Origin of the sequence: Gaiella sp., from assembly GCF_035710885.1 — a bacterium.
In the GTDB taxonomy this organism is placed as follows: Bacteria; Actinomycetota; Thermoleophilia; order Gaiellales; family Gaiellaceae; genus Gaiella.
Genome location: NZ_DASTCS010000002.1, coordinates 1 through 112,002, shown reverse-complemented (window position 1 = coordinate 112,002; position 112,002 = coordinate 1). Strand labels below are relative to the sequence as shown.

Sequence of the window (112,002 nt, the reverse complement as noted above, 5' to 3'; positions counted from 1 at the left end):
GTCGTTCGGGTCGTGCGAGAAGTCGCAGTCCATCTCGAGGACGAGCTCTGCACCCGACGCGAGCGCCTGCTCGAAGCCGGCCAGGTAGGCGCGCCCGATGCCCTCCTTGCTCGTCCGGTGCAGCACGCCGAGCCAGGCGAGCTCGGTTGCCAGGCGGTCGGCGATCTCGCCGGTCCCGTCGGGCGAGCCGTCGTCGATCACGAGCACGCGGTCACGGGTGGGGTCCAGCACCTCGCCGAGCGCCCGCACGAGCGCCTCGACGTTCTCGCGCTCGTTGTAGGTGGGGACGCAGACGACGGCGCGGGTGGGCATTGACGGAGTCTGCCGACTCCATTCCCCGCGGGCCCGTCCATATGATCGGCGGATGCCCTCGCTGCCGAGGAACGCGGACGTCGCGGACGCGCTCGACGAGCTCGCGGACGTCTCGGAGATCCTCGGCGAGCAGGGCTTCCGGGTCCTCGCCTACCGGCGGGCGGCGACGCGGATCCGCGAGACGGGTGCGTCGATCGCGGAGCTCGCGCTCCAGGGGACGGCCAAGGAGCTCCCCGGGATCGGCGGCACGATCGAGGCAAAGATCGTCGAGATGACCGAGACCGGCTCGATGGAGGCGCTCGAGAAGCGCCGCGCCGAGGTTCCCGACGAGGTCACCCAGTTCGTCCGCCTGCCCGGCCTGGGGCCGAAGACCGCTGCGAGGATCTGGCGGGAGCTCGGCGTGACGACCCTCGACGGGCTGCGCGAGGCGGCGGAGCAGCAGCGCGTCCGGGCCCTGCAGGGCCTCGGTGCGAAGAGCGAGCAGCGCATCCTCGACGCGCTCGCAAAGGGACTGGGGCCGGAGCCGGAGCGCCGCGGCCTGCTCGGCGTCGGCCTCCCGGTCGTCCGCGACGTCGTCGAGGCGCTCCGCGCGCACCCGTCGACGGTCGACGTCTCGGGGGCGGGAAGCGTGCGGCGCGGGAAGGCGACCTTTCGGGATCTCGACGTGATCGCGACCGCCACCGACCCAGCGGCGCTGACCGCGCACTTCGTCACCCTCCCCTGGGTGCTCGAGGTGGCCGCGCACGGCGACACGAAGGCCACCGTCGTCACCAAGCAGGGGCTCCGGCTCGACCTGCGTGTCGTCCCGCCCGAGGACTTCGGCAGCCTGCTGCAGCACTTCACGGGGTCGAGAGACCACAACATCGCGCTGCGCGAGGAGGCGCAGCGGAGAGGGCTCTCGGTCTCGGAGTACGGCGTCACGGTCGCCGAGACCGGGGAGGTGCACCGCTTCCGGACAGAGGACGAGCTCTACCGCTTCCTGGGCTACGAGCTGATCCCTCCGGAGCTGCGCGAGAACGGCGGCGAGCTCGAGGCGGCCAGGAACGGAAGCCTCCCGGAGCTCGTGGAGGTCCGTCACCTCGTGGGGGAGCTGCACTGCCACTCCACCTGGTCGTCGGACGGGAAGGGCTCCATCGAGGAGATGGCTCGCGCCGCCCACGCCCTCGGAAACCGGTTCCTCGTCCTCACGGACCACTCGCACTACCTGCGCGACGCGCGCATGGAGGCGCAGTGGCGCGAGATCGAGGCGGTCAACGAGCGCGTGAAGCCGTTCCGGGTGCTCAGAGGCGTCGAGGCCAACATCCGTGCCGACGGCTCCGTCGACGTCGCCGACGAGGTGCTCGCCGAGCTCGACTGGGTCGTGGCGTCGCTCCACACCGCGTTCGACCGCAATCCGACGGAGCGGGTGCTCTCCGCGCTCGACCACCCCCACGTCGACTGCATCGGGCACCTCACCGGGCGCAAGCTGAACCGCCGCGAGGGCGCAGAGGTCGACGTGGAGAAGGTGGTCTCCCGGGCCGTCGAGACCGGCACCGCACTGGAGATCAACAGCCAGCCCGACCGCCTCGACATGCGCGACGTCCACGCACGCCTCGCCGGCGAGGCCGGCGTGCTCGTGCCGATCACGACCGATGCCCATTCGACGGGCGCTCTCGCGTATCGCGAGCTCGGCGTCGCGCAGGCGCGGCGCGCCTGGCTGACGAAGGAGCAGGTGCTCAACACGCGGCCGTGGCGCGAGATCTCGAAGCTGCTCAGGTGAGCGCGTTCCGGGACGACGGCGCCGCGGCGCTCGAGTGGGCCGCGGCGTACCTCGAGCGGGTGCGGGAGCTCCCGGTGCTCTCCCAGGTCGAGCCGGGGGCGATCCGCGCAGCGCTACCGGAGCGCGCGCCCGACGCCCCGGAGCCGTTCGAGGCCGTGCTGCGCGACCTCGACGAGGTGCTGCTCCCGGGGCTCACGCACTGGCAGAGCCCCCGCTACTTCGCGTACTTCGCGACCACCGGCTCGGAGCCGGGGATCCTCGCCGAGCTCCTCGCGGCGACCCTCAACCAGGTGGGGATCCTGTGGCGCACCTCCCCCGCGCTGCAGGAGCTGGAGGAGGTGACCCTGGGCTGGCTCGCCGAGCTGCTCGGGCTGCCGGAGGGGTTGCACGGGCACATCGAGGACACCGCCTCGACCGGGCTCGTGACCGCGCTCGCCGCGGCGCGCGCCGCGGCGCCGGGCAAGCGCGTGGTGGTCTGCTCGGAGCACACGCATTCGTCGACCGCGAAGGCTGCGCGCCTGCTCGAGCTCGAGCTCCGCGCCGTGCCCGGCGACGACGACTTCTCGATGAGGCTCGACGGCATCGACCTGACCGACGCATGCGCCGTCGTCGCCACGATCGGGACGACGTCGAGTGCCGCGATCGATCCCGTTCCCGCGCTCGCCGATCGCTGCGCCGTGGCCGGAGCGTGGCTCCACGTCGACGCCGCCTACGCGGGCAGCGCGGCGGTCTGCCCCGAGCTGCGCCCGCTCTTCGCCGGCTGGGAGCGCGCCGACTCGATCGGCGTCAACCCGCACAAGTGGCTCTTCACGCCGATGGACTGCTCGGCCTTCTGGAGCTGCCGGCCGGACGACCTGCGCAACGCGTTCAGCCTCGTCCCGGAGTACCTCCGCGCGAGCGAGGACGTCGTCAGCCTGAGCGAGTACAGCGTCCCCCTCGGGCGCCGGTTCCGGGCGCTCAAGCTGTGGGCGGTGCTGCGCTGCTACGGGCGCGAGGGGCTGCAGGAGACGATCCGCGAGCACCTCCGGCTCGCCGCCCTCTTCGAGGGATGGGTGCGCGAGGAGCCCGGCTGGGAGGTCTGCGCGCCGCGTCACTTCTCGCTCGTCTGCTTTCGGATGGACGGGTCGGACGAGCAGAACGAGGCGCTGCTCGAGCGGGTCAACGCCACCGGAGAGGCCTTTCTCTCGCACGCCAGGCTCGGCGGTCGCTTCGTGCTGCGCCTTGCGATCGGCAACGCCCGCACGGCCGAGGACGACGTCCGCGTCGCCTGGGACGTGCTGCGGCGCGAGGCGCGCGCCTAGAGCCGCCGCAGGAGCTGGAGCACGCCGTCGGTGCCCTCGACGACGACGTCGGCGGCCTCGAGCAGCTCGGGCGGTGCCTCCGGCGAGTCGACCGCGACGCGCACGCCGACCTCGAGCCCGTCGAGCCCCGCGAACGCGTCCACGTCCGTCCGGTCGTCGCCTGCGTAGAGCGCGCGCTCCACCCGCGCCCGCCCGACCAGCGTCCGGACCGCAGTGCCCTTGTGCGCCTCGAGGGGCGGCCGGACCTCGAGCACCATCCGTCCCCAGCGCGGGACCAGGCCCTCGGCCTCGGCGGCCGCCGCCACGCGTGTGAGGTAGGCGCGCGCGACGGCCGCGTCGTCCGCGCGGCGGAAGTGGAAGGAGACCGTCAGCGGCTTCCGCTCGGCCGGCCAGTCGACGCCCCGTGCGAACTCGGCGATCCTCCCGGCCCACTCCGCCGCGGCCGGGTCGAGCTCGAGGCCGTGCTCCCCGACGATCGACACCCCAGGGGCCTCGATCATCCGCTCGACCTGGTCTCCCGGCCGTCCGCTCACGCACGCGACGAGCGCGTATCGGCCCACCAGCCGGCGGAGCTCGGCGCGGGCCTCGTCGGGGACACGGGCGTCCTCGGGCACCTCCTCGATCGGAGCCAGCGTGCCGTCGACGTCGAGCAGGATCGCAGCGCGCCCGGGCTCGGCGGCGAGGAGCCGCAGGAGGTCGTCGGGCATGGGCGACCTAGGATACGAGCGGTGCGATCCGAACGGCTCCCCATGACCGCGCGGCTCGCTCTGATCGGTCTCGTGGCCGGGGTGTTCTCGGCCCTGTTCGGCGTCGGAGGCGGGATCATCGTGGTCCCCCTCCTCGTCGTCCTCGCCGCGTTTCCTGCTCACGCGGCCGCCGCGACCTCGCTCGGCGCGATCCTCGTCACCGCGGCCGCGGGGGTCCTCCTCTACGCCGTCCGCGGCGAGGTGCGACCGTGGTACGCCCTTCTCGTGGGCGTCCCGGCGGTCTTCGGCGCCGTCGTGGGCGCGCACCTGCAGCAGCGGATCTCGGGCCGGGAGCTGACGCTCGCCTTCGCGGGACTGCTCGCCGTCATCGGAGCCTGGCTGATCGCCGGATGAGCGCGTGGACGATCGCGGCCGCGCTCGGGCTCGGGCTCGGGGCGGGCCTGCTCTCGGGGATCTTCGGCGTCGGCGGCGGGATCCTGTTCGTCCCGACGCTCGTGCTGCTCGGCCTGGGCCAGGTGGAGGCGTCCGCGACGTCGCTGCTCGCGATCGTGCCGACCGCGGCAGTCGGCACGATGCGCCAACGGTCGTACGGCAACCTGAGGGTGCGACCGGCGCTCGTGGTCGGGGTCGTGTCCATCGCAGGGGCGGAGCTGGGCATCCAGATCGCAACCCGCATCGACGAGGCCCTGCTACGGCGCCTCTTCGGGGTGCTGCTCCTCGCCGTCGCGGCGCAGCTCGCGCTCCAGGTCGTCCGCGACCGCGGGCGCTAACCTGGGTCGATCGTGAGGAGCGCCCGCGCAGTAGTCGTGCTCCTCCTCGGCGCTGCCGTCGCGGGCCTCGCCGCGGCGGCACCGGGGGCACCCGACGCGACCGACACGAACGCAACGGCGCTCGTCGCCCAGGTGAGCATCCCCGGTCAGGCCGGAGGCGCAGGCGCCCAGCTGTCCGCCCCGCCGACGGCGAGCGGCGGCGGCGCGTTCTCGTTCCCGGCCGACGGGTCCGTGCTGCGCATCGGCGCCTCGACGGCGACGACGACCGCGCAGCCCGGCACCTCGTCCTCCGCGGAGGGAACGATCCGCGCGCTCGCCGTCACGGCGCTCGCAGGGGAGGTCGTCGCGGAGTCGGTGAACGTGCGGGCGGGTGCGGCCGCCGGCCCGGCGGGCGCGACGGGCGACGCCGGGACGTCGACGATCACCGGTCTCGTCGTCCTCGGCCAGGCCGTCACTCCGACGGGCAACGTCCAGCTTCCGCTGGCGGACTGGGGCACGCTGGACGTGCTGGGATCGACGCGCTCGACGTCGGACGATCCACGCTCCGCGGAGACCGCCGTGACGGGTCTGCGCATCCGGCTCATCGCGGAGCACCTCGGCCTCCCCGTCGGCACGGAGATCGTGGTGGGTCTCGCGACGGCCCGCGCCATCGCCCAGCCGGCGCCGACGACGACGACGCCACCGCCCGGCGTGGACGGAGCCCCTCGCGCTGCGGCGCCTGGCGCTTCGGCGCGGCCGACGCCGACCCCTCGCCCGCGGCCCGCGCCGAATGCGCCGCGCGAGCCCGGGCGGTCGATCCCGGGCGCGCCGCCGGAGGTCGTGCGCGCCGCGCCCGAGGTGACCGCGCGCCTCTCGCGGAGCGGCTACGTGTTCCCCGTCTTCGGCCCGGCGGCTTTCGGCAACACTTTCGGCGCCTTCCGTGCCGACGTGTCCGGCAAGTGGCACCACGGCGAGGATCTGGTCGCCCCCTTCGGGACCCCCCTGCTCGCCGTCGCCGACGGAACGCTCTTCTCCGTGGGCTGGAACGACGTCGGCGGCTGGCGCCTCTGGCTGCGGGACGCGGCCGGGAACGAGTTCTACTACGCCCACCTGAGCGCCTACTCGCCGCTCGCGATCGCCGGCAAGCGCGTGAAGGCAGGCGACGTGCTCGGGTTCGTGGGGGACACGGGCGATGCCGAGGGCGGGCCCCCGCATCTCCACTTCGAGATCCACCCGGTCGAGTACCTCGCGTACGGATACGACGGCGCCGTCGCGCCCTACCCGTTCCTGGTCGCGTGGCGCCGCGCCGAGGACGTGTCGTTCTCCTCCGGCCGCACCTACCTCCTCGGCGAGGACGGGCTCGCGGGACCGCCCGGCGCCCCGGTCGCCTCGGCCCAGGCGGGGGCGGTCCTTCTCGACGCCGACGACATCTCGGCTGCGAGCGGGCTCGTGCCCGGCGCCCTGAAGCGGGCGCTCGCCGGTGGCGAGGCCCGCTCCGGCGCAGGGCCCTAGCTGGAAGCCTTCGAGGCCTTCGCCTTGACGTCGGAGGCGACGTCCCCGGCGGTGTCTGCCGCGGAGGATGCAGCGTCCTCGGTCGCGTCCACGACATCGGCCGCAGGAGCGTCGAACGTCTCGAGCGGCTGGAGGTCGTCGCTGCCCGCGATCATGTCGAGAAGCTTCTCGCGGGTCTGCGGGCCCGTCCACGGGTTGTAGAGCGCCCCGGCGACGACGCCGGCGAGGAGCACCATGTTGCGGCCCTTGTGGCTCTTCTTCTTCTTGCCCTTGAGCGTGTCCTTCGCGCTCATGAGGTCGTCGAGGGCGCGTCGCATCTGCTCCTGCGCCTTCTTGTCCGTCGCGAGCGCCTTGGCCGACCCGCTGACGCCGTTCTGCTTGGTCAGGGGCCCGTACAGCTCACGGGCAGCGCCGAGCGCGTCCTTCAGGTCCTTGCGGAACTCCTCGTCGCGCAGCGCCCGCTCGAGGTACGGCTTGACCAGCTCGAGCGTGTCCACCATCTTCGCCGCCTTCTTCGCCATCGCGGCCTTCCTTTCGTTTCGGGAGAGCGTCGCTGAAGTATTACCCGCCCGGCCGCTTTACGATGCATCCGTGATGCGGCTCAAGCGGATCGCGCTCGCACTGGCCGGCCTGGCGGCCCTGCTGACCTACGTCTGGGTGGCCGCCGTGCGCGCGGTTCCCGGTGTCAAGAGCCGGAAGGCAGCCGCTCGCGCGCGCCGGCGCGCCTGACCCGCACCGCACGGGCGGATACCCCTTCGCGCATCGAGCACGGTGATCCACCCTCCGCACATCCGCGGCGGCCCGGCGGTCAGGACCGCTTCGCTCGTCGCCGGCCTCTTCCTCTTCGCGCTCGGGATCGTCATGCAGCTCGAGTCGGGCCTCGGCCTCGGGCCGTGGGACGTGCTCAACCAGGGGATCAGCGAGCGGACGCCCCTCTCCTTCGGAGCCGCGAACGTCGCGGTCGGGCTCGCCGTCCTGGTCGCCTCCTGGGCGCTGGGCGCCCGGATCGGCCCCGGCACGGTCGCGAACGCGATCCTGATCGGGGTCTTCGTCGACCTCCTGCTCGAGGCAGGTCCGCTCGACTCGCTCTCCGAGCAGTCGCTGGGCGTCCGCATCTCGGTGCTCGTCGCTGCGATCCTCCTGATCGGGCTCGGGTCGGGGCTCTACATCGGCGCGGCCATGGGCGCCGGGCCGCGTGACTCGCTGATGCTCGTGGGCGCTCGTCGCACGGGTGTCAGGCTCGGCGCGGTGCGCGCTGCGCTGGAGGTGGCCGTCGCCGCGGCCGGGCTCGCGCTCGGCGGGACGGTCGGCATCGGCACCCTCGCCTTCGCGTTCGGCATCGGCCCCGCAGTCGAGCTCGCGTTCGGAGCGCTCGTCCGCGCCGGGGTCGCCGCCCCGCAGCAGCACGGCCACGAGTACGATCGCGCGTCATGAAGGGCCTCGTCTGCGCCGGTGGGGAGGCGACCCGTCTCGGGGAGCTGACCCGGGTCGCGAACAAGCACCTCCTCCCCGTCGGCCGCTGGCCGATGATCTACTACCCGCTCCAGCTGCTGGAACGCGCCGGGCTCCAGAGCGTCCTCGTGGTCACCGGCAAGGGGCACGCGGGCCAGATGATCGACCTGCTCGGGGACGGCCGGCTCACCGAGCGCGGGACGGAGTCTCCGCTGCTCTCGCTCGACCTCACTTACAAGGTGCAGACCCAGCCCGGGGGGATCGCCCAGGTCGTCGGCATGGCACGCGACTTCGCGCAGGGCGAACGACTCGTCGTCGTGCTGGGCGACAACGTCTTCGAGCGCTCACAGGCGGCGGCGATCCAGGCCTGGGCGTCGGGTGAGGACCGGGCTCTGATCTTCGTCAAGGATGTTCCCGACCCGGAGAACTTCGGTGTCGTCGTGTACGAGGACGGCCGGGTCGTGGACATCGTGGAGAAGGCGGGCGTCGTCGACAAGCGCTTCGACGCGCCCCCCACGAACGAGGCGGTCGTGGGCCTGTACTGCTTTCCCCCCGACGTCTTCGACGTGATCGGCCGGCTCCAGCCTTCCTCCCGCGGCGAGCTCGAGATCACGGACGTCAACCGGCACTACGCCGAGGAGGGCCGGCTCGACGTGGTGCGCGTCGAGGGCTGGTGGGAGGACGCGGGCAAGCACTGGCAGCACCTCGCGGAGATCGGCCGGCGCGTCGACGAGACCGGCGCCAACGGATGACCGACGCTCGGCTTCGCGTCGACGGCGTGCTGCGGATCCCGCTGCGTCGCTTCGAGGACGAGCGCGGCTGGTTCTGCGAGCTCCGCCGCGACAGCGCCCTGCCCCGCCCGACCGTGCAGACGAACCTCTCCTTCTCGCGGGCGGGCGTGATCCGGGGGCTCCACTACCACGAGCGAGGCCAGGACGACCTCTTCGCGTGCCTCCAGGGCACGGCGCGCGTCGTCGTCCTCGACCGAGAGACGGGGGCGACGTTCACCGAGGACATCGGCGACGAGAACCCCGTCGCGATCTACGTGCCGGGCTACCACGCCCACGGCTTCGAGGCGCTGACCGACCTCCTGTTCTGTTACCACGTGACCGAGGAGTACGACCCCGCCGACCCGGACGAGCACGGGGTCTCGTGGGACGATCCCCGGGTCGCACACCTGTGGAGCACCACGACGCCGATCCTCTCCGAGCGCGACGCCGCACCCTGATCACGGGCGCCGGCGGGCAGCTCGGCCTCGCGCTCACGCACGCGTTCGCCGACGACGACGTTCTGGCCCTGGGGCGCGAGGGGTGGGACGTCCGCCTCGACCCACCACCGCTTCCGTGGGCTCCGGAGCTTGTTCTCCACGCGGCCGCGTGGACGAACGTCGACGGTGCCGAGGACGATCCGCAGGGCGCCGCGGCGGCGAACGTCGGCGGGACGGCCCACGCAGCCGCCCTGGGCGCGCCGCTCGTTGCCTTCTCGAGCGACTACGTGTTCGACGGCACGAAGGGCAGCCCGTACCTCGAGTCGGACGCGCCGCGACCGCTCTCGGCGTACGGGCGCACCAAGCTGCACGGCGAGGCGGCCGCGGGCGAGCGCGCCTGGATCGTCCGCTCCAGCTGGCTCTTCGGCGAGACCGGGCACAACTTCGTGCGGACGATGCTCCGCCTCGGGGCGGAGCGCAAGGAGGTCGCCGTCGTCGACGACCAGCGCGGCTGCCCCACCTACGTCGGCCACCTGGCCGCCGCGACGCGCGAGCTGGTGGACGGCGGCGCGGGGTTCGGCATCTGGCACCTCGCCGCAGGAGGCGACTGCACCTGGGCCGACTTCGCCACGGCGATCTTCGAGGAGGCCGGGCTCGCGTGCCGCGTGCGGAGAATCCCCTCGGCGGAGTTCGGCGCGAAGGCGCCTCGTCCCGCCCTCTCGATCCTGCGCAGCGAGAAGGGGGCTCCCGAGCTGCCGCACTGGCGCGACGGGCTCCGCGCCTGCCTGGCCGGCCTGCGGGGCTGATGCCGCCCCTCGGGTTAGCTCCTTCCGGATCGGGGAAAGACCACTGCATGGGCCGCAACGTCCTCGTCGTGAGCACGGTCGACCATGCAGACGACACTCTGCGCGCCCGGATCGGCGACGACGTCGACGAGGTACGTGTCGTCGTGCCGGTCGTCCAGCAGGGCTTCATGGACTGGCTCGCGAACGACGAGCGCGCCGCCACGCACGCCGAGGAGGAGGCCGCGCGCCTGGAGGAAGAGCTGCCGGCGGTGTCCGATGCACGGAAGGGCGAGGCGGACGTGCTGCTCGCGATCCAGGACGCTCTCGCGACGTTCGACGCCGACGAGATCGTCGTCGCGCTCCGTCCCGACGACGAGACCCAGTTCGCGGAGCGGATCGCCCAGGAGGACCTCAGGCCGAGCGTCGCCGGAGTCCCGGTGCGGGCGGTCGTGATCCACGAGCAGGGCTAGGCGGCGCCTGCTCCTCGAGCAGGCCGACGATCCTCTCCTGGCCGCGCTGCATCGCCCAGCGGTGATTCCACGCGAACAGCGGTCGCAGCAGCGGTGTCAGGTGCCTGACGATCGGTTTGCGGATCTCCACGTCCCAGTCGAGGACGACAAGCGTGCCTCCGTCGACTTCGGTCAGCGTCCAGGTCCCCGTGCCGACGAAGTCGCCGCGGACGCCGGAGACCAGGCGCCTCGGGACGACGGCCTCGACGCAGGTCAGCTCCCAGCGCAGGCGGTACGGCAGCCGACCCCGCGTGAGCAGCCAGGCCCGCTTGCCGGGTGCGGCAGGGCCGTCGTCCCCGGCTCCCCGGAGGAACGCGTCGCTCCACCACGTGGGGTAGTCGCGCGGGCGGGAGAGCAGCTCGTACACCCGGTCGGCGGACGCCGGGACGTGCCACTCGTCGACGAACCGGTAGCGAGCCACATCCCGTTCTTCGCGGTCCACGTCCGATCGGTTCACGCAACTCCTCGTCGGGGCCTGGCTCCATGCCCGACGGAGGCATGTCGACTACCCTTCTGCGGATGCGCGTCCTCGTGACCGGCGGCGCCGGCTTCATCGGCTCGCACTACGTCAAGCGGCTGGCCGCGGCCGGGGACGACGTCGTCGTCCTCGACAAGCTGACGTATGCGGGGAACCCCGCCAACCTCGACGGGACGGGCGTCGAGCTCGTCGTCGGCGACATCGCCGACCCCGAGATGGTTGCGAAGGCCGGGACCGGCTGCGACGCGATCGTGAACTTCGCTGCCGAGACCCATGTCGATCGCTCGATCCTCGGGCCGAAGGAGTTCGTCGCGACGGACGTCCTCGGGACGATGACGCTCCTCGAATGGGCGCGCTCGACCGGTGCGCGCTACGTCCAGGTCTCGACCGACGAGGTCTACGGTGACCTCGAGGCCGGCGGCAGGGCGCTCGAGGACGACCCTCTGAGGCCGTCGAGCCCGTACAGCGCCGCCAAGGCGGGCGGCGACCTGCAGGTGCTGGCCTACGTGCGCACCTACGGCGTCAACGCCTCGATCACGCGAGGCGCGAACACGTTCGGGCCGAACCAGTACCCGGAGAAGCTCGTCCCGTTGTTCGTCACGAACGCGCTCGACGGCGAGCCGCTCCCGGTGTACGGCGACGGCAAGCAGGTGCGCGAGTGGCTCCACGCGGAGGATCACTGCGCCGGCGTCGACCTCGTCCTGCGCGAGGGCGCGCCGGGCGAGATCTACAACATCGGCGGCGAGGACCACGAGAACCTCGAGGTCACGCACCGCATCCTGGAGCTCACCGGCGCGAAACCCGATCTCGTCCGCCATGTCGAGGATCGCGCCGGCCACGACCGCCGCTACGCGGTCGACGACGCGAAGCTCCGACGCCTCGGCTGGTCGCCCCAGCGCTCCTTCGGCGAGAGCGGCCTCCGCGAGACCGTCGACTGGTACCGCTCGAACCGCGCGTGGTGGGAGCCGATCAAGTCGGGCGACTACCGGCGCTACTACGAGGAGCAGTACGCGGAGCGGCTTCAGGCCTAGCGGCCGGCCGCCGACACGAGCTTCATGCGCCGCCTCTTCGCCATCGTCACGCTCCTCGCCGCGCTCGCGGCCGCGACGGCGACGACCCCGCCCGCGGCCACCGGCACGCCCACGACGTTCGTGCTCGCCGGCGGGGGCTGGGGTCACGGCGTCGGGATGAGCCAGTGGGGCGCGTTCGGCCAGGCAAAGGCGGGACGTGGCTTCGAGCAGATCCTGCAGCACTACTACCGGGGCACGGAGCTCGGGTCGGCTCCGGCGGCGGTGCTCGACCGCGTCAGGGTTCTCGTCGGCAACGGCCTTGCCTCGGTCGCGGTCACGAACGCGATCGCGGTGTTCGACGGGGAGGGCAAGCGTCACGCGCTGCCCGTACGGTCGGTGACCGTCGACGGGAAGCTCGAGCTGCCGGTCGGCAAGCACGACAAGCCCCTCGCGCTGGCCGGCCCGCTGACCTTCCGTGCGGCGCGCGGCTCCTACCTCGCCGTCGGCGGCAAGTCGTTCCGTGGTGACCTTCGCGTGGCGAGGGCCGGCGCGCGTCTCCAGCTCGTCAACGTCGTCGGTCTCGAGGATTACCTGCTCGGCGTGGTGCCGGGCGAGATGCCGAAGGACTGGCCGCTGGAAGCGCTCAAGGCGCAGGCGGTCGCCGCGCGGACCTATGCCGTCGGGCACCTCGTCAAGGGCAAGGGCTTCGACCTCTACTCGGACTGGCGCAGCCAGGTGTACTACGGCGTCGGCTCCGAGGCTCCCGGGCCGACCCGGGCAGTCCAGGAGACCCGTGGCCGGATCCTCACCTTCGACGGCGCTCCGGCGCAGACGTTCTACTTCTCCTCGAGCGGCGGCCGCACGATCAGCGCGCTCGACGCCTTCGGCTCGGACGTCCCGTACCTCGTCGCGGTCGACGATCCGTGGGACGAGGTGTCCCCGAACCACGCGTGGCCCGCACAGCTTGTCACCGCTCGCCAGCTCGCGAATCGCTTCGGCCTCCAAGCACCCGTCGCCGACGCCGCCTACGTGCCCGGCGAGCCGGGCAAGCCTGCGGCGCTGCGACTGACCAGCGTGAAGGGCACCACCACCGACGTGCGGCTCAGCGACGTGCGGGCGAGGCTCGGCCTCAAGTCGACGGGGTTCCGGCTCGGAGTCCTGCGGCTCGATCGGCCGGCGCCGCCGAGTGCGCCGGGTGGCGCGCTCCGGCTCACGGGCCTCGCGCGCGCACTGGGTGACGTCGTGCTCGAGCAACGGGATCGGTCGGGGGCCTGGGTGACCGTCAAGCGACTCGTACCGTCCGCGAGCGGGACGTTCGTGGTCACGCTGCGTCCGGTCGCCACGACCGTCTATCGGCTCTCCGCCGACGGCCTGGGAGGGCCGCCGTTGACGGTCCGGGTCGCGGCGTGAGCCCGAGCGCCCAGGTGGGCGATCGATGGTGTACGTGACGCCACGCGGTGTCCCAGACGAGGCGACCGGGGCGCCGTCCAACCAGTGCCGATCGTGGATCGGCCGCGTCGTGCGCGCATCGGCCGCCGTTGCGGCGCTCGCCTGGCCGGGCGCGAGCCTCGGCGCGGGATACACCCTGGGGCTCACCCCGGATGCAGACCCCGCGTCCGTCACCGCCGCCGTGGAGCGTGCCACGGGCGAGCGGCCACGCAGCCTGACGCCCCTGCGGGCTCTCGCCGTCGAAACCCGCCCGGTGGGCCTGCACCGGCTGCCCGGGGTCGCCTGGGTCGAGCCGGAGCGGGTGCGCCGACTCTCGTTCGTCCCCTCCGACCCGCTCGCCTCGAGGCAGTGGTACGCCGTCGCGAACCGCGCGTACGATGCGTGGGAGACGCCTCCGCCGCTCGCCCCGGTGCGTGTCGCGGTGATCGACTCGGGCGCCGACCTCGGCCATCCGGACCTCGCGGGCCGTATCGTCGGCGCGAGAAGCTTCGTCGGGGGCTCTGCGCAGGACACGCGGGGGCACGGCACGATCGTCGCGGGGATCATCGCCGCCGAGCTCGACAACGCCACGGGGATCGCGGGTCTCGCGCCCTCGGCCGAGCTCCTGATCGCGAAGGTCGTGGCGCCGAGCGGCACGATCTCGGTGCAGGCCGAGGCCCGTGCGATCCACTGGGCGGTCGACAACGGAGCCCGCGTGCTGAACATCAGCCTCGGTGGGCTGCGCGACCCCCGGAACCCGAGCCGGGACACCTTCTCGCGTCTCGAGCAGGAGGCGGTCGCGTACGCGGTCAAGAAGGGCGCCGTGATCGTGGCGGCGGTCGGGAACTCGGATCAGGCGCCTCGCACACCGTGGCGCTTCGCGAGCTACCCGGCCGCGCTGCCCCACGTCCTCGGCGTTAGCGCGCTCACGCGCAACGGGGCATCGCCGGGCTTCTCCAACCGTGACGCGGTCTACAACGATGTCGCCGCGCCGGGGGAGGACGTCATCTCGACCTTCCCACGGTCGCTCACCGTCGAACGGGCGGGCTGCCCCGACCAGGGGTACACCCCGTGCGCGACGAGCGAGTTCCGCCCTCCGGAGGGAACGTCGTTCTCCGCGCCGCAGGTGACGGCCGCGGCGGCGAACCTGCTCGGGGCACGTCCGCTCCTGCGCCCGGACCAGGTGACGGCGATCATCGAGCGCACGGCGGCCGACGCGACCCCGCAGACCGGCTGCCGTGCATGTGCACCCGGCCGCGACGCCTACACGGGGTGGGGTGCGCTGGACGCCACGACGGCGGTGGAGGCACTCGGCGGCCAGCTCCCTGCACGAGACGGGCACGAGCCGAACGACGACGCGGGCGACGACGCCTTCCGGCTGTACTTCCCCGCGGGCGAGGAGGCGCGCTTCGTGAAGGCGTCCGTCGACTTCTGGGACGATCAGGACGACGTCTACAGCGTCTACCTCCGCCGGGGCGAGAAGCTTTACGCCTCGCTCGTCCCGTCGGTCCTGGCCGACGTCGTGCTGGCGTTGTGGCGGCCGGAGACGGTCTCCGTCTCCGACCTCGCGCGGCAGGAGCTCCGGGTGCGGCTCTCGAACCGCCCGGGCCGCCGCGAGCGGCTCTCGTGGACGGCGACCGAGGAGGGATGGCACTTCCTCCACGCACGCCTGACCGCGCCGAGCACGCCGCCCGTGGCCTATCGTCTGTCGATCGTCCGCACGGGCTAAGCGGCGTTGCCGCCCACGGCCTCACGGGCGAACTAGTCGCGCAGCAGCTCGCCATCGGGAACCTCGCGGATGACCCGCGCAGGACTCCCGACGACGACTGCGCGCGGCGGCACGTCCTTCGTCACGACGGCACCCGCCCCGACGAACGCCTCTGCTCCGACCTCGATCCCCGGGCAGAGGACCGCGCCGCCTCCGACCCGCGCGCCGCGTCGGATCGTCGGGCCCTTCATCAGCTCGCGGCGCCTCTCCGTGCGGCCCATGAAGTTGTCGTTGGTCGTCACCACGCACGGCGCGATGAAGACGTCCTCCTCGAGCGTGGAGTAGGCGGTCACGTACGCGTCGGCCTGGATCCTCGTGCGCGCGCCGATCGTCGTGTCGTTCTCGACGAGGGAGCCTCGCCCCACCACGACGTCGTCGGCGACCTGCACACGCTCTCTTACGCAGGACTGGTCTCCGAGGATCACGCGGGCACCGATCGTGGAGCCCGCGAACACGATCGCGCCGGTCGAGATCACGCTTTCCTCGCCGACGACCGTCGGGGGAAGCGGCTCGCGGCTCGCGGTGGAGCGCGGAGAGAGCGTCGGCTGCTTGCCGACGACCGCGTGCTCGAGCACCTTCACGCCCTCGCCCAGGATTGTGCCGGGGTGGACGACCGCGGTTGGGTGGATCTCAGCGGCCATCGCGGAGGCTCACGGTCAGCCGGTCCAGCGCCCGGACGACCGCCAGCCCGTCGTGCGCCTCGCGATGGTCCCCCGGCCCCTCCTCCACGAGCCGCAGGAAGTGCTGCAGCTCGAGCCTCAGCGGCTCGTCGTTGGCGATCTTGGGGCTGAAGATGTCGCCCGTGCGCGTGCGCCACTCGCCGTAGGTCGAGGCCGGCTCCCACGGCGCCTTCTCGTAGACCGTCACCTTGCGCTCGAGCTCCATGTCGTCGAACACGACCATCTTCTCGCGACCCACGACGGTCATCCTCCGCATCTTGTGCGGGTCGAGCCAGGAGAGGTGCATGTGCGCGACCTTGCCGGAGGGGAAGCGGAGGAAGCAGAACACGACGTCCTCGATCCCCTTCTGCAGGTAGTCCATCCCGTACGCGACGGCCTCGGTCGGCTCCTCCCCGAGGAGCCAGAGGATCACGGAGAGATCGTGCACCCCTAGCGACCAGAGCGCGTTCTCGTTCGAGCGGATCACGCCGAGGTTCTGCCTGTTGCCGTAGACGCACGCGACCTCGCCGAGCGCGCCGCTGTCGACGAGCTCCTTCACCTTCGCCAGGCCCGGGTGGTAGAGGAGCAGGTGGCCCGGCATCAGGACGAGGCCCCTGGTCTCCGCGAGCTCGACGAGCTCCTCCATCTCCTCGCCGCGCATCGCCGGCGGCTTCTCGACGAAGACGTGCTTCCCGGCCTCGAGCGCCTGCCTGGCGAGCTGGTAGTGCGTGGGGACGGGGGTGGCGATCACGACGGCCTCGACGTCCTCGTCCGCCAGTAGCTCGTCGAAGGACGCCGTCAGTCGCGCCTGGGGATACCGCGGCCCGTACTCGGCGAGGCGTCCCTCGTCCGTGTCGCAGACCCATGCGAGGTCGGCCAGCTCGCCCACGACGCGGACGACGTTGCTCCCCCACCCGCCGACGCCCGCGTGGGCGACGCGGGTCAAAGCTTCCAGACCTTCTCGCTCGTGATCCCGGCTCGGCCGGTCGCGTTCCGCAGGTCGACCACGAGCTGCGCGTCCTCGACCAGCTCCCCGTAGTCGATCCCCGAGTGGGCCGTCGCGATCACGACCGCGTCGTACGCTGCGGGCTCGAACGGGACGGAGGCAAGGTCGATCCCGTCGGAGGCGAAAGCCGGGACGTGCGGATCGTGGTACTCGACGGTCGCGCCCGCGTTCTGGAGCAGCTCGATCAGCTTCACCGCGGGTGACTCGCGCCAGTCCGAGATGTCCGCCTTGTACGCGACCCCGAGAACGAGCACGCGCGAGCCCGCGAGCGACTTGTGGGCGCCGTGGTTGAGCGCCTGCGACACGCGCGAGCGGCAGTAGTAGGGCATGTTCTGGTTGACCTCGCCCGCGAGCTCGATGAACCGCGTGGAGAAGTCGTACTCGCGCGCCTTCCACGTGAGGTAGAAGGGGTCGATCGGGATGCAGTGGCCGCCGAGGCCCGGCCCCGGCTGGAACGCGGCGAACCCGAACGGCTTGGTCGCCGCCGCGTCCACGACCTCCCAGATGTCGATCCCCATCCGGTCGCACAGCTGCGCCATCTCGTTGACGAGCGCGATGTTGACCGAGCGGTAGATGTTCTCGAGCAGCTTCGTCAACTCCGCCGCCTCCGGAGAGGAGACCCTGTGGATCGTGTCCACGGCCGAGCCGTACAGGGCGGCGGCCGCCTCGGTTGACGCCGCGTCGATCCCCCCGACGACCTTCGGCACGGTCTTCGTCGTCCAGTCGACCCGGCCGGGGTCGACCCGCTCGGGGGAGAACGCGAGGTGGAAGTCGCTGCCGGCCACCAGCCCCGACTCCCGCTCGAGCACGGGCAGGAGCTGCTCGCGGGTGGTGCCGGGATACGTCGTCGACTCGAGCACCACCAGGTGACCACGACGCAGCCGCCTGCCGATCTCCGCTCCGGCGTCGAGGACGATCGAGAGGTCCGGCTCGCGCTGCTTCGAGAGCGGCGTCGGCAGCGCGATCAGGATCGCGTCGACATCGCGGAGCACGTCGTAGTCGGTCGTGGCGCCGAGCCCGCGGTCTGCCACGAGCTTCGCCAGCGTCTCGGAGGAGACGTCCTCGATGTAGCTCTGGCCGCGCCGGAGCCGCTCCACGCGCTGCTCGTCGATGTCGACGAGGACGACCCGCCGCCCGGCCTCGGCGAACACCTGCGCGAGCGGGACGCCGACGTATCCGGCGCCGACGATCGCCACCTCGTACGTGGCCGTCTTCGGCGGGGCCTCCGGCGCGGTCGTCTCGGGCGTGGTCACGGCGCGGAATGCTACCCGCGCGGTTGGTCGTGACAGGGGGCCGGCGCACGGCGCGAATCACCTGGACAACCCGGCCGCCCGGCTGCAGTCGGCCGCCCCGATCGGGCGGCTCGTCGTGCGGGCGCGCGAGAACACTGCTCGCAGCGCCCGCGGTCCGCGAGGTTCTCGACACGCAGTCGTGATCCGGTGTCAGAGGGACCCGAGCACGCTCGCGATGCGCCCGGCCGCATGTCCGTCGCCATAGAGCGGCGGTGCCTCCGCCGGGAAGCGCGCCGACCCGACCGCGGCCACGAGGGCGTCTGGATCGTCGTCCACGAGCAGGTTGGCGCCCACCACGACGGTGTCGACCCACTCCGTCGAAGGCCGCATCGTCACGCAGGGAACGCGGTACCAGTACGCCTCCTTCTGGAGGCCGCCCGAGTCGGTCGCGATCACGCGGGCCTGTGATGCCGCCGACGCGAAGGCGAGGTAGCCGAGCGGCTCGCGCAGCTCGACGTTCTCACCGAGCGGGATCAGCTCCGTCTCGAGGACGGATGCCGTGCGCGGGTGCGCGGGGAGGACGACCGTCTCGTCGAGCTGCGACAGCCCCTGGACGATGCGCCGCAGTCGCTCCGGGCGGACGTTCGCCTCGCGGTGAACCGTCGCGACGACGTACGTTCCCGGACTATGTGGTGGGGGCACGCGCTCCCTCGCGATCGGCGCGAAGCGGAGCGTCGCGTCGGCCATCACGTCGCCCACGACTGCCGTCCGGCCGGGCACGCCCTCGTCCCGCAGCGTCGCCGCAGACCGCTCGTCCGGGCAGAGCAGGAGCGCCGCCAGCGTGTCGACCTCCATCCGGGCACGCTCCTCCGGCATCGACAGGTCTCCGCTGCGCAGCCCCGCCTCGACGTGCGCGATCGGGACGCCTTCGGCCGCTGCGGCCCGCGCTCCGGCGAGGGTCGAGTTCGTGTCGCCTAGGACGAGGACGAGATCCGGACTCTCCGCATCGATCACGGCGCGGATCGGCGCAGTCATCGCGTGGAGATCCGGCGTCCGCAGATCCAGCCGGTGCGCGGGCTCCGCGAGGCCGAGCTCCTCGAAGAAGACCCGGGAGAGCTCGTCGTCCCAGTGCTGGCCCGTGTGGACGACGACCTCCTCGAGGCCGGCCTCGCGGAAGGCCTCGCCGAGCGGCGCGGACTTCACGAACTGCGGGCGGTTGCCGACGACGGTGAGGATCTTCATGAAGGAGGGGGCTCGTGGGGGAACCATGGGTTCCCCCACGTCGACTGCTGGGGGCGGTTGCCGACGACGGTGAGGATCTTCACTGGGCGACCAGCCTAGACGCCCGCCTCGAGCTGCCGATCGACCTTGTGAGGCGGCCTGGTCTCGCCCATCCTTGTGCCGTGACCCATCCCGACCTCCCGGCCGAGCAGGCGTACGTCGACCATGCCTACGACTGTCTCGACCGCATGCGCGGCCTGGTCGAGCGCGCGGCCGACGCGACCGACAGCGAGGTCGCGGCGCTCGCGCTGGAGGCGTGGGCCGTGCGACGGCTCAGGACGTTCGAGGACGCCGAGCGGGGCCTCTGCTTCGGACGCCTCGACCTGGAGGCGACACCGCGGCCGCTCTACGTCGGACGGCGCTGGGTGCACGACGACGAGAGCGAGGTGCTCGTCGTCAACTGGCAGGCGCCCGCCGCCCGTCCGTTCTACGTCGCGACCCCCGCCGAGCCGCACAACGTCACGCTGCGCCGCCGGTTCCGCACCGACGGCCGTCGCCTGCTCGACCTGAGCGACGAGACGCTCGACGGGTCGGGGTCGGTGGCGGGCGGGGACTTCCTGCTCGACGAGCTCGAGCGCAGCCGCGAGCCGCGCATGCGGGACATCGTCGCGACGATCCAGTCTGACCAGTATCGGCTCATCACGCGAGAGCCCGAGCCGCCGCTCGTGGTGCAGGGCGGACCGGGCACAGGCAAGACCGCGGTGGGGCTGCATCGGGCCTCCTACCTCCTTTTCTCGCAACGTGAGCGCCTGCGGCGGGTCCTCGTCGTGGGGCCGAACCCGACGTTCATGGAGTACGTCTCGCACGTGCTGCCCACTCTCGGGGAGGAGAGCGTCGAGCAACGGGCCGTGAGCGAGCTCGTGGACGGCATCTCCGCCACCGTCGCCGATCCACCCGCGGTCGAGCGCCTGAAGGGCGACCTGCGTATGGCGGACGTGATCGGGCGGGCGGCTGCCGAGCGGTCGGCGCCGCACCCGGAGGAGCTCCTCGCGCGGATGGAGGGCGAGTACGTGCGAGTGAGGGAGCGAGAGGTGCTCGAGCTGCTCGACCGCGCACGCGCGGAGCTCGGCCTCACGGCGCACGCCCGCGAGCGCTTCCGCATGGACGTGCTGCGCCACTTCTACGAGGACTACGGTGCCCGCCTCGGCGGCCTGGCGTGGCGCGACTTCGGCGAGGTCGAGCGGGCACTCCAGGCGAAGGGGTTCCTCACGCGCTGGCTCGACCGTGTCTGGCCGGTCGCGTCGCCCGAGGGCGTCGTGCGCTCGCTGCTGACCTCGCGGGCACGTCTTCGCGAGGCCGCCGACGGCATCCTCGACGCGGGCGAGCAGCGGCTGCTCTACCGGTCACGAACCGGCTTCGCATGGAGCGAGCACGACGTGCCGCTGCTCGACGAGGCGCGTGCCCTGCTCGCGGAAGCGCCCCGGGTGTTCGGGCACGTGATCGTCGACGAGGCGCAGGACCTCACACCGATGCAGCTCCGCGCCGTCGCCCGCCGCGCGAGAGGCGACTCCCTCACGATCCTCGGCGACATCGCGCAGGCGACCGGCCCCGTCGCGTATCCGAGCTGGGAGGACGTGCTCGCCCACCTCCCGGGCGAGGCGGATGTCGAGGAGCTCCGTCACGCCTACCGCGTCCCCGCGGAGATCATGGAGCTTGCCTTGCCGCTCCTCGGGCGAATCGCGCCCGACGTCTCCCCGCCGCTCGCGTTCCGCGGCGGCGCCGTACCGCCCAGGATCGAGCGTGTCCAGCCCGACGAGCTCGTCGTAGCGGCTCTTCGCGCGGCGCTCGCGCTGGCGGAGGAGGAGGGGCTTCTCGCCGTGATCCTCCCCGAGTCGCTGCTACCGGAGGTCGAGGCCCATTCGGCCTACGACGACGGGATCCCGCTGCTCTCCCCCCGACGGGTCAAGGGCCTCGAGTTCGACCACGTCGTCGTGGTCGAGCCGGCGCTGATCGCCGAGGGCGAGACCGGCCTGCGCGAGCTGTACGTCGCGATCACGCGCCCCACCCGGACGCTCGTCGTCGTCCACGCCCACTCCCTCCCGCTGGAGATGGGCCTGCCCGAGGCGGCCGCCCCGGGCTGGCCGTCGGTCTCGCCCGTGCAGGAGCAATGACGACGTCCGCCGCGGGCGACCGCCTGAGCGGCACGGCCGGTTCCCGCCTGTGGTCGGAGACGATGCTCGTCCGCGCGTCGATCGGGCTCGTCGCCCTCCATGTCGCCGACGACAGCTTCTTCCAGCCGCAGCCGGGAACCTCGGCCGGCGATCACCTCGTGAGCGGCCTCGTGCCCCTGGCCGTGCTCGGGCTTGCGGCCTGGGCGTATCCCCGGGTCCGCGCCGGCTTTCGGGCAGTGGTCGCGCTGATCCTCGGCGGCTTCGGGATCGTCGTCGGGATCGAGGGCGTCTACTACACGACAAAAGGCGGTCCGACCGGGGACGACTTCACAGGCCTGCTGGCGATACCGGCCGGGGCCGTGCTGATCGGGATCGGGCTCGTCACCCTGTGGCGGTCGAGAAGGACCGACGACAGCCTCCTCCGCCGGTACCTCCGACGGTTCCTGATCGCGGTGGGCGTCATCGCGGCCGTGTACGTCGTCGTCGCTCCGCTCTACGCCTCCTACGTGTTCACGCACGTTGCGCGCGGGTTCGTGCCCGGCGCGGAACTCGGCGCCGCCCACGAGGATGTCTCGTTCACGACGGATGACGGGCTGACGCTGAGAGGCTGGTACGTCTCCTCGAAGAACCGTGCCGCCGTGATCGTCTTCCCGGGGCGAAAGGGCCCACAGCGGCAGGCGAGGATGCTCGCGCGCCACGGCTACGGCGCGCTTCTCTTCGACCGGCGGGGCGAGGGTGAGAGCGACGGCGATCCGAACGTCTTCGGCTGGGCGGGAGAGAAGGACATCAGGGCGGCGGTTGAGTTCCTCCGGAGCAGGCCGGAAATCGACCCGGACCGCATCGGCGGCCTCGGCCTCTCCGTCGGAGGCGAGATGATGATCGAGGCGGCCGCGGAGTCGGATGGGCTGAAAGCAGTCGTCTCGGAAGGTGCGGGGATCCGCTCGATCCGCGAGGCGCTCGCGATACCCGGCGCGGGGCCGCGGCTCACGTCGGCGCTGGTCCACGCCGTCGTCACCCCCGGTGTCGCGTTGTTCTCGAACACGCTTCCGCCGCCGAGCCTGGAGGATCTCGTCGGCCGGATCGCACCGCGGCCGGTCGCCATCATCTACGCGATGCCGGGCCAGGGTGGCGAGGCCGAGCTCTCGCAGGTGTTCTACGACGCCGGGCGAGAGCCGAAGACGATCTGGCGCGTCCCGGGTGCCGGGCACACGGGTGGCATCGAGGCCCGGCCGGCGGAGTACGAACGACGTGTGGTCGGCTTCTTCGACCGAGCGCTGCTCGATCGCCCCTGATCTCGCGCAGCGTCGCTCGGCATCTCGTTGAGGGATCACCGGGACGCGCTTCCCCGGTGCGCCAGGTGCTGCTTCGGTGGCCCTGGGCCCTTGGGCCTCGGCGGTCAGCCGACAGTCACCCAGACCGCTCCCTCGCCGACTGCGACCCCTCGCGGGATGCCTCCGAGCTCGATGGTGCTCGCGATCGCGTTCTCGAGCGGGTCGACGCGAGAGACCGTGCCTGCCGTGCTGTTGGCCACCCAAACCGAGCCGGCGCCGACTCCGACACCGAGAGCGCCCGACCCGACTTGGATCGACCGCACGGCGGATCCCCGTGAGGGGTCGACGCGCCAGAGGATTCCCTGGAAGTTGTCGGTGGTCCAGACGGCTCCCTCGCCCGTCGCGATCCAGCCGAACTCGTGCGGAACCCCGATGGTGGCCGCCGAGTTCGTCGCGGGATCGACGCGCACGACCGCATCCTTCCGGTTCACCCAGACAGCGCCTTCTCCGACCGCGATGCCCTCCCCGGCGGAAGCTCCGCTGAGCCCGGGCGGCAGCGGTATGGTCGCCTCGAGCTTCGCCGTCACCGCGTCGATCCGCCAGACGACGTCCGCGTCGATGTTGGTGATCCACAGAGAATCCGCGCCGTAGGCGATCGAGCTCGGCGACGGTGCGTCGGCAACGCAATCCGGCGGCAGCTTCGTCAGTAGCTCGACGTGATTCGATCCGGGGTCGAGCCGGAAGACCGTGATGTCGGGACAGCCCGAGACGAGCCAGACGAAGCCCGCCCCGACGGCGAGACCGGTCGGAGTCGTGCCGGTGCCGATCGTTCGCGCGTCCATCGCACGTGGGTCGATGCGCGACAGGGTTCGATCCTCGCCGTTCAGGACCCACACGGAGCCTTCTCCGATGACGACGTTCGACGGGCTCGTGCCGACCTCGACCGCCTCGACGACGTCGTTCGTGGCAGGATCTATCACGGCGACCGAGTTGGGCCGCACGGCCACGTCGCCGCCTCCGTTCGACTGGCCCAGCACCAGGACCAGGATCCCCGCGGCGGCCGCGAGGACACCGGCGAGGGCGGCGAGAAGCGGGACGCGGCGTTGGAGGCGCGGGCGGGCGACCGCTGCCTGCGCTGCCTCCGCGAGTTCGTCCTCGCGCCCTTCGAAGGCGGTGCTCACCTGGCCCGTTCGTGGCGGGGGAAAGTCGGTCGCGAGACCATGAGCCACTAGCTGGAACAGACGCTCCGGCCGGTCGAAGTCCTTCAGATCGTGCAGGCCGAGGTCGCGGAGGTCGATCCCATCGGGTAGGTCGTCCTCGGCCACTGCCCGGCTCGCATCCGAGAGCAGGATCTGGCCGCCGTGGGCAGCGCCGCAGATCCGGGCGCCGCGATGCAGGCCGAGACCGACGTAACGCTCTGACCCCACGGTCGGCTCGCCCGTGTGGATGCCCATCCGAACCCTGACCTCGACGTCCTGCGGCCACGCGTGAGCGGCAAGGGCGCGCTGCCCCTCGACGGCTGCGGACAGTGCGTCCTTCACACGCGAGAAGGCGACGAAAAAGGCATCGCCCGTTGTGTCGATCTCGTGGCCGCCCGCGTCCTCGAAGGCCGCCCGGAGCAGTCGCCGGTGATCGTCGAGAAGCTCACCGTAGGCGTCGCGAAGCTGCTTGAGCAGCCGCGTCGAGCCCTCGATGTCGGTGAAGAGGAATGTGACGGTTCCGCTCGGGAGCTCGGTCATTGCACGCGCAACCTAATGGTCGAATCGCATGTTCTCCAACACCAGCGGCCGGGTGGGATTGAGTGAGATCCCGGGTACGAGGCGCAGCGAGATCCCCCGGACGGGCACTCGGTGCTCTGGTACATCGACCACCGCCTCGCGCGCGCACCGGCTCGAGCAACGCCAGGAGGCCGGGCGCGCACGCGTCGGCGTGGAACCCCAAAACCGAAATGGTCACGAGGGCGAGCTCGCGCCGGTAGTACGGATCTTCGGCCATCAGGCGATCGTCTCCTGCTCGAGAGGTCGAGTTGCGCTCCGGCGTCGTCGAGCTCGGTTGCGGGAGCGGGCCGCTCAGGCGCCATCTCGTCGCTGCCGGGCACGAGGTGATCGCGACCGATGCCTCTCCGGGGATGCTTGCCCTCGCCCGGTGGACCGCGCCCGACGCACGCTCGGTCCTGCGGGTCGCGTTGCACAACGACGGGATCCCGGACGCCGACGCGATCGTCGGCCTCGGCCATGCCCTCAACTACCTTGCCGACGCAGAATCCTTGGATCGCACCCTGGTAGCCATTGCGAGCGCGTTGCGCCCGGGCGGCGTGCTCGCGATCGATCTCTGCGATCTGGAGTGGGGCGAGCTGCGGCGGGACGCTCCCGGCGCGGGGAGGATGGGCGAGGACCGGGCGATCGTCACGAAGTTCTCCGTGCCCCGTCCCGATCGCTTCGTGCGGCAGATCGCGACGCTCCTGCCAAACGCCGACGGCTCGTGGTGTCGTGACGACGAACGGCACGACAACGTGCTGATCGACACCTCACGAGTTCCCGAGCTCCTGGCGGAGCATGGCGTCGAGGCGACGATCGACTCGTCGTTCGGGAGCGAGCGTCTCCCGGACGGTCTCTATGCGATCAAAGGAACCCGTGGGGGCTGACCGCCGGGGGTGCGCGCCACGTGAGGGCCGCGAGGGTCCGGCGGGCACCCATCGTCGGGATCCGGGAGCTCGACGCGTGCGCCCACGTTCTCGGTACATGCAGCGTCGGGGATTGCGGAGTGTTGAACCGTGATCGACCGAGACGCCTACGAACCGCGCTCCAGCCGCTCCTTGAGGTGTTGCATGTTGCGGGGCATCTCGTCCTGAACCTTCCTCCCGACAAACAGCGGGAGCAGCAGCTTGCCCAATCCGTGGCCGTGCAGGTCAAGCTCGATCGTGACGCGAGAAGCCGTGCCATTGTCGAGAGGGTCGATCGTGCCCTTGACGTCGCCTCTCACCGGGCCGTCGAGCCCTCGGACTGTCCAACTCGTCGGCGGGTTCAAGCCGGCAACCTCGGCGCTCTGAGTCATCTCGCGCCCGCCGACACGCCGTGTCACACGAGCGGTGGTTCCGACGTCAACCGGCGTCTTGGACGATTCCGAGCGAACGACGCTCTCCTGCCACTCCGACAACTTCGTCGGATCAGTCACATATTCGAACACGTCGTGGGGACTGCGGCTGATCTCGGCGCTCACAACGATGGGCGGCATGGACGCCCTCCTTCGTCGGATACGAATCCTGATGGTGCCGCAAGCGGCGCTTCGCGTCTACGCAGCCGTCCTGGCTGCCCGTCGCCGAACACGTCCGAGAGTCGTACGCCCGCCCCCTCGACGCACAGGACGTCGAGCAGCCCGCCGTTGCTGCCACGGTTGCACATCAGGTCGTGCCCGTCGACGCGCAGCACGTGCCCCTCCCCTCCCCGCGGGCGCGGGGAAGCCCGCGGACACGCATGCATGATCATGGGCCGTGAAGGATTCGAACCTTCGACCTTGGGATTAAGAGTCCCCTGCTCTACCAGCTGAGCTAACGGCCCGAGGACGGGGAAGGATAGCGCCGGGGGTGGGGCGTGTTGTGTGGGGCACGCGTCTGCGGCCGGAGGGCGGCTTTGCCGCCCGGGAGGCCCGGTGCGGCGGTGTGTGCGCGACGGCGAAGGAGGGGGCTCGCGGGGGAACCATGGGTTCCTCCGCGCTCGTCCCCTGCTCTACCAGCTGAGCTAACGGCCCGAGGACGGGGAAGGATAGCGCCGGGGGTGGGGCGTGTTGTGTGGGGCACGCGTCCGTGGGGGAACCATGGGTTGCCCCACGCGTGCTGATGTATCGTCGCGGACGGTGATCCGCCGGGGCGCCATGGTCAAGATGGTCGTGATCGCCGCGCTGGCGGCGCTGATCGCGACGCTCGTCGCCGTGCTCATCGACTGGCTGCCCGAGTCCGCCTCCGAGGAGATGGACCGGATCACGTTCGTCTACTGGTTCGCGACGATCATCTGCATCGGGATCTTCTCGCTCGTCGCCGCCGTGATCGTCGAAGCGGTGTGGGCGTTCCGGGTCAAGCCGGACGACGACACCGACGGCCCGCCGATCCACGGGCATACCGGGCTCGAGGTCGCCTGGACCGTCGTTCCGGCGCTGCTCGTGATCGCGATCGGGGTCGTCAGCGCGGTCGTCCTCTCCAAGAACGCGGATGCGGGGAGCGACCCGCTGCGAGTGAGGGTCTTCGCGCAGCAGTTCGCCTGGCGCTTCGTCTACCCGGGGGACGTGCGCTCGGACGAGCTCGTGCTGCCCGTCGACCGCGGGGTGGAGTTCGAGCTCGAGTCGGCCGACGTGATCCACTCCCTGTGGATCCCCGAGATGGGGCAGAAGCAGGACGTGGTGCCCGGGGTGACGCAGGAGATCGTGATCACGCCGACGCGGACGGGACGCTTCACGCTGATCTGCACCGAGCTGTGCGGGCTCGGCCACTCCACGATGCGTGCACCCGTCCGCGTGCTCGAGCAGGCGGCGTTCGCCCAGTGGCTCGAGCAGCGGGGCGCCGAAGGCGAAGGAGGGGGCGCGGGCGCGGGGAGCGGTGGTGGAGGCTCGGGCGGCGGCACGACCACGGCGCTCGGCCGCGAGACGTTCGCGAGCGCAGGCTGCGGCGGGTGCCACGCCTTCGAGCCCGCCGGGAGCGATGCTCAGATCGGGCCACAGCTGGACGACCTCGCCGCCGCCGCCGAGGAGGCCGGCGTGGCGCTGCCCCAGTTCGTGCGTCAGTCGATCGTGGATCCCGATGCGGTGATCACGCCCGACTACCAGCCCGGCGTGATGCCGAAGGACTTCGCAGAGAGCCTGTCACCCGAGGAGCTCGACGCGCTCGTCGCGTTCCTGAGCGGAGAGGAGGGCACGGAGTGACGACGACGGTCGACGAGCACGCCCAGCACGAAACGCCTCACGGCCATGCCGGGCCGCCCCACCGTCGCGGCCTCCTGATGCGGCCCGGGTACGTCCGCGCGGCCTGGTGCACGGCGGCGTTCTTCCTGATCGGGATGTACATCGTCGTCACGCTGCGCTGGCTCGCCGGCTGGGATCCGGTCTACGACTGGGAGTACATCGTCCTGATCGCCGGGATGGTCGCGGCCCCGCTCGGCTTCCTCCTCGGGATCGGCGCCTTCGACTACTGGCTCTACTGGATCTCGGGACGCCCCACGCTGGTGGACGACCATGCGAACCACGGCGCCTACAAGTGGACCGACTACTTCAAGGTCAATACCGACCACAAGGTGATCGGGGTCCAGTACCTCGTCACGACGTTCTTCTTCTTCATCGTCGGCGGCTTCCTCGCGATGCTCTTCCGTGCGGAGCTCGCGGAGCCCGGGATGCAGTTCTTCGACACTCAGACCTTCAACGGCCTCGTGTCGGCCCACGCGACGCTGATGATCTTCGTGTTCATCATCCCGGCCTTCGCCGGGCTCGCGAACTTCGCCGTGCCGCTGATGCTCGGTGCGCCGGACATGGCGTTCCCGCGCCTGAACGCGCTCAGCTTCTGGATGCTGCCGATCGCGGGCGTGATGTTCCTGGCGAGCTTCCTGGCACCGGGCGGCGCCTTCGCGACGGGCTGGACGAGCTACGCGCCGCTCGCCTCGGAGCAGCCTTTCGGCCAGGTGTTCTTCAACATGGGCGTCCAGTGGGCGGGGGCGTCGTCGATCGCGACCGCGCTCAACTTCCTCGTCACGATCATCACGATGCGCGCGCCGGGAATGACCTTCTGGCGCATGCCCCTCCTCGTCTGGGCCAACTTCACGACCTCACTCCTGGTCGTGATCGCGACGCCGTTCATCGCCGGCTCCCAGTTCTTCGTGATGTTCGACCGGGTGATGCACACGAGCTTCTTCACTCCGGACAACGGCGGCTACGTGCTCGGGTATCAGCACATCTTCTGGTTCTACTCGCACCCGGCGGTCTACATCATGATCCTGCCGGGGTTCGGGATCATCTCCGAGATCGTCTCCGTGATGAGCCGCAAGCCGATCTTCGGCTACCGGCTGATGGCGATCTCGCTGCTCGGGATCCTCGTGCTCGGCTTCTCGGTGTGGGCACACCACATGTTCGTTGCCGGCATGGCCGATTGGCTGCGCGTGCCGATGATGATCTCGACCCTCCTGATCGCGGTGCCGACCGGCGTCAAGGTGTTCTCATGGCTGGCAACGTTGTGGGAGGGGAAGATCCATCTCAACACTCCGATGCTGTTCGCGCTCGGCTTCATCTCGATGTTCGTGATCGGTGGGCTGTCGGGCATCTACCTCGCGTCGGTGCCGATCGACATCCATGCCTCCGACACGTACTTCATCGTCGCCCACATCCACTACGTGCTGTTCGGCGGGTCGGTGTTCACGATCTTCGCCGGGATCTACTACTGGTTCCCCAAGATGACCGGCCGGATGTACAACGAACGGCTCGGGAAGCTGCACTTCTGGATCACGTTCGTCGCGTTCAACGTGACCTTCTTCCCGATGCACTGGGTGGGCCTGGTCGGGATGCCGCGACGCGTGGCCGACTACGCGGGGACGTTCGGCGCGCTCAACATGGTCATCTCGATCGCATCCTTCGCGCTGGGCGCGTCGGTCGCGATCTTCGCCTACAACGTGATCACGAGCTGGGCACGTGGGCCGATCGCCGGGTCGAACCCGTGGCGGGCGATGACGATCGAGTGGCAGGTCTCGTCACCGCCGCCGGTGTTCAACTTCGACGAGATCCCGCAGGTCGTCGGCGGCCCGTACGAGTTCGGCGTGCCGGGGGCGAAGCATGCCGTCCTGAAGGGCGGCGCGTTGCAGGAGGCTCGACTGTGAGCGAGACGGAGCCAACCAAGCACGTCCTCGTCGTCGCGAACGAGACGCTCGCGGGCGACGAGCTCGTCGACGCCGTCCGGACGCGGGCGGAACAGGGCCCCATCCGCACCGTCGTCATCGCGCCGGTCAACGAGCCCAGCGCGGGGTACGTCGTCTACCGCAACTCGCGGCGCGCCTCCGCGGGCAGGCGGGTCGACAAGATGGTGGCGGCGCTCCGCGCTGCGGGGATCCCCGCGCACGGCGACGTGTTCGAGGGCGGCCCGATCGCCGCCGTCCAGGACGTGCTCGCGCTCGAGGACGTCGACGAGCTGATCGTCTCGACCCATCCCCAGCAGACCTCCGGCTGGCTGCGGAAGAAGAACGTCCTCGCCGAGCTCCGCCGGCTGGCCGGCGACCGGCCGTTCCAGCACGTCGTCTCGGACGTCGCCGCCCGCACCGGCCAGGCGAACGTGCTCGTCGTCGCCAACGAGACCGTTCTCGGCGACCGGCTGCTCGCCCGGATCCGGCAGCGGGCGGCGGAAGGGCCCGCCGGCTTCCTGATCGTCTGCCCCCAGAGCGATCCCGACCAGGGTGGGCACCCCGAGGCCGAGCGGCGCCTGCGCGCCGCGCTCACGGTGCTGCGCGACGAGGGCATCGAGGCACACGGGCAGATCGCCCACCCCGACCCGTACACCGCCACGATGCAGGTGATCGACGACGAGCGGGTCGACGAGGTGATCATCTCCACCTTCCCGGGCGAGCGCTCCGGGTGGCTCAGGCGCGACGTCGTCGAGCGGCTTCGCAAGGACGCGGGCGTCCCCGTCGAGCACGTCGTCGCCGACGTCCCGGCACCTGCGGGGGCGGGGACGTGAGCGCCCACGCCGAGACGGCAGCGGACCACGGCGGGCACGCGCACCACGGTCCGCCGCTTGCGAACAAGAGCGCGCGGATCGACTCCGCGACGCTCGGGATGCTGCTCTTCATCGCGTCGGAGGCGATGCTCTTCGGGGCGTTCTTCACGGCCTACTTCTTCGTCCGCGTCGTCAACCCGGACGCGCCCGCGACGTGGCCTCCGCCGCCGTTCGAGTTCCCGGTCTTCGTGGCGTCGGTGAACACGGCGATCCTGGTCACGTCCAGCTTCACCATCCACTGGGCGACGCAGTCGATCAAGCGCGGCGACCGGAACGGCCTCAAGGCGGGCCTCGTGATCACGATCCTGCTCGGGTCGGCCTTCCTGCTCACGCAGGCGATCGAGTACGCCCACGTCGGCTTCAACACGGGCGACGGCGCTTTCGCCTCGGTCTTCTTCGGCCTGACGGGGCTTCACGGCGCGCATGTCTTCGTCGGGCTGTCGCTGCTGACCATCGCGGCCGTGCGCGCCTTCCGCGGGCACTTCTCCCCCGACCACTACCACGGCGTCGAGATCCCCGGGATCTACTGGCACTTCGTCGACGTGATGTGGATCATCGTGTGGGCGGCGGTCTACTTGCTGTAGCGCGTCGCCAGGATTCGCGCCGAAGGCTCGAATCCGCTAGATAGACAGGTGCGTTATGACACGTATGGGGCGATCATCCAGCGGCTCCCCCGGAGCCGGAGGCGCATGAAGAACCCGCTCCGAGACGAGTCGTCCGCGTTCCAGGTCGTCCTCGTCACGCTGGGCGGGGCAGTGCTCGTCGTGCTGGCGGCGTGGATCGACGAGTGGCTCGGCCTGGCGGTGTTCCTCGCGCTCCTGGGGGTGGCGCTCTGGGCGATCAGGGGCGGGATGCGCCAGCGTCCGCCGCAGGCGCACGTCGTCCGCGACGGCGGGCCCACGCGACGCATCCTCGTGGTCGCGAACGAGACGGTCGGCGGCGGCGAGCTGCTCGAGCTCCTCGGGCGCAAGGCGGAGGGCGTGCGCGAGGAGATGCTGATCGTCTGCCCTGCGCTCAACTCCCGTGTGCGCACGTGGACGTCGGACGAGGACGGCGCGCGCGCGGCGGCGCAGGAGCGCCTGGACGAGAGCCTGGCGCGGCTGCGCGAGGCCGGGGTCAGCGCGAGGGGCGAGATCGGCGACGGCGACCCACTCCAGGCCCTCGAGGACACGCTCCGTGAGTTCCCGGCCGACGAGATCGTCGTCTCGACCCATCCGCCCGGGCGCTCGCACTGGCTCGAGCAGGGCGTCGTCGAGCAGGCCCGCCTTCGGTTCGACGTGCCGGTCACGCACGTCGTGGTGGATCTCGCGGGCTCGGTGGCGGAGCCCGCGTAGGAGCTTCCGTCAGCCGCCGGCGTTCTCGGTCACGAAGGTCGCAACCGCGTCGATCTGCTCCTCGCTCAGCTGACCCTTGAACGACGGCATCCCGCCGCGGCCGTTGGTGATCCGGTCGAGCGCGAGCTCCTTCGACGGCCGCGCGTCGTCGAGGTTCGGCCCGACCGTGCCGTTCGAGGCCGCGGCCGCGAGCGTGTGGCAGCCGCCGCAGCCGGCAGAGGCGAAGATCGACTCGCCGTCGGTGTCACCTCCCGACGGCGGCGTGGACTCCGGCGGGCTCGCCGGGTCGATCGGTCGGCCGTTCGCGTCGAGGCCCGCGACCGACGCGACATACGTCGCGACGTCCTCGGCGTCCTGGCCCTCGAAGATGTTCGCCGGCATGCCCGGAGCGTCGGTCGACGGGTCGGTGACGGGGTAGGCGATCTGCCCACGGACGACCTGCTGGATCGTGTCCTCCCCCAGCCCGTCGATCCGCGACTGGACGAAGGCGAAGTCGAGGTCGGGGCCGATCCTGCCGGTCGTCCCCGCGTCGCGGAGCGTGTGGCAGCTGCCGCAGCCGGACGTGAAGAGCTCCTTGCCGCGGATCCGGTCGCCCGTGCCCTCCGAGTACCCGACCGTGTCTCCGCACGCCGCAAGGGCGAGCCCTGCGAGGAGGGCGAGCGCGATCAGGGCGACTGCGTGCCGCCGGCGCCGACTCGGTGCAGTGAGGCTGCCTCGCTCCACGCGGGAGCGAGTCTAACCACCCGCTGCCGCGGCGGTCTGCCGCAGCTGCTTGAGCTGTTCCCTCACGACACTCGCGCTCGGGTCGTCCGGCGCCAGCTCCAGGAACCGCTCGTACGCGGCGATCGCGGTCGTCGCGTCGCCGACCTGCTGTGCGGCCTGCGCGAGCTCGAGCTGGACGTTCGGGTCCTGGGGCTGCAGGGCCACGAGCCGCTGGTACGCGTCGACCGCGAGCGTCGCCTCGGTCTGCGCCTCCCCGAGCGCTTCGGACACGCGCCCGCTCACCGATGCGTTGACGGCCGTCGTGACGGGGTCGGAGAGCACCGACGGCCCCGACGGGGCGAGGAGCGACGGGAACCCCTGGGCCGGGGCGAGGAAGGCGGCCCGCACCTGCGCGAGCTGGGCGTCGCGCTGGCGCTCGGTGGCGCGCGTCAGGTGAAGCCCTGCCAGCTCGCGAAGCGCGCTCGGGTCCTTCGGGTCGAGCTCGATCGCCTTGTTGAGGGCGGTGATCGCCTCGGCGGTCTCCCCCTCGGTCTCGTACGCGGTCGCGAGGTTGCGCCAGGCCTCGGCGTCGTTGGGCCGGTCCTCGGTCTCGCCGCGAGCGTCGGAGACGGACTGCACCCCGGCGCCGCCCGAGCCGCGGAAGACGTCGCCGACGCCCACGCCGCCGGCGCCGACACCGAAGAGGACGAACCCGAGCCCGAACACGAGCGCGAGCAGCACGAACATCCACTTGGCGTGCCGCCGCAGCCGCGGGAAGAACATGGTGTCCTCGATCGTCGGTGCGGACGAGCCGCGCGGGCGCGCAGGCGCTACCGCAGCATGCGGCTTCGCGCTCTTCGGGCGGCTCTTCTCGAATCGGGCCATGCGCTCGTCTCTCGTTCGTAGCGGGTCTCGCCGCCTACGAGAGTAGCGGCAACCCGGCCGGGCGAGCCTCCCAGCACCGCTGTGACGACGGGATCCTCGACGGGCCAGAGGGGGCTCTCGTCCACCGAGATCACGGCGAGGTCGGCCCACTTGCCCGCGACGAGCGAGCCCACCTCGGCCTCGAGGCCGAGCACGCGGGCGCCGCCGAGCGTGGCGAGCTCGAGCGCGCGGTGCGCGGTGAGGGCGTCGGGGCGCTGCTCGCGCGCCCTGGCGGCGACGATCGCCGTCCGCAGCTCCTCGAAGAGGTCGAACGACGGCGTCGAGGCGGGGCTGTCGGACGCGATCCCCACGGGGATCCCCGCCTCGAGGAGCCGTCCGACGGGCGCGATCCCGCAGCCGAGGATCCCGTTCGAGCGTGGGCAGTGCGCGACACCGACCCCGGAGGAGGCGAGCAGCGCGATCTCCTCGTCGTCGACGTGGACGCAGTGCGCGGCCATCAGCCGAGGACCGAGCAGGCCGGCCTCGCCGAGCAGGCGGATCCCGGTCGTGCCCGGCGGCGGCACGAGCATCTCCGCGAACGACGACCAGTCCCCCGAGCCGTCCGCGAGGAACTCCCGCTCGGCCACGCTCTCGGCGAGGTGCGTCGCCAGGGGAAGCCCGAGCCGTGCGCACGCCTCGTACACCTCGAGGGTGCACGTGTACGGCGCGTGCGGCGACACGCCGAGACGGACACGGTCGGAGAGGACCGGCTCGACGCGATCGCGGAGCGCCGCGAAGCGCTCCAGCGCCGTCTCGTCGCGGCCGAACACCTCGAGGTAGACGAGAGCCCGCAGGCCGGTCTCGGCGGCGGCCTCCGCGGACGCGCCGGAGAAGCTGCAGTCGCCCACCGTCGTGATCCCCGAGCGCAGGCACTCGTGGGCGCCCTCCGTCGCGATCGCGCGCATGTCGTCGAGGTCGAGCAGCTGCTTGCGGGCCACGTGGAGGCCGATCCAGGACGAGAAGGGGAGGCCGTCGCCGAAGCCGGCGTACACGGCGTACTCCAGGTGGGAATGGCAGTTCACGAAGCCCGGCACGATCACGCAGCCGACGAAGCGCTCGCCTTCGCCGAGCTCGGCCGCCGGGCCGACCGCCTGGATCCTCCCGTCGTCCGAGACGGCGACCGCGCCGTCGGCGATCGGGTCGCCCTCGACGGGGACGACCCAGTCGGCGGAGACGACCCTCATGTGGGCCCAAGGAGGGGGCTCGTGGGGGAACCATGGGTTCCTCCACGCAGGAGCCAGTCGGCGGAGAGCAGCCTCACAGGGCTTCCGCGGCGGCGCGCTCCCAGCGGCGCTCCATCAGCACCGAGAGCCAGATCGAGGCCTCGAACAGGATCAGCAGCGGCGCGACCTCGAGCACGAGCGAGACGGGATCGACCGTCGGCAGGAGGATCGCGAACGTCAGCATCAGGACGTAACCGATGCGGCGGTTCCGGCGGAGGCGGTCGGACGTGAGGACGCCGAGGCGGACGAGCCCGAGGATGAAGATCGGCATCTGGAAGGCGATCCCGAAGGCGAAGAGCGTCAGCGTGACGAACGAGAGGAAGTAGCTCGCCCGGATCTGCTCGGTATAGAGCTCGGAGTCGTACTCGACCAGGAAGTCGAGCGCCTTGGGGAGGACGATCGCGTAGCAGAACACGACCCCCGCGACGAACAGGGCGGTCGAGAGGACGACGAACACGCTGATCACGCGCTGCGTGTCCTCGGCCACCGCCGGGGCGAGGAACGCCCACACCTGCCAGAGGAGGATCGGCAGCACGATCGCGAGCGAGGCGTAGAAGCTCACCTTGAGCGAGGTGGTGAACGGCTCGGTGACACCGAGGGTGACCACCGGCGTCCCCGCGGGCAGCAGGTCCATCAGGCGACCGATCAGCCGCTCGTGGAAGGCGTACGCGAGAGCGAACGCGGGGACGATCGCGAGCATGCAGACGATGAGCCGGTGTCGCAGCTCGGTGAGGTGCTCGACGAGGGTCGCTTCCTCCTCGTGGCTCAGGCGCCGCGGCACGATCCGGCGGGCCATAGCGCGTCGGGGAGGCTAGGAGACGGTGTCGCGCTCGCGCGACGTCGTCGCGGTCGCAGACGGCTCGGGGGGCGGCAGCTCCGCGATGTCGTCGACGTCGTCGAGGTGCTCGTCGTCCCTGCTGCCGGACACGGAGTCCTTGAACTCGCGCATTCCCTTGCCGAGCTGGCGGCCCATCTCGGGCAGCCGCTTGGGGCCGAACACGAGCAGCAGCACGAGCAGGAGGATCAGGAGCTCCCAGATGCCGATTCCGAAGGGCATGCGACAGAGGGTAGCTGTTCGTGGAGGCGTGTAGGGGCGGGCGGCTCGGTTCGCGGATCCCGGCGATCGGCGCGGACCCTGCGCGTGGGGGCCTCGGTACCATGCGAGTAGGCGCATTGCTCTGCGCCGCGAACCGCAACCCAAGGACAACACCAGTGGCACTACTCGAGATCACGAACCTGCACGTCGCGCTGGAGGACGGCACCGAGATCGTCAAGGGTGTCGACCTCGCCGTGGACACGAACGCGAAGCACGCGATCATGGGGCCGAACGGCTCAGGGAAGTCGACCTTCGCGTACGCGCTCATGGGCCATCCGGCCTACGAGATCACGGAGGGCGACATCCGGTTCGACGGGGAGTCGATCCTCGAGATGGGGGCGGACGAGCGCGCGCAGCGCGGGCTCTTCCTCGCTTTCCAGTACCCGCACGCGATCCCCGGCGTGACCGTGACGAGCTTCCTCCGCAGCGCGATCAACGCGAAGCGGAAGGCGGCGAACGGCGGCGAGGACCATCCCGTCGCAGTCAAGGAGTTCCGCACCGATCTGCTCGCCGCGATGGAGCGGCTCAAGGTGCCGCGCGAGCTCGCGCAGCGGTACCTGAACGACGGCTTCTCGGGCGGCGAGAAGAAGCGGGTCGAGATCCTCCAGATGGCGATGCTGAAGCCGCGTATCGCGATCCTGGACGAGACCGACTCGGGTCTCGACATCGACGCGCTCCGCATCGTGGCCGAGGGCGTCAACACGCTTGTCGGGCCCGACATGGGCGCGCTCGTGATCACGCACTACCAGCGGATCCTGAACTACGTGACGCCGGACCACGTCCACGTGTTCGTGGACGGCCGGATCGTCGCCTCGGGCGGCGCGGAGCTCGCGCACCGGCTCGAGGCAGAAGGTTACGAAGCATTCATTCCTGCAGTCGTCGGAGGAGGCGAGGCCGCATGAGCACCGCCGAGAACGAGCTCGTCAAGGGAATTCGAACCGAGTACCAGTACGGCTTCGCGAACCCCGACGAGGCCGAGGACTACTTCTTCAAGTCGGGTCGCGGTCTCTCGCACGAGGTCGTCGAGGCGATCTCGCAGCACAAGGACGAGCCGGAGTGGATGCGGGCGTTCCGTCACAAGTCGCTCGACTACTTCTACGCCCGTCCGCTCCCGACGTGGGGCGGCAATCTCGCCGAGATCGACTTCGAGAACATCTACTACTACATCCGCCCGACCGAGAAGCAGGTCGACAAGTGGGAGGACCTTCCGGCCGAGATCCTCGACACGTGGGACAAGCTCGGGATCCCCCAGGCCGAGAAGAAGTACCTCGCCGGGGTCGGGGCCCAGTACGAGTCGGAGGTCGTCTACCACAAGCTCCAGGCGGACCTGGAGGCCAAGGGCGTGATCTTCCTCGACATGGACTCGGCGCTGCGCGAGCACGAGGACATCGTCAAGCAGTACATGGGCACGATCATCCCGCAGAACGACAACAAGTTCGCCGCGCTCAACTCGGCCGTCTGGTCGGGCGGGTCGTTCATCTACGTCCCGCCGGGGGTCTCGATCGAGATGCCGCTGCAGGCGTACTTCCGGATCAACGCAGAGAACATGGGTCAGTTCGAGCGGACGCTGATCATCGTCGACGAGGACGCATACGTGCACTACGTCGAGGGCTGCACCGCACCGATCTACTCGTCCGACTCGCTGCACTCCGCGGTCGTCGAGATCGTGGTCAAGCCGCGCGGCCGGTGCCGCTACACGACGATCCAGAACTGGTCGAACAACGTCTACAACCTCGTCACCAAGCGTGCGGTCGCCTACGAGGACGCGACCATGGAATGGGTCGACGGGAACCTCGGCTCGAAGCTGACGATGAAGTACCCGGCGATCTGGCTGATGGGGGAGCGCGCGCACGGCGAGGTGCTCTCGATCGCCTTCGCCGGCAAGGGCCAGCATCAGGACGCGGGCGGCAAGGTCGTCCACGTCGCGAAGAACACGACCTCCGTGATCACCTCCAAGTCGATCTCGAAGGACGGCGGCCGTGGCGGCTACCGCGGCCTGCTCGAGGTCGCCAAGGGCGCCAGCGGCTCGAAGTCGAAGGTCGTCTGCGACGCGCTGATCCTCGACGAGGACTCCCGCTCGGACACGTACCCGTACATCGACGTCAGGGAGAACGACGTCGACCTCGGCCACGAGGCGACCGTCTCCAAGATCGGCGAGGAGCAGCTCTTCTACCTGATGAGCCGCGGCCTCTCCGAGGCCGAGGCCAGCGCGATGATCGTCGCGGGCTTCGTGGAGCCGATCACGAAGGAGCTGCCGCTCGAGTATGCAGTCGAGATGAACCGGCTGATCCAGCTGCAGATGGAAGGCTCGGTCGGCTAGCCGGCCGGGCCCCCGAACCCCGGAGGCCTCTATGTCGCTCATCAGCAAGGTCGATTTCGTCTCCGTGCCGTCGACCGACTGGAAGCGGTCGCGGGCGTTCTACGTGGACACCCTCGGGCTGCGGCCCGACGAGACCGGGGACGCGGAGTTCTGGATCGGCCAGCAGTGCTTCGGGATCTACGAGCCGACCAGCTTCGGGCTGGAGTTCGCGCCACAGACGACTGCGCACCTCGCGCTGCACGTCGACGATGTGGAGGCCGCGAGGGCCGACCTCGAGGCGAAGGGGATCGAGTTCCAGGGCGAGACGTTCGACACCGGCGTCTGTCACATGGCGTTCTTCGCGGACCCCGACGGCAACGCCCTGATGCTCCACCACCGCTACAAGCCGCGCGAGCAGGAGCGCCCGGGCTCGTGAGAGCCGACCTCCTCGAGCGCTACCAGGCGCTGCCGCTGCCGACGACGCGCGACGAGCACTGGCGCTTCACCGACCTCGCCGGCTTCGACCCCGACGCCTGGGACGCGGCGGCAACGGCGGCCGCGGCCGTTCCGTCGATGCTCGACCTCGACATCGCCGCAGCAGCGACGATCGACGAGTCCGGCCTCCGGCTCGACGGCGCCCCCGAGGGGATCCGCTTCGAGCCTCTCTCCGACGACGACCCGCTCGTCGGCTCGCTCGTCCAGGCCGACGACAAGCTCCGCGCCCACAACGCGGCCGTCTGGGAGCACGGGCTGCTCGTCCACGTCCCCGCAGGGGTGGAGCTCGAGAAGCCCCTCTACCTGCGGGTCGCGAGCGGCGTGCCCGGTGGCTCGCTGTTCTGGCGCGTCCTGGTGGTCGCCGAGCCGGGGTCCCGCTTCACCTTCGTCCAGGAGCTGACCTCGGCGTCGGACGACATGGACGCCTACGTGAACGGTGTCGTCGAGGTCGTCGTCCGGGACGGCGCGAAGGTCGAGGTGGTGAACGTCCAGCGGCTCTCCCCGAAGGCGTGGCTGTTCGCCTCCTGCCATGCGCGCGTGGAGCGCGACGCCGAGCTCGACTGGGTCGAGGGAGGCTTCGGCTCCGGCCGGGGCAAGGTCTGGATCCAGAACGACCTCGCAGACCGCGGTGCGACCTCTCGGGTCACCGGCGCGTACTTCGCCGACGGCTCGCAGCACCTCGACTACGACACGTACCAGCTCCACCAGGCGCCCGATACGACCTCGGACTTCGCGTTCAAGGGCGCCTTGCGCGACGCGGCCGCCACCGTGTGGCGCGGGATGATCCGCGTCGAGGAGGGCGCGCAGAAGACGAACGCCTACCAGGAGAACCGCAACCTCCTGCTCTCGAAGACCGCGACCGCCAACTCGATCCCGGGCCTCGAGATCCTCGCCAACGACGTCCGCTGCACGCACGGCGCGACGCTGTCGCAGGTCGACCGCGAGCAGCTCTTCTACCTCATGACGCGCGGCCTCCCGCGCTCGGACGCGGAGCGGCTGATCGTCCGCGGCTTCTTCCAGGACGTGCTCGACCGGATCGAGCTGCAGCCGGTCCGGGAGGCGCTCGCAGCGGCCCTCGAGGCGCGCATCCCGAAGAGCTAGCCCGCCGCTCGATCCCCCGCCTTCGGCGGGGGGACATCCCGGAAGGCGCCCGCGGTCGCGGTCGCGACGCCTCTTTGCCAATCGAGGTACACGAGTCCTCCGTGGCGCTGTGTCACGATGCCCGCGTGACCTGCCCCTGCTGCCCTGCCGGCGAGTCGCTCGACATCTTCGGCGAGAGGAGCGCCCGCCGCGAGCTGCGTCGGTATCTGCGCCGCGGGCTCGGGGGGACGGACGCGAAGCTGATCGCAACCTGGGCCGCGGAGGCCGGCCTGGACGGCGCGACCGTCGCCGAGATCGGAGGCGGGATCGGCCAGATCCAGGCCGAGCTCGTGCGACGCGGCGCGGAACGGGGGACGGTGGTGGAGGTGATCGGCGGCTACGAAGGCGCTGCCCGCGAGCTCGCTCGCGCAGTCGCGATCGCCGACCGCAGCTCCTTCGTGCTGGCCGACCTCGTCGGGGCTCCCGAGGCGGTCGAGCCGGCGGACGTCGTCGTCTTGCGGCGGGTCGTGTGCTGCTCGCCGGAAGGCCCGGCGCTGCTCGGCGCCGCCGCGGGCCGGACGCGCCGCACGCTCCTCGCGAGCTACCCACGCGACCGCGCCGCCGTCCGCGCGGTCGCACGCCTGCAGAACGCCGGGCTGGCGCTGATGCGCAAGCGGTTTCGTGTCTTCGTGCACTCGCCCTCCGAGCTCGAGCGCATCGCCGCCCGGCATGGTCTCGAGCGGATTCGCCGGTCACGCGGCTTGGTCTGGGAGACGGTGCAGTTCGCCACAGCCGTCTCCTGACGAACTCCTCACGATCCGCTCAGCTTCTCCTGATCGGACCCACCTAGGGTCGGGTGATGCGCCTCATCGCAGTCATCGGGCTGGTCGCGGCGATCCTGATCCTCGTCCTCTAGGGCGAATCGAGGGCGTCGGCCGGGCCGGAGCCCACTCCGCCGCTCGCCGCGGGGTTGCGGTCTCTAGGCTTGCGGCATGGAGGAGATCGGGCTCTTCCCGCTCGGCCTCGTCCTGCTCCCCACGGAGCAGGTGCCGCTCCACATCTTCGAGCCCCGCTACCGCGAGCTGATCACGGAGTGCCTGGATGCCGGCGAGCCGTTCGGGCTCGTCTACGCGGACGACGACGGGCTCCGCCGCACCGGCACGCTCGCCAACGTCGTCGAGGTCACGGAGCGCTTCGAGGACGGGCGGCTGAACATCGTCGTCGAGGGCGGCGACCGCTTCCGGCTCGTGGAGCTGACGGACGGACGGAGCTTCCACACCGGGACGATCGAGCCCATCGAGGACCTCGACGACCCGCCGGCCACGGCGGACGTCGAGCGTGGCCTCGGGCTCTTCACGAAGCTCGTGGAGCTGACAGGCGCCGACGTCGAGGTCCCCGGCGACCCGCTCGAGCAGCCCTCGTTCGCGCTCGCGTCCCGTTTCGAGCTGGCCCCGGAGCTGAAGCTCGAGCTGCTCGAGGAGACGAGCGAGCGGATCCGCCTCACGCGCCTCTGCGAGATCCTCGAGACCGTCGCCGCCGCCGTCGAGCGCCAGCGGGAGATCGCCGAGCGCGCGCAGAGAAACGGCCGCGTGACGCCGTCCGGCGGCACGAGCGGCTGAGCGTTCGCCCGTAGGGGCACGGCTACGATGGCCGTATGACCGCGACGACGCTTCCGGCACTCGACGCGCACCGCCTGCGCGCGGACTTCGCCGTGTTCGAGGAGCTGCTCGACGGGCGCCCCGTGGCGTTCCTCGACTCCGCCGCCTCGACGCAGAAGCCGCGCCAGGTGCTCGACCGGATGCGCGCCTTCTACGAGCACGAGTACGCCAACGTGCACAGGGGCGTCTACCGGCTCGCGGAGCGTGCGACCGAGGGGTTCGAGGGGGCGCGGCGCACCGTCGCCGGCTTCGTCAACGCGCCGTCGGAGAAGGAGGTCATCTTCACCCGCAGCGCGACCGAGGCGATCAACCTCGTCGCCTACGCGTGGGGACTGGACAACCTCGGCCCGGGCGACGTCGTCGTCATCACCGAGCTCGAGCATCACGCCAATTTCGTGCCGTGGCAGTACATCGCGCACCGCACCGGGGCGAGCTTCCGCAACATCCCGATCGACGATCTCGGTGAGCTCCAGCTCGACGCGCTCGACGGCCTCGCGCGCGAGGGCAACGTCAAGGTCGTCGCCAACAATCTCGTCTCGAACACGCTCGGCACGATCAACCCCGTCGAGACGCTCGCCGAGTGGGCGCACGAGCAGGGGGCGATCATGGTCGTCGACGCCGCGCAGGCGGCACCACACCGTCGCCTCGATGTCCAGGCGCTCGGCGCCGACTTCGTCGCGATCTCGTCCCACAAGCTCTGCGGCCCGAGCGGCATCGGCGCGCTCTGGGGGAAGCGGGAGCTGCTCGAGGCGATGAGCCCCTTCAACCTCGGCGGCGAGATGATCCGCTCGGTCGCGCTCGACAAGACGACCTTCAACGAGCTGCCGCACAAGTTCGAGGCCGGGACGCCCGCGATCGCGGAGGCGGTGGGCTTCGGCGCCGCGATCGACTACGTCTCCGAGGTCGGGATCGAGGCGATCGAGCGGCACGAGCACGCGCTCGTCGGGCAGACGATGGCCGCGCTCGACGAACTTCCCTGGATCAGGGTCTTCGGGCCGCCGCCCGACCGCCGGGCGGGGATCGTCTCCTTCGACGTCGAGGGGATCCACCCCCACGACGTGGCGCAGATCCTCGACTGGGAGGGCGTCGCGGTTCGCGCCGGCCACCACTGCACGCAGCCGCTGATGCGGCGCCTCGGCGTCTCCGCCACCACCCGGGCGAGCTTCTACCTCTACTCGATCCCCGAGGAGATCGAGCGGCTCATCACAGGGCTCCACAAGGTCAAGGCCTCGCTCTCGTGAAGCACTCCGCCCCTTGCGTTCGTCAGCCTCCGGCGGAGCCCGGCTCCGCCGGGCGGGAGCCGGAGGCGACCGGGAGCGCGCGGTGAGCGAGTTCGAGCAGCTGTACCGCGAGGTAATCCTCGATCACTACAAGGCGCCCCGGAACCACGGGCTGCTCGAGCCGCACGACGCGATCGCCGAGGGGCAGAACCCGCTCTGCGGCGACGAGGTCACGGTCTCCGTCCGTTTCGGCGAGGGGGACGTGGTCGAGGACGTCGGCTTCGAGGGCAGGGGCTGCGCGATCAGTCAGGCGGCGACGTCCATGCTCACCGACCTCGTCAAGGGCCGAACGGCGGAGGAGATCTCCGCGATGCCCAAGGACGAGCTGCTCGAGGAGATCGGCATCCCGCTCACGCCCGTCCGGCTCAAGTGTGCCCTGCTCGGCCTGGGGGTGCTCAAGGTGGCGCTCCACCGCGCGAAGGGGACCCCCCTGCCCGAGGAATGGGGCACCTCGGCGGGCGAGATCAGCCTCACGTAGTGGGCGCCGGAGCCGAGCTCGAGGTCGAGGCGCTTCCGCTCGAGGAGCTTCCCGACGGCACGATGCGCCTGATCGCCGCCGACGGCCTCACGGTCGGCCTGTACCACTGCGGCGGCGAGCTCCATGCGATCGAGGACCGCTGCAGTCACGACGACGGCCCACTCTGCGAGGGTGAGTGGGACAGCGACGCGTGTCAGGTCGTCTGCCCGCGCCACGGGTCGCGCTTCGACCTCCGCAGCGGCTCGGCGCTGACGCTGCCCGCCTACGTCCCGGTCGCCACCTACCCGGTGAGGGTGCGCGCGGACGGGATGATCGTGATCGACGTCGGCAGACCGAGTCTCTAGGCGCGCTCGCGTCGACGGCCGCGGGGGCAAGCGGCCAGCTAATCTCGGGCACGTGCTCGACGACCGCGTTCGCTCGGTGCTGGCCCGCCTCGAGGCCGAGGACGCCGCCGAGCGAGAGAGCGATGTCCCCTACGCCGAGCGTTCGCTGGCCGTCGGCCCCGAGTCGGGCCGGCTCCTCTTCGCGCTCGTCGCGCCGAACGCGGGCTGCGAGGTGCTCGAGATCGGCGGGTCGCGCGGCTACTCGACGATCTGGCTGGCCGCCGCGGCGCGCATCCTGGGCGGGCGCGTGGTCTCGCTCGAGGACGACCCGCGCAAGACCGAGGCCTGGCGGCGAAACGTCGCCGAGGCCGGACTCGAGGAGTGGGCCGAGCTGATCGAGGGCGACGCGAGGGAGACGCTCCCCGCCATCGAGGACGGCTTCGACATCGTCTTCATCGACGCGTGGAAGGACGACTACGAGACGTACTTCCAGGAGGCACGCGCCAGGCTGGAGCCGGGCGGCGTGGTCGTCGCGGACAACGCGAGCTCGAACCCGGTCGTCCAGGCGTACTCCGCCGCCCGTCAGGCCGACCCCGCGCTCGTCTCGGTCACCGTGCCGCTCGGCAACGGCCTCGAGGTGACGACCGTCCTCCGCTGAGCTCGGGTACGTTCCGCCCGAACCCGAGCGAAGGGAGCGCCGGCCGTGGCAGACGTCACCTCGTATCCAACCGGGCAGCCGTGCTGGGCCGACGTGACGGTCACGGACGTCGACGCCGCAGCGGCCTTCTACGCCGAGCTCTTCGGCTGGGAGGCCGCGAAGGACCCGCGCCCGGAGGCAGGCGGCTACACGATGCTCTCGCGGAACGGCAAGCACGTCGCCGCGGCCTCGCCGCCCCAGCAGGACGGCACCCCGCCACACTGGACGGCCTACCTCGCCTCGGGCGACGTGGACGCCACCACCGGACGCATCCGGGAGGCGGGCGGGACGGTGCTGGCCGAGCCGTTCGACGTCTTCGACTCCGGCCGGATGGCGATCGCAACGGATCCCTCGGGCGCCGTCTTCGGCGTGTGGCAGGCGGGCTCTCACATCGGCTCGCAGCTGCGCGGCGAGCCGGGGACGCTGAACTGGGCGGAGGTGCAGACACGCGACCGTGCGGCCGCGCAGCGGTTCTACGCGCAGGTCTTCGGCTACCGGGCGAGGGCCCAGGAGATGGCGCGGGGCGGTGAGTACGTCGTCTTCGAGGTCGACGGCACGCCCGTCGCGGGCCTTCTCGAGATCGGCCCGGACTGGGGCGAGGTCCCGAGCAACTGGTCTGTCGTCTTCCAGGTGGCCGACTGCGACGCAGCCGTGGCAACGGTGCGCCAGCACGGCGGGCAGCTGCTGCACGGCCCTGCGGAGATCGAGGGGGTCGGCCGGTTCGCGGTGGTCGCCGATCCCTGGGGCGCGGCGTTCCAGGTGATCACCTGACGGCGCGACGGCGGCCGCGAGCGTACGGTTGTCCGCACTTGCCGTCGTCCGACACCTCTGCGTAGACTCGGTGTACCGCGGAAAGGAGGTGGTCGGGTGTCAGATTCGTGTAGTACCGGCAGTGGAGGTGCCAGCGGGTAGAGGCGTGTCCCCGGGACCTACGGGGAATCGCCATAGCCACGCGTAGGGGACTCGCGCTTCGCGCCGCCGACCACCTCTGGTCTGGCAGGAAGCGCCTCTACCAATACGACGTTGGTACCGCAACATGCGGGGCCGCCGAAAGGCGGCCCCGCATGCTTTCTCGCCGCCGCTCGGGCGCTCAGCGCTCGTCGTCGGCGCGCGCACAGAGCGCGGCGAACCCCGCCTGCAGGAAGTCGTTGCCGGCCCCGGCCGCGAGCGACCACGTGAGCAGCCTCCCGAAGCGCGGGGCCAGCACCTGCGTCGTGATCAGGCCGCCTGCGGCCCAGGTCCCCGCGCAGCGCGTGCAGGTGACGAGCTCACCGACCGCCCGGCGGAGCCCCTGCCCGGCGGGACGCTCCTCGACCGGCTCGCCGACGAGCGGGTCGACCTCGACCTCGACGAAGGGCTCTCTGACCACGCTCCCGACGCGCTCGCGCGAGATCGCGCGCGCTGCCTTGAACGTCGCGGCGCAGAGGACGGCGAGCTCCAGCGGGGTGCCCGACCGGGGCGGGCGGCCCAGTGCGCGCTCGAGGGCTGCCACCACGCCCAGCGAGCCTGCGAACGAGCCCAGGATCGCCGCGTACGCGCCGTACGGGGCGCGGGAGGGCATCTCCGGCACCTTCCTCGCGTCCGAGACAGGCGCGTGCACGCTGGGGGGTACCCGATCGCGCCCGGCTCGAATCACTGGCTCGCGACGGCGCGGCGGAGCTGCTCGTCCAGCGGCACGCGGTCGCCGAGCCCGAGCCGGCGCATCGACGCGCCACCGTCGGTGACGACGTTGTCGGGCCCCTCGAGCATCCGCAGCTGGTCGCGGGTCAGCAGGGCGGGAGGCATCCGCTCGAAGAGCGCCGCCGGGCCCCGCGCGAGCCAGAACGGCACGTGGAGAGCAGGACGGCGGGTGCCGAGCGCGACCTTCAGGCGGCGCCAGAGCTCGCTCCACGTGACCGCCTCCGGACCGCCGAGCTCGACGGGCGCACCGGATTCCTCGGCCTCCACCGCGAGAGCAACCGCGCGCACGAGGTCGCTCACCCAGATCGGCTGCACCCGCTGGGTTCCCGGGCCGATCACGGGCGTGACGGGGGCGAGGCGTGCGATCCGCAGGAACCGTGGCAGCGCACCCCCGTCCGTCCCGAAGACGAAGCTCGGGCGGAGGACGACGTGCTCGACGCCCGAGGAGGAGACCGCCTGCTCGGCCGCCCACTTGGCGCGGAAGTACGGAACCGTCGCGCCGGGCCCCGTGCCGAGGGCGCTCATCAGGACGATGCGTCGGACGGCGGTCTCACGAGCGGCCTCGACGAGATTCCCGGTGCCGGTCGCCATCACGCGCTCGAACGTGGCGGGAGATCCCTCGACGATGGACACGAGGTGGACGATCGTGCGCATCCCACGCGCGGCCGCGCGCAGCGACGCGGGATCGGTCACGTCGCCACGGACGAGCTCGCAGTCGATCCCCTCGAGCACGGACGCCCCCCGCGCTGTCCGCACCATCGCCCGCACGCGAGTCCCGCTCGTCGCCAGCTCGCGGACGACGTGGCGGCCGACGAACCCGCTCGCGCCCGTGACCAGGATCATCGCTCGTCCGCGAAGTTCTGCCAGTAGCGGCTCGGCGTCGGGCCGCGCTGCCCCTGGTACTTCGATCCGAGCGCGCTGGCCCCGTAGGGCGTCTCCGCGGGCTCCGACATCTGCACGAACGACAGCTGGCCGATCTTCATGCCGGGGTAGATGGTGATCGGGAGGTTCGCGACGTTGGACAGCTCGAGCGTCACGTGCCCGTCGAAACCGGGGTCGATGAAGCCGGCGGTCGAGTGGATCAGCAGGCCGAGCCTGCCGAGCGACGACTTGCCCTCCAGCCTTGCGACGAGATCGTCGGGCAGCGTCACTCGCTCCAGCGTCGAGCCGAGGACGAACTCGCCGGGGTGGAGGATGAACGGCTCCTCGTCGGCCACGCCCACGAGCTCCGTGAGCTCCTCCTGCTCGGCCTTGACGTCGATGTACGGGTAGCGTGAGTTGCGGAAGACGCGGAACAGCCGGTCGACCCGGACGTCGAGGCTCGACGGCTGCATCAGCTCGATGTCGTAGGGGTCGATCCCGATCCGGCCGGCCTCGATGAGCCGCCGGATCGCGCGGTCTGAGAGCACCATCGAGGCGGATCGTAGACCGCCCGCGCCACCGCGCTGCGGCCGGTCCTCGCCTACACTGCTCGGTCGGTGTCCATGTTGTATCCATCGCTGGACCCGAACGAGCGCTTCCGCGCTCGCCGGGACGCGGTTCGCCGCCGAAAGCGCCGCCGCCGCGCGGCGGTCGCGGGATTGCTGCTGCTCGCGGTGCTGGCGCTCGCGGCAGGCATGACTCTGGCCGGCAAGTCCGGCACGTCCGGAAACGCGACCTCCGCGGAGGGGGCGAACGCCGGCTCGGGATCCGTCGAGACGCTCGAAATCGCGACCAGGCCGCGGCCGTTGCCGGTCGAGGTCCGCGGCGTGCACGTCACGGGCGCCCTGGCCTCGCTGCCCGGGAAGCTCGACGAGTACATGGCGCTCACCCGTCACGGCCTGAACACCATCGAGCTGGACATCAAGGACGAGGGTGGCGAGATCGCGTTCGCGCCGAGCGGCGTGCCGCTCGCGAAGAAGACCGGGGCCGTTCGCAGCTACTACGACCCGCGCAAGGTCGCCCGGAGGATGCATCGCAAGGGCATCTACCTGATCGGACGCGTCGTCGTCTTCCAGGATCCCTACCTCGCGCGTGCGCGCCCCGACCTCGCCGTGCGGCGCTCGGACGGGTCGCTGTGGACGACGAACGCCGGGCTGGGCTGGGTCAATCCCTACGACCGGCGCGTGTGGGAGTACTCGGTGTCCGTGGCGGCCGCGGCAGCACGCGCCGGCTTCGACGAGATCATGCTCGACTACGTCCGCTTCCCGTCCGACGGCGACGTCGGCGCGGCCGTCTATCCGGGCAAGACGAGCGTGCCGAGGGGCAGGCTGATCGCCGGCTTCACGGAGTATGCGAAACGGCGGCTGGCGCCGCTCGGCGTGCGCGTCTCGACCGCGCTGTTCGGCCTCTCCGCGACCCGCGACATGCGGCTCGGCCAGGTCCCGCGCTGGATCTCGGCCCACATGGACCAGATCCACCCGATGGCCTACCCGGCGCTGTACGGCGGTGGGGAGCTCGGCATCCCCTCGCCGAGCTCGGAGCCGGGCGAGACCGTCTTCAGGACGCTCATCGACTTCAAGCGCGAGCTGAAGGGGAGCCGCGCGCAGCTGATCCCCTGGATCCAGGACTGGAACTACGCGCCCGAGCAGGTGATGCAGCAGGTCCGCGCCGCGCGTCTGCAGGGTGCGAAGGGCTACCTGCTCTGGAACGCCTCCGGGCTCTACACGAAGAGCGCTCTCGCGCCTCCCTCGTAGGCATCACGGCGCGAGCCTGACCCTCGACCACCCCGCACCACGGCGCTCGTACCGCGCCCGGTCGTGGAGGCGGTCGGGGCGGTTCTGCCACAGCTCGATCGCCTCGGGCACGATGCGATAGCCGCCCCAGGAGGGCGGCAGGGGGATCTCTCGCCCCGAGGCGAAGCGCGCCTCGACCTCGGCGAGGCTGTGGTCGAGCTCGGCGCGGCCGGCGAGAGGGCGTGACTGGGGCGAGGCCCACGCGCCGAGGCGGCTCTCCCGGGTCCGCGTGCGGAAGTACTCGAACGACTCCGCCTCGGTGAGCCGCTCGGCGGAGCCCTCGACGCGCACCTGGCGGCGGAGCGGCGGGCCCCACTGGAGGACGAGCGCTGCTCTCCCGTTCGCCGCGAGCTCGTCGGCCTTCCGGCTCTCGTAGTTCGTGTAGAAGCGGAGGTCGCGCTCCTCGATGCCGCGCACGAGGACCATCCGTGCCGACGGCCGCCCATCCGGCGTCGAGGTCGCGAGCGCGGCCGCCTCGGGCTCGAAGAGACCCGCGTCCCGGGCCTCTGCAAGCCAGCCCGCGACCGTCACCCTTGGGTCGTCGTCGAGGCTCTCGAGCCAGGGGTCCACGCCGCGAATCTACTGTCGGCAGGCTCGGATACGCTGGGTGGAGATGGCCGCCACGAAGACGATCGAGATCCGGACCGAGATCCCGGGGCCCCGCTCCCGGGCGCTGCTCGAGCGCGAGCGCCGCGCGATCGCGCGCCCGCTGATGGTGCACCTGCCGATCTTCGCCGAGCGGGCCGAGAACGCGACGATCACGGACGTCGACGGCAACGTGTTCGTCGACTTCGCCGGCGGCGTCGGCGTCGTCAACGCCGGGCACGCGCACCCCCGGATCGTCGAGGCGGTGGTCGAGCAGGCGACGCGCTTCCTGCACACCGACTTCACCGTCGTGCCGTACGAGCCCGCGGTCGCGCTCGCGGAGCGCCTCTGCGCGCTGGCGCCGATCTCCGGGGAGAAGCGAGCCGCGTTCTTCAACGCGGGCACGGAGGCGGTGGAGAACGCCGTCAAGCTGGCGCGCCTGCACACGGGCCGGCCCGGCGTGATCGCGTACGAGGGCGGATTCCACGGGCGGACGCTGCTCTCGATGACGATGACGTCCAAGTTCCACCCGTACAAGACCGGGATGGGCCCGTACGCACCCGAGGTGTACCGCGCGCCCTTCCCGGACGCGTACCGTGGGCCGGGCGCCGACGAGGCGCTCGAGCGGCTCGCGCACATGCTCGAGACCCACGTCCCCGGCGAGCACGTGGCGGCGATCGTGATCGAGCCGCAGCTCGGCGAGGGCGGCTTCGTCCCGGCGTCGCCCGAGTACATGGAAGGGCTCCGTGCGCTGTGCGACCGCCACGGGATCGTGTTCGTGGCAGACGAGGTGCAGACCGGGTTCGGGCGCACCGGTCGAATGTTCGCGATGGAGCACTTCGGCGTCGAGGCCGACCTGATGACGGTCGCGAAGTCGATCGCGGCCGGGTTGCCGCTCTCCGGCGTGATCGGCCGGGCGGAGATCATGGACGGCGCGCACGCGGGCGCGATCGGCGGCACCTACATCGGGAACCCCGTCGCCCAGGCGGCGGCCCTCGCCGTCCTCGACGTGTTCGAGGAGGAGGGCCTGCTCGAGCGGGCGTCCTCGGTCGGCGACCGGATCCGCGAGCGGATGCACGCCTGGCAGGAGCGCTGGCCCGCGATCGGCGACGTGCGCGGACTGGGGGCGATGCTCGCGATCGAGCTCGTCCACGACCCGCAGACGAAGGACCCGGCTCCGGAGCTGGCGCTCGCGGTGATCCAGGCCGCCCTGGAACGCGGGCTGATCCTGCTCAAGGCCGGGGTCCACGCGAACTGCATCCGCGTCCTCTGCCCGCTGACGATCGAGGAGGCCGTCCTCGACGAGGCGCTCGAGGTGTGGGAGGACGCGCTCGTCACCGTGCTCGGCTAAGGGCGTGGCTTCAGCCTCGCCCTTCTTCCTCCTCGCGGATCGCCGCTGACTGCCCTCCGAGCCCCAGGGGGGCGAGGCTGAAGCCACGCCCTAGTACTCGAGACCTCTGCGACGCTCGTGGCGCTCGAGCGCCAGCCGGATCAGCCGGTCGAGCAGCTCCTCGTACTCGATCCCGGAGGCTGCGAACAGCCGCGAGTAGAAGCTCGTCGACGTGAAGCCGGGGATCGTGTTCAGCTCGTTCATGACGATCTCGCCGTCGGGCTCGCGGACGAAGAAGTCCGCCCGGGCCATCCCCTCGCACGAGGAGGCCACGAATGCGGCCAGCGCGAGCTCACGGGCCCGCTCGATCTGCGCGGAGTCGAGGCCCGGAGGCGGGACCACGAGCTGCGAGCCGCCCTCGTCGTACTTCGACGAGTAGTCGTACCAGTCGGCGTTGTGCGCGACCACCTGGCCCGGGAGCGAGGCCTTGGGGCTCGGGAGGTTCCCGAGCACGCCGACCTCGATCTCCATCCCGGGCACGTACTCCTCGACCATCACCTTCTCGTCGTGCCGCCGCGCGAGCGCGACCGCCTCCTCGAGCTCGTCCCCGTCCCGCACCTTCGAGATGCCGACGGACGACCCCATGTTCGCCGGCTTGACGAACACCGGGTACCCGAACGGGTTCGTCACCGCGTCACCGAGCCGAAGGGCGACGTGGCGCGCGACCGGGATCCCAGCGCCGCGCATCAGCGTCTTGAAGACGTCCTTGTCCATGCAGACGGACGATGCGAGCACACCCGGGCCGACGTAGGCGACCCCTGCGAGCTCGCAGAGTCCCTGGACGGTGCCGTCCTCGCCGAAGGGGCCGTGCAGGATCGGCAGGACCACGTCGACCGCGCCGAGCGTGGCGGGCGCCGAGTCGGCCGGGACGGGAAGCGTCTCGGCGGCGGTCGTCGACGGCAGCTCTGCCCGGCGGTCGCCGGCCGGGAGCCCCCAGCGGCCGTCGCGGCCGATCGCGATCGTCGTGACCTCGTATCGCTCCGGGTCGAGCGCCGCGGCGACGGACGCCGCCGACGCGAGCGAGATGTCGTGCTCGCTCGACCGGCCTCCCGCGAGCACGGCGAGCCGTATGCGCTCGCTCACGGGGTGGTCGTGGTCGGGCCGGTGGTCGTGGTCGTGTCGGTGGGCGGCGGGGGAGGCGGAGGTGGCGGCGGCGGCGGGGTCGTGACCTCGGGCGGCGGCACGTACGTGCCGACGGTGAGGGTGACCGTCGAGTTGGGGTCGGCCTCCGTCAGGCCGGCGGGGTCCTGCGACATGACGAGGCCGTCGAGCGACTCGTCGTCGGTCTCCTGGCGCGTCACCGTGACGCGGAACCCGGCCGCACGGAGAGTCGCGCGCGCGTCGGCGACGGTCTGCAGCGAGACGTCGGGCACGGGCACGGTCGTCGGGCCCTGCGAGACCGAGAGCGTGACCGACGAGCCCTGCGACGCCGTCGAGTTGCCCGGCGGGTCCTGCGCGACGACTTCCCCGGCGGGGCGGCTGCTCTCCACCGTGACGCGGCCGACGGTGAACCCGGCCGACTGGAGCTGCGCCGCCGCGACCTCGTAGCTCGAGCCGACGACGCTCGGCACGGCCACGGGCCTCGGCCCCTTGGAGACGTTGATCCTCACGGAGGACCCCGAGACGAGGACGACGCCGGCGCGAGGCTCCTGCGCCGTGACGATCCCCGACGGCCGCTGCGAGTTGACCTCGACCACCCGCGCCTCGAGCCCGCGCGTGGTGAGCTCGGCGACCGCCGCGTCGCGCCTCTCGCCCACGAGCGAGGGCACCGTCACCTTCGGCTTGCCGCTCGAGACGAGGATCGTGACGATCGACCCCTTCGGCTGGCGCGTGCCCGGATCGGGATCCTGCTCGTAGACGTAGCCGGGCTGGACGTCGGAGTTCGGCAGACGCCGGACGTTCGCCTCGAACCCGTCACCGTCGATCAGCGCCACGGCGTTCCGCTCGACGATGCCCGTGTAGTTGTCCACCGCGACGGGCTCGTTGGCGTCGATCTCGTCCTGGATCGAGTCGTAGAACAGCCAGCCGCCGATGCCGAGCGCGATCGCGGCCCCCAGCGCGAGGAGCCACGGCCACCAGGAGCGGCCCGTCCGGACGGCACCCTCGTACGACCGGTAGCGCTCGTCGCCCCCGTACCCGACCGGGCCGGCAGGCTGGAGCTGGGTCGCCGCGGTCGACTCGCCGCGCAGCACCATCGTCGCCGCCTCCTCGGTCTCGGGGCCGACGGCGTCGCCGCGACCGACCAGCTCGAGGTCGCGGTCCATCTCCTTCGCCGAGCGGTAGCGATCGGCCGGCTCCTTCGCGAGCGCGCGCAACACGACGAGGTCGAGGTCCCGCGGGATCTCCGGCCGGGTCTCCGAGGGTGCGGAGGGAACCTGCGAGAGGTGCTTCATCGCGATCTCGACCGGTGTCTCGCCGTTGAAGGGCACCGTCCCGGTGAGGAGCTCGTAGAGCACGATCCCGGTCGAGTAGAGATCGGAGGACTCGTCGACCGGTGCGCCGCGCGCCTGCTCCGGGGAGAGGTACTGCGCGGTGCCGATGATCGAGCCGGCCTCGGTCATCTGGCTCGAGCCGGCGCGGGCGATCCCGAAGTCCGCGACCTTGACCCTGCCCTCGTGGTCGACGAGCACGTTGTGCGGCTTGATGTCGCGGTGGACGATCCCGTTCCGGTGCGCGTAGCGCAGCGCCGCCAGCACCTGCCGGACGTAGGAGATCGCGACGGGCACGGGGCACGGGCCCCGCGTGACGATCAGCTCCTTGAGCGTGCGTCCTTCGACGTACTCCATGACGATGAAGTACGACCCCTCGGCTTCGCCCCGGTCGTGGATCGAGACGACGTTCGGGTGCGAGAGGCCGGCCGCGTGCGTCGCCTCGCGGCGGAAGCGCTCCACGAACTGCGTGTCGTTCGCGTACCGCTCGTGGAGCATCTTGATCGCGACCTTGCGCCCGAGCTCCTGGTCCTCGGCGAGCCAGACGTCGGCCATGCCGCCGCTCCCGAGCTTGCGCTCGAGGCGGTACCGGCCCGCGAAGATCGTCCCGCGTCTCTCGTCGATGGTCGCCATCAGGTCTCCAAGGTTAGAACCAGCTACGGATTTCCCGCGGGAATCAGGATCGCCTCCATCACCGCGCGCGCGATCGGCGCCGCGGTGGCGCCGCCCGTGAGGCTCTGGCGCTCGAGCGCGACGGCGATCGCGACGGACGGCCGCTCGCCGGGGCGGCCGGCGAAGGCGATGAACCAGGTCGTGTTCCGCCCGGCCACGCCGGTCTCCGCCGTCCCGGTCTTGCCGCCCACCCGGAAGCCGGGGATCCGCGCGGCCGTTCCGGTGCCCGCCTCGACTGCGCGCACCATCATGTCGCCGATGTCGCGCGCGTTGACGGGGCCGACGGCGCGGTCGAGACGCTCGCGCCCGGTGCGGGAGACGGTCTTCCCCCGGGGCGACACGACCTTCTCGACGACGTACGGGCGCATCACGATCCCGGCGTTGCCGATCCCACCCGCCACCATCGCCATCTGTAGCGGCGTCACGAGCATCCTCTCCTGGCCGAACGCCATGCGGCCCGCGTCCACGTCCGAGTCGCGCGTCGGGAACCAGAGCTCGCCTCCTCGGTACAGCCCGCTCGGATACCGCTCCCCGTCCGGCGTCTCGAGCGGCGGCCGCTCGTAGAACCCGAATTTGCGCGACTGCTCGAGGATCCGCTTCGCGCCGAGGGCCTTCCCGATGTTGCAGAACACCGAGTTGACCGAGTACTGCAGCGCCGTCGCGAGCGAGAGCCGCCCGAAGGGACTCGACGTGTCGAAGTTGTTGACCCTCTTGCCGTACGCGATGCAGTAGCCCGGGTCGGTGAAGATCGAGTCGGGCGCGAAGCGGTTCGTCTCGAGCGCCGCCGAGGCGGTCACGACCTTGAAGATCGAGCCCGGCGGGTAGAGGCCCTGCGACGCGCGGTTCACGAGCGGCGCGGCCGGACGGCAGTCGGCGGTGATCCGGCCGATCTCGGAGAACCGGCTCTCGACCAGGTTCGGGTCGTAGCTCGGCGAGGACGCCATCACGAGGAGCTTTCCGCTTCTCGGGTCGATCGCGGCGACCGCGCCGCACGTCCGCCCGAGCTGCTCCAGCGCGACGCGCTGCGCGCGGAGGTCGAGCGTCGTGACCACGGTGTCGCCGACGATGGGCTTGCCGCGGAGATCGTTCAGCTGGCGCTCGACGAGGTCGGCGAGCCCGCGCTCGGTGCCGGTCAGGGTCCCGTTCAGGGACTTCTCCAGCCCCGCGCGGCTCCGTGAGACGGTCGAGTAGCCCACGACGTGCGCCGCGAGCCTCCCCTGGGGGTACTTGCGGAAGTAGAGCGTCTTGCCCCGGCGCTGCTGGGGGCGGTTGCGCGCCAGCACGCGCGTGGGCGCGAGGATCAGCCCGCGCCGGATCTGGAACTCCGCGACCCGCTGGATCTCGTTGTCCTGACGGGCCGCGAGCCCCGGCCGGGCCCAGGTCTGCCAGTACGTCGTCCCGACGACCAGGGCGACGATCAGCGCCATCGCCACCCAACCGACCCGGGTCAGCTGCCGGTTCACGTCGGTGCCGTCCGCACGGCGCGGTGGGAGACGAGCATCAGGAGGGCGAGCATCACGAAGTTCGAGACGACGCTCGAGCCCCCGTACGAGACGAACGGGAGCGTGATGCCCGTGAGCGGCACGATGCGGAGGACGCCGCCGACGATGATGAACGTCTGCAGCGCGAAGCCGAACGCGAGGCCCGCGGCGAGCAGCTTCGAGAAGCCGTCGTGCGCGACGAGCGCGACCCGCATCCCTCGCGCGACCAGCGCGAGGAAGAGGAGGAGCACGGCCGCCGCCCCGATCAGGCCGAGCTCCTGGGCGATCGCCGAGTAGATGAAGTCCGTCTGCAGGTACGGGATCAGCTGCGTGCCGTCGACGGTCTGGAACGTGCCCTTGCCGATCCCCGTGCCGCCGTAGCCCCCGTTCGCGATCGAGTACAGGCTCTTGACCAGCTGGTACGAGTCACAGTTCTGGCGGTACTCGAGCGCGCCGTTGAGGGAGCAGTACACCTTCTCGTCGGTCCACGGCTCGAGCCACACGGTGACGCGCTGCTGGACGCGGCTCAGCGAGTCGTAGAGCACGGTCGCGCCCCCGGCGAACAGCACGAGGCCCGCGACGACGTACGAGAGCCGCCCGGTGGCTGCGTAGAGCATCGCGAGGAAGATCCCGAAGTTGAGGAGCGCCGACCCGAGGTCGCTCGTCTGGACGAGCACGAGCATCGCGCCGCCCCAGATCGCGAGGAGCGGGCCGAAGTCCTTGAGGCGTCCCCGGGCGAGCGCCTCGCGCTTGTCGCGCAGGTACCCGGCGAGAAAGATGACCAGGAAGATCTTCGCGATCTCGCCGGGCTGGAACCGCAGCGGCCCGACCTCCACCCAGAGCCGGACGCCGTTGACCCGCTCCCCCAGGCCCGGGATGGACGGGAGCATCAGGAGCACGATCGCCGAGACCCCGAAGACGTACTTGTACCGCTCGAGGACCCGGTAGTCGAAGCGGAGCCAGAAGAGCACGAGCGCGAACGCCAGGACGCCGACCGCGACCCAGACGAGCTGCCTGCGGCCGTCCTGCGGATCGAGGCGGTAGACGAACGTGAGGCCGATCGCGGAGATGAGCGCGGTGAGCGGGAGCAGCGTCGGGTCGGCCTCCGGCACGGTCCAGCGCGCGACGAGGTGGGCGACGACGAAGATCCCGCCCAGGATCCCGGCCCAGGGCAGCCAGCCGTAGTCGATCTCGGCGACGTCGGAGAGCCAGGCGCTCGCGAACGCGCTCGACGCGACGAGCCCGGCGAGGAAGAGGGTGAGCAGCTCGCGGTTCCGGGCGCTCACCGAAGCAGGCTCCACCAGACCGCGAACGTCGCGATCGCGAGGAGCGTGATGACGAGCAGCAGCGCGGGCCAGCGGCTCCCCTTGCCGGCGCCGTGGCGGCGTACGCCGTCGACGACGGTCTCGCTCGTCTCCTCGTCCGGATCCAGAGCGGGCCGCGGCGGCGATCCGTCGGAGGAGGCGCGGGTGCGCTCTGCAGGCTCCCCCTCGACGACCTCGAAGAGGACGACCGTCACGTTGTCCTCCCCGCCGGCGGCGTTCGCTGCTCCGATCAGCGCCTCAGCGGCGCGGTGCGGGTCCCCGTCCGCAGCGCCGAGCAGGCGCGCGATCTCGTCGTCCCGCACCATTGCGGAGAGCCCATCCGAGCAGAGGAGGACGAGGTCGCCCGGCCGGAGGTCGACGGTCAGCGTGTCCACGTCCACCTCCGCCTCGGTGCCGAGCGCCCGCGTGATCACCGAGCGATGGGGGTGCACCGCCGCCTCGTCCTCGGTCAGGCGCCCGCTGCGGACGAGCTCGCCGACGAGGGAGTGATCGGTCGTCAGCTGCTCGAGGGTGCCGTCACGAAACCGGTAGGCGCGCGAGTCTCCCACGTGGGCGACCGAGAGTGCGCCGGCGCGCTCGTCGACGAGGGCGACGGTCGCCGTGGTGCCCATGCCCGCCACACCGGGGTCCTGCAGCGACCGCTGGAAGATCCGCGCGTTGGCCGTGCGGACCACCCCGACCACGCCCTCCTTGTCGCTGACCGCCGCGGCGGCTTCCTCGATCGCCGCGGCGGCGAGCCGTGAGGCCAGCTCGCCGGCCTGGGCGCCGCCCATCCCGTCCGCGATCGCGAAGAGCGGCGGATCGCATACGAACGCGTCCTCGTTCCGGCGTCGCTTGCGCCCGGTGTCGGTCTGCCCGGCGGCCCGCCCGACGATCATCGGAGCACCACTATGCCTCTACCAGCAGGTCGGTGTGGCCGATCCGGATCACGTCCCCCGGCTGGAGCAGCCGGGCGCTCGTCACGCGGGCGCCGTTCACGAACGTCCCGTTGGTCGAGCCGGCGTCCTCCACCCACAGGCCGTCGGCGCGCCGCGAGAGGGTCGCGTGGCGGCTGGAGACGGTCGTGTCCGCATCGAGCCGAATCATGTTCTCTGCACCGCGACCGACGCGCGCGCTGTCGGTGAGCTCGATCGCCGTCCCGGCCTGCAGCGCCGGGCTCGCGAGGACCACGACGCGGCCCGTCTGGATGCCCGCCGCGGCCCGCAGGGCCGAGGCCTCGGACGCGGGGAGGATGATGCTCTCCTGGGGGGCGCCCGCGCTCAGGCCCCGCGTCGCCGAGCGCACGACGAGCCAGACGAACAGGTACAGGAGCACGAGGAACGTCACCTTGAGGCCGAGCAGCGCCTCGTCGACCGTCACGGCGGCGGTCACCGGAGAGCGCGGCCGAAGACGAGCTCGGTGCCGCCGATCGTGATCCGGTCGCCGTCGTCGAGTCGCGCGCGGCCCGAGACCGCGCGGCCGTTGAGCTCCGTGCCGTTCGTCGAGCCGAGGTCGGCGACGACCCACACCGTCGGGCTCTCCTGGACGAGCTCGACGTGGCGTCGGGAGACGTTGCCGTCGTCCACCCGGATGTCGCACTCGCGCGAGCGGCCGACGACGATGCGGCTGGACGTGATGGGGACGGTGCGACCGCCGACGGTCAGCGTGACCTCCTCGCGCGCCACGGCGGGCGGTGGGCCGTCGTCCTCCCCGAGGGGCGTCTCCGGCCGGTAGACCATCGTGGCTGCGGGCGGCTCCGGCACCACCACCGGGACGGGAGGGGGCGCCGGGACCGCCACCGGGGCCGGGGGCGCGGCCGGGAGCGGTTCGGGCGTCGCGACGCGCTCCTCGGGCTGGGCCACGCGGGTCGCGATCCCGAACTCGCCCATCGCGAGGTCGTCGTCGGTCTGGAGGAGCACGCGGGGCGGCGTGAGCAGCGCGTACCCCTCGCGGCGGGCGTGCTCGACGAGGTACTCCTGGAGCTCGCCGACGAGCGAGCCCTCGTACGCGGCGAACTGCGCTCGGTCGGGCGCGGACAGGTACAGCGTGAACTCGTTCGGCACGTAAACCCGCGAGACCGAGACGGAACGGTGCTCGTCCATCTCCTTGGCGAGCTTCCGCGCGAGCTCGACCGGCTGGACGTGCGTCCGGAAGGCGCGCCCGAAGATACCTTCGAAGAGGCCCTCGATCTTGCTCTCGATTGCGCGCAGGACGCTCATGAAACGGGGCGCCTCCCCCGAACGAGTCTAGCGAGCACCGCGACGGGCGATCGTCGCGAGAAGCGGTCGCACCGCGAGAAACGGCCGTACCGCGAGCAGGCCGCAGAGGAGCCACGTACCGAAGACGAAGCCGGGCCACGGGATCGACGGAGCCCACGCGAGCACCAGCGTCACCTGGAGGGCGCCCAGGCAGGCGATGCCCCACGGCCCGCGCGCCGCCGCGCGCGGAAGCAGGATCGCGACGAGCGCCAGCGCGAGCGCGGTGGTCGCGAGCCCGGGGCTCGCGCTCAGCACCGTGCCGAGCGCGTGGAGCACGTCGGTGGGCCGCTCGGTCTGCGCGATCCCGAGGTCGCCGACGACGACGCCTCCGAGCGGGAGGGCGCTCCCGGTGAGGCCTGCCACGGCGGCCGCGGTGAGCACACCGGCTCCTGCCTGCAGCCCCCGCCGCCAGGCGCCGCGCGCGGGCTGCACCGCGAGCGGGAGGAGCGCCAGCAGACCGATCGACGCGAGGACCGGACCGGCCCAGAAGGCGAGCCCCGCACGCGCATCGCGCCACGTCACCGCGAGCCAGCCGAGCGCGAGCGCGCCGTACACGAGGGCGGCGGCCAGCGCCACGTTCCCGAGGGCGAAGACGGGGGTCGCGAGCGCCAGCGCGAGCCCGAGGCGCGGAGCCCGGAGCGTGGTCAGCGCGGCCACGACCGCGAGCGCGGCGAGCGCCGGGGTCGGCCAGAAGGGCAGCAGGGAGCCGCCGACCGCCGTGGCGAACGCGGCCAGCCCTGCGGGGACGAGGCGCTCGCGGGCCGGAAGCGCGGCGGCCGCGGGCCGTGCACGGGGCGCCGACCTGCCCTTGCGGGCCGTATCACGTCTCCGGTCGGGCCGCGGTCGCGGCACGACGAACGCCTCGCGGAGCTCGGCGGCGAGCCACGCGGCGGTGGGACGCTTCGCCGGGTCGACGGAGAGAGCGCCGTCGACCGCCGCGAGGAGTCGCCGAGGCAGGTCGCCACGGCGTGCCGAGAGCGGCGGCGCGCCCGCTGCGATCGTCGACGCGACGTCGGGGAGGGGCACGCCCCAGAACGGATGGCTGCCGGCGAGGGACTCCCACAGCATCACGCCCACCGCCCAGACGTCGCTCCGCTCGGAGGCCTCCTCGCCGCCGAGGCGCTCCGGGGCGATGTAGGCGAGCGTTCCGGGAACGTCGCCGACGGCGGTGAGGGTGTCCGCCTCGTCGAACTGCGCGAGACCGAAGTCGAGCACCCGGACCGAGATCGACTCTCCCTCCTCCACGAGCACGTTCGAGGGCTTCACGTCGCGATGGACGATCCCGCTGCGATGGGCGTGGGCCAGCCCGTCGAGCACCTGGGCGGCGACCTCGACGGCGGCCGCGTCGTCGAGCCCGTCGGCGCGGAGCGTCTCGCGCAGCGTGCGGCCGCGAAGGTACTCGTATGCGATGTAGACGTGCCCGGGGTCCTCGCCGAAGTCGTAGGCCCTCACGCAGCGCTCGTGGCGCAGGCGGGACGCGGCCTCCATCTCGCGCGCGGCGCGCGCCGCTCGCTTGCCCTCTCGGGGGACGATCTTCAGCGCGACGTCGAGGCCGGTCCGCTCGTCGCGCGCGAGCCACACGGAGCCCGAGCCCCCTCGCCCGAGCGGCTTCAGGGGCCGATAGCGGTCGAGGACGAGCGCTCGGTCGGGTAGGGCGAAGGCAGCGGACGACACCGGGTCTCGTCCTTCGGCGCTCAAGGTGAACGTCCTCCGCCGCCGAATCTCCCGTACACTCGGCCGCGTCAGGCCGTTCGGCGGGACAGGACTCGTCGAGCGTCACCGGGCCCGGCGGGGACCAACGTGACCGTGCACGACGACGACATCCTCGACTTCGACTTCGTCGACGACGAGACGCGCGAGCTTGCCCCGACGACCCGGCCCGGTGGGACGCGGCCGCCCGGCGGCGACGGCCCGCGCGGCGGCGGGGGAGGGCCTCGTCGGCCCCAGTTCCGCGCGCCGCACGGGATCACGCCGCTTCTCCGTCTCGCAGGTCTCGTCGCGCTCGCGATCCTCGTCGTGGTGCTGCTCGCCATCTGGGTCCAGGGCTGCGCCGCCGAGGACGACCAAACCACCTACTCCGCCTACCTCGGCGACGTCGGCGAGGTGGGGAGGGACTCGGCGAAGGTCGGCGCCGACCTCGCGACCCTCCTCACGACGCCCGGGCTCGCGCAGACCGAGCTCGAGACGAAGCTCGGCGGGTTCGTCCAGAGACAGCAGCTGGACGTGGAGCGGGCACGCGATCTCGATCCACCGGGCCCGCTGACGCCGGCCCACGCCTATGCGGTGCAGGCGCTCGAGCTCCGGGTCACCGGCCTGCAGGGCATGCTCGACACGTTCCGTGCGACGAAGGACACCGACGACCAGACCGCGGCGGGCCAGCAGCTCGCCGCGCACGGCACCCGGCTCGAGGCAAGCGACGTCGTCTGGAGAGACCTCTTCCAGGGCACGGCGACCGCGACGATGACGACCGAGGGCGTCGAGGGCCTCAACGCTCCCGCCTCGGTGTTCGTCGAGAACCCCGACCTCTACACGGCCCGCTCGATGAGCTCGATCTGGCAGCGCGTGCACGGCGCGTCGACCGGAGGCACTCCCGGCGGGCTGCACGGCAGCGCCCTCGCGTACACCGAGGTCCAGCCCGCCGGCGTCCAGCTCTCCACCACGACGGAGACGAAGATCACGATCTCGACCGACCTCGCCTTCGAGGTCGGCGTGACCAACTCGGGCGAGAACCAGGAGGTCGGCGTCAAGGTCAAGCTCACGATCCCGGCGCAGCCGACGGCGATCGCGAAGACCGGGACGATCGACGTGATCGACCCCGGCGAGACGAAGACCGTGACGTTCTCCGACTTCCCGGACTTCCCGTTCGGCGAGAACACCACCGTGCAGGTGACCGTCGAGCCCGTCGCAGGGGAGACGAACACCGGCAACAACACGGCTGAGTACCCGGTCGTGTTCACGCTCGAGCCGTCGTGAGTCGCTCGCCTGCGGCTCGCTCCCGCGGGGGAAACCCTGTTTCCCCCACGTGCCCCCTTCTCCTCCTCTCGTGTGGGCCAACCTCCCGGTTCCCCCACGCCCCCTCCCCACTCACGAGCCGACGGGTCGGCTCGTGAGCCTCGAGCTCGGGGTGGCCGTCGCCGCGGTCGCGGTCTCGATCCTCGCGCTGCTCGCAACGCTCGCGGCCTGGCGGCAGGTTCGGGTCTTGCGCCGCGGGCAGCGCGCGATCCTCGGCGGGTCGACCTCGGACGTCGTCGACTTCGCGGTCTCGCTGCAGGGCAGGATCGACGACCTTCACCGCGCCGTCGACGAGGTCGCGGCCGGCCTCACGCGGGTCGACCGGCGGGTGGACGGGTCGGTGACCAACACCTCCGTCGTGCGCTACGACGCCTATCAGGACGCGGGAGGCCGGCAGTCCGCCTCGTTCGCGTTCCTCGACTCGACGCGCACCGGCACGGTGGTGACGGCGATCCAGGGCCGCGACTACGCACGCGTCTACGTGAAGGAGCTGGAGCGAGGAAGGCCCTCGCACGCCCTCTCCCCCGAGGAAGCCGAAGCCGTCGAACGGGCGATGGCCCGCTGACGCCACCGGCCGCGTCCGGCTCCCGGCCGGCGGAGCCGGCCTCCGCCGGACGCTCGCGCCGCTGAGCGCCCGCGCCTCTCCGGGTCTGTGCTCTCGCACTATCCCCTCCGGTCGCGCACGCTCAGCGACGCGCCGGAGACGTCAGCGGCAGCGTGGTCGGGAACACGCGCGCGAGCCCCGGCCGGCGAAGTCGGCGCCCTCCCACTGCGCACGGTCGAGCCGCGAAAATGCCTCCACAGAGAGCTTTCCGGGGGGTGCTCGCGGAGGCGCCGATGCTACGCTCGCGCCGTGCAGCACGTGCTCGTCCTGAACGCCAGCTTCGAGCCTCTGAACGTGTGCTCGACTCGTCGTGCGCACGTGCTCGTCTGGAAGGGGAAGGCCGAGGTCGTGGAGCGGCTCGACGAGCCGATCCGCACCGCTACGAACACGTACACGCGCCCACACGTGATCCGTCTCGTCACCTATGTCCGCGTGCCGAGGTCGGTCAAGCGACGCATCTCCCGGCGGGCGCTGTTCGCCCGTGACGGCTGGCGCTGTGTCTACTGCGGGGACCACTCGTCGCGGCTGACTCTCGACCACGTCGTGCCCCGGTCGCGCGGCGGGGACTCGGTCTGGGAGAACGTGGTCACGGCGTGCAGCCCGTGCAACCTCCGCAAGGGCGATCGGCTGCTGGAGGAGACGCACATGCACCTCCCCCGTCCTCCGCGCGCGCCCTCGCCGGTGCTGTTCATCAGCCTGGCGCTCCACCGCGTGCCCGACGCGTGGCTCCAGTACCTCCCCGCGCTCGAGCACGCACGCAGCGGGATCGCGGCCGAGGCCGCATAGGCCCGATCAGGCCGCGACCGTCTCCCACCCCTCGTCGCGATCGGCCCGGTAGGAGCCGAACACGCGCAACCGCGCCGTCTCGGCCTGCATCTCGACCAGCGCGGCCGCGACCTCGTCGTCGAGCGGGTGCCCACCGAGCACGCAGTCGAAGCGGTAGTCGAACGGCCGGGAGGGGATGGGGCGCGAGACGAGCTGCACCATGTCGATCTTGCGACGCGCCAGCGGCTCGATCGCACGGTGGAGCGCACCCGGACGGTGATGCGTCTCGAAGGTCAGCGCGGTGCGCCACTCGCCGTGCCGCCGGTCGAGGCGGGTGTACGGCGCGAGCGCGGCGAAGCGCGTGTACGCCTCGTGGTCGCCGACGTCGTCGCTGATCACGGCGAGCGAGTGCATCCGCGCCGCGCGTCCGCTGGCGATCGCGACGACCGTGGGGTCGCCGAGCTCCGCGACGGCGGCGGCCGCGTCGCCGGTGGTGGGTGCCACCACGGCGGTCGCCCACGGCATCGACGAGAGCAGGCGCCGGCACTGGTCGAGAGCGACCGCGTGCGAGCGGATCTCGCGGACGTCCTCGAGCGGGATCGCCTGCGGCCCGACCAGGCAGTGTCGGATCGGCAGGATCGCCTCCGCGACGATCGAGAGCGCCGAGTCGTAGAGCAGGTCGTGCGTCTCGTTCACCGGCCCGACGAGCGAGCTCTCGATCGGGAGCACGCCGTAGGTGCACGCGCGCGAGGTGACCGCGTCCACGACGTCCTGGAACGACGCCTGCGCGACGAGCCGGGCGGCGGGGAACAACCGGTCGCAGGCGGCCGCGCTGTGGGCGCCCTCGCGGCCCGGGTAGGCGACGGTGTTGTCGGTCTGCGTCAAGGTGCGCTGCCTCTTCGAAGGGTCCGCACCGCGCTCCTAGCCCTCGAGGGCCCGCAGGACGGCGTCGCCCATGCCACGGGTGGTGGCCGTGCCTCCGAGGTCGGGCGTCGGCGCGTCGCGCAAGCCCGTCTCGACCGCCCGCTCGAGCGCCTCCGCCTCGTCCGGACGCCCGAGCCCGTGGCGGAGCATGAGCGCGGTCGAGCGGAGCATGGCCGCCGGGTTCGCGATCCCCTGACCGGCGATCTGCGGCGCGGAGCCGTGCACGGGCTCGAACAGCCCGGGCGGTTCGTCTCCGAGCGACGCCGAGGCCGCGACACCGAGGCCGCCGGTGACCGCCGCGGCGACGTCGGAGAGTATGTCGCCGAAGGTGTTCTCCGTGACGACGACGTCGATCGTCTCGGGCGCGGTGACGACGGTCATCGCGAACGAGTCGACGAGCGCGTGGTCGAGCGGCACGTCGCCGTACTCGGACGCCCCCAGCTCCGAGACGACGTCCCGCCAGAGCCGTGAGGTGTGGAGCACGTTCACCTTGTCGACCGACGTCAGCCGCCCACGGCGCTCGCGGGCGATCTCGAACGCGCGACGCGCGATGCGCTCGACCTCCGGCCGCGAGTACTCGCACGTGTCGAACCACGTGCCGTCGTCGCGCGTCCCCTTCGCGCCGAAGTACAGGCCGCCGACGAGCTCGCGCACGATCACGAGGTCGATCCCGTCCGCGCTCGCCGGCCGGAGGTTCGCGTAGACGCCGAGCTCTCGACGGAGCCCCAGCAGCCCCTGCTCCGGGCGGACCGGTCTGCCCTCGAGCTCGGGCAGCCCGACGGCGGCGAGCAGCACGGCGTCGGCCGCTCGGCACGCCTCCAGCGTCTGGTCGGGCAGGGGAGTGCCATCGGCGAGGATCGCGTTGCCGCCGAACGCGTGCTCGGCGTGCTCGATCCCGAGCGCGTCGAGCACGCGGATCGCCTCGGCGGCGACCTCGGGCCCGATCCCGTCCCCCGGCAGGACCGCGACGAGGGTCACGCGATGCCGTGAGCCGTCTCGTAGGCGGTGATCGCGTCCTCGTGCTGCAGCGTCAGGGCGATCTCGTCGAGTCCGTTGAGGATCCTGTGACGCGTGGACTCGTCGAACTCGAACGGCACCTCGCGACCGTCGGGGGCGACGATCACGAGGCGCTCGAGGTCGACGGTCATCTCGGTGCCCGTGTCGAGGTCGACGCTCTCCATGAGCCGCTCGACGTCGGCGTCCGGCAGCACGATCGCGAGCAACCCGATCTTCCCAGCGTTCGTCCGGAAGATGTCGCCGAACGAGGGCGCGACCACCGCATCGATGCCGTAGTCCTGCAACGCCCACGCGGCGTGCTCGCGAGAGGAGCCGCACCCGAAGTTGCGCCCCGCGAGCAGGATCGACGCATCGCGGAACTCGGGCCGGTTGAGCTCGAAACCGGGCCGCTCTCTGCCGTCCTCGTCGAAGCGCCAGTCCCTGAAGAGGAACTCCCCGTAGCCCGTCCGCTCGATCCGCTTCAGGAACTGCTTCGGGACGATCTGGTCGGTGTCGACGTCGGGCCGGTCGATGATCGCCACACGGCCGGTGACGCGCTGCAGCGCCTTCATGCCGGGACGGGCTCGCGCTCGAGCGTGCGGACGTCGACGAAGTGGCCGTGGAGCGCGGCCGCGGCGGCCATCTGCGGGCTGACGAGGTGCGTTCGCCCGCCGCGGCCCTGGCGGCCCTCGAAGTTCCGGTTCGACGTGGACGCGCACCGCTCGCCCGGCGCGAGCACGTCGGGGTTCATCCCCAGGCACATCGAGCAGCCGGCCAGCCGCCACTCGAAGCCCGCATCCAGGAAGATGCGGTCGAGGCCCTCCTCCTCGGCCTGGCGGCGCACCTGCGCGGAGCCGGGCACCACGAGCGCCGTCACGCGCGAGTCGATCCTGCGGCCCTCCACGACCGTGGCGGCGGCGCGCAGGTCCTCGATCCGGGAGTTCGTGCAGGAGCCGATGAACACACGGTCGATCCGGATGTCCTCGATCCGCTCTCCCGGCCGGAGATCCATGTAGGCGAGCGCCCGCTCGGCCGCGGCGCGGTCGTCGGGGTCCTCGAACGACGCGGGGTCGGGGACGGAGCCGGTCACGGGGACCACCATCCCCGGGTTCGTGCCCCAGGTGACCTGCGGGACCAGCTCGGCCACGTCCACGATCACGTGCTCGTCGTAGGTCGCGTCCGGGTCGCTCGCGAGCGAGCGCCAGTCCTCGACGGCCCGCTCCCAGTCCGCTCCCTGCGGGGCGAACTCGCGGCCCTCGAGGTACGCGAAGGTGGTCTCGTCCGGAGCGATCATTCCCGCGCGCGCGCCCCACTCGATCGACATGTTGCAGACGGTCATGCGCTGCTCCATCGAGAGCGCGCGGATCGGCTCGCCCGCGTACTCGACAACGTGGCCCACGCCGCCGTCCACGCCGACCTGGCCGATCGCACCGAGGATGAGGTCCTTCGCCGTCAGGCCGGAAGGCAGCGTCCCCACGAGCTCGAGGAGCATCGTGCGGGGGCGGGGGAGCGCGATCGTCTGCGTCGCGAGGACGTGCTCGACCTCCGAGGTGCCGACCCCGAAGGCGAGCGCGCCGAAGGCGCCGTGCGTGGAGGTGTGGCTGTCGCCGCAGACGACCGTCTTGCCGGGCTGCGTCAGCCCGAGCTCCGGCCCGATCACGTGGACGATCCCTTCGTGTCCGGAGCCGGTGCCGTAGAGGCGGACGCCGAACTCGTGCGTGTTCGCGCGCAGCGCGTCGAGCTGGGCCTTCGCCAGCGGGTCGGTCACGGGCCCGGGGAGCGTCGGCACGTTGTGGTCCATCGTCGCGACCGTCCGCTCGGGGCGCCTCACGGTACGGCCGGAGAGCCGAAGCCCCTCGAATGCCTGCGCGGACGTGACCTCGTGGACGAGGTGCAGGTCGACGTAGAGGAGTGTCGGCTCGCCTTCCCGCTCCAGGACGACGTGGGGGTCCCACACCTTCTCGAACAGCGTCCTGCCCATCTCCGTCAAGGCTACCGCGGCAACCGATCGAGGCGCAGTCCCCTCAGGCTGCCTCGAGCACGTCGTCGAGGAACGCGTCCGCATCGGCCGCGATGTGCACCGGCGCGAAGGTGAAGGAGACGGGACCGAGCGTCTTCAGCCCGTCCCCCGTCACGAGCAGCACCACGCGGTCGTCGCGGCCCACCTCGCCCGCGTCCACGGCGGCCCGCAGCGCGCCGAGCGTCACGCCGGTCGCGGTCTCGCCGAACACCCCCGTCGTCCGCGCGAGGAGCGCCATGTTCTCCCCGACCGCGTCCTCCGCCACGGAGTGGATCGAGCCGCCCGTCTCGCGCGCCGTGGCGACGGCGAAGTCGCCGTCTGCGGGATTGCCGATCGCGAGCGAGCGCGCGATCGAGTCGGGGCGCACCGGCGTGACCGGCGCTCCCTCGCGGAACGCCGTCGCGACCGGCTCGCAGCCCTCGGCCTGACCGCCGACCTGGCGCGGCGCCGGCCCATCGAGCAGGGCGAGCGAGCGGAGCTCCGCGAAGCCCTGGCCGACCTTGTGGAAGAGCGCGCCCGAGGCGATCGGGATCGCGACGACGTCCGGCGCGCGCCAGCCGAGCTGCTCGGCGAGTTCATAGGCGAGCGTCTTCGAGCCCTCGGCGTAGTACGAGCGCAGGTTGACGTTGACGAAGCCCCAGGGCAGCTCGAACGACAGCTCGACGGACAGGCGCGAGCAGTGGTCGTAGTGCCCGTCGACGGCGTAGATCGTCGGCCCGTACGCGGCGGCGGACGCGAGCTTCTCCGGCTCGAGGTCGGCCGGGACGAACACCGCGGCATCCATCCCCTCGGCCGCCGCACGCGCGGCGACGGCGCCCGCGAGGTTCCCGGTCGACGAGCAGGACAGCGTCGTCAGCCCGAGCTCCTGGGCCTTTCGGGCCGCGACGGCCACGACCCGGTCCTTGAAGGAGTGGGTCGGGTTGGCCGTGTCGAGCTTCAGCCAGAGCTCCCGGACGCCCAGCTCCTCTGCGAGGCGAGGCGCGGGGACGAGCGGCGTGAGGCCGGGGGCGAGGCGCGGCTCCTCGGGAGCGTCGACGGGGAGCAGGTCGGCGTAGCGCCAGAGGGACTGCGGCCCGGCGGCAAGCCGCTCGCGGGTCACGCTGGCGCGGAGCCGGTCCCAGTCGTACACCGGGTCGAGCGGGCCGAAGCAGCGGGAGCAGGTTCCCACGGCCTCGAGGGGGTGCTCGGTGCCGCAGACCCGGCAGGAGAGGGAGAGGGCTGACACGGGTGGAACCTCCTTCGTTCGCTCGACACATCCGTCCGGGTTTGGCACCGTGCCCTCTCTCGAGGGGGGTTGCCGAGGCGTCACAGGGCCGGTCCCTCAGCCTCTCTCGATGTGGAGCGGGACGAGTCCCGCGCCGTCTCCCACTCTATCGGCTCGCGTCCGTGATTGCCTAACCTCGTTCGGACGCCTCGTTTGACACCGCCGGCGCGTCGTCCTAGGCTCGCGGGTGACATGTCAGCCGACCGTGTCGCGACGAGAGGGAGAGCGACGGCACGCCCGACGCGCGCCGGGCTCGCCGCGCTCGTGCTCGTCTGCGCCGCCGCTCTGGCGACGTTCGCCGCGGCCTCTGCCCCCGCCGCCGACACCGGGGCAGGCGCACCGGGCCAGGCGAATGGGCAGCTCGGCCTGGTCGGGATGGACCACGTCGGGATCACCGTGCCCGACATCGACGAGGCGATCGCCTGGTTCGAGGACGTGATGGGCTGCGTCGCGCCGCTCACATTCGGGCCGTTCGGAGATCCGACGGGGACGTTCATGCAGGACCTGCTCGACGTCGACCCGCGGGCGGTGATCCACCAGATCACGATGGTGCGGTGCGGCCGCAGCGCGAACATCGAGCTCTTCGAGTACAGCGCGCCGGACCAGCGGAAGACGTTCCCGCGGAACTCCGACTGGGCCGGGCACCACATCGCGTTCTACGTGACGGACATCGACGCGGCCGTCGCCTACATGACCTCGAGGGGCGCGCAGAAGTTCCTCGGGCCGCTGCCCGTGACCGACGGCCCCGCCGCGGGCCAGTCGATCAACTACTTCCGCACGCCGTTCGGCACCTACGTCGAGCTGATCAGCTACCCGAACGGGATGGCGTACGAGCGCGACCCGGGCCGCCCGCTCTGGTCGCCGAAGCGCAACGGGACGTCACCGACCGTGACCAGCGTGCCCGGCCTGCTCGGGGTCGACCACGCCGGCATCACCGTGCCGAGCGTGCCGGCTGCCGTCGAGTGGTTCGAGCGCGTGCTCGGATGCTCCTCGCCGCTCGCCTTCGGGCCGTTCAGCGACCCGACGGGCACGTTCATCCAGGATCTGCTGGACGTCCACCCGCGGGCCGTCGTGGAGCGCATCCAGCACGTCCGTTGCGGCGACGGCCCCAGTGTGGAGCTCTTCCAGTACAGCTCGCCCGACCAGGACCGGACGTTCCGCAGGAACTCCGACTACGGCGGCAAGCACGTCGCCTTCTACGTGCGTCACATCGACAAGGCTGTCGCGCGCATGCAGGCGCTCGGAGCGCAGAAGCTCCTCGGCCCGCTGGCCGTCACAGACGGGCCCGCGGCCGGGCAGTCGATCAACTACTTCCGCGCCCCGTTCGGAACGTACGTCGAGCTGATCAGCTACCCGAAGGGCATGGCCTACGAGGCCTCCGCGGCGATCCCGCTCTGGGATCCGCGCGACAACCGGCCCTGAGCTCCGACGCTGCGCTAGGCAGCGGCCTCGTAGCGCGACAAGGTCACGGCCCCGTGGGACGCCGAGGCGACGAGGGTTGCGTAGTTCGCCAGCGCGCCGCGGCGGTAGCGCGGCTCGGGCTCCACCCAGTCCGCCAGCCGGGCAGCCAGCACCTCGTCGCTCAGCTCCACGTCCAAGACGTGCCTGTCGACGTCGATCACGATCGTGTCGCCCTCGCGCAGCGCCGCGATGGGGCCGCCCTTCGAGGCCTCGGGAGCGACGTGGCCGACCATGAAGCCGTGCGTCGCGCCCGAGAACCGGCCGTCGGTGATCAGGGCGACCGAGTCGGACAGCCCCTCGCCCACGATCGCGCCCGTGACGTGGAGCATCTCCCGCATCCCCGGCCCGCCGTGCGGGCCCTCGTAGCGGATCACGACGACGTCGCCCGGGGCGATCGCGCCGGCCTTGACGGCCGCGAAGCACGCCTCCTCGGAGTCGAACACGCGCGCGGGGCCGCGGTGCACCGTGCGGTCATGGCCGGCCAGCTTGACGGCGCAGCCCTCGGGCGCGAGGTTGCCGTAGAGCACCGCGACGCCCCCGCGCGCCTTCAGCGGAGCCTCGATCGGGAAGATCACGTTCTGCCCCTCCGCCTCCACCGCGGCGTCGGCGTGCTCGCCGAGCGTCTTGCCGTCGACGCTCCGAGCGCTCTCGTGGAGGAGGCCGGCCTTCTTCAGCTCCCGGGCCACCACGGCCACGCCGCCCGCCGCGTACATGTCGTTCGCATGCCAGCGGCCCCACGGCTTCATGTCCGCCACGATCGGCGTTCGCGCCGAGATCCGCTCGAAGTCGTCGATCGTGAAGTCGATCCCGAAGTCGCGCGCGATCGCGACGAGGTGCAGGACGGCGTTCGTCGAGCCGCCGGTCGCGGCGACCGACGCGACGGCGTTCTCGAACGACTCCTTCGTGACGAACGAGCGCGGCGTGACGTTCTCGCGCACGAGCTGCACCGCGAGCCGGCCGATCTCGTACGCGGCCTCCTCCTTGGCGCGGTGCATCGCCGGGATGCCGTTCGTGCCGAACGGCGAGAGGCCGAGGAAGTCGAGGATCGTGGACATCGTGTTGGCCGTGAACTGTCCTCCGCACGCGCCGGCCCCCGGGCACGCGACCGACTCGAGCTCGTGGAGCTCGGCGTCGCTCAGCTTCCCGGCCGCATGAGCGCCGATCCCCTCGTACACGTCCCCGATCGAGACCTCGCGCTGCCGGTAGACGCCCGGCGCGATCGAGCCCGTGTAGGAGACGACCGCGGGGATGTCGAGGCGCCCGACGGCCATCGCGGCGCCGGGATTGGTCTTGTCGCACGCGACGAGCTGGACGAGCCCGTCGAACAGGTGGCCGCGGGCCACGAGCTCGATCGAGTCGGCGATCACTTCCCTCGAGACCAGCGAGGCGCGCATCCCGGACGTCCCCATCGAGACGCCGTCCGACACCGCGATCGTGTTGAACTCCATCGGCGTGCCGCCCGCGTCCCGGACGCCGCGCTTGACGTGCACCGCCAGGTCCCGCTGGTTGAGGTTGCAGGGCATCGTCTCGATCCAGGTCGTCCCGACGCCGACGAGCGGCTTCGCGAGGTCGTCGTCGCTGAAGCCGGTGCCCTTCAGCATCGCGCGAGCTCCCGCGCGATCGGGGCCGTCGGTCAGAGCGGCGCTCTGCCGCTTCGCGGGGTCGGACGGGTTGTCGTACGGAGTCGTCACGGGTCGCCTCTCTCGATCGGGTTGGACGGGTTCCTGCACCACTCGCTGAACGAGCCGGGGTAGAGCCTGACGTCCTCGCGCCCGGCGAGGACGAGCCTCTGCGCGACGACGCACGCCGTCACGCCCGAGCCGCAGTACGCGACCAGCTCGGGCGGCTCGGTCGCGTCGTCGGGCAGGGGAAGCTCGAAGAAGGCGTTCCGCGCACCGGGGATGCGCCCGGCGACCGGGTCGAGCGGCTCCGCGTCGCCGCGCCAGCGCTCCGGCGAGCGCGCGTCGAGGAGCGCGAGCGACCTGTCGTCGAGCCGCGCGAGGATCTCGTCGGCATCGATCAGGTCGTCGTCGCGGACACGCGGCAAGAAGGCAGCCCGTTCGAGCCGCGGCGCCTCGCTCACCAGCGGGCCGCTGTACGCGCGGATGTCGACGGTGCCGCAGGCGTCGTGGCCGAGGTGCCGGAGGAGCCACCAGCAGCGCGCGGCCCAGCCGGTGCCCTCGTCGAGGGCGAGCACGAACGTGTCGGGCCCGATCCCGGCGTCGGCGAAGGCGGCACCGAGCGCGTGCGGGTCGGGCAGCGGATGACGGCCACCGATGGACGGGTCAGCGCTCGGCGTCGAGAGCGTCGTCTCGGGATCGAGGTGGACGGCGCCCGGGACGTGCCCGACCTCGTAGTCCGCTCGCGGGCGACAGTCGAAGAGGCGGATGCTCACAGCGCGCCCCGTGGAGTGACGCCGAGGACGAGCACGTCGTGGTCGGGGAAGCGCTCGGCGAGAGAGCTCGCGCAGGTCGGTGCGTCGTCCGCCCACACGATCACCGTCGGCCCAGAGCCGGAGAGCGTCGCGCCGCGGGCGCCGGCAGGAGGATCGGCCCTGACGGCCTCCAGGGCCTGCGATCCCCGATACGGCTCGTGCAGCCGGTCGTCGAGCCCGGCGGCGAAGAGGTCGGCGTCGCCGACCGCGGCACCGGCGGCGAGCAGGGCCGCACGACCCGCGTTGGCGGCGGCGTCGGCGTGCGGGACGCTCGCCGGCAGCGAGCGCCGCGAGGCCTCCGTCGAGGTGCGCTCGCGCGGGACGAGAGCGACGGGGGCGAGGGGGAGCGTCGCCGCGATCCGCGCGATCCGCCCCTCCCACGTGACCGTCACGCCCCCGGAGAGGGCCGCCGCGAGGTTGTCCGCGTGGCTCTCGAGGCCGAGCCCCGCTGCGAGCAGCTCCTCCGGGTCGCCGTCCGGGCGCGCGGCCGCGAGGCCGAGGGCGATCGCCGCCGCGGACGAGCCCAGCCCTCGTTCGAGGGGGATCCGGTTCGAGAACCGGAACCTCTTTCCGGAGGGATCGGCCAGCAGCGCATAGGCGCGGACGGCGAGGTTCGTCGTGTCGGCGGGGAGCTCGCCGGCGCCCTCGCCCTCGATCTCGACGCCGTCGCCCTCGGCCAGCTCGAGCTCGTTCCAGAGGTCGAGCGCGACCGCGGCGGCGTCGAACGCGGGACCGAGGTTCGCTGACGTGGCGGGCGCGCGGACGATCATCGTCCGGCTGCGGCCGCGATCGCATCGGCGTCCGGCTCGACCTCGACCGGCGCCGGCGCGAGGCGGTCCGCGGTCGCCGGGTCCTTGAGGCCGTGGCCGGTGATCGTGACGACGAGGCGGTCGCCCTCGACGTCGCCGCGCAGCACCGCAGCGAGGCCCGCTGCCGACGAGGGCTCGCAGAACAGGCCCTCCTCGGAGGCGAGCCGCAGCCAGGCGGCGACCAGCTCGTCGTCGTCGGCATGCACGACCCGCGCGCCGGACGCCCGGACGGCCTCGGCGTGTACCGGGTCGCCGATCCGGATCGCCGTCGCGAGCGTTTCCCTCCGGTTCGTCGCCTCGACCGACACGATCGGCGTTCCGAGACCGAGCTCACTCAGCGCCTGGGAGTAGGCGGACGTGTTGCCGCCTCCCCCGTAGGGCAGCACGAAGGCGTCGGGGGGTCCGCCGAGCTCTTCGACGATCTCGAGCACGGCCGTCTTCTGACCCTCGCGGCGGTACGGGTTCAGCGAGTTGACCAGCACGTGGCTGCCGCGGCCGCCCAGCTCCTGCGCGGCCGACAGCGCCGAGTCGAAGTCACCCTGGACCTCGAGCACCGTCGCGCCGAGCATCCGGGTCTGCGCGAGCTTCGCCCCGGCGACCGCGCCCTGCGGCGTGAGCACGAGCGCCGGGAGGCCCGCACGCGCCGCGTACGCGGCGGCGCTGGCCGCCGTGTTGCCGGTCGACGCGCAGATCACGGCTTCCGCCCCCTCCTCCACTGCCTTCGAGACGGCGAGCGTCATCCCGCGGTCCTTGTACGAGCCGGTCGGGTTCGACGCCTCCCACTTGAGCCACAGCTCGCGGATACCCCCCGCATCGGCCAGGCGCGGAGCGGCGAGCAGGGGGGTCGAGCCCTCACCGAGGGAGACGACGGGCGTCGACTCGGTGACGGGCAGCACCCGGCGGAACCGCTCGATCAGGGACACGGTCACCGTCGCCGCAATCTAGAGGCTCGGTGTGGGTCGGGCGCCGCTCACGCCCAGCCGAGCTCCTCGATCCCGCGCTCGGAGACCACCGGGAGCGCGCTTGCCTCGCCGCGCGACTCGGGTAGCGCACGGATCGCGGCGAGAGCTGCCTCGACCCGTCCCGCGGGGGCCTCGTGGGTGACGACGTGGAGCACCGCATGACCGTTCGAAGGCTGCTGGACGAGCCGCGCGACGGACACGCCCTCGACCGCGAGCTCCTGGGCGAGGCGGGCGAGGACGCCCGCGCGGTCCTCGACCTCGAGGCGCAGGTACCACGGGGAGGCGAGGTCGCCGGGCGGCATCCGCTCGACCTGGCGCCAGACCGGGTCGCCCTGGAGGAACCCGGTGCCGGTCGTGCCGACGATCGAGACGAGGTCGGCCACGACGGCGCTCGCCGTCTCGATTCCCCCCGCGCCGGGGCCCTCCATGGTGATCTCGCGGATCGCGTCGCCCTGGAGCATCACCGCGTTGAAGGGGCCGTCGACCGCCGCGAGCGGGTGATGGATGTCGACGAAGGCGGGGCCGACCCGGACGTCCACCCGGCCGTGGGCGAGCGTCGCCCGGCCGAGCAGCTTGACCCTCATGTCGAGCGCGCGCGCCGCCTCGATGTGCTCCTCGCGCACCGCCTCGATCCCGTCGACCGCCACCCATTCGAGCGGGACACGGGAGCCGAACGCGACCGTCGCCAGGATCGCGGTCTTCGCGGCGGCGTCCAGCCCGGCCACGTCGTCGGTCGGGTCCGCCTCCGCGTACCCGAATCGCTGCGCCTCCGCGAGCGCGTCCGCGTAGGAGCGTCCCTCGCTCATCGCCGAGAGGATGAAGTTGGTCGTCCCGTTGACGATCCCGACGACGCGGTGGACGTTCGTCACGACGAGCGACTCCCGCAGCACCTTGATCACGGGGATCGCGGCGCACACCGACGCCTCGAACCGCAGCTGGGCACCGGCCGTGGACGCCGCGTCGAAGAGCTCGGCGCCGTGCCGCGCGACGAGCTGCTTGTTGGCGGTCACGACCGAGCGGCCGGACCGGAGCAGCGCCAGCACGTGCTCTCCCGCCGGCTCGACACCGCCCATCACCTCGGCGACGAGCCTGATCGACCGATCGCCGAGCACGGCGTCGAAGTCGGTCGTCAGCACGCCGGGGCCGGCGTCGAAGCCCCGTTCGCGGGCAGGGTCGCGGACGAGCGCCCGCACCACCCGGAGGCGGTGGCCGGTCGCACGCTCGATCTCGTCTCCCTGCTCGCTGAGCAGTCGGTGCACCGCGGCGCCGACGGTCCCGTAGCCGAGGAGGGCTACGGGAACGTCAACGGACTGCACTCGTGCCCTCGCGGCGCATGAGCGCGCGGAGCTCCTCGCCCACCTGCTCGATCAGCTGGTTCGCGGCTTCCGCCCGGTGCCCGCGGAGGCCCGCCTCGCCGCTCTCCATCTCCGCGATCCACACCTTCGCGAACTCGCCCGAGCGGATGTCGTCGAGGACACCCTGCATCCGCTCGCGCACGTGTGAGTCGATCACGCGCGGCCCGCTGGTGTAGTCGCCGAACTCGGCGGTGTCGGAGATCGACCAGCGCATGTGCTGCAGACCGCCCTCCCAGATCAGGTCGACGATCAGCTTCAGCTCGTGGAGGCACTCGTAGTAGGCGACCTCGGGCTGGTACCCGGCCGCGACGAGAGTCTCGAAGCCCGCCCGGATCAGCTCGGTCGTGCCGCCGCAGAGAACGGCCTGCTCGCCGAACAGGTCGGTCTCGGTCTCCTCGCGGAACGTCGTCTCGAGGATCCCCGCGCGTCCCGCGCCGATGCCCACCGCGTAGGCGAGTGCGAGGTCGCGCGCACGGCCGGACGCGTCCTGCTCCACCGCGATCAGCGCAGGCGTCCCGTAGCCCTCCGTGAACAGCCGGCGGACGACGTGGCCGGGCCCCTTGGGCGCGACCATGACGACGTCGTGGCCCGTCGCCGGGGCGATGCGGCCGTAGAGGACGTTGAACCCGTGTGCGAAGAGGACCGCGGCATCGGGCTCGAGGGCGGGCCCCACCGACTCCGTGAACACCTGCGGCTGCACCTGGTCGGGCAGCAGGAGCGAGACGAGCTGTGCGCCGCGGACGGCGTCCGCGATCGGACGCACCTCGAGCCCGGCCTCCTCGGCCTCGCTCCAGGAGCTCGAGCCCTCCCGCAGCCCGACGACGACCCGCACGCCCGAGTCGTGGAGGTTGAGCGCGTGGGCGTGGCCCTGGCTGCCGTAACCCACGACGGCCACTGTCCCGTCGAGAAGTGAGAGGTCGCCGTCACGGAGGATCGTCGCCATGAGCTGTGTCCTTTCTGGTGGGGGGCGGGCTTGCTCGGTCGGACGAACTAGTTGATCGCGGCCAGCCGCCTCGGCGAGCGGCGCTTGCCGGAGGCGCGTGGCACGCCGATCCTGCCGGTCCGGACGAGGTCGACGACACCGTACGGGTGGCAGAGCTCGTGGAACGCGTCGAGCTCCTCGGGCGTCCCGGTCAGCTCGAGCACGACCCCGTCGGGGCCGACGTCGAGGAGCCGGCCGCCGAGGGCCTCGGCCGTCGTGACGAGCTCGGCCCGGCGCTCGGGCTGCGCCGAGACGCGCGCGACCAGCAGCTCGCGCTCGACGGCCTCTCCGGCGACGAGCTCCGTCACCCGGAGCACGTTGACGAGCTTGTGGATCTGCTTCTCGATCTGCTCCAGCGAGTGCTGGGTGCAGTCGACCCGGAGCGTGATGCACGAGACACCGGGGCGCTCGGTGGGGCCGACCGCCAGCGACTCGATGTTGAAGCCCCGCCGGGCGAACATCGTCGTGATGCGCGTCAGGGCGCCCGGGCGGTCTTCCACCACGACGGAGAGTGTGTGCTTCATGACGCCGCTCGCTTTCCCGGCCGCTCGCTGCAGGCTCGCGGCCCGCGCCGTTTGCGAGCGGCGGCCCGGGAAACCGAGGGAAGGTGGACAGTCGGATTCATGACGCCCTCGCCTCCACGCTGTCGTCGGTGTCCGAGTACTCCAGCATGTCGAGCGCGGCGGCGCCCGCCGGGATCATCGGGAAGATCTGCTCCGCGGGGTCGACCCGGCAGTCGATCACGACGGTCCTGCCGAGGCCGAGTGCCTGCTCGAGCGCCGGCTCGAGCTCCGCCTCGCTGGAGACGACCATCCCGACGCCGCCGTAGGCCTCTGCGAGCCGGGCGTAGTCGGGCACCTGCGCGGTCAGGTGGACGTGCGAGCGGCGGCCGTCGAAGAACATGTCCTGCCACTGCGTGACCATCCCGAGGTAGCCGTTGTTGACGAGCACCACCACGATGGGCAGGTCCTCGAGGGCCGCGGTGGCGAGCTCCTGGGCCGTCATCTGGAAGCAGCCGTCGCCGTCGATGCAGACGACCGTGGCCTCGGGTCGGGCCGCCTTGGCGCCGATCGCCGCGGGGATGCCGTAGCCCATCGTCCCGAGGCCGCCGGAGGTGATGAAGCTCCGCGGCTGCTCGGAGACGACGTACTGCATCGCCCACATCTGGTGCTGGCCCACGCCGGTCGTGACGATCACGTCGGTGCCGGCGGTCAGCCGCTGGAGCGCCTGGACGACCTGCTGTGGCTTGAGCCACTCGTCGCTCTCGCCGTACCTGAGCGGGAACTCCTCGCGCCAGTCGCGAATCTGGCCGAGCCACGCCTCCGGTGCGGGCGCTCCCTCGGTGCGCTGCAGGGCGACCTCGTCGGCCAGCGCCGAGACCGCCTGCGCCAGCGGGCCGACGACCGGAATGTCGGCGTCCCGGAGCTTCGAGATCTCCGCCGGGTCGATGTCGAGGTGGACCACGGTGGCCCCGGGCGCGAAGGCCGAGAGCTTGCCGGTGACGCGGTCGTCGAAGCGCGCGCCGATCGCGACGAGGACGTCGCAGGTGTTCATCGCGAGGTTCGACCACTTGGGCCCGTGCATCCCCGGCCAGCCGAAGTGGAGCTCATGGGTCTCCGGGAAGGCGCTCTTGCCCATCAGCGTCGTGATGACGGGCAGCGTTCCCGCCTCGGCGAGCTGCAGGAGCTCCGCGCAGGCGTCGCCGTTCAGGGCTCCCCCGCCCACGTACAGCACGGGCTTGCGCGCGTGGGCGATCGCCCGGGCGGCCTCGCGGACCTGGAGCGGGTGCACCTTCGTCGGGGGCCGCCAGCCGGGGAGGTCGACGCCGTCGGGGTAGGCGAAGTCGATCGCCGCCTCCTGGACGTCGCGGGGGATGTCGACGAGCACCGGGCCGCATCGTCCTGTACTGGCGACGTGGAACGCGGCCCTGAGCACGGCGGGGATCTCCCGCGCGTCCTGCACGAGCCACGAGTGCTTGACGATCGGCATCGTGATCCCGGTGATGTCGCACTCCTGGAAGGCGTCAGTGCCGATCAGGGTCGAGCGCACCTGTCCCGTGATGCAGACGAGCGGCGTCGAGTCCATCCACGCGTCGGCGATCGGCGTGACGAGGTTCGTCGCCCCCGGTCCCGACGTGGCGATCGCCACGCCGACGCGACCGGACGCACGGGCGTAGCCCTGCGCCATGTGTCCTGCCCCCTGCTCGTGGCGGGCGAGGACGTGGCGCACGGTGGTGCCGCGGGCGATGGCGTCGTAGGTCGGCATGATCGCCCCGCCCGGGATCCCGAACATCACCTCCACGCCCTCGGCCTCGAGGGAGCGGAGGATCGCGTCGCCGCCCGTCATCCTCATGGCCCGACTCCGAGCGCGAACTCCGTGTCGCGACGAGCGCTGCGAAGCAGGCCGAGCACGGCATCGACGAACTCGCGCGTCGTCGCGGAGACACCGGGCCCCGACACCTCCGAAGGGCGACGCGACGCGCGCAGCGCCGCGGTGAGGCTCTCCTCGAGCGCCTCGCCGGCGGCCGTGCGGCCGAGCCCCTCCGAGAGGAGCAGCGCGGTTGCGAGCAGCATCGCGCTCGGGTCGGCGACGCCGTGGCCCGCCAGCTCGCTGGTCGTCCCCTCCGCGGGGCCGAACAGGCTCGGGCCGCTCGGCGAGAGCTGGGCGGATGCCACGAGGCGGCGCCTGCCGCCGAGTCGCGGGGCCTCCGCGACAGCGTCACCGAGCACGCCCTCGGCGGTGAGCACCCCCACCGATCCGGCGGCGAGCCGCCTGAGCGCGTCGGGGAGAGACACGTGCTCGACCTCGACCCCCGGATGCCGGTCGGCATGCCGCTCCACGAGAGCGGTCCACCCTTCGGAGACCCCGACCGACGTGAGGTGCCCCGAGCGCCGGCGTGCGGTGGCAAAGGCACGTTCGACCGTCCAGTCCGCGGCCATGTCGTGCAACGGAGCAAACGCGGTGGCCTCGCCCGTCTCGTCGAGGACCCGGGTGACGCGCGCCGCGAGGTCGAGCTCCGCGCGGAGCCCGTCGAGGGCCGGCGCCGCATCGCCTGCGACGAGCACTGCATCCGCGGACGAGGTCGCCCGTCGCGTGGCGGCCGGAAGCATGTGGCCCGATCTCGTCAGCGCCTCGGTGTCGAACGGCGGATGCAGCTCCTCGACGTCGAAGCCGTGCTCGCGTGAGAGCCGAGCCAGCGCGCGGCTCGCTGCGGCGGTGATCTCGGGGCCGATCCCGTGGCCGGCGAGGCACGCGACGACGTAGGTCCGTCGTGTCGTCATCGCGGTGCGGGAGTCGGGGGGTCGGGGGTCATGGTGGTGCTCCTCTCGCTCGGTACGTCCTCCGGACGCACCTCTGGTGTGGTCTCGGTCGGCGTGTGCGCCGTCTCGGGCGCGTGAGCGTCGATCTCCCCTAGACGGGGAGAATCAGGATGAGCTCGATGCCGCCGCCGATCGCTACCGCGGGGCGCGGTACGAGTGGACGTGCGGATACGGCGTGGCAGAGCGTCATCGCCGACTCAGAGTGCCGGAGGACCGGACCCGTGTCAATTGAGACCTTCGTCCAGTCCGCTCGTCCTTGCGGCTAGGCCGTCCACACACTACGATCGATGATCGATGGCTCGCGGCGCGATGACTCGTGACGATCGGCCGACCGGGGCGCTCGTAGCCCCGCTCTCGCCGATTGCGTTCATCGCCGCCAAACGGCGCTAGCCGGCGACCCCCTCCCGCCCCCGCCAGCTAGCAGCCGACACACCGGCGGGAGAGCTCTTCTTCGTTCAGCCACGAAAGGCGGTCAGCTCCGCGTGAACCATCCACTCCACGATCCGACAGTCGAGCGAGACGCCTGCGGCATCGGCCTCGTCGCCGACGCACGCGGGCGTGCGTCGCGCGAGCTCGTCGATCGGGCGCTCGCCGGGCTGGCGGCCGTCTCGCACCGCGGGGCGTGGGCGGCGGACGGGGTCACGGGTGACGGCGCAGGGCTCCTCCTGCCGCTCCACCCGTCCCTGACGGGGGAAGAGGGCGCCGGCATCGCGATGTGCTTCCTGCGTGAGCCGTGGCTCCGGGGGATCGTGGAGGAGGCGTGCCGCGCGGAGGGCCTCGAGCCGTTCGGCTGGCGGGACGTCCCGAACGACGTCGCGGCGCTCGGGTCGACCGCCACGGCGAGCATGCCGCGCATCGCCCAGCTCGTGCTGGCGCCCTGCGGGGAGCCCGACGCAGAGCTGCGTGCGCACAGGGCCCGGCGCCGCGCCGAGCGGGTCGACGGGATCTACGTCGCGTCGCTCTCCTTCCGCACCGTCACGTACAAGGCGCTCTGCGCGGCCACACAGCTCGCGAGCTTCTACCCTGACCTTGCCGAGCCGGAGTGGGCGGCGCCGTGGGCGATCTTCCACCAGCGCTTCTCGACCAACACCGAGCCGAGCTGGGAGCGCGCGCAGCCCTTCCGCCTCCTCTGCCACAACGGCGAGATCAACACCATCGACGGGAACGTCGAGTGGATGGAGGCGCGCGAGCGGGCACGCGGGGTGGATCCCGAGCTCGCCCCGGCTCTCGACCGGTCTGGCTCGGACTCGGCGCTGCTGGACAACGCGCTGGAGCTGCTCGTCAGGGCGGGCCTCGACGTGCGCGAGGCCGTCACGCTGCTCGTGCCGCCCGCGTGGCAGAACGATCCGCGGGTCGACGAGGCCGAGCGCGCGATGCACCGCTACCACGCGATGCTCGCCGAGCCCTGGGACGGGCCTGCGGGACTCGTGTACAGCGACGGGATCACCTGCGGCGCGGCGCTCGACCGGAACGGGCTGCGGCCGTTGCGGGTCGCGGTCTGCGACGACGGCCTCGTCGCCGTGTCGTCGGAGGCGGGCGCGGTGCCACTGCCCGAGGGTGGCACCGTTCGCCGCGGGCGCCTGGGTCCCGGTCAGCTCCTCTCGATCGACCCCCACCGCGGGCTCCTGTTCGACGGAGAGCTGAAGCGGGAGCTCGCGGCGCGGAAGCCCTACGCGGCCTGGGTCGAGGGGAGCGTTCGCTTCGGCGAGCGGGGGGAGCCGTTGCGGGCCCCCGAGGCGGACCTCGCTGCCCGGCACGCGCTCCACGGCTATACCCGCGAGGAGCTGAGCCTCATGTTGCGGCCGATCGCGCAGACCGGTCAGGACCCCGTGTACTCGATGGGCGACGACGCGCCGATCGCGCCGCTCGCGGGGAGGGCGCGACCGCTGGCCTCGTACTTCAGGCAGCGGTTCGCCCAGGTGACGAACCCGGCGATCGACCACTACCGCGAGCGGGCGGTCATGTCGATCTCCACGCTGATCGGCGCGCGGGCACCGCTCGACGCGGAGGGGGTGCTGCCGCCGCTCGTGGTGTTGCCGTCGTTCCTCGTCACGCCGGCCGGGCTCGCGGCGCTCGAGGCACCCGAGATCGACGCGACCTTCTCCGCCGGCGAGGGCCTCGGAGCCGCGGTCGAGCGCGTCGCCGACGCGTGCGTGGAGCTCGCGGAAGGCGGCGCGAGCGCCTTCTGCCTCACCGATACGGCAGCGGGAGGCGAACGAGCCCCCGTCCCTGCGCTGCTCGCCGTCGCCGCCGCCCACGGCCGCCTCGTCGAGCGCGGCGTGCGCACGGCCTGCTCGCTCCTCGTGTCGACGGACGAGGCCCGGGACACCCACATGGTCGCGACGCTCGTCGGCTACGGCGCAGACGTCGTCTGCCCGCGGCTCGCGCTCGAGACGGTCGCGCGTCTCGCCGAGACCGACAAGGTCGGCGGCGACCGGCCCACTCCTGCCGAGGCGCAGGCGCGTCTCCTGCGCTCGCTCGAGGACGGCGTCCTGAAGGTGATGTCGAAGATGGGGATCTCGGACGTCGCGAGCTACAGAGGCGCGCGCCTGTTCGAGGCCGTGGGCCTCGACCGCCGCCTCTGCAGGCGGTTCTTCGGCGGCACACCCTCCGCGATCGGCGGGATCGGGCTCGACGGGCTCGAGCGCGACGCGCTCGGGCGGCTCGCCGCCTCGGTGGCCGAGAAGCCGCAGATCGAGAACCCGGGCTTCTACAAGTTCCGCAAGGGCGGTGAGCCTCACGCGACGGACCCCGACGTCGTCGAGTCGCTGCAGGCGAGCGTCACCGCCGCGCACGCGCTGGTGAAGGCGGTGAAGGGCGAGCGCCAGGACCTCTACGAGCGGTTCGCCGTGCTCGTCGACGAGAGGCCCCCGCTCGAGCCGCGCGACCTCCTCGAGCTCGTCCCGGCCGGCGAGCCGCTGCCGCTCGACCGGGTCGAGGGGGTGGACTCGATCGTCCGCCGTTTCTCTGGCGGCGCGATGTCGCACGGCGCGCTCTCCGCGGAGGCGCACGAGACGATCGCCGTGGCGCTCAACCGGCTCGGGGGCCGCTCGAACTCGGGGGAGGGCGGAGAGGACCCCTCGCGGTACCGCGACGAGCGCAACTCGAAGATCAAGCAGGTGGCGTCCGGCCGCTTCGGCGTCACGGCCGAGTACGCGGCGTTCGCCGAGGAGCTCCAGATCAAGATCGCGCAGGGGTCGAAGCCCGGCGAGGGAGGGCAGATCCCCGCGCACAAGGTCACGGAGGAGATCGCCCGGCTCCGCGGGACGAGCCCGGGCGTGTCGCTCATCTCGCCGCCGCCGCATCACGACATCTACTCGATCGAGGACCTCGCCCAGCTCGTGTTCGACCTGCGTGAGGTGAACCCCGACGCGGACATCTCGGTCAAGCTCGTGTCGTCGAGCGGCGTCGGCGTGATCGCCGCCGGGGTGGCGAAGGCACACGCGGACGTCGTCCACGTCGCAGGCGCCGACGGCGGCACCGGGGCAAGCCCCCTTCCCTCGATCAAGCACGCCGGGGCTCCGTGGGAGCTCGGGCTCGCCGAGACCCAGCAGGCGCTCGTCGCGAACGGCCTGCGCGGCCGCGTGCGCGTGCGCGTGGACGGCGGCTTCAAGACCGGCCGTGACGTCGTCGTGGCTGCGTTGCTCGGCGCGGACGAGTTCTCGTTCGGAACCGCGCTGCTCCTCGCCGAGGGCTGCCTGATGGTGCGCTCGTGCCACCTCGACACCTGTCCCGTCGGGATCGCGAGCCAGCGGCCCGAGCTCCGGGCGAAGTTCGCCGGCACGCCCGAGATGGTCGAGGCCTACCTCCGCTTCGTCGCGCTCGACGTGCGCGAGCACCTCTCACGCCTGGGGCTGGCGACCCTGGACGAGGCGGTGGGCCGCGTCGACCTCCTGCGCCAGCGTCGGACGGGCGACCCTTCGGCCGACGCCCTCGATCTCGGCGCGCTGCTCGTCCGCAGGGGGCAGGGCCATGCCAGGTACGTCGGGCAACCGGTCCCGCACGAGGGCGACCGACTCGGCTCCCTCCTCCTCGCCCAGGGCAAGGCCGCGATCACGGGCGCCCGCCTCGTCGAGGCCGCGTACCAGGTGACGAACGCGGACCGCGCGATCGGCGCCCGCCTCGGCGGGGCGATCGCGAAGGCCGTCGGCTCCGCCGCTCCCGCCGGTCGTGTGCGCGCGCGCTTCGAGGGCGCAGCCGGCCAGAGCTTCGGCGCGTTCGTCACCCAGGGCGTCGACCTCCGCCTCGTCGGGGAGGCGAACGACTACGTCGGGAAGTCGATGTCGGGCGGGCGCATCGTGGTCGCGCCGCCCCGGAACGATGCCGGTGACCCCTGCCTGATGGGCAACACGGTGCTCTACGGCGCCACCGGCGGCGAGCTCTTCTGCGCCGGCACGGCCGGCGAGCGGTTCGCCGTGCGCAACTCCGGCGCGGTCGCGGTCGTCGAGGGTGTCGGGGACCACGCCTGCGAGTACATGACCCGCGGCACCGTCGTCGTCCTCGGCTCCCACGGCCGCAACCTGGGCGCGGGGATGACCGGGGGCGAGGCGTTCCTGCTCGACCCCGACGAGCGCCTCGTGAACGAGGAGCTCGTCGCGCTCGTCCCCCTCGAGCGCCACGACGCCGAACGGCTCTGCGACCTCCTCGGCCGCCACGTGCGGCTGACCGGCTCGCAGCGCGCCGCGAGCCTGCTCGCGGATCGCGATGCCGCCCTCGGGCGGTTCCGTCGCCTCGCCCCACGCTCGGAGCTCGCCGAGCGCGAGTCGGCGGAGCAGGGGCGGCTCACCGCATGAGCATAAGAACGAAAGTTTCTGCATAATATGCGAATGCCGTACGTCAGCATCGTCGGCTCCGCCGGCTACACGGGCCAGGAGACGCTCGACCGCGTGCTCCGCCATCCCGAGCTCGAGCTCTACGCCGTCGGCTCGGACTCGCTCGCAGGCCGCGACGCGACGGCCCTCGACCCGCGCCTCAACCGGAACGGCGGCAAGCGCGTTCCGCGGCTGATCACGAACGCCGCCGCGCTCGCCTGTGAGGCCGACGTGACCTTCCTCTGCCTCCCGCACGAGGAGGCGGCCGAGTTCGAGCCGCCCGCACGCGGCGTCGTGGTCGACCTCTCCGGTGCCCACCGACTCGCCGATCCGACCCAGTACGAGGCGTGGTACGGCTTCACGCACCCTCGGCCCGAGGGCCTCGGTGGATGGTCGTACGGGCTGCCCGAGCTGTCGCCGCCGGAGGGGAGGCTCGTGGCCAACCCCGGCTGCTACGCGACCGCCGTGCTGCTCGCCCTCGGCCCGATCGCGGCGGCGGTCGATCCGGGCAGCGTGGTCGTGGACGCGATGTCGGGCATGACCGGCGCCGGCCGCTCGCCGAGGCCCTCCACGCACGCGGGGTCCGTGCTGGAGAACGTCTCGCCGTACAAGGTGGGCGCCCACCAGCACGTCGCCGAGATCGCGCAGGTGCTGGGCTTTCCCGTCTCGTTCACACCGCACCTCCTGCCGGTGCGGCGCGGCCTGCTCGCGACCTGCAACGTCCGCTCGACCGGCTCCGACCTGCGCGCGCTGCTCGAGGAGCACTACGCGGCGAGCCCGGTCGTCACGGTGCTGCGGGAGGGCGTCACACCCGAGCTCGCGCGCGTCCAGCACACCGACGGCGCCGAGATCGGGGTCTTCGGGGACCGACACACCGACCGCACGATCGTGATCTGCGCGCTCGACAACCTCGGCAAGGGCGCCGCGGGCCAGGCCGTCCAGAACGTGAACGCGCTGTTCGGGCTCGGCGCGACCACGGGGCTCCGGCTTGCCGGAGTGCTCGTGTAGACCCGTGTCGGTCACCGCCCCACGGGGCTTCCTCGCCTCCGGTGTCGCCGCCGGGATCAGGCCGTCGGGGAAGCCGGACGTCGCGCTCGTCCGCTCTGTCGCCCCGGCGGTGGGCTGCGCGATGTGGACCCGGAACCGTGTCCAGGCGGCGCCCGTCGTCGTCTCCCGGAGGCACCTCGAGACGGCCCAGCCGCAGGCCGTCGTCGTGAACGCCGGTGTCGCGAACGCCGCGACGGGGCGGCCGGGAGAGGAGGACGCCCTCGCGACCGCCGCGCGCACCGCCCAGCTGCTCGGCCTTCGGCCGGAGGAGGTCGTCGTGCTCTCGACCGGCGTGATCGGGCCGCGGCTGCCGATGGAGAGGCTCCTCGCCGGCGTCGACGCTGCAGCTGCAGCCCTCTCCCGGGACGGCGGCGCGATCGCGGCGGAGGCGATCCTGACCACCGACCAGGGGCCGAAGACTGCGGTCGCCGCCGCGGACGGGTTCACCGTGGCGGGCATGGCGAAGGGGGCGGGGATGATCCATCCCTGCCTGGCCACGATGCTCGCGGTGGTGACGACCGACTACCCGCTGGCCGCAGGCGAGGCGGATTCCTTCCTGCGCCCCGCGGTCGAGCGCTCCTTCAACCGCATCTCCGTCGACGGCGACTGCTCGACGAACGATGCCGTCGTGCTGCTGGCGAACGGGATGTCGGGGATCACCGATCGCGATCCCGGGTTGGACGAGCGGTTCTCGCGCCGCCTCGAAGAGGTCTGTGCCGACCTCGCGCGGCAGATCGTCGCCGACGGAGAAGGGGCGACCGTGGTGCTCGAGATCGTCGTCTCCAGCGCCTCCTCGCACGAGGAGGCGGAGGCGATCGCGCTCCGCGTCGCGACCTCGCCGCTCGTCAAGACGGCCGCCTTCGGGCGCGACCCGAACTGGGGACGCGTGCTGGCCGCGGCCGGATCCGCGCCCTCGAACGGCGGGTTCGCCCGGCTCGACCCCGACCGGCTGCGGGTCGCGTTCGACGGAACGCCCGTGTTCGCCAGGGGTGCGCCGACCGGGCAGGTCCCGGAGCTGGCGGGCGCATCCTGCCGCATCGAGCTCGACCTCGGGCTCGGTGACGGCGAGGCCGCCTACCTGGCATCCGACCTCTCGTACGACTACGTCAGGCTCAACGCGGAGTACACGACGTGACCGTCGTCGTGAAGCTGGGTGGACGCGTCGCCGCGGGAATCGTCCGGGCCGCGCTCGCAGAGGTCGACGGAGACGTCGTCGTCGTCCACGGCGCGGGCCCTCAGATCACGGCCGAGATGGAGCGCCGCGGGATCGTCCCCGAGTTCGTGGGCGGCCGTCGCGTGACGACACCGGACGTGCTCGACGTCGTCCGCGAGTCGCTTGCGGCCGTCAACGCGGAGGTCTGCCAGGCGATCGGGCCGAGCGCGGTCGGCTTGCACGGCGACGAGATCGGCTTGCGTGCGCGGCGGGTCGAGGCGCTCGGCCTCGTGGGCGACCCGGAGCCGTCGGCCCCCGCGGCCGTGCTCGAGGCGCTCGAACGGGGGCGTGTGCCGGTCGTCGCCCCGCTTGCCGAGGGGCCGCTCAACGTCAACGCGGACGAGGCCGCCGCCGCGCTCGCCGTCGGGATCTCCGCCGAGAGGATCCTCTTCCTGACCGATGTCCCCGGCGTGCTGCTCGACGGGCAGCTCGCGTCCGTCCTGCCCGCGGACGAGGCCGAGGCGGGCCTCGACGACGGGCGGTTCGAGGGAGGGATCGTCCCCAAGCTGATGGCGGCCGTCCGTGCGGCACGCGGCGGCGTCCAGGCTTCGATCGGCGCGACCCGGGTTTCCGTATGAGCGAAGCGGGCCGCAGCCTGCTGGAGGCATCCCGCGCGACGGTCCTGCCGACGTACGCGCGCGCGGACGTCACGATCGTCCGCGGGGAGGGATGCCGGGTCTGGGACGACGAGGGGAGCTCGTACCTCGATTTCGTCGGGGGGATCGCCGTCGTCGGGCTCGGCCACCTGCACCCGGCCGTGACGGCCGCGGCGCACGCGCAGCTCGACCGGCTGTGGCACGCCTCGAACCTCTACTGGACCGAGCCGATGCTCCGGCTCGCCGGGCTGCTCTCCGAGCGCATGGGCGGGGCGCAGGCGTTCTTCTGCAACTCCGGGGCGGAGGCGAACGAGGCCGCGCTCAAGGTTGCCCGCAAGGCCACCGGGCGCACCCGGATCGTCGCGCTCGAGGGAGGCTTCCACGGCAGGACGCTCGGCGCGCTGTCCGCGACCGGCCAGCCCGGCAAGTGGGAGGGCTTCGGGCCGCTCGTCCCGGGCGTCTCGTTCGCCCGGCCGAACGACGTCGAGTCGCTCGAGGCGGCCGTCGCGCCCGCTTCGGAGCTGGCGACCATCCTCCTCGAGCCGGTGCTCGGGGAAGGCGGCGTGCTCCCGCTCGAGGCGGAGTTCGTCCGCTCCGCGGCCGAGATCGCCCGCGAGGTCGGGGCGCTGCTCACCGTCGACGAGGTGCAGGCCGGGCTCGGCCGTACGGGGACCTTCTTCGCCTACGAGCAGCTCGGGATCGAGCCCGACCTCGTCACGCTGGCGAAGGGGCTGGGCAACGGTCTCCCGATCGGCGCGCTGCTCGCGCGCGAGGGAGTCGCCGAGGCGATCGGCCCGGGGGACCACGGCTCGACCTTCGGCGGCAACCCGGTGGCGTCGGCCGCGGCGTGCGCGGTGGTGGAGGCGATCGACGACGCGCTGCTCGAGAACGTGGCCGCGCGCGGGAAGCAGCTCGCGACCGGGTTGTCGGAGCTGGGCGCCGTCCGGGAGGTGCGCGGCCGAGGGCTTCTCCTCGCGGGCGTGCTCGACGGCGACGCCGGAGCCGTCGTGGAAGCCTGCCGCGAGCGGGGCCTGCTCGTCGTGACGGCCGGGCCGGACGTTCTCCGTCTGCTGCCACCGCTCGTCGTCTCCGAGGCGGAGGTGGAGGAAGCGCTGGCGGTCCTGCGCGAGGTGCTCTCGTGAGCAACGCCGTCCGCCGGCAGGCGATCCTCCGTCTCGTCCGCGACCGCGCCATCTCGACGCAGGCGGAGCTCGTCGAGGCCCTCCGAGAGGAGGGGCACGACGTCGTGCAGACGACGATCTCGCGCGACGTGCACGATCTCGGCCTCACCAAGGTGAGGGCACCCTCCGGGCGGCTCGTGTACGCCGCCCCGGGCTCGGACGACGCGGACCGTCTCCGCGCGGTCGGTGTCGCGATGCGCCGCTACGCCACGCGCGTGGAGCGGGCAGGGCCGCTCGTCGTCGTGACGACGCCCTCCGGCTACGCGAGCGCGCTCGCGCAGGCGATCGACGAGGGGCGACATCCCGGGATCGCCGGCACGATCGCAGGTGACAACACCGTCTTCCTCGCCCCCCGCGACGGGACGAGCGCGCAGGCCCTGAGCACCGAGCTCGGCGAGCACCTCGCGCGCGCCTAGGGCTGTGCCCGCCGCAGGCGGGGATCCGAGCGGCGGGGATCCACTCGGTGGATTCCCGCTCGCGGCCAGAGGGGCTTGCAGTTCGCTTCGCGGCGGTTGCGGCGGCCAAGCCGACGCCTTCAGGGATGTGCCCCGCCGCAGGCGGGGATCCACTCGGTGGATTCCCGCTCGCGAACGAGAAAAGGGAGACGGCCGCTTGGGGGAGCGGCCGCCTCGGTGATGCTGGGGAGGGTGGGTGCTATGTGCTTCGGCCTACCCGCCGACGCCCTCGCTCCCTCGTTCGAGGGATTCGAACGCGGCGGAAACCAGGCCCTCCCCGCGACCGGGGCCGACCACCAGCGGACGAACTAGAACGCGTAGCGCTGTTCCTTCCAGGGATCGGCGTCGTTGTGGTAGCCGTAGCGCTCCCAGAAGCCCGGGGCGTCGGTCGCGCGGAGCTCGATCGCGCGGAGCCACTTGGCGCTCTTCCAGAAGTACTTTCCCGGGATCACGAGCCTGAGCGGCCAGCCGTGCTCGGGTGCGAGCGGCTCGCCGTCGGCATGGGTCGCGAGGAGGGCGCCCTCGACCTCGAGGAACGACGCGGGCACGTTCGCGGTGAAGCCGGCCTCGGCGTGTGCGATCGCGTGGTGGGCGCTCGGGAGCGGGCCGACGAGCTCGCGGATCGCCGACCACGGGACGCCGGAGAACGAGGCGTCGAAGCGGCTCCAGCGGGTGACGCAGTGGATGTCCTGCGTGACGGTCGTCCTTGGCAGCGCGTCGAGCTCGGCCCAGGTCAGCGTGATCGGCGTCTCGACCTGGCCGTGCACGCGGAAGTCCCACCCCTCGAGATCGGCAGGGTAGGACGGGACGTCGCCGGCGTGCAGCACCGGCCATTTCTCGGTCAGGTACTGGCCCGGTGGGAGCCGGGCGGGGTCGTAGCCCGCCTCCTGCACCTTCCGCTCCGCCTTGCTCCTGAACACCTTGGCTACCCTCGTCTCGATGGCCGTCGCGACGTTACACGCTGCACCCCGGCCCCGCGCCTACGTTTCCGTGATCGGCCCGGACGCCGCCGCGTACCTGAACCGGATGGTGTCGAACGAGGTCGAGAGCCTCCCCGTGGGCGGCTCGTGCGAGGCGCTCCTCCTGACGCCGAAGGCGCGGATCATCGCCCCGCTCGTCGTCTGTCGCCGCGGCGAGGACGACTTCTTGCTGGTCACCGAGCCGGTGGCGGGCGAGCGTCTCGCGCGTGAGCTCGTCCGCGCGCGCTTCGCGGCGAAGTGCTCGATCGAGCCGGAGGAGCACCGCTCGCTGCTCGTCCTCGGCGCGGACGAGCACGTGTCGAGCCAGCACGAGCTCGCATTTCCGAATCGGGACTACGGTGTGCAGGCGGTCGAGGTGCTCGACGCCGATCCGCCGGAGGGCTCCGAGCCGATCTCCGACGACGAGCTGGAGCGGCTCCGGATCCTCGCCCGTACCCCGCGCCTCGGCGCCGAGCTCGACGACCGCGTGATGCCGGCGGAGGCGGGGCTCGAGGAGCGCGCGATCAGCTTCACGAAGGGCTGCTACCCCGGCCAGGAGCCGGTCGCGCGCCTGCACCATCGCGGCCACCCCAACCGCGGCCTTCGCGTGCTGGCGCTCTCCGGTGACGGGCTCCCCGCCTACGACGCGGAGCTGACGCTCGAGGGCAAGGTCGTCGGCCGGGTGACGAGCGCAGCACCCCGCCCTGCGGACGGGGTCGTCGCGCTCGCGTACGTGCGCCGCGAGGTGCCGCCCGAGGCCGACCTGCTGGTGGACGGCCGCGTCGCCCGGCAGCTGGGCGACTCGGGCGATCCCGCTACACTCACCGGCTCCCCGCGCCCGTAGCTCAGGGGATAGAGCGCTGCCCTGCGGAGGCAGAGGTCGCACGTTCGAATCGTGCCGGGCGCATGGGGCGGGGGAACCCATCGTTCCCCCGCCGACGCCCTCGTTCCTCCGTCGTGCACGGGTCTCTCGTGCCTGGCCTCCCGGCCGGCTGAGCCGGCCTCCGGCCTCGACAGAAAGCGCACGGCTGGCCGGGTCCGACCGGCCCCGGGCCGTCGAGCTCTCCTCGACGATCACCCCGCTTCCAGCGCGGTCGTATCCTGCGCGCGTGGACGCGCCGCCCCACGACTTCGAGCCGGAGCCCTGGGGCGAGGACGCCAAGCTCGTCGAGGTGCTCGGCGAGCGCGGCGCCCAGGGGTTTCGCGGGCTGCTCGAAGGGTTTCCCGAGGCCGTCGGCGTCCTGTGGGCCGTGCGCGACCCCGCCGGCAGGATCGTCGACTTCACGTTCGGGTACGGCAACCCCGCGATGCTGCGCGGCTTCCGGATCCCCGCGGCGACCCCGTCTCGCTACACGCTCCTCGAGGCGCTGCCCGCGATGCGGGGCAGCACGGCGTTCGATGCGTACGTCGAGGTGTGCGACACGGGTCGCCCGTTCGTCAACGAGGTGACGTACGACACCCCCTTCGGCGACGGCTACATGCTGGGCACGTTCCTTCACCGCGCGGCGAAGCTCGGCGACGGTGTGGTCGTGTTCCTCCACGACGTGAGCGAGGAGCGTCGGATGGAGGCCGAGCTGAAGGCGTACGCGAACGTCGTCGCACACGACCTCAGCGAGCCCCTCGCCGGCATCTCGGTGCTCGTGAGGGTGCTCGAGCAACGCCCCGAGGAGCCGCCTGCGGCCGAGGTGCTGCATGAGCTCCGTGCCAGCACGGCACGAGGGCGGGAGCTCATCGAGGGCGTGCTCGCGTACGCCCGCTCGGGCGAGCTGGCGCGAGAGCACGTCGCGCTGCAGGACGTGATGGCCGCGGTCGAAGCCGACCTGCGGGGCGCGTTCGAAGAGGCGCGTGCGACTCTCCTCGTGGGCGAGCTGCCGGAGGTGGACGGCGACCCGCGCCAGCTCCGGCGCGTGTTCCAGAACCTGGTCGGCAACGCGCTGAAGTTCCGGGGGCCGGAGCCGCCGCGGATCGAGGTCAGCGCAGCCGAGCGAGGCCGCGAATGGGCGATCACCGTGCGCGACAACGGGATCGGCGTCGACCGCGAGCACTCGAGCAGCATCTTCGGGATGTTCTCGCGCGGGAGGAGAGACGTCGACGGCAGCGGGATCGGTCTCGCCGTCTGCCGACGGGTCGTCGAGGCCCACGGCGGGCACATCTGGGTCGAGCCCGCCGAAGGCGGCGGAAGCGCGTTCCGCTTCACCCTGCCTCGCGGCGGGCTCTAGCATCGAGTCCCGTGCCGCTCTGGCTCTCCGAGGAGGACGTCGGCTCGCTGATCACGCCCGACGAGGCGGTGCCGGTGATCGAGGAGTCGTTCCTCCGGATGGCCGCAGGGCAGGTGGAGCTCATGCCGCGGAGACGGTTCGCCGTCGACGGCGGGGCCTTCGCGGTGATGGCCGCGGCCGACCGCGGGCTCGGGACTGCGGGCCTGAAGAGCTACCTCGCGGTCGAGGGCCGGGTCCAGTTCGTCGTCTGCCTCTTCGACCTCGCCGACGGCACGCTGACCGCGATGATCGCGGCGGACCGGCTGGGTCAGGCTCGGACCGGGGCGGCGAGCGGCGTCGCGGCCAAGCATCTCGCTCGCCCCGGCGCGGCCAGCCTCGGCCTGTTCGGGGCCGGCTGGCAGGCGGAGTCCCAGCTCGCAGCGATCCGGGCGGCGGCGCCGTCGATCGGGCGTGTCGTCGTCTCGAGCCGCAGGGCGGAGCGGGCGGCGGCGTTCGCCGAGCGGCATGGCGCCGAGGTCGCCGAGACCCCCGCCGACGCGGGGGCGTGCGACATCGTCGTCACGGCGACGAGCTCGAAGGACCCCGTTCTCAGAGGCGACTGGCTCCAGGAGGGGGCGCTCGTCTGCGCAATCGGCGCGAACGATCCGCGCAGGCGCGAGCTCGACTCGCAGGTGATCGTCCGGGCGACGCTCGTGTGCTGCGACTCGCTCGAGGGCGCGAAGCTCGAGTCGGGCGACCTGATCGAGCCCGTCGCCGCCGGACAGCTCGACTGGCTCGAGGTTTGCGAGCTGCACCAGATCGTGGCGGGCGAGCTCCCCGGGCGACAGGGCCACACGGATATCGTCGTGTTCAAGTCGAACGGGATCGCTCCGTGGGACGTCGCGATCGGCCACGAGGTCGTCCGTCGCGCTCGTGAGCGTGGTGTCGGCACGGAGGTACCGGTCTGAGGCCGGGTACCGGCGTTCGGCCTCACCCGGACACCCCTGGCTCGGGCGACGACGTCACTGTTCGCGGAAGACGATCTCCTGGGCGCCCTCCCACAGGAACTTCACGCCGAGCGGGCGGAGGTGCTCGTTCCCCTCGACGACCGTGGCGAAGTGGTTCCCGGCCAGCTGGCCGGCCTTCGAGGCGAAGTTGACGTACCCGTAGGCGAGCAGGATCTCGGTCTCGGACACACCGCCCGGGTAGAGGACGATCTCGCCGGGATGGGGATAGCACGTCGCGTTCTCCGGGCCGAGCCCGAGGTCGAGGTCGCCGAACGGGATCCAGCCCGCCTCGCCCGACCAGCGGACGTGGATGATCTTCGACTCGAGCGGGAGGAGCCGCCGGAAGGCGGCGACGGTGTCGGGGGCGTCCGCCTCCTCGAGGCGGGCGGTGAGCTCGAACCCGCCTGCGGTGATCCGAAGCATGCGGGGGCGGATCCTATCCGGCGGCCGCACCGGAGACGTACGCGGCGACGGCGTCGATCTGCTCGTCGGTCAGCCGTCCGTCGAAGGCCGGCATCGCGCCCTGTCCGTTCCGCACGCGGTCGGCGACGAGCGACGCCGACGGCTTCGCGGAATCGAGTGAAGGCCCGACCGTCCCGGTTGCTCCCGCGTCGGCGAGCGTGTGGCAGACGCCGCAGCCTGCTGACGCGAACACCCGCTGACCCTGTGCGACGGCGGCGGGCCCGCTGGGGGTCGCCACGGTCTCGTCCCCCCGCTCGACCAGCAGGGCGACCGCCACGAACGCGGCCGCGCCCGCCGCGGTCATCCACCAGTGTGTGCGGCCCGAGTGGCGAAGGTTGTAGAACAGCCGGGCCCAGGCGCCGATCGCCATCAGGCCGACCAGGACCAGCCAGGCGTGGTCGGCGCCGTACGCGAACGGGAAGTGCCCGGCAAGCATCGTGAGGAGCACGGGCAACGTGAGGTAGTTGTTGTGCACCGAGCGCTGCTTCGCCTGGATCCCCGGCCGCGGGTCGGGCTCGCGGCCGGCCTCCTTCGCGCGAATCAGCTCCCAGTGGGCGGGGATGATGTCGAAGAGGACGTTGGCCGCCATCACTGTTCCGATCATCCCCCCCACCTGGAGCCACGCCGCCCGGGGGCTGAAGAGCTCCGCCGAGCCCCAGGCGGACAGCGCGACGAGCACGAACAGCGCCGTCCAGAGGACGCGGGCGTCGGAGACGAAACGGTTGAGGAGGTCGTAGACGATCCACGCGGCGGCGAGCAGAGCGACCGAGATCGCGACCGCGAGCCAGGGCTCGAGGTCGTCTCCGGGCTTCACGAGCGCGCTCGACGCCTCGAGGTAGTAGAGGACGAGCATCAGCGCGAAGCCGGAGAGCCACGTCGTGTACGCCTCCCACTTGAACCAGGCGACGTGCTCGGGGAGCACGCGGGGGGCGACGACGTACTTCTGCACCTGGTAGAAGCCGCCGCCGTGCACCTCCCAGAGCTCGCCGCCGACACCGGCCTCGGCATCTGCCGCGTCCCTCGGCGGCCGGAGCGACTGGTCGAGCAGCACGAAGTAGAACGACGTCCCGATCCAGGCCATCGCCGCGATCACGTGCAGCCACCGCAGACCGAGATCGAGCCAGTCCGACAGCGCGTCGGAGAGCGCCAGAGGCAGCGTGGAGCTCACCCGTGCACCCAGCGGTCCACCGCGATGTCCACGAGCTCGCCGAGAGCCGTCTCGAGCTCCTGCTCGGTCGGGTTGTCGATGCGGGAACGCAGCACCTCGAGGATCTCGGTCTTCGGCCGACGGTTCACGAACACGACGAAGCGGAAGCCGTGCCGCTCCTCGTAGGCGGCGTTGAGGCGAGCGAGCTGCTCGAGGACGGCCGCAGTCGCGTCCCCTACCTGCTCCGATGCAGAGCGGGCGGAGAGCCCGGCGCGTTGGCCGATCGCAGGATGGGCGTCGAGAACCTCCCGCTTCTCGTCCACCGGGAGCTCGTGGACGAGGGTGCGCGCGCGGCGCAGGGGATCCGGCTCGGCCGCGAGCCTCTCCACGAACCGGGTCCGCCCCTCGAAGAGCTCCGCGAGCTCGCCGACGGTCAGCTCCCGCGGTAGCTCCCTCCTGGGGGAACCCCTGGTTCCTCCCCCACGAGCCCCCTCCTCCGGGTTGCGGCTAGTCACGCGGGGCTGGCCTCCCGGCCGGCGAAGCCGGCCCCCGGCCGCACTGCGTCGGGCACCGACCTCGAAACGGCACGACCAGCGAGATCAACTGCCGCGATAGGTCGCGCATCCGTAGGGGGAGACGAGGAGCGGGACGTGGTAGTGGCCCTCGGTGAGCTCGAGCTGCAGCTCGACCCGGGTGAAGAACGGCGAGGGCGGATGGAACACGAGCTGGTACGTGCCACCCGCCAGGTCCTGCGCGAGGGCGCCGATGCGCCCGTCGCCGTCGGTGACGCCGGAGGCCAGGCACCGCTGGAAGCCGTCGCCCGAGACGAAGAGCTCCACGGTGACGCCCTCGGCGGGGCGGCCGGCCGCCGTGTCGAGCACGTGCGTGGAGAGCGAGCAGCTCACGCCGCGAATCTTCGCGCCTCGGCCCGATGGGCGCGGGCGATCGCCGTCTCGTCGGCCCGGGTGAGAGCGCCCCCGCGCACCACGTCCTCGCCGCCGACCACGAGCCGGTCGACCCGGTGCGGGCCGGAAAGGACGAGCCCGGCGACGAGGTCGTCCGCGCCTCCGAGCTCCAGGCCGTCGGTCCGCCAGATCGCGAGGTCGGCCTGCCTGCCCGGCTCGAGCGAGCCGATGTCGTCCCGGCGCAGCACCGCCGCGCCGCCGCGTGTCGCGAGCCGCAACGCCTCCCGCGCGGTCATCGCCTTGCTGCCGCCCCGTCCGCGTGCGACGAGAAGCGCCTGCTTCACCTCGGCGAAGAGGTCGCCGCGCTCGTTCGACGCCGAGCCGTCGACCCCGAGCCCGACGCGCACCCCGGCGTCCACGAGCTGCCGAGCGGGCGCCACGCCTGCACCGAGCCTGAGGTTCGAGGTCGGGCAGTGGGCGACACCGGTTCCCGTCTCGGCGAACCGGGCCACCTCGCCCTCGGAGAGGTGGACACAGTGAGCGCACCACACGTCGCCGTCCAGCCAGCCGAGCCGGTCGAGGTACTCGACCGGCGTGCAGCCGTAGAGCTGGCGGCAGTAGGACTCCTCCTCGACGGTCTCGGCGAGATGCGTGTGCAGGGTGAGCCCCAGGCGCCGCGCGAGCGCGGCGGACTCCTCCATCAGGCGTCCGGTGACCGAGAAGGGTGAGCACGGCGCGACCGCGATCTGGATGCGCGCTCCGGCACCTGCCTCGTGGAGGGCCGCGTGCAGCCGTTCGGTCTCCGCGAGGACGGCGTCGATCTCCTCCACGAGCTCGTCGGGCGGGAGCCCGCCGTCCGTGACGCCGAGGTCCATCGACCCCCGCGAGGCGACGAGGCGCAGGCCGAGCTCCCGGGCGGCCTGGACCTCGGCCTCGATGATCCCGTCCCGGCCGCGCGGGAAGACGTAGTGGTGGTCGAAGACCGTCGAGCATCCCGAGAGCGCCAGCTCGGCCAGCCCGGTGCGCGCGGCGGCGTACTCCGCCTCCGCGTCGATGCCGGCCCAGACCGGGTAGAGCTCCCGGAGCCATGTGAAGAGGTCGGCCTGCTGGGCACGGGCGCGCGTGAGCGTCTGGTACAGGTGGTGATGCGTGTTCACCAGGCCCGGCGTGACGACGGCGCCGTGAAGGTCGACGCGCTCGTCCCCCTGGTACCGCCGCGGCTCCTCACCGCCGCCGACGGCGACGATCTCGGTCCCGTCGACGAGCACCCATCCGCGCTCGTGCTCCGTGTCGGCGTCGTCCATCGTCGCCACGCAGCCGTTGGCGAAGAGCCGTCGCATGCCTCAGGCCGACGCCAGGCGGTCGAGGGCATCGGTGAGCACGTCGACGGCGACGGCGACGTCCTCCTCGGCGGCCGACTCGTCCGGATGGTGGCTGACACCGCCGCTGCCGGCGCGGACGAAGAGCATTCCCGCCTCGACGCCCGCCGCGGCGAGGATGCCCGCGTCGTGGCCGGCCCCGCTCGCCAGCTCGACGACCGGCAGGCCGCGCGCCTCGACCGCGGCGCGCAGCGTGCCCCGCACGGTATCGCTCATCGCCACCGGCTCCGTGCGGCCCTCGTCGTCGAGGCCGAGCTCGCCCAGCAGCCGCGTCAGCCGCTCGGCGTCCGGCGCGCGCGCGTCCACGACGAGACGCACGCGGCCGGGAACGACGTTGACGCCGCCCGGCTCGATCTCCAGGTAGCCGACCGTCGCCACGGCGCCGTCGATCGCGGTGGCGGCGTCGCGGATGCGCAGGATCTCCGCCGCCGCCGCGACCAGGGCGTCCGCGCGGCCTTCCATCGGCGTCGTGCCGGCGTGGCCGGCGCGGCCCTCGAGCACGCGGTCGCCGCGCTTGTAGCCGACGATGCCGGTGACGACGCCGAGCGGCGCGCCGGCCTGCGCGAGGCGCGGGCCCTGCTCGTGGTGGAGCTCGACGAACGCCCCTGGCAGCCCTCCGGCCCCGGAGCGGGCGCGGCTCCCGACGCAGCCGCGCTCCTCCTCGCGGAACGCCACCACGGCGAGCGTTCGCCGGCGGCGACCGAGCCGTTCGAGCGCCTCGATGCCGGCGAGGACGCCGAGCGCGCCGTCGTAGCGGCCGCCCTGGGGAACCGAGTCGAGGTGCGAGCCCGTCCAGACCTCGGGCAGCTCGGGCTCGTCGCCGGGCACCCGGCCGAGCAGATTGCGGTGGGCGTCGACCTCGACCTCGACGTCGGCCTCACGCAGCCAGTCGGCGACGAGCGCGTGCGCCGCGTCCTCCTCCGGCGAGTAACCGATGCGGTTCGCGCCCGGTCCGCCTCCGATCTCGTAGAGTGCGTCGAGCCGTTCGAGCAGCCGCGCCACGGACCGAGCCATGTGCTTTGCTCGACGTCCTCGAGCGTGCCGCCCCGAGAGCCTACGACCCGCCGGGTGCCGCTATGGAAGCCTTCGCGGCCTCGGCCATGTCGCCGCCGACAGCCTGGATGATCTCCGGGCGGTCGAGCAGGCGCGCGCGCTGCTGCGGGCTCTGCAGGCGGTTGACGACGTAGCGGTCCTCGAGGATCTCGGCGAGCGGCCGGCCGCGGTCGTGCTCGCGGATCACATACTGCGCGACCCGTTCCTCGCCGGTCGAGCGTTGGAACAGGAACGAGAAGAGGTCCTTGAGGGCCATCGGCGGGATCCTATCCGGTCGGAGAGCGGGCGACGGCCCACCGGCCCGGCGGCGGCCATGTCACCTCGGACGAAGGCCGGCGCGCCGCGCGAGGCCTCGCGGTCAGTCCTCGTCGGGGAGAGACCCGTCGGGCCACTCGAGGTTCGCGTCCGGGATCGGGTCGCCGTGAGGGTCGTGCGTCGGGAAGCCGAGCGCCTCGTCGATCCGCGCCTCGAGCTCCTCGGAAAGCGCGTGCTCGAGCCTGTCGGCCTCGTGGTGCACCTCGTCGACCGCGATCCCGAGCGTCTCCGCGAGGTACAGCTCCAGCAGCCGGTGATGCCGGATCACCTCGACCGCGACCTGCTCGCCCTCGGGCGTCAGCGAGACCCCGCGGTAGGGGGCGTGCTCGACGAGCTGGAGCGCGGCGAGCTTCTTCACCATCGCGCTCGCGGAGGCGGGCGAGACACCCATCTCGCGGGCCAGCGCGTTGGTCGAGACCCGCTCGCCCGAGGCTCCGAGCTTGTAGATCTCGCGGAGATAGTGCTGGATCGCGTCGCTGAGCGGCGTCGCCCGGGCCATCGCGGGCGAGTGTAGAAGGTCGTCGCGCGGCCCGATCCTCGCCCGCCCTCGGGCCGGCACGCGGGCGGTTCCCCGCCGTCCCTCGAGCCGCCGCTGCTAGCGTCGGCGCCCGGTGGACGTCCGAGTCGGCCACAGCCCGGACCCAGACGACGCGTTCATGTACTGGGCCCTCACGACAGATCTCGTCGCCACGCGGGGATTCCGGTTCGAGCAGGTGCTCGCCGACATCCAGACGCTGAACCACTGGGCCCGGGCGGCGCGCCTCGAGGTGACCGCCATCTCGCTCGCCGCGTACCCATTCGTGCAGGAGGACTACGCGCTGCTGCCGCATGGCGCGTCGATCGGGTCGGGCTACGGGCCCGTCGTCGTCGCTCGGGGCCAGACCGAGGTCGACGCCCTCGGCGGCCTCGAGATCGTCGTGCCCGGGGCGATGACGACGGCGTTCCTCACGCTGCGGCTCGTCCTCGGCGACTTCGCCTACCGGGAGCTTCCCTTCGAGCAGATCCCGGACGAGGTGGCGAGCGGGCGGGCGGAAGCCGGGCTCCTGATCCACGAGGGGCAGCTCACGTTCTCCGAGCACGGCCTCGTGAAGGTGCTCGACCTGGGCGAATGGTGGCTGCTCGAGACGGGCCTCCCGCTCCCGCTCGGCGTCAACGTCGCACGTCGCGACATCGATCGACTCGGCGACCTGTCGGCGGTGCTGCGGGACGCCATCTCCTGTGGGCTCGACCACCGGGCGGAGGCGCTCGAGTACGCCCTCCAGTTCGGGCGGGGCATCGATGCCGCGGTCGCCGACCGGTTCGTGTCGATGTACGTGAACGAGCTCACGCAGGACTACGGAGACGAGGGCCGCTCGGCGGTCTCCGAGCTCCTGCGACGCGGCGAGGCGATCGGCGCGTTCCCGGCGCCGGTCGCGGTCGACTGGGTCGCGTCGTAGCAGGACGCGCCTCCGTGCGTGTCACCGCCGGAGCGTGAGGGCAGCACCCGCGGCGAGCAGCACGATGCCGAGCACGCGCGACCAATCGAGCGCGACGCGGTCGAACCCGAACCAGCCGTAGCGGTCGATCAGGGTCGCGGCGACGAGCTGCCCGGCGATCAGCAGACCGACGACAGCGGTCGTCCCGATCTTCGGGCCTGCAATCGTGATCGAGAGCACGATGAACGCGCCGAGCGCTCCGCCGGTCAGCATCCACCACGGCTGGGAGAGCGTCTCTCCGAGGCCTCCCACGCCCTGCCTCGCCACGACCAGGACCGGCAGGACGAGCAGGCCCGTGACGATCGCCGCGACCATCACCGCCTCGAGCGACCCGATCCGCTCGCCGAGCTTCCCCATCACGGCCACCTGCACCGCTCCGAAGAGGCCGGCGGTGACCGCGAGCATGGCGGCGAGGCCGGTCGAGTCCATCGCCTGACGCTATACGCTCTGCTCCCGAGTCGAAGGAGCCATCGTGATCCGAGTATTTGTCGTGTACGAGGCGGAGCCCGACCCCGGGCGGTACGAGCAGCACGCCGCCCTCTGCCGGCAGGTGCCGGGCGGGACGTTCCGCCACGGGAAGGTGTTCGGCGTCCCGATGGGGGAGCCGAGCTTCCACTACTACGCCGAGTGGGAGTTCGCCGACATGGAGGCCTTCAAGGCGGCCGCCCGCACGCCCGAGTTCATGGAGACCGGGAAGGACGCGGTGGCGATGGGGGTGCCCTTCGAGGTGCACTTCGCCGAGGTCGAGTAGGTGCCGGAGCCGGCACACCCGAGCCCCGTCGACCCGGCGGAGCTCGGCTTCGAGGCGATCGTCTACGACAAGGTGCCCCCGCGGGCGACGATCACGCTGAACCGGCCGGACGTGCTCAACGCGTTCGACTTCCGGATGCTGCGCGAGATCGCGCGCGCCTGCGAGGACGCGTCCTGGGACGACGAGATCCGGGTCGTCGTCGTCACCGGCGAGGGGCGCGCCTTCTGCGTCGGGGCCGACCTTCGCTCGTGGGACGACACGCTCGTCGGGCGGCCCCAGGAGTACTGGAAGTGGTTCGGCGCGTTCAAGGACATGCACGACCGGCTGCGCGAGCTGGGCAAGCCGACGATCGCTCGGATCAACGGGATCGCGGTCGGCGGCGGCAACGAGCTGCAGATGGCGTGCGACCTGGCGGTGATCGTCGAGGACGCGTTCATCCGCCACGTCGGCCTCGAGCACGGCTCGGTGCCCGCGGGCGGCGCGACGCAGTGGCTGCAGCTGATGGTCGGCGACCGCCGCGCCCGCGAGATCGTGTTCCTCTGCGACGAGATCCCGGCCCGGCAGGCGGCCGAGTGGGGGCTCGTCAACCGCGCCGTCCCCGCGGACGAGCTGGACCCGGTCGTGGACGGGTGGGTCGAGAGCCTCGTCCGCAAGCTGCCGCAGACGACCCGCTACGCGAAGCAGCAGCTCAACGTCTGGCGCGACCTTGCGTGGCACCAGACAATCGGCCATGCGCGCGACTGGCTCTCGATGTCGATGCTCGGCGAGGAGGCCCAGGGAGCGATCCAGGCGTTCCTCGACTCGCGGCGCGAGCGATAGGCTGCCCGCCGATGGCCGACGAGGTGCTCACGAGCCGCGACGGAGCGGTGCTGACGATCACGTTCAACCGGCCCGAGGTCTACAACGCCTTCAACCGCGCGCTGCACGAAGCCCTCCACGAGGCCCTCGCCGAGGCGGAGGACACCTCCGTGCGCTGCGTCGTCGTCACCGGGGCGGGCAAGGGCTTCTGCGCCGGGCAGGACCTGAAGGAGTTCGGCGCCGTCTCCGAGTCGATCAGCGAGGCGCTCGAGACGACCTACCACCCGAACGTGCGCCTCGTCCGCTCGCTCGCCAAGCCGGTGCTCGCGGCCGTGAACGGGCCTGCGGCCGGCGCGGGGCTCTCGTTCGCGTGCGCATGCGACCTGCGGGTCGCGGCGGAGTCCGCCACCTTCGTGCCGGGGTTCATCGGGATCGGGCTCGTCCCCGACGCGGGCGGCACGTGGTTCGTGCACCGCCTGCTCGGGTTCGCGAGGGCGCTCGAGTGGATGAGCTCGAACCGCCGGCTGTCGGCGGCCGAGGCGCTCGAGTGGGGGCTCGTCTCCGAAGTCGTCCCGGACGACGCCTTCGGGGCCAGGGTCTCCGAGCTCGCCGCCGAGTGGGCCGACCGGCCGACGCTTGCGATCGGTCGCACGAAGCGGCTGTTCGAGCATGCGTACGCGGCCTCGCTCGACGAGCAGCTGGCGCTCGAGGCGCGGCTGCAGCAGGAGTCCGTGGGGACGCAGGACTTCTCGGAAGGGGTCACTGCGTTCCTGGAGAAACGGGCACCGAGGTTCACCGGCACCTGAGCGAGAGGGAGGCCACCGTGTCCGAGACACTCCAGGCCGTCGACGTCCCCGAGCCTCATCCGATCCGGATGGTCGTCACCGACGACCTGGTACGGAGCCGCCTGACGGTCTTCTTCCGGCTCCTCCTGGCGATCCCGCACTTCATCTGGGTCACGCTGTGGAGCTTCGCGGTCGCCCTGGCCGCCCTCGCCGCCTGGGTCATCGGCCTGGTCACCGGGCGCGTGCCCGTCGGGCTCCACTCGTTCATCGCCGCCTACACGCGCTACTACACCCATCTCGACGCGTACCTCTGGATCGCGGCCGACCCGTACCCCGGCTTCACCGGAGAGCCCGGCTACCCGGTCGACGTCGAGATCGCCCCCGCGACGCCCCAGAGCCGCCTGACGATCTTCTTCCGCCTCCTGCTCGCGATCCCGGCCGCGATCGTGATGAGCGTGCTCCAGAACGTCGCCTGGATCGTCGCGATCCTCGCCTGGTTCTACGCGCTCGTCACCGGCCGGATGAGCAAGGGGATGCGCGACCTCCAGGTGTACTGCCTGCGCTACCAGGCGCAGACGCTCGGCTACCTCATGCTCCTCACGCAGCGGTACCCGAGCTTCTCGGACGAGTGACCCGGACGAGGGTCTCGGTCGTCGACTACCACACGGGCGGCGAGCCGTTCCGGATCGTGACCGGCGGCGTGCCGCCGCTCGAGGGCGAGACCGTCCTCGACCGCCGCCGCTTCGCGCGCGAGCACCTCGACCGGTTCCGCCGCCTCCTCGTCTTCGAGCCGCGCGGCCACGCGGACATGTACGGCTGCCACGTCGTCCCGCCGAACGACGACGGAGCCGAGCTCGGCGTCGTCTTCTTCCACAACGAGGGGTACTCGACGGCGTGCGGCCACGGGACGATCGCGCTCGTCACCTGGGCACTCGAGGAGGGCGTCGTCGAGGCGCGCGAGGGCGAGATCCGGCTCGTCGTGGACGTGCCGTCGGGGCGGCTCGAGACATGGGCGACCGTGGCGGCCGGCCGCGTGCGGGCCGTGCGCTTCCGGAACGTCCCTGCGTTCGTGTGGGCGGAGGGCGTCGAGGCGGCCGGTCGTGTCGTGGACGTCGCGTTCGGCGGCGCGTTCTACGCGTCGCTGGAGGAGCGGGTCGAGCCTGCGGAGCTTCCGCGTCTGATCGCGCTCGGACGGGAGCTCAAGGCGGCGCTCGAGGCATCCCACGAGGTCGTCCACCCGGTCGAGGCCGAGCTCCGCGACGTCTACGGCGTGATCTTCTGGCAGGCGGAGGGCTCCGAGCCGCTCACCCAGCGGAACGTGACCGTGTTCGCCGACGGCGAGGTCGACCGCTCGCCCTGCGGCTCCGGCACGTCGGCCCGGCTGGCGCTGCTCGACCGGCGGGGCCTGCTGCCGCGCGGGGCCGAGCTCCGCCACCTCTCGATCGTCGGCTCCGAGTTCACGGGCCGGGTCGTCGGCGAGACGGAGGTCGCCGGCAGGCCGGCGGTGATCACCGAGGTGGAGGGCTCCGCCTACCGGACCGGCCGCGCGGAGCTCGAGCTCGATCCCGACGACCCGCTCGGCGAGGGATTCCTGCTCCGCTGATTCAAGGCACGTCCATGCGGACGAGCTTCCGCACGGTGAGCGCGGTGAAGGCACCGACGACGAGGGCGGCCGCGAGGATCGCCGCCCCCGACGAGAGCGGGTCGTCGATGCGCGCCAGCCGCGCCTCGTCGAGCCCGTGGATCAGCCCGAGCGTGTAGCGGCGGATGCTCAGGAAGCGGACGCCGTCGAGGTAGGCGGCGAGCGTCGCCTCCCACACGAACACGTACACCAGGCCGAGGAGGAGCGCGTGCCTCGACGCGAGGCCGGCCCAGGTGAAGATCGCGGCGTACGCGGCCGCGCCCACCAGCAGCCCGAGCCCGGTCGCGAGCGCCCCGCGGAGCCCGCCGCCGTCGACGAGCGCGACCGCGACGAACCCGCTCGCGGCGACCGGGACGCCGCCCACGAAGAAGGCGGCGGCCAGCTTGGGGAGGACGATCCGCCAGCGCGCGAGCGGCTTCAGGGCCAGGTACCCGAGCGTCCGGTCGACGAGCTCGTTCCCGAAGGCGGAGGTGGCGAAGAGCAACATCACGAGCGGGAGGATCCCCGAGGCGATGAGCGTCGTCGTCACGTTGTCGGCGAACCGCGCGTTCGTCGTGGTCGTCTCCCCGACGTGGAAGAGGACGGCGGCGAGGACCGGAAGAGCGACGAGCGCGAGCACGAGCCAGACGCGTCGGCTTCCGGCCAGCTGGCGCGCGGTGAGGACGAAGATCGCCGTCATCTCCCGGTACCCGTCGCCAGGTACTCGAACACGCTCTCGAGCGAATCGTCGAGCGGCTCGACGCGCGACAGCCTGATGTCGAGCTCGCGCGCGATCGCGGGAAGGGAGCGCTGGAGCGACGAGACATCGCGGCTGCGGACACGCAGGGCGCCGTCGTCGGCGACCTCGACCGACTCGACGGCATCGACACGGAGGAGCCCGGCTGCGAGAGCGCGTGCGTTCGCGCAGTCGATCCTCACGACGAACGGCCGGTCGTTGAGCTTCAGTCGGATCGCCCGGTAGTCGCCGCTGGCCGCGAGCTTGCCGCTCACCATGAGGTGGATCCGGTCGGCGAGCTGGTCGACCTCCTCGAGGATGTGCGAGGAGACGAGCACCGTCCTCCCCTCTCCCGCGAGGCGGCGGATCACGTCGCGGAGGTGGAGCCGTTGCGCAGGGTCGGTCCCGGAGAGCGGCTCGTCGAGCACGAGGAGCGGCGGGTCGTGCACGAGCGTCGCCGCGAGCCGCATCCGCTGACGCATCCCGCGCGAGTACCCGCGCAGCCGGCGGTCCTGGTCCTTGACGAGATCGACGGTCTCGATCGCTCGGCCCACTGCGGCGTCCAGGTCGTCAACCCCCTGGAGGCGGGCGCCGAGCTCCACGAACTGGCGGCCGGTGAGGAAGTCGTAGACCGCCTCGTGCTCGGGCATGTAGCCGATCCGGCGGTACAGCCCCGGGTTCCGACGGATCGGCTCGCCGAACACGGTCACCGTCCCCTCGGACGGCAGCGTCAGACCGCCGATCGTGCGCAGGAGCGTGGTCTTCCCGGCTCCGTTCGGCCCCAGGAGCGCCGTCACGCCGGGCTCGACGACCAGCGAGACGTCGCTGACCGCCACCACGCCTCCGAACCATTTCGAGACCCCCTCGACCTCGATCGTGGGCGCCGGCTCCCCGTTCACCCGCGCACCAGCCGGTTCGTGCGCCGAACGAGCCAGGCGGCGAGGACGAGGACGAGAAGGACGAGCCAGACCAGCGTGACCGCGCCCGAGACCGGCCGGTCGACCTCTTCCCCGAAGATCCAGTCGTTGGCGTCGACGAGGGACTGGGGGATGCTCACGAGCGAGACGACGTCGGCGACGGTGCCCGAGAAGTCCTCCTCTGCGATGCCGCCCACCGCGGAGCCGATGAAGAGCACCGCGAGCATCGCGACCGAGGCGTAGGCGCGACGCGTCGCGAACGAGGCGACGAGGAGCGCGAGTGTCGTCAGCGCCATCGCGATGACCGCCCCGGCGAGGAGGAACCGGGGCACGACCTCCCAGTTGTCCGCCAGGAAGGTTCCGGGCTCCCGCGCGTCGAGCACGTTCCAGGCGAAGAGGATCGCCTGGGGGAGCCACACGGCGGCGAGCGAGACCGTCAGGAACGCCGCCCAGCGCGCCCCGACGTAGTCGAGCGGGGTGATCGGCCGCGCCGCATAGAGCGCGAGCACGCCGTCGCGCCGATCGGGGCAGATGAGGAGCGGCGCGACGACCGCGGCGAAGAGCGCGAGCGGCACCATCGCCCACTCGTAGTACTCGGAGTAGGACGGAAGCTCGAAGTCCTCCGGGTCGGTCGCGGGGCCGACGAATGCGGAGACGACGACGAGGACGACCACCGGGACGAGCGCCAGGCCGAGGAGCAGCCAGGGAGCGATCTTCGCGCCGGTGCCGCGCCCGAGCCCGAGTGAGATCCGGACCCCGTCCCGCCAGATCGCGCGGCGACGGGCCCAGCGGTCGGTCCGCTCTCCCTCGTAGCCCTGGTAGCCGAGATCGAAGACCTCTGCAGGCCGGGACGTCACGCCTGCTCCTCGCCCTCGCCCGCCTCGCCCGAATCGCTCGCGAAGACGTCCGCGAGGGAGTGTCGTGCCGGCGCCAGCCGGTAGAGCAGCGCCCCCGAGTCGACGATGACGTCGCGGAGCAGGTCGTACTCCTCGCCGGACACCCGCTCGAGCGTCAGACGGCTCCCGTCGAGCCGTGGCTCGAGCCCTCGTCGCCGAAGCCCGTCGGCCACCGCCGAGGCGCCTTCGACGAACTCGACCTCCAGCGTCTCGGTCTCCTCGGTGAAGCCGGACACGGCGCCCGTCCGCAGGAGCCGTCCCGCGTCGAGCACGACGACGGAGTCGCAGACGCGCTCGACGTCTCCCATGAGGTGCGTCGAGATCACGATGCTGATCCCGAACTCGCCGCCGACGCGCCGGACGAGGTCGAGCATCTCGCGCCGGCCGAGCGGATCGAGGCCGGCGGTCGGCTCGTCGAGGAACGCGATCACCGGATCGTGAACGAGCGCCTGCGCGAGCTTCACGCGCTGCTTCATCCCCGTCGAGTACGTGCCCATCTGCCGGTACCGCTCCTCGAACAGGCCCACGTGGCGCAGGACGTCCGACGCCCGCAGCCTCGCCGAGGTCGGCGGCAGGCCGCTGATCTGGGCCATGTAGGAGAGGAACTCGGCGGCCGAGACGCCGCGTGGGAGGCAGTCGTGCTCGGGGGCGTAGCCGACGCGTGTGCGGTACTCGGGAGAGGCGCGCGGATCGTGGCCGAGCACCTCGGCCGAGCCGCTGTCCGGGTCGAGGAGGCCGAGGAACAGCTTCAGGGACGTGCTCTTGCCTGCGCCGTTCGACCCCAGCAGCCCCGTGATGCCCTCGTCGATCTCGTAGCTGACCGCGTCGAGCGCCCGTACGGCACCGAACGTCTTCGTGAGCTCGCGTGCCCTGAGGAGCGCCATGCGAGGTGCAGCGTAGTCGGGTGGGACGACCCGGCTCGAGCTTCGGGCGCCGCTACCCCAGCAGGGCGACGACCTCGTCGTCCTCGGGAAAACGGCCCTCGCGTTGCTTCGAGAACACGAGCGTCCCGTCGCCGACGACGTCGTACTGGCTCTTCTCGCCCTCGATCGCTGAGGCCTCGTGCCCCGCGGCGTTCAGCACGGCCGCGAGACTCGCGGCCCGGCGGTCGTAGCCGTTTCAGACCGGGCAGTAGAAGATCTCGACGCGCACGCCCGGGACGCTACCCGACCCGCGGGCGGTGCCGCTCCACGATCGCGGCCGCGCCGACGCCGCGGGGGAGCGTGCCGTAGGCGCGCCCGCCCTCGTCCCCCAGCCGGGCGGCGCAGAAGGCATCGGAGACCTCCGAGGGTGCATGGCGCACGAGCAGCGAGCCCTGCAGGCAGAGCGCCATCCCCTCGACGAGCCGTCGTGCCACGGGCTCGGCGCCCTCCGAGCCCGGGAGCTCCCGGTCGAGCCGCGCGAGAGCGGCGTCGAGGTGTCGGTTGTCCCCACGGGCGAGCGCGAGCTCGGCACGGAACGCCTCCAGGCTCTCCGGCTCGCGCTCGATCGCGCGGAGAACGTCGAGGCAGTTGACGTTGCCCGAGCCCTCCCAGATCGAGTTGAGCGGGCTCTCACGGAAGAGCCGCGGCAGCACCGACTCCTCGACGTACCCGTTCCCGCCCAGGCATTCGAGCGCCTCGGCGACGAGCGGCGGCGTGGCCTTGCACACCCAGTACTTGGCCACGGCGGTCGCGAGCCGCCGGAGGGCGTGGTCGTCCTCGTCGAAGGCGCGGGCGAGCCGCAGCGCGGTGGCGGTCGCGGCCTCCGAGTCGAGGCAGAGGTCGGCGAGCACGTTCTGCATCAGCGGCTGCTCGGAGAGCCGCCGGCCGAAGGCGTCACGGTGGGCGGTGTGGTGGGTCGCCTCCGCCACGGCACGGCGCACGATCGCCGCCGAGCCGAGCACGCAGTCGAGCCGCGTGTGGACGACCATCTCGATGATCGTCGCCACGCCGCGGCCCTCGTCGCCGACGCGGTACGCGAACGCGTCCTCCAGGCGGATCTCCGCGGAGGCGTTCGACCGGTTGCCGAGCTTGTCCTTGAGGCGCTCGATCCGGAAGCCGTTGCGCGTGCCGTCGTCGAGCACACGCGGCAGCAGGAAGCACGTGAGCCCGTCAGGTGCCTGCGCGAGGACGAGGAAGGCGTCGCTCATCGGCGCCGAGCAGAACCACTTGTGGCCGGTCAGCCGGTAGCCGTCGCCATGGAGCTCGGCGCGCGTCTCGTTGGCGCGCACGTCCGAGCCCCCCTGCCGCTCGGTCATCGCCATCCCGCACAGCGCGCCGCGCTTGTCGGACGCCGGCCGGAGGCCCGGGTCGTACTCCGTCGAGGTGAGGAGCGGCTCCCACTCGGCCGCGAGCTCCTGTGCCCCCGCGCGGAGAGCGGGGACGGCGGCGGAGGTCATCGAGAGCGGGCAGCCGACGCCTGCCTCGGCGTAGGAGAGCGTCATGAAGAGCGCGGCACGAACGACGTGGCAGCCATCGTCCGCCTCTCGCCACGGCAGCGCGTGCAGCCCGTGCTCGACGCCGAGCTCGAGCAGCGCGTGCCAGGCGGGGTGGAACTCCACCTCGTCGATCCGCTCCCCGAACCGGTCGTGCGTCCGGAGCACCGGCGGGTGCTCGTTCGCGAGCCGTCCGAGCTCGAGTGGCTCGCCGCCGCAGAGCCGCCCGAACGCCGCGCAACGCGCCTCGGCAGCGGCGGCCCCCTCGCGGCGCAGCGCCTCGACGAGCGGGCGGTCTTCGGAGAAGAGGTCGTATCCCTCGAGCGGCGGCGGCTGGTTCGCTGCTCGGAGGTGCAGGCCCGTCGCCATCAGCGCGAGTATGGCGCGGTCCCGGGGTCTTCGCCGAGCGTGACGAGGCGGGCGCTGACCGAGCCGGCGTCGAGGTCGGCAAGGGCGACGCTGACGGGGTTGGAGAATCGGCGGCGCCCGGCGCTTCCCGGGTTGACGGCCACGAGGTCGCCGACGAGATCGATCACCGGCCGGTGCGAGTGGCCGAAGACGACGAGATCGGCCTCGGGATGAGCGGCCGCGACCCGCTCGGGCGTGGGCGAGCCGAGCTGGTCGCCGTGCACGACGACCACGCGTGCGCCGCCGAGAGTCACCCTGGCCACCTCCGGCAGTACGGCGCGCAGCTCGGGCGGATCCACGTTGCCCCAGACCGCGGTGACCGGCGCGATCGCGCTCAAGCCCTCGAGGACCTCCGGCGAGCCGACGTCCCCGGCGTGGACGATGTGGTCGACGGCCTCGAACGCGGCGGCGACCTCGGGTCGGAGCAGGCCGTGGGTGTCGGCGATCAGCCCGACACGCACGACTAGCCTCTAGATCGTCTTGAACTGCTCGAACGGCTGTCGGCAGGCGTTGCAGTAGCGGAGCGAGCGGCACGGCGTGGGGCCGAAGACGTTCTCGAGCCTCGTGTCCGACGAGCCGCACCAGGGACAGCGGAACGGGCCGCGCTCGAGCTGAACCAGCGTCGGCTCGCCGGCGCTGCGCGGTGCGGGGGGCGCGAAGCCGGCGGCGCCAAGCTTCTGTCGGCCCTCGGGCGTGATCCTGTCGGTGGACCACGAGTCGTCGTGCAGGACGTGGACGTCGGGCTCGGCGCCGAGTGCGCGGATCGCGTCCTCCATCTGGGACCGCATCGCCTCGAGCGCCGGGCAGCCCATGAACGTCGGCGTGAAGTCGACGTGCACCCGCTGCCCGTCCACACGAACGTCCTTCACGACGCCGAGGTCGACGATCGAGATGACGGGGATCTCCGGGTCCGGGATCGCCTCCAGGGCGCGCCAGACCGCGTCAGGCTCGAGTGACAGCGTGTTGCTCGAGCCGCTCACCAGCGCGCGCCCGCGGGTGCCGAGCGGCGCACCATCGTCATCTCGTCGAGCAGCTCTGCGAGCTCCGCCTCGTGGCGGCCGCGCGGTACCGGCTCGGCGGTGGGGACGTCCCGCCCGAGCTTCGCCTCCATGCGACGCACGAGCTCCGGGCGCAGCTCCTCGTCGAGCATGCCGAGCGCGTAGGGCCACAGCTCGTCGAGCGCCTCGTCGAGCCGCGTACGTCCGTCCTCCGAGCCGAGCAACCGGTCGATCCACATCTCGGCGTGGATGCGGTGGTAGACCTCCTCGCGGTCGATCTTGGCCGCGATCCCGGCGAGCTCCTCGTCGTCGGAGGCCTTCAGCGCCGCGAGCCGGATCGCGTCTGCGGTCTCGTAGAGCCAGTGCCGCGCGATCGTCCGCGCCCATTCGAGCCGGCGCAGCTCGACGAGCGGTGCCGACCGGTACTCCTCGGGCGGACGGTCGAACGCGAGCGCGTCGGCGTCCGTGCCGAGCTCGCGCGCCGCGAGCTCGTACAGCGCCCGCGCGTGACCGATCTCGTTCTGGGCGATCGACGAGAAGGCGACGTCCTCCTCGAGGAAGGGCGCGATCCCGGTCCACTCGGAGTTTCGCCACCCCAGGATCAGCTCGTCGTCGGCCAGCGTGAGCACGAGGTCGATCCGATCGCTCATGGTTGTCGACCCTCCGCGGCTGCACGTGCCTCCTTCAGTCGCTCCTTGATCGAGTACCCGTCCACCCGCCGATACTTGAGGTCGAACTCGTCGACGAACTCCTCGATCTCGCTCACGGCGTCGCGCGGCACGAGCCAGAGCGCGTCCGACTCGCCGCGGCGGCCGTACTGCTCGCGGGCGTAGATCTCGGCGAAGCGCCCGTCCGGTGCGACGAGAGAGCCCGCGTGCTGCATCGCAGCTCCCGCGCGCTCGCGCCGGAACACCTCGAAGACCTGTGCGCTCACGCCGCCTCTGCGAGCACCGCGCGCGAGACCCAGTCGACCTCCGCACGGGAGAGCCGCCGGAAGGCGAGCCGCTCGGCCGACGCCGGCCCGTTCCCCGAGACGACGGCCATCAGCTTGTCCCAGTCGGGCTCGGTGTACTCCCACACGCCGTCGTCGGTCCGGCGGAGCCTCGGGTCGGGCAGGGTCAGGCCGAGCTCCCACACCTGCGGGACGTAGCCCTCGAGGAACTGCTGTCGCGCGTCCTCGTTCGCCTGGCTCTTGATCCGCCAGTGCACCATCGGGTCCTCGTCGGCGGGGATCGGGTTGCCGTGGAACATCATCAGCGGCTCCCACCAGCGGTCGAGCGCCTCCTGGACGAGCTCCCGCTGGCCGTCGGTGCCGGTCACGAGCGTCAGGATCACGTCGCGGCCGTGGAGGATGTGGAAGGACTCCTCCCAGCAGATCTTCCGCATGATCCGCGCGTACGGCGCGTAGGAGCACTTGAGAAGCGCCTTCTGGGAGATGATCGCGGCCGCGTCGACCAGCCACGCGATCACGCCGACGTCGCCCCAGGTCCGCGTCGGGTAGTGGAACACGTTGTGGAACTTCGAGCGCCCGGCGATCAGGTCCTCGAGGCAGGCGTCGCGCGGCTTTCCGAGATCCTCCACGACGCGATAGAGGAGCTGCGCGTGCCCGACCTCGTCCTGGATCTTCGCGGTCAGCGCCAGCTTGCGCTGGAGCGTGGGCGCGCGGAGGATCCAGTCCCGCTCCGGAAGGACGCCCATCAGCTCCGAGTTCGCGTGCATCTCGACGAACTTCTGGAGGCGCGCCCGGTACTCGTCCGGCATCCAGTCGCCCGTCTCGACGAGCCCGCCGGACTGGACGTGCTCCAGGAACTCCGCGGTGCGGCCGTCCACGCCTTCGATGCTACCGAACGATCGGTAGCATCGTCCACATGGCGACACGACGGGAGGAGCTCGTCGACGCCGCCGCGCGGCTCTTCGCCGAACGTGGCTATCACGGCACGTCCATGGCCGATCTCGCCGAGGCGATGGGCGTCCAGAAGGGGTCGCTCTACTCGCTGACGGACTCGAAGCAGGAGCTGCTCGTCGCCGTGGCGCGCGACGGAGCGACGGCGTTCCACGCGGCGCTCGACCGGGTGCCGGACGATGCGCCGCCGCTCGAGCGGATCCACGCGGCGCTCCGTGGTCACCTCGCCACGGTCGCGGCGCAGGTCGACGCGGCCACGGTGTTCACCCGCGAATGGCGGTTCCTCGA

116 protein-coding genes, 2 tRNA genes, 2 pseudogenes and 1 riboswitch (1 of these 121 only partly in view) are annotated in these 112,002 nt (G+C 72.0%); of the genes and pseudogenes, 57 read left to right on the top strand and 63 right to left on the bottom strand.

Going from position 1 to position 112,002, the window contains the following annotated elements; all coding sequences use genetic code 11:
- Positions 1-312: the start of a polyprenol monophosphomannose synthase gene (locus tag VFO26_RS00635; protein ID WP_325112929.1), read on the bottom strand. It extends 417 nt beyond the left edge of the window; only the first 312 of its 729 coding nucleotides appear in the window; it begins with the start codon at positions 310-312; its stop codon lies beyond the left edge, outside the window.
- Between the two features lie 52 nt (positions 313-364).
- Between VFO26_RS00635 and polX the strand changes: the two genes are divergently transcribed.
- The gene (gene polX, locus VFO26_RS00630; RefSeq protein ID WP_325112928.1) at positions 365-2,071 is read left to right on the top strand and encodes a DNA polymerase/3'-5' exonuclease PolX; all 1,707 of its coding nucleotides are present in this window, start codon (positions 365-367) and stop codon (positions 2,069-2,071) included.
- Positions 2,068-3,372, top strand: coding sequence for a pyridoxal phosphate-dependent decarboxylase family protein (locus VFO26_RS00625; protein WP_325112927.1), 1,305 nt, complete (start codon positions 2,068-2,070; stop codon positions 3,370-3,372). The genes polX and VFO26_RS00625 overlap by 4 nt, the downstream gene beginning before the upstream one ends.
- Here VFO26_RS00625 and otsB read toward each other — a convergent pair.
- Positions 3,369-4,079 carry a trehalose-phosphatase gene (gene otsB / locus VFO26_RS00620; protein ID WP_325112926.1) on the bottom strand — a complete coding sequence of 237 codons (711 nt, stop codon included), beginning with the start codon at positions 4,077-4,079 and terminating at the stop codon, positions 3,369-3,371. The two genes, VFO26_RS00625 and otsB, sit on opposite strands and share 4 nt — an antisense overlap.
- 21 nt (positions 4,080-4,100) lie before the next feature.
- Between otsB and VFO26_RS00615 the strand changes: the two genes are divergently transcribed.
- The 3 genes from VFO26_RS00615 to VFO26_RS00605 are packed head-to-tail and all read left to right on the top strand — an operon-like array spanning position 4,101 to position 6,340.
- Positions 4,101-4,472, top strand: a complete 372-nt coding sequence (locus VFO26_RS00615) for a sulfite exporter TauE/SafE family protein (protein WP_325112925.1) — start codon at positions 4,101-4,103, stop codon at positions 4,470-4,472.
- Entirely contained in the window at positions 4,469-4,849 is a 381-nt protein-coding gene (locus tag VFO26_RS00610; RefSeq protein ID WP_325112924.1) for a sulfite exporter TauE/SafE family protein, read from the top strand. Before VFO26_RS00615 ends, VFO26_RS00610 begins: the two co-directional genes overlap by 4 nt.
- 12 nt (positions 4,850-4,861) lie before the next feature.
- On the top strand, positions 4,862-6,340 hold the full coding sequence (locus VFO26_RS00605) for a M23 family metallopeptidase (protein ID WP_325112923.1): 1,479 nt from the start codon (positions 4,862-4,864) through the stop codon (positions 6,338-6,340).
- Here VFO26_RS00605 and VFO26_RS00600 read toward each other — a convergent pair.
- Positions 6,337-6,861 carry a hypothetical protein gene (locus tag VFO26_RS00600; protein WP_325112922.1) on the bottom strand — a complete coding sequence of 175 codons (525 nt, stop codon included), beginning with the start codon at positions 6,859-6,861 and terminating at the stop codon, positions 6,337-6,339. The two genes, VFO26_RS00605 and VFO26_RS00600, sit on opposite strands and share 4 nt — an antisense overlap.
- Before the next feature lie 70 nt (positions 6,862-6,931).
- Between VFO26_RS00600 and VFO26_RS00595 the strand changes: the two genes are divergently transcribed.
- Genes VFO26_RS00595 through VFO26_RS00570 form a run of 6 tightly spaced genes read left to right on the top strand, consistent with a single transcriptional unit; the run spans position 6,932 to position 10,254 of the window.
- Positions 6,932-7,069 carry a hypothetical protein gene (locus VFO26_RS00595; protein WP_325112921.1) on the top strand — a complete coding sequence of 46 codons (138 nt, stop codon included), beginning with the start codon at positions 6,932-6,934 and terminating at the stop codon, positions 7,067-7,069.
- Positions 7,070-7,111: 42 nt separating this feature from the next.
- Positions 7,112-7,774, top strand: a complete 663-nt coding sequence (locus VFO26_RS00590; protein WP_325112920.1) for a hypothetical protein — start codon at positions 7,112-7,114, stop codon at positions 7,772-7,774.
- Positions 7,771-8,544, top strand: coding sequence for a sugar phosphate nucleotidyltransferase (locus VFO26_RS00585; protein WP_325112919.1), 774 nt, complete (start codon positions 7,771-7,773; stop codon positions 8,542-8,544). Before VFO26_RS00590 ends, VFO26_RS00585 begins: the two co-directional genes overlap by 4 nt.
- The gene (locus tag VFO26_RS00580) at positions 8,541-9,020 is read left to right on the top strand and encodes a dTDP-4-dehydrorhamnose 3,5-epimerase family protein (RefSeq protein ID WP_325112918.1); all 480 of its coding nucleotides are present in this window, start codon (positions 8,541-8,543) and stop codon (positions 9,018-9,020) included. Before VFO26_RS00585 ends, VFO26_RS00580 begins: the two co-directional genes overlap by 4 nt.
- Entirely contained in the window at positions 8,972-9,805 is an 834-nt protein-coding gene (gene rfbD / locus VFO26_RS00575; protein WP_325112917.1) for a dTDP-4-dehydrorhamnose reductase, read from the top strand. The genes VFO26_RS00580 and rfbD overlap by 49 nt, the downstream gene beginning before the upstream one ends.
- A 47-nt stretch (positions 9,806-9,852) precedes the next feature.
- Complete coding sequence (locus VFO26_RS00570; RefSeq protein ID WP_325112916.1) at positions 9,853-10,254, top strand: hypothetical protein; 402 nt, start codon at positions 9,853-9,855, stop codon at positions 10,252-10,254.
- Here VFO26_RS00570 and VFO26_RS00565 read toward each other — a convergent pair.
- The gene (locus VFO26_RS00565) at positions 10,196-10,750 is read right to left on the bottom strand and encodes an SRPBCC family protein (protein ID WP_325112915.1); all 555 of its coding nucleotides are present in this window, start codon (positions 10,748-10,750) and stop codon (positions 10,196-10,198) included. The two genes, VFO26_RS00570 and VFO26_RS00565, sit on opposite strands and share 59 nt — an antisense overlap.
- A 62-nt stretch (positions 10,751-10,812) precedes the next feature.
- Here VFO26_RS00565 and rfbB point away from each other — a divergent pair, with 62 nt between their 5' ends.
- The 3 genes from rfbB to VFO26_RS00550 are packed head-to-tail and all read left to right on the top strand — an operon-like array spanning position 10,813 to position 14,938.
- Positions 10,813-11,802: a dTDP-glucose 4,6-dehydratase gene (gene rfbB / locus VFO26_RS00560; RefSeq protein WP_325112914.1), complete on the top strand. Its 990-nt coding sequence runs from the start codon at positions 10,813-10,815 to the stop codon at positions 11,800-11,802.
- Between the two features lie 24 nt (positions 11,803-11,826).
- The gene (locus VFO26_RS00555) at positions 11,827-13,191 is read left to right on the top strand and encodes a SpoIID/LytB domain-containing protein (RefSeq protein WP_325112913.1); all 1,365 of its coding nucleotides are present in this window, start codon (positions 11,827-11,829) and stop codon (positions 13,189-13,191) included.
- A gap of 25 nt (positions 13,192-13,216) precedes the next feature.
- Positions 13,217-14,938: a S8 family peptidase gene (locus tag VFO26_RS00550; RefSeq protein WP_325112912.1), complete on the top strand. Its 1,722-nt coding sequence runs from the start codon at positions 13,217-13,219 to the stop codon at positions 14,936-14,938.
- 32 nt (positions 14,939-14,970) lie between these two features.
- On the opposite strand, the gene VFO26_RS00545 is transcribed toward VFO26_RS00550, so the two are convergent.
- From VFO26_RS00545 to wecB, 4 genes are all read right to left on the bottom strand, one after another.
- The gene (locus VFO26_RS00545) at positions 14,971-15,618 is read right to left on the bottom strand and encodes an acyltransferase (protein ID WP_325112911.1); all 648 of its coding nucleotides are present in this window, start codon (positions 15,616-15,618) and stop codon (positions 14,971-14,973) included.
- The gene (locus VFO26_RS00540; protein WP_325112910.1) at positions 15,608-16,582 is read right to left on the bottom strand and encodes a Gfo/Idh/MocA family oxidoreductase; all 975 of its coding nucleotides are present in this window, start codon (positions 16,580-16,582) and stop codon (positions 15,608-15,610) included. The genes VFO26_RS00545 and VFO26_RS00540 overlap by 11 nt, the downstream gene beginning before the upstream one ends.
- The gene (locus VFO26_RS00535; protein ID WP_325112909.1) at positions 16,579-17,895 is read right to left on the bottom strand and encodes a nucleotide sugar dehydrogenase; all 1,317 of its coding nucleotides are present in this window, start codon (positions 17,893-17,895) and stop codon (positions 16,579-16,581) included. Before VFO26_RS00535 ends, VFO26_RS00540 begins: the two co-directional genes overlap by 4 nt.
- 189 nt (positions 17,896-18,084) lie before the next feature.
- Positions 18,085-19,116, bottom strand: a complete 1,032-nt coding sequence (gene wecB / locus VFO26_RS00530) for a non-hydrolyzing UDP-N-acetylglucosamine 2-epimerase (RefSeq protein WP_325112908.1) — start codon at positions 19,114-19,116, stop codon at positions 18,085-18,087.
- Between the two features lie 161 nt (positions 19,117-19,277).
- On the opposite strand from wecB, the gene VFO26_RS00525 reads away from it, so the two are divergent.
- Positions 19,278-21,266, top strand: a complete 1,989-nt coding sequence (locus tag VFO26_RS00525; protein ID WP_325112907.1) for a HelD family protein — start codon at positions 19,278-19,280, stop codon at positions 21,264-21,266.
- Positions 21,263-22,558, top strand: a complete 1,296-nt coding sequence (locus VFO26_RS00520; protein ID WP_325112906.1) for an alpha/beta hydrolase — start codon at positions 21,263-21,265, stop codon at positions 22,556-22,558. The genes VFO26_RS00525 and VFO26_RS00520 overlap by 4 nt, the downstream gene beginning before the upstream one ends.
- 104 nt (positions 22,559-22,662) lie before the next feature.
- Here the strand turns inward: VFO26_RS00520 and VFO26_RS00515 are convergent, their stop codons facing one another.
- The gene (locus VFO26_RS00515) at positions 22,663-24,276 is read right to left on the bottom strand and encodes an adenylate/guanylate cyclase domain-containing protein (protein WP_325112905.1); all 1,614 of its coding nucleotides are present in this window, start codon (positions 24,274-24,276) and stop codon (positions 22,663-22,665) included.
- Between the two features lie 287 nt (positions 24,277-24,563).
- On the opposite strand from VFO26_RS00515, the gene VFO26_RS00510 reads away from it, so the two are divergent.
- Positions 24,564-25,181 carry a class I SAM-dependent methyltransferase gene (locus VFO26_RS00510; protein ID WP_325112904.1) on the top strand — a complete coding sequence of 206 codons (618 nt, stop codon included), beginning with the start codon at positions 24,564-24,566 and terminating at the stop codon, positions 25,179-25,181.
- 146 nt (positions 25,182-25,327) lie between these two features.
- Here VFO26_RS00510 and VFO26_RS00505 read toward each other — a convergent pair whose 3' ends face one another.
- Together VFO26_RS00505 and VFO26_RS00500 are read right to left on the bottom strand one after the other, a co-directional pair.
- Entirely contained in the window at positions 25,328-25,771 is a 444-nt protein-coding gene (locus VFO26_RS00505; protein ID WP_325112903.1) for an SRPBCC family protein, read from the bottom strand.
- A gap of 250 nt (positions 25,772-26,021) precedes the next feature.
- Positions 26,022-26,094, bottom strand: a tRNA-Lys gene (locus VFO26_RS00500).
- Between the two features lie 295 nt (positions 26,095-26,389).
- On the opposite strand from VFO26_RS00500, the gene coxB reads away from it, so the two are divergent.
- The 5 genes from coxB to VFO26_RS00475 all read left to right on the top strand — a co-directional run bounded on the left by coxB (position 26,390) and on the right by VFO26_RS00475 (position 31,606).
- Positions 26,390-27,448: a cytochrome c oxidase subunit II gene (gene coxB, locus VFO26_RS00495; protein WP_325112902.1), complete on the top strand. Its 1,059-nt coding sequence runs from the start codon at positions 26,390-26,392 to the stop codon at positions 27,446-27,448.
- The gene (ctaD, locus tag VFO26_RS00490) at positions 27,445-29,382 is read left to right on the top strand and encodes a cytochrome c oxidase subunit I (RefSeq protein WP_325112901.1); all 1,938 of its coding nucleotides are present in this window, start codon (positions 27,445-27,447) and stop codon (positions 29,380-29,382) included. Before coxB ends, ctaD begins: the two co-directional genes overlap by 4 nt.
- Positions 29,379-30,233, top strand: a complete 855-nt coding sequence (locus VFO26_RS00485) for a hypothetical protein (protein WP_325112900.1) — start codon at positions 29,379-29,381, stop codon at positions 30,231-30,233. Before ctaD ends, VFO26_RS00485 begins: the two co-directional genes overlap by 4 nt.
- Positions 30,230-30,856, top strand: coding sequence for a cytochrome c oxidase subunit 3 (locus tag VFO26_RS00480; protein ID WP_325112899.1), 627 nt, complete (start codon positions 30,230-30,232; stop codon positions 30,854-30,856). Before VFO26_RS00485 ends, VFO26_RS00480 begins: the two co-directional genes overlap by 4 nt.
- Positions 30,857-30,961: 105 nt before the next feature.
- Positions 30,962-31,606, top strand: coding sequence for a universal stress protein (locus VFO26_RS00475; protein ID WP_325112898.1), 645 nt, complete (start codon positions 30,962-30,964; stop codon positions 31,604-31,606).
- 9 nt (positions 31,607-31,615) lie between these two features.
- Here VFO26_RS00475 and VFO26_RS00470 read toward each other — a convergent pair whose 3' ends face one another.
- The 5 genes from VFO26_RS00470 to tatA all read right to left on the bottom strand — a co-directional run bounded on the left by VFO26_RS00470 (position 31,616) and on the right by tatA (position 35,512).
- Entirely contained in the window at positions 31,616-32,329 is a 714-nt protein-coding gene (locus VFO26_RS00470; protein WP_325112897.1) for a c-type cytochrome, read from the bottom strand.
- 12 nt (positions 32,330-32,341) lie between these two features.
- Positions 32,342-33,091, bottom strand: coding sequence for a tetratricopeptide repeat protein (locus VFO26_RS00465; protein WP_325112896.1), 750 nt, complete (start codon positions 33,089-33,091; stop codon positions 32,342-32,344).
- A gap of 47 nt (positions 33,092-33,138) precedes the next feature.
- A complete protein-coding gene (locus tag VFO26_RS00460) occupies positions 33,139-34,416 on the bottom strand; it encodes an amidohydrolase family protein (protein ID WP_325112895.1) in 1,278 nt (425 codons plus the stop codon).
- A 73-nt stretch (positions 34,417-34,489) separates the two neighbouring features.
- A complete protein-coding gene (gene tatC / locus VFO26_RS00455; protein ID WP_325112894.1) occupies positions 34,490-35,251 on the bottom strand; it encodes a twin-arginine translocase subunit TatC in 762 nt (253 codons plus the stop codon).
- Between the two features lie 15 nt (positions 35,252-35,266).
- Positions 35,267-35,512 carry a twin-arginine translocase TatA/TatE family subunit gene (tatA, locus tag VFO26_RS00450; protein WP_325112893.1) on the bottom strand — a complete coding sequence of 82 codons (246 nt, stop codon included), beginning with the start codon at positions 35,510-35,512 and terminating at the stop codon, positions 35,267-35,269.
- 155 nt (positions 35,513-35,667) lie between these two features.
- On the opposite strand from tatA, the gene sufC reads away from it, so the two are divergent.
- The 11 genes from sufC to VFO26_RS00395 all read left to right on the top strand — a co-directional run bounded on the left by sufC (position 35,668) and on the right by VFO26_RS00395 (position 44,632).
- Complete coding sequence (gene sufC / locus VFO26_RS00445) at positions 35,668-36,453, top strand: Fe-S cluster assembly ATPase SufC (protein WP_325112892.1); 786 nt, start codon at positions 35,668-35,670, stop codon at positions 36,451-36,453.
- The gene (gene sufB, locus VFO26_RS00440) at positions 36,450-37,871 is read left to right on the top strand and encodes a Fe-S cluster assembly protein SufB (RefSeq protein WP_325112891.1); all 1,422 of its coding nucleotides are present in this window, start codon (positions 36,450-36,452) and stop codon (positions 37,869-37,871) included. Before sufC ends, sufB begins: the two co-directional genes overlap by 4 nt.
- Before the next feature lie 31 nt (positions 37,872-37,902).
- Positions 37,903-38,286 carry a VOC family protein gene (locus VFO26_RS00435; RefSeq protein WP_325112890.1) on the top strand — a complete coding sequence of 128 codons (384 nt, stop codon included), beginning with the start codon at positions 37,903-37,905 and terminating at the stop codon, positions 38,284-38,286.
- Positions 38,283-39,446, top strand: a complete 1,164-nt coding sequence (gene sufD, locus VFO26_RS00430) for a Fe-S cluster assembly protein SufD (RefSeq protein ID WP_325112889.1) — start codon at positions 38,283-38,285, stop codon at positions 39,444-39,446. Before VFO26_RS00435 ends, sufD begins: the two co-directional genes overlap by 4 nt.
- Before the next feature lie 125 nt (positions 39,447-39,571).
- The gene (locus tag VFO26_RS00425; RefSeq protein ID WP_325112888.1) at positions 39,572-40,228 is read left to right on the top strand and encodes a hypothetical protein; all 657 of its coding nucleotides are present in this window, start codon (positions 39,572-39,574) and stop codon (positions 40,226-40,228) included.
- 189 nt (positions 40,229-40,417) lie between these two features.
- Positions 40,418-41,044, top strand: coding sequence for an LON peptidase substrate-binding domain-containing protein (locus VFO26_RS00420; protein WP_325112887.1), 627 nt, complete (start codon positions 40,418-40,420; stop codon positions 41,042-41,044).
- A 35-nt stretch (positions 41,045-41,079) separates the two neighbouring features.
- A complete protein-coding gene (locus VFO26_RS00415; RefSeq protein ID WP_325112886.1) occupies positions 41,080-42,324 on the top strand; it encodes a SufS family cysteine desulfurase in 1,245 nt (414 codons plus the stop codon).
- An 82-nt stretch (positions 42,325-42,406) separates the two neighbouring features.
- Entirely contained in the window at positions 42,407-42,841 is a 435-nt protein-coding gene (gene sufU, locus VFO26_RS00410; protein WP_325112885.1) for a Fe-S cluster assembly sulfur transfer protein SufU, read from the top strand.
- Positions 42,841-43,185 carry a non-heme iron oxygenase ferredoxin subunit gene (locus tag VFO26_RS00405; protein ID WP_325112884.1) on the top strand — a complete coding sequence of 115 codons (345 nt, stop codon included), beginning with the start codon at positions 42,841-42,843 and terminating at the stop codon, positions 43,183-43,185. The genes sufU and VFO26_RS00405 overlap by 1 nt, the downstream gene beginning before the upstream one ends.
- A gap of 52 nt (positions 43,186-43,237) precedes the next feature.
- Entirely contained in the window at positions 43,238-43,822 is a 585-nt protein-coding gene (locus tag VFO26_RS00400) for an O-methyltransferase (RefSeq protein ID WP_325112883.1), read from the top strand.
- 45 nt (positions 43,823-43,867) lie between these two features.
- Positions 43,868-44,632, top strand: coding sequence for a VOC family protein (locus tag VFO26_RS00395; RefSeq protein WP_325112882.1), 765 nt, complete (start codon positions 43,868-43,870; stop codon positions 44,630-44,632).
- A 319-nt stretch (positions 44,633-44,951) separates the two neighbouring features.
- Here the strand turns inward: VFO26_RS00395 and VFO26_RS00390 are convergent, their stop codons facing one another.
- From VFO26_RS00390 to dcd, 3 genes are all read right to left on the bottom strand, one after another.
- On the bottom strand, positions 44,952-45,422 hold the full coding sequence (locus tag VFO26_RS00390) for a DUF1360 domain-containing protein (RefSeq protein WP_325112881.1): 471 nt from the start codon (positions 45,420-45,422) through the stop codon (positions 44,952-44,954).
- A 71-nt stretch (positions 45,423-45,493) separates the two neighbouring features.
- A complete protein-coding gene (locus VFO26_RS00385; protein ID WP_325112880.1) occupies positions 45,494-46,384 on the bottom strand; it encodes an NAD(P)H-binding protein in 891 nt (296 codons plus the stop codon).
- Complete coding sequence (gene dcd / locus VFO26_RS00380; protein ID WP_325112879.1) at positions 46,381-46,953, bottom strand: dCTP deaminase; 573 nt, start codon at positions 46,951-46,953, stop codon at positions 46,381-46,383. The genes VFO26_RS00385 and dcd overlap by 4 nt, the downstream gene beginning before the upstream one ends.
- Positions 46,954-47,025: 72 nt before the next feature.
- Between dcd and VFO26_RS00375 the strand changes: the two genes are divergently transcribed.
- Complete coding sequence (locus VFO26_RS00375; RefSeq protein ID WP_325113056.1) at positions 47,026-48,216, top strand: putative glycoside hydrolase; 1,191 nt, start codon at positions 47,026-47,028, stop codon at positions 48,214-48,216.
- A gap of 3 nt (positions 48,217-48,219) precedes the next feature.
- Here VFO26_RS00375 and pdxH read toward each other — a convergent pair whose 3' ends face one another.
- Complete coding sequence (pdxH, locus tag VFO26_RS00370; RefSeq protein ID WP_325112878.1) at positions 48,220-48,825, bottom strand: pyridoxamine 5'-phosphate oxidase; 606 nt, start codon at positions 48,823-48,825, stop codon at positions 48,220-48,222.
- 43 nt (positions 48,826-48,868) lie between these two features.
- Here pdxH and gabT point away from each other — a divergent pair, with 43 nt between their 5' ends.
- The gene (gene gabT / locus VFO26_RS00365) at positions 48,869-50,191 is read left to right on the top strand and encodes a 4-aminobutyrate--2-oxoglutarate transaminase (protein WP_325112877.1); all 1,323 of its coding nucleotides are present in this window, start codon (positions 48,869-48,871) and stop codon (positions 50,189-50,191) included.
- Positions 50,192-50,281: 90 nt separating this feature from the next.
- Here the strand turns inward: gabT and VFO26_RS00360 are convergent, their stop codons facing one another.
- From VFO26_RS00360 to VFO26_RS00325, 8 genes are read right to left on the bottom strand one after another with little or no spacing between them, the layout of a single operon-like run.
- Positions 50,282-51,313, bottom strand: a complete 1,032-nt coding sequence (locus VFO26_RS00360; RefSeq protein ID WP_325112876.1) for a D-alanine--D-alanine ligase family protein — start codon at positions 51,311-51,313, stop codon at positions 50,282-50,284.
- Entirely contained in the window at positions 51,310-53,292 is a 1,983-nt protein-coding gene (pknB, locus tag VFO26_RS00355; RefSeq protein ID WP_325112875.1) for a Stk1 family PASTA domain-containing Ser/Thr kinase, read from the bottom strand. The genes VFO26_RS00360 and pknB overlap by 4 nt, the downstream gene beginning before the upstream one ends.
- A gap of 23 nt (positions 53,293-53,315) precedes the next feature.
- Positions 53,316-54,794: a penicillin-binding protein 2 gene (locus tag VFO26_RS00350; RefSeq protein ID WP_325112874.1), complete on the bottom strand. Its 1,479-nt coding sequence runs from the start codon at positions 54,792-54,794 to the stop codon at positions 53,316-53,318.
- Complete coding sequence (locus VFO26_RS00345) at positions 54,791-56,098, bottom strand: FtsW/RodA/SpoVE family cell cycle protein (RefSeq protein WP_325112873.1); 1,308 nt, start codon at positions 56,096-56,098, stop codon at positions 54,791-54,793. Before VFO26_RS00345 ends, VFO26_RS00350 begins: the two co-directional genes overlap by 4 nt.
- Positions 56,095-57,015 carry a Stp1/IreP family PP2C-type Ser/Thr phosphatase gene (locus VFO26_RS00340; RefSeq protein ID WP_325112872.1) on the bottom strand — a complete coding sequence of 307 codons (921 nt, stop codon included), beginning with the start codon at positions 57,013-57,015 and terminating at the stop codon, positions 56,095-56,097. Before VFO26_RS00340 ends, VFO26_RS00345 begins: the two co-directional genes overlap by 4 nt.
- Before the next feature lie 10 nt (positions 57,016-57,025).
- The gene (locus tag VFO26_RS00335) at positions 57,026-57,508 is read right to left on the bottom strand and encodes an FHA domain-containing protein (RefSeq protein ID WP_325112871.1); all 483 of its coding nucleotides are present in this window, start codon (positions 57,506-57,508) and stop codon (positions 57,026-57,028) included.
- Positions 57,505-58,335, bottom strand: coding sequence for a DUF3662 and FHA domain-containing protein (locus VFO26_RS00330; protein ID WP_325112870.1), 831 nt, complete (start codon positions 58,333-58,335; stop codon positions 57,505-57,507). Before VFO26_RS00330 ends, VFO26_RS00335 begins: the two co-directional genes overlap by 4 nt.
- A 27-nt stretch (positions 58,336-58,362) precedes the next feature.
- Entirely contained in the window at positions 58,363-60,048 is a 1,686-nt protein-coding gene (locus tag VFO26_RS00325) for a serine/threonine-protein kinase (RefSeq protein WP_325112869.1), read from the bottom strand.
- 126 nt (positions 60,049-60,174) lie between these two features.
- On the opposite strand from VFO26_RS00325, the gene VFO26_RS00320 reads away from it, so the two are divergent.
- The 3 genes from VFO26_RS00320 to VFO26_RS00310 all read left to right on the top strand — a co-directional run bounded on the left by VFO26_RS00320 (position 60,175) and on the right by VFO26_RS00310 (position 62,776).
- Complete coding sequence (locus VFO26_RS00320) at positions 60,175-61,347, top strand: CARDB domain-containing protein (protein WP_325112868.1); 1,173 nt, start codon at positions 60,175-60,177, stop codon at positions 61,345-61,347.
- 133 nt (positions 61,348-61,480) lie between these two features.
- On the top strand, positions 61,481-61,951 hold the full coding sequence (locus VFO26_RS00315; protein ID WP_325112867.1) for a DUF4446 family protein: 471 nt from the start codon (positions 61,481-61,483) through the stop codon (positions 61,949-61,951).
- A 288-nt stretch (positions 61,952-62,239) separates the two neighbouring features.
- Positions 62,240-62,776, top strand: coding sequence for an HNH endonuclease (locus VFO26_RS00310; protein ID WP_325112866.1), 537 nt, complete (start codon positions 62,240-62,242; stop codon positions 62,774-62,776).
- 6 nt (positions 62,777-62,782) lie between these two features.
- Here VFO26_RS00310 and VFO26_RS00305 read toward each other — a convergent pair whose 3' ends face one another.
- From VFO26_RS00305 to thrC (VFO26_RS00285), 5 genes are read right to left on the bottom strand one after another with little or no spacing between them, the layout of a single operon-like run.
- Positions 62,783-63,640, bottom strand: a complete 858-nt coding sequence (locus VFO26_RS00305) for a prephenate dehydratase (RefSeq protein ID WP_325112865.1) — start codon at positions 63,638-63,640, stop codon at positions 62,783-62,785.
- 36 nt (positions 63,641-63,676) lie between these two features.
- Positions 63,677-64,657: a 3-isopropylmalate dehydrogenase gene (gene leuB / locus VFO26_RS00300; RefSeq protein WP_325112864.1), complete on the bottom strand. Its 981-nt coding sequence runs from the start codon at positions 64,655-64,657 to the stop codon at positions 63,677-63,679.
- A complete protein-coding gene (gene leuD / locus VFO26_RS00295) occupies positions 64,654-65,247 on the bottom strand; it encodes a 3-isopropylmalate dehydratase small subunit (RefSeq protein ID WP_325112863.1) in 594 nt (197 codons plus the stop codon). The genes leuB and leuD overlap by 4 nt, the downstream gene beginning before the upstream one ends.
- Entirely contained in the window at positions 65,244-66,656 is a 1,413-nt protein-coding gene (gene leuC, locus VFO26_RS00290; RefSeq protein WP_325112862.1) for a 3-isopropylmalate dehydratase large subunit, read from the bottom strand. The genes leuD and leuC overlap by 4 nt, the downstream gene beginning before the upstream one ends.
- A 43-nt stretch (positions 66,657-66,699) precedes the next feature.
- Positions 66,700-67,920 carry a threonine synthase gene (thrC, locus tag VFO26_RS00285; protein ID WP_325112861.1) on the bottom strand — a complete coding sequence of 407 codons (1,221 nt, stop codon included), beginning with the start codon at positions 67,918-67,920 and terminating at the stop codon, positions 66,700-66,702.
- 24 nt (positions 67,921-67,944) lie between these two features.
- Positions 67,945-68,036: riboswitch (SAM riboswitch) on the bottom strand.
- Positions 68,037-68,334: 298 nt separating this feature from the next.
- Between thrC (VFO26_RS00285) and VFO26_RS17960 the strand changes: the two are divergent.
- Together VFO26_RS17960 and VFO26_RS17955 are read left to right on the top strand one after the other, a co-directional pair.
- A pseudogene (locus tag VFO26_RS17960) lies at positions 68,335-68,826 on the top strand (VOC family protein); the annotation flags it as partial.
- Positions 68,827-68,847: 21 nt separating this feature from the next.
- A complete protein-coding gene (locus VFO26_RS17955; protein WP_414653035.1) occupies positions 68,848-69,381 on the top strand; it encodes a VOC family protein in 534 nt (177 codons plus the stop codon).
- 14 nt (positions 69,382-69,395) lie between these two features.
- On the opposite strand, the gene ilvD is transcribed toward VFO26_RS17955, so the two are convergent.
- The 9 genes from ilvD to VFO26_RS00235 form a co-directional block, all read right to left on the bottom strand.
- The gene (ilvD, locus tag VFO26_RS00275) at positions 69,396-71,111 is read right to left on the bottom strand and encodes a dihydroxy-acid dehydratase (protein ID WP_325112859.1); all 1,716 of its coding nucleotides are present in this window, start codon (positions 71,109-71,111) and stop codon (positions 69,396-69,398) included.
- Positions 71,108-71,815, bottom strand: a complete 708-nt coding sequence (locus VFO26_RS00270; RefSeq protein ID WP_325112858.1) for a sulfurtransferase — start codon at positions 71,813-71,815, stop codon at positions 71,108-71,110. The genes ilvD and VFO26_RS00270 overlap by 4 nt, the downstream gene beginning before the upstream one ends.
- Positions 71,812-72,624 carry a hypothetical protein gene (locus tag VFO26_RS00265; protein ID WP_325112857.1) on the bottom strand — a complete coding sequence of 271 codons (813 nt, stop codon included), beginning with the start codon at positions 72,622-72,624 and terminating at the stop codon, positions 71,812-71,814. Before VFO26_RS00265 ends, VFO26_RS00270 begins: the two co-directional genes overlap by 4 nt.
- Complete coding sequence (gene thrC / locus VFO26_RS00260) at positions 72,621-73,592, bottom strand: threonine synthase (protein ID WP_325112856.1); 972 nt, start codon at positions 73,590-73,592, stop codon at positions 72,621-72,623. The genes VFO26_RS00265 and thrC (VFO26_RS00260) overlap by 4 nt, the downstream gene beginning before the upstream one ends.
- Positions 73,593-73,633: 41 nt before the next feature.
- On the bottom strand, positions 73,634-74,941 hold the full coding sequence (locus VFO26_RS00255) for a homoserine dehydrogenase (RefSeq protein WP_325112855.1): 1,308 nt from the start codon (positions 74,939-74,941) through the stop codon (positions 73,634-73,636).
- Positions 74,928-75,923, bottom strand: a complete 996-nt coding sequence (gene ilvC / locus VFO26_RS00250) for a ketol-acid reductoisomerase (protein ID WP_325112854.1) — start codon at positions 75,921-75,923, stop codon at positions 74,928-74,930. The genes VFO26_RS00255 and ilvC overlap by 14 nt, the downstream gene beginning before the upstream one ends.
- Before the next feature lie 47 nt (positions 75,924-75,970).
- Positions 75,971-76,486, bottom strand: a complete 516-nt coding sequence (ilvN, locus tag VFO26_RS00245; protein ID WP_325112853.1) for an acetolactate synthase small subunit — start codon at positions 76,484-76,486, stop codon at positions 75,971-75,973.
- Positions 76,487-76,583: 97 nt separating this feature from the next.
- Entirely contained in the window at positions 76,584-78,314 is a 1,731-nt protein-coding gene (ilvB, locus tag VFO26_RS00240; RefSeq protein ID WP_325112852.1) for a biosynthetic-type acetolactate synthase large subunit, read from the bottom strand.
- Complete coding sequence (locus VFO26_RS00235) at positions 78,311-79,243, bottom strand: isocitrate/isopropylmalate family dehydrogenase (RefSeq protein WP_325112851.1); 933 nt, start codon at positions 79,241-79,243, stop codon at positions 78,311-78,313. Before VFO26_RS00235 ends, ilvB begins: the two co-directional genes overlap by 4 nt.
- A 521-nt stretch (positions 79,244-79,764) precedes the next feature.
- Between VFO26_RS00235 and gltB the strand changes: the two genes are divergently transcribed.
- Genes gltB through VFO26_RS00205 form a run of 6 tightly spaced genes read left to right on the top strand, consistent with a single transcriptional unit; the run spans position 79,765 to position 88,546 of the window.
- Positions 79,765-84,075 (top strand): glutamate synthase large subunit, encoded by a 4,311-nt coding sequence (gene gltB, locus VFO26_RS00230; RefSeq protein ID WP_325112850.1) that lies wholly within the window; start codon positions 79,765-79,767, stop codon positions 84,073-84,075.
- Positions 84,076-84,108: 33 nt separating this feature from the next.
- A complete protein-coding gene (gene argC, locus VFO26_RS00225; RefSeq protein WP_325112849.1) occupies positions 84,109-85,101 on the top strand; it encodes an N-acetyl-gamma-glutamyl-phosphate reductase in 993 nt (330 codons plus the stop codon).
- A 4-nt stretch (positions 85,102-85,105) separates the two neighbouring features.
- Positions 85,106-86,275 (top strand): bifunctional glutamate N-acetyltransferase/amino-acid acetyltransferase ArgJ, encoded by a 1,170-nt coding sequence (argJ, locus tag VFO26_RS00220; RefSeq protein WP_325112848.1) that lies wholly within the window; start codon positions 85,106-85,108, stop codon positions 86,273-86,275.
- The gene (locus VFO26_RS00215) at positions 86,272-86,931 is read left to right on the top strand and encodes a hypothetical protein (RefSeq protein ID WP_325112847.1); all 660 of its coding nucleotides are present in this window, start codon (positions 86,272-86,274) and stop codon (positions 86,929-86,931) included. Before argJ ends, VFO26_RS00215 begins: the two co-directional genes overlap by 4 nt.
- Positions 86,928-88,091: an acetylornithine transaminase gene (locus VFO26_RS00210; protein ID WP_325112846.1), complete on the top strand. Its 1,164-nt coding sequence runs from the start codon at positions 86,928-86,930 to the stop codon at positions 88,089-88,091. Before VFO26_RS00215 ends, VFO26_RS00210 begins: the two co-directional genes overlap by 4 nt.
- Positions 88,088-88,546: a hypothetical protein gene (locus VFO26_RS00205; protein ID WP_325112845.1), complete on the top strand. Its 459-nt coding sequence runs from the start codon at positions 88,088-88,090 to the stop codon at positions 88,544-88,546. The genes VFO26_RS00210 and VFO26_RS00205 overlap by 4 nt, the downstream gene beginning before the upstream one ends.
- 347 nt (positions 88,547-88,893) lie before the next feature.
- Here VFO26_RS00205 and VFO26_RS00200 read toward each other — a convergent pair whose 3' ends face one another.
- Positions 88,894-89,505, bottom strand: coding sequence for a molybdopterin-dependent oxidoreductase (locus VFO26_RS00200; RefSeq protein ID WP_325112844.1), 612 nt, complete (start codon positions 89,503-89,505; stop codon positions 88,894-88,896).
- A gap of 19 nt (positions 89,506-89,524) precedes the next feature.
- Between VFO26_RS00200 and VFO26_RS00195 the strand changes: the two genes are divergently transcribed.
- The 4 genes from VFO26_RS00195 to VFO26_RS00180 all read left to right on the top strand — a co-directional run bounded on the left by VFO26_RS00195 (position 89,525) and on the right by VFO26_RS00180 (position 92,710).
- Complete coding sequence (locus VFO26_RS00195; RefSeq protein WP_325112843.1) at positions 89,525-90,388, top strand: hypothetical protein; 864 nt, start codon at positions 89,525-89,527, stop codon at positions 90,386-90,388.
- A tRNA-Arg gene (locus tag VFO26_RS00190) sits at positions 90,379-90,451 on the top strand. The genes VFO26_RS00195 and VFO26_RS00190 overlap by 10 nt, the downstream gene beginning before the upstream one ends.
- 202 nt (positions 90,452-90,653) lie before the next feature.
- A complete protein-coding gene (locus VFO26_RS00185; protein ID WP_325112842.1) occupies positions 90,654-91,763 on the top strand; it encodes a sensor histidine kinase in 1,110 nt (369 codons plus the stop codon).
- 11 nt (positions 91,764-91,774) lie between these two features.
- Positions 91,775-92,710 (top strand): ornithine cyclodeaminase family protein, encoded by a 936-nt coding sequence (locus VFO26_RS00180; protein ID WP_325112841.1) that lies wholly within the window; start codon positions 91,775-91,777, stop codon positions 92,708-92,710.
- Between the two features lie 54 nt (positions 92,711-92,764).
- On the opposite strand, the gene VFO26_RS00175 is transcribed toward VFO26_RS00180, so the two are convergent.
- The 8 genes from VFO26_RS00175 to VFO26_RS00140 all read right to left on the bottom strand — a co-directional run bounded on the left by VFO26_RS00175 (position 92,765) and on the right by VFO26_RS00140 (position 98,509).
- Positions 92,765-93,172, bottom strand: coding sequence for a DUF3830 family protein (locus tag VFO26_RS00175; protein ID WP_325112840.1), 408 nt, complete (start codon positions 93,170-93,172; stop codon positions 92,765-92,767).
- A 13-nt stretch (positions 93,173-93,185) separates the two neighbouring features.
- On the bottom strand, positions 93,186-94,379 hold the full coding sequence (locus VFO26_RS00170) for a urate hydroxylase PuuD (RefSeq protein ID WP_325112839.1): 1,194 nt from the start codon (positions 94,377-94,379) through the stop codon (positions 93,186-93,188).
- Positions 94,376-94,873, bottom strand: coding sequence for a 2-oxo-4-hydroxy-4-carboxy-5-ureidoimidazoline decarboxylase (locus VFO26_RS00165; protein WP_325112838.1), 498 nt, complete (start codon positions 94,871-94,873; stop codon positions 94,376-94,378). The genes VFO26_RS00170 and VFO26_RS00165 overlap by 4 nt, the downstream gene beginning before the upstream one ends.
- Positions 94,874-94,957: 84 nt before the next feature.
- Positions 94,958-95,263, bottom strand: coding sequence for a hydroxyisourate hydrolase (locus VFO26_RS00160; protein WP_325112837.1), 306 nt, complete (start codon positions 95,261-95,263; stop codon positions 94,958-94,960).
- The gene (locus VFO26_RS00155) at positions 95,260-96,603 is read right to left on the bottom strand and encodes an 8-oxoguanine deaminase (protein ID WP_325112836.1); all 1,344 of its coding nucleotides are present in this window, start codon (positions 96,601-96,603) and stop codon (positions 95,260-95,262) included. The genes VFO26_RS00160 and VFO26_RS00155 overlap by 4 nt, the downstream gene beginning before the upstream one ends.
- A gap of 3 nt (positions 96,604-96,606) precedes the next feature.
- Positions 96,607-97,656: a Zn-dependent hydrolase gene (locus VFO26_RS00150; protein ID WP_325112835.1), complete on the bottom strand. Its 1,050-nt coding sequence runs from the start codon at positions 97,654-97,656 to the stop codon at positions 96,607-96,609.
- Between the two features lie 40 nt (positions 97,657-97,696).
- The gene (locus VFO26_RS00145) at positions 97,697-97,951 is read right to left on the bottom strand and encodes a hypothetical protein (protein ID WP_325112834.1); all 255 of its coding nucleotides are present in this window, start codon (positions 97,949-97,951) and stop codon (positions 97,697-97,699) included.
- A gap of 102 nt (positions 97,952-98,053) precedes the next feature.
- Complete coding sequence (locus VFO26_RS00140) at positions 98,054-98,509, bottom strand: metal-dependent transcriptional regulator (RefSeq protein WP_325112833.1); 456 nt, start codon at positions 98,507-98,509, stop codon at positions 98,054-98,056.
- 112 nt (positions 98,510-98,621) lie between these two features.
- Here VFO26_RS00140 and VFO26_RS00135 point away from each other — a divergent pair, with 112 nt between their 5' ends.
- Positions 98,622-99,446, top strand: a complete 825-nt coding sequence (locus tag VFO26_RS00135; protein WP_325112832.1) for a menaquinone biosynthesis family protein — start codon at positions 98,622-98,624, stop codon at positions 99,444-99,446.
- 21 nt (positions 99,447-99,467) lie between these two features.
- Here the strand turns inward: VFO26_RS00135 and VFO26_RS00130 are convergent, their stop codons facing one another.
- Complete coding sequence (locus VFO26_RS00130; protein WP_325112831.1) at positions 99,468-99,914, bottom strand: DMT family transporter; 447 nt, start codon at positions 99,912-99,914, stop codon at positions 99,468-99,470.
- A gap of 43 nt (positions 99,915-99,957) precedes the next feature.
- Here VFO26_RS00130 and VFO26_RS00125 point away from each other — a divergent pair, with 43 nt between their 5' ends.
- From VFO26_RS00125 to VFO26_RS00105, 5 genes are read left to right on the top strand one after another with little or no spacing between them, the layout of a single operon-like run.
- Complete coding sequence (locus tag VFO26_RS00125) at positions 99,958-100,236, top strand: EthD domain-containing protein (RefSeq protein ID WP_325112830.1); 279 nt, start codon at positions 99,958-99,960, stop codon at positions 100,234-100,236.
- Positions 100,237-101,055 carry an enoyl-CoA hydratase/isomerase family protein gene (locus VFO26_RS00120; RefSeq protein WP_325112829.1) on the top strand — a complete coding sequence of 273 codons (819 nt, stop codon included), beginning with the start codon at positions 100,237-100,239 and terminating at the stop codon, positions 101,053-101,055.
- An 11-nt stretch (positions 101,056-101,066) separates the two neighbouring features.
- The gene (locus VFO26_RS00115) at positions 101,067-101,840 is read left to right on the top strand and encodes an enoyl-CoA hydratase-related protein (protein ID WP_325112828.1); all 774 of its coding nucleotides are present in this window, start codon (positions 101,067-101,069) and stop codon (positions 101,838-101,840) included.
- 17 nt (positions 101,841-101,857) lie between these two features.
- Positions 101,858-102,451, top strand: a complete 594-nt coding sequence (locus VFO26_RS00110; RefSeq protein ID WP_325112827.1) for a DUF4389 domain-containing protein — start codon at positions 101,858-101,860, stop codon at positions 102,449-102,451.
- Positions 102,448-103,422 (top strand): proline racemase family protein, encoded by a 975-nt coding sequence (locus VFO26_RS00105; RefSeq protein ID WP_325112826.1) that lies wholly within the window; start codon positions 102,448-102,450, stop codon positions 103,420-103,422. The genes VFO26_RS00110 and VFO26_RS00105 overlap by 4 nt, the downstream gene beginning before the upstream one ends.
- Position 103,423: 1 nt before the next feature.
- Here the strand turns inward: VFO26_RS00105 and VFO26_RS00100 are convergent, their stop codons facing one another.
- The 11 genes and pseudogenes from VFO26_RS00100 to paaA form a co-directional block, all read right to left on the bottom strand.
- The gene (locus VFO26_RS00100; RefSeq protein WP_325112825.1) at positions 103,424-104,140 is read right to left on the bottom strand and encodes an ABC transporter permease; all 717 of its coding nucleotides are present in this window, start codon (positions 104,138-104,140) and stop codon (positions 103,424-103,426) included.
- Positions 104,137-105,075: an ABC transporter ATP-binding protein gene (locus VFO26_RS00095; protein WP_325112824.1), complete on the bottom strand. Its 939-nt coding sequence runs from the start codon at positions 105,073-105,075 to the stop codon at positions 104,137-104,139. The genes VFO26_RS00100 and VFO26_RS00095 overlap by 4 nt, the downstream gene beginning before the upstream one ends.
- The gene (locus tag VFO26_RS00090; protein WP_325112823.1) at positions 105,072-105,950 is read right to left on the bottom strand and encodes a hypothetical protein; all 879 of its coding nucleotides are present in this window, start codon (positions 105,948-105,950) and stop codon (positions 105,072-105,074) included. Before VFO26_RS00090 ends, VFO26_RS00095 begins: the two co-directional genes overlap by 4 nt.
- Positions 105,947-106,873, bottom strand: coding sequence for an ABC transporter ATP-binding protein (locus VFO26_RS00085; RefSeq protein WP_325112822.1), 927 nt, complete (start codon positions 106,871-106,873; stop codon positions 105,947-105,949). The genes VFO26_RS00090 and VFO26_RS00085 overlap by 4 nt, the downstream gene beginning before the upstream one ends.
- Before the next feature lie 52 nt (positions 106,874-106,925).
- Positions 106,926-107,093 (bottom strand): annotated as a pseudogene (locus VFO26_RS00080) (Rdx family protein); the annotation flags it as partial.
- 58 nt (positions 107,094-107,151) lie between these two features.
- Positions 107,152-108,774, bottom strand: a complete 1,623-nt coding sequence (locus tag VFO26_RS00075; RefSeq protein WP_325112821.1) for an acyl-CoA dehydrogenase family protein — start codon at positions 108,772-108,774, stop codon at positions 107,152-107,154.
- On the bottom strand, positions 108,774-109,274 hold the full coding sequence (locus VFO26_RS00070) for a metallophosphoesterase family protein (RefSeq protein ID WP_325112820.1): 501 nt from the start codon (positions 109,272-109,274) through the stop codon (positions 108,774-108,776). The genes VFO26_RS00075 and VFO26_RS00070 overlap by 1 nt, the downstream gene beginning before the upstream one ends.
- Positions 109,275-109,283: 9 nt before the next feature.
- On the bottom strand, positions 109,284-109,793 hold the full coding sequence (paaD, locus tag VFO26_RS00065; protein WP_325112819.1) for a 1,2-phenylacetyl-CoA epoxidase subunit PaaD: 510 nt from the start codon (positions 109,791-109,793) through the stop codon (positions 109,284-109,286).
- Positions 109,790-110,461, bottom strand: coding sequence for a 1,2-phenylacetyl-CoA epoxidase subunit PaaC (gene paaC, locus VFO26_RS00060; protein WP_325112818.1), 672 nt, complete (start codon positions 110,459-110,461; stop codon positions 109,790-109,792). Before paaC ends, paaD begins: the two co-directional genes overlap by 4 nt.
- The gene (locus VFO26_RS00055; protein WP_325112817.1) at positions 110,458-110,745 is read right to left on the bottom strand and encodes a hypothetical protein; all 288 of its coding nucleotides are present in this window, start codon (positions 110,743-110,745) and stop codon (positions 110,458-110,460) included. Before VFO26_RS00055 ends, paaC begins: the two co-directional genes overlap by 4 nt.
- On the bottom strand, positions 110,742-111,641 hold the full coding sequence (gene paaA, locus VFO26_RS00050) for a 1,2-phenylacetyl-CoA epoxidase subunit PaaA (RefSeq protein ID WP_325112816.1): 900 nt from the start codon (positions 111,639-111,641) through the stop codon (positions 110,742-110,744). The genes VFO26_RS00055 and paaA overlap by 4 nt, the downstream gene beginning before the upstream one ends.
- Positions 111,642-111,679: 38 nt before the next feature.
- Here paaA and VFO26_RS00045 point away from each other — a divergent pair.
- Positions 111,680-112,002: TetR/AcrR family transcriptional regulator (locus VFO26_RS00045; RefSeq protein ID WP_325112815.1), on the top strand; the 323-nt coding region annotated here is incomplete at its 3' end.

What these genes read in the sequence shown, in the direction of transcription:
- polX (WP_325112928.1), top strand. Translation starts at nt 365, where the DNA reads ATGCCCTCGCTGCCGAGGAACGCGGACGTCGCGGACGCGCTCGACGAG.
- otsB (WP_325112926.1), bottom strand. Translation starts at nt 4,079, where the DNA reads ATGCCCGACGACCTCCTGCGGCTCCTCGCCGCCGAGCCCGGGCGCGCT.
- VFO26_RS00610 (WP_325112924.1), top strand. Translation starts at nt 4,469, where the DNA reads ATGAGCGCGTGGACGATCGCGGCCGCGCTCGGGCTCGGGCTCGGGGCG.
- VFO26_RS00600 (WP_325112922.1), bottom strand. Translation starts at nt 6,861, where the DNA reads ATGGCGAAGAAGGCGGCGAAGATGGTGGACACGCTCGAGCTGGTCAAG.
- VFO26_RS00585 (WP_325112919.1), top strand. Translation starts at nt 7,771, where the DNA reads ATGAAGGGCCTCGTCTGCGCCGGTGGGGAGGCGACCCGTCTCGGGGAG.
- VFO26_RS00580 (WP_325112918.1), top strand. Translation starts at nt 8,541, where the DNA reads ATGACCGACGCTCGGCTTCGCGTCGACGGCGTGCTGCGGATCCCGCTG.
- VFO26_RS00570 (WP_325112916.1), top strand. Translation starts at nt 9,853, where the DNA reads ATGGGCCGCAACGTCCTCGTCGTGAGCACGGTCGACCATGCAGACGAC.
- rfbB (WP_325112914.1), top strand. Translation starts at nt 10,813, where the DNA reads ATGCGCGTCCTCGTGACCGGCGGCGCCGGCTTCATCGGCTCGCACTAC.
- VFO26_RS00555 (WP_325112913.1), top strand. Translation starts at nt 11,827, where the DNA reads ATGCGCCGCCTCTTCGCCATCGTCACGCTCCTCGCCGCGCTCGCGGCC.
- VFO26_RS00550 (WP_325112912.1), top strand. Translation starts at nt 13,217, where the DNA reads ATGGTGTACGTGACGCCACGCGGTGTCCCAGACGAGGCGACCGGGGCG.
- VFO26_RS00545 (WP_325112911.1), bottom strand. Translation starts at nt 15,618, where the DNA reads ATGGCCGCTGAGATCCACCCAACCGCGGTCGTCCACCCCGGCACAATC.
- wecB (WP_325112908.1), bottom strand. Translation starts at nt 19,116, where the DNA reads ATGAAGATCCTCACCGTCGTCGGCAACCGCCCGCAGTTCGTGAAGTCC.
- VFO26_RS00520 (WP_325112906.1), top strand. Translation starts at nt 21,263, where the DNA reads ATGACGACGTCCGCCGCGGGCGACCGCCTGAGCGGCACGGCCGGTTCC.
- VFO26_RS00515 (WP_325112905.1), bottom strand. Translation starts at nt 24,276, where the DNA reads ATGACCGAGCTCCCGAGCGGAACCGTCACATTCCTCTTCACCGACATC.
- VFO26_RS00505 (WP_325112903.1), bottom strand. Translation starts at nt 25,771, where the DNA reads ATGCCGCCCATCGTTGTGAGCGCCGAGATCAGCCGCAGTCCCCACGAC.
- VFO26_RS00475 (WP_325112898.1), top strand. Translation starts at nt 30,962, where the DNA reads ATGAAGAACCCGCTCCGAGACGAGTCGTCCGCGTTCCAGGTCGTCCTC.
- VFO26_RS00465 (WP_325112896.1), bottom strand. Translation starts at nt 33,091, where the DNA reads ATGTTCTTCCCGCGGCTGCGGCGGCACGCCAAGTGGATGTTCGTGCTG.
- VFO26_RS00460 (WP_325112895.1), bottom strand. Translation starts at nt 34,416, where the DNA reads ATGAGGGTCGTCTCCGCCGACTGGGTCGTCCCCGTCGAGGGCGACCCG.
- tatC (WP_325112894.1), bottom strand. Translation starts at nt 35,251, where the DNA reads ATGGCCCGCCGGATCGTGCCGCGGCGCCTGAGCCACGAGGAGGAAGCG.
- tatA (WP_325112893.1), bottom strand. Translation starts at nt 35,512, where the DNA reads ATGCCCTTCGGAATCGGCATCTGGGAGCTCCTGATCCTCCTGCTCGTG.
- sufB (WP_325112891.1), top strand. Translation starts at nt 36,450, where the DNA reads ATGAGCACCGCCGAGAACGAGCTCGTCAAGGGAATTCGAACCGAGTAC.
- VFO26_RS00435 (WP_325112890.1), top strand. Translation starts at nt 37,903, where the DNA reads ATGTCGCTCATCAGCAAGGTCGATTTCGTCTCCGTGCCGTCGACCGAC.
- VFO26_RS00420 (WP_325112887.1), top strand. Translation starts at nt 40,418, where the DNA reads ATGGAGGAGATCGGGCTCTTCCCGCTCGGCCTCGTCCTGCTCCCCACG.
- VFO26_RS00415 (WP_325112886.1), top strand. Translation starts at nt 41,080, where the DNA reads ATGACCGCGACGACGCTTCCGGCACTCGACGCGCACCGCCTGCGCGCG.
- VFO26_RS00390 (WP_325112881.1), bottom strand. Translation starts at nt 45,422, where the DNA reads ATGCCCTCCCGCGCCCCGTACGGCGCGTACGCGGCGATCCTGGGCTCG.
- VFO26_RS00385 (WP_325112880.1), bottom strand. Translation starts at nt 46,384, where the DNA reads ATGATCCTGGTCACGGGCGCGAGCGGGTTCGTCGGCCGCCACGTCGTC.
- dcd (WP_325112879.1), bottom strand. Translation starts at nt 46,953, where the DNA reads ATGGTGCTCTCAGACCGCGCGATCCGGCGGCTCATCGAGGCCGGCCGG.
- VFO26_RS00375 (WP_325113056.1), top strand. Translation starts at nt 47,026, where the DNA reads ATGTTGTATCCATCGCTGGACCCGAACGAGCGCTTCCGCGCTCGCCGG.
- gabT (WP_325112877.1), top strand. Translation starts at nt 48,869, where the DNA reads ATGGCCGCCACGAAGACGATCGAGATCCGGACCGAGATCCCGGGGCCC.
- pknB (WP_325112875.1), bottom strand. Translation starts at nt 53,292, where the DNA reads ATGGCGACCATCGACGAGAGACGCGGGACGATCTTCGCGGGCCGGTAC.
- VFO26_RS00340 (WP_325112872.1), bottom strand. Translation starts at nt 57,015, where the DNA reads ATGATCGTCGGGCGGGCCGCCGGGCAGACCGACACCGGGCGCAAGCGA.
- VFO26_RS00330 (WP_325112870.1), bottom strand. Translation starts at nt 58,335, where the DNA reads ATGAGCGTCCTGCGCGCAATCGAGAGCAAGATCGAGGGCCTCTTCGAA.
- leuD (WP_325112863.1), bottom strand. Translation starts at nt 65,247, where the DNA reads ATGAAGGCGCTGCAGCGCGTCACCGGCCGTGTGGCGATCATCGACCGG.
- leuC (WP_325112862.1), bottom strand. Translation starts at nt 66,656, where the DNA reads ATGGGCAGGACGCTGTTCGAGAAGGTGTGGGACCCCCACGTCGTCCTG.
- VFO26_RS00265 (WP_325112857.1), bottom strand. Translation starts at nt 72,624, where the DNA reads ATGATCGTCCGCGCGCCCGCCACGTCAGCGAACCTCGGTCCCGCGTTC.
- ilvC (WP_325112854.1), bottom strand. Translation starts at nt 75,923, where the DNA reads ATGGCGACGATCCTCCGTGACGGCGACCTCTCACTTCTCGACGGGACA.
- ilvN (WP_325112853.1), bottom strand. Translation starts at nt 76,486, where the DNA reads ATGAAGCACACACTCTCCGTCGTGGTGGAAGACCGCCCGGGCGCCCTG.
- ilvB (WP_325112852.1), bottom strand. Translation starts at nt 78,314, where the DNA reads ATGAGGATGACGGGCGGCGACGCGATCCTCCGCTCCCTCGAGGCCGAG.
- VFO26_RS00235 (WP_325112851.1), bottom strand. Translation starts at nt 79,243, where the DNA reads ATGACGACACGACGGACCTACGTCGTCGCGTGCCTCGCCGGCCACGGG.
- argC (WP_325112849.1), top strand. Translation starts at nt 84,109, where the DNA reads ATGCCGTACGTCAGCATCGTCGGCTCCGCCGGCTACACGGGCCAGGAG.
- VFO26_RS00210 (WP_325112846.1), top strand. Translation starts at nt 86,928, where the DNA reads ATGAGCGAAGCGGGCCGCAGCCTGCTGGAGGCATCCCGCGCGACGGTC.
- VFO26_RS00195 (WP_325112843.1), top strand. Translation starts at nt 89,525, where the DNA reads ATGGCCGTCGCGACGTTACACGCTGCACCCCGGCCCCGCGCCTACGTT.
- VFO26_RS00175 (WP_325112840.1), bottom strand. Translation starts at nt 93,172, where the DNA reads ATGCTTCGGATCACCGCAGGCGGGTTCGAGCTCACCGCCCGCCTCGAG.
- VFO26_RS00155 (WP_325112836.1), bottom strand. Translation starts at nt 96,603, where the DNA reads ATGCGACGGCTCTTCGCCAACGGCTGCGTGGCGACGATGGACGACGCC.
- VFO26_RS00150 (WP_325112835.1), bottom strand. Translation starts at nt 97,656, where the DNA reads ATGGCTCGGTCCGTGGCGCGGCTGCTCGAACGGCTCGACGCACTCTAC.
- VFO26_RS00145 (WP_325112834.1), bottom strand. Translation starts at nt 97,951, where the DNA reads ATGGCCCTCAAGGACCTCTTCTCGTTCCTGTTCCAACGCTCGACCGGC.
- VFO26_RS00140 (WP_325112833.1), bottom strand. Translation starts at nt 98,509, where the DNA reads ATGGCCCGGGCGACGCCGCTCAGCGACGCGATCCAGCACTATCTCCGC.
- VFO26_RS00130 (WP_325112831.1), bottom strand. Translation starts at nt 99,914, where the DNA reads ATGGACTCGACCGGCCTCGCCGCCATGCTCGCGGTCACCGCCGGCCTC.
- VFO26_RS00115 (WP_325112828.1), top strand. Translation starts at nt 101,067, where the DNA reads ATGGCCGACGAGGTGCTCACGAGCCGCGACGGAGCGGTGCTGACGATC.
- VFO26_RS00100 (WP_325112825.1), bottom strand. Translation starts at nt 104,140, where the DNA reads ATGACGGCGATCTTCGTCCTCACCGCGCGCCAGCTGGCCGGAAGCCGA.
- VFO26_RS00085 (WP_325112822.1), bottom strand. Translation starts at nt 106,873, where the DNA reads ATGGCGCTCCTCAGGGCACGCGAGCTCACGAAGACGTTCGGTGCCGTA.
- VFO26_RS00075 (WP_325112821.1), bottom strand. Translation starts at nt 108,774, where the DNA reads ATGGCGACGGGCCTGCACCTCCGAGCAGCGAACCAGCCGCCGCCGCTC.
- paaC (WP_325112818.1), bottom strand. Translation starts at nt 110,461, where the DNA reads ATGAGCGATCGGATCGACCTCGTGCTCACGCTGGCCGACGACGAGCTG.